This window comes from Halorubrum sp. B52 (assembly GCF_059752555.1).
In genome coordinates this window covers 1-115343 of the sequence record NZ_MWTG01000003.1, presented here as the reverse complement: position 1 = coordinate 115343, position 115343 = coordinate 1, and the positions used below count along the sequence as shown (strand labels likewise).

Sequence of the window (115343 nt, the reverse complement as noted above, 5' to 3'; positions counted from 1 at the left end):
CTCTTAACGACCGACAAACCCGCAGGAGGAGCCGCCGAGACGCTTCTTCCGCAACATGGCTTCAGCGACCGTATCGACTTTCGGTACGTCAGCGTCGAATATCTCGAAATGATCACAGCCGACGAATTCCGGTAACACACCAACGAGGTGAAGACCGATGAACGACGATCGGTCTTCCCAGTCTGAATACGCTCTTGACGACAGCTTCGAACGTTACCTCCAGGACAAGGGGAAGGGCCGCGGTGGCGACGGTGGGAACTACCGACGTAACGCTGCACGCGAACTCGAGCAGTTTTCCGAGTGGGCCGCTGGCGACCGCGGCGGCGACGACTGGACAGGAATCGTCTCGGACAATGTCGATCGTGATCCCACCTTCGACGATCTCGACGAACGTGTCTTCCGCGAGTACGCCCGGCATCTCGCTGGTGACCGTGGCCTCAAACAGAACACCGTCCAAACCTATTATCGCTATATCTCTGCGTGGTGTGGCTGGTGCGTCAATGAGGGGTATCTCGAAGCGCACTACGCGCAGCGGGCGAGCGCGATGGCGCCGCTGCCGGAGGACGACGGCCGCAAGCCCGGTGACCAGCAGGCCTGGACGTCCGAACAGCGCCACGCCCTCACCCGCCACGTCGACGAACGGGCTCGCGATGCCGTCGAAGCGTACACAACACTTTCGGAGGATACTGATCACCCCGACAAGCAGCGAGCGCGTTATGTAGCGCTGAAGGCGGCTCGTGACCGGGCTTTGGTGTTCGTCCTCGCGTACACGGCCGTCCGCGTGGGGGAACTCCTCCGGGATCCGAACGACCCGCGCCGGCGCGGCGTCCGCTGGGAGGACCTATCGCTCGAGGACGGGAGCATGGACGTCTACCGGAAAAAACAGCAGTGGGACGCCGCCAGTCTCCCCGACCCGGTGATCTCGCCGTTGCAGAGCTATCGTCGACTTATGGACCCACCGACGGAGCGCTGGCCGGTGTTTCCGACGTTCGACCAACGGACGCTCGCAGGGCTCGTCCAGGATGAGCTAGCCGACCGAGGGGAAAGCCTAGAAGCAATTACTGAGCGCCGTGAGGAGTACGCTCGCGACTTACTGCTAGCGCTTGATGAGGATTTTCGGCCGCCATCGATTACGACGGACGGCGCACGGTCGATTCTCCAACGGCTCTCGGATGACGCAGAGATCGACATCGACCATCCGAAACACGATTATCTTGCTCCGCACGGCGGCCGTCGTGGGATGGGTGAAGTACTTGTCCGCGCGTTTGGGTACACGGTGGCGGCCCGCTATCTCGATAACTCCGAAGAGATGGTCCGAGAGCGCTACTCACATATCGAGGCCGGGGAATTGGGCGATGTCGCTACGGAAGCTCTGGAAGAAATCGACCGATGAGGGGATTACTCCGAGACGAATTGCCCTTGTTCGATGTAAGCCCTACTTCCCCATGCTTGAGGTTCGGTGCATCGACAAGCTTTATACGACGCTTCTCGCCCAAGGTCTTCTAGATCTGGAGACGGAACGGAACCGAGTGGTCGACGATTGCTCCTCCGTAGGATTCTCCTGAGGAATCAGTTGCGTTCGTAACCACCACGGCAGCGTTCTTCATATCACTGAACCGCATCAAGTCATGGAGATGCGAGTGATCGACACTTACGGAAAGAGATTCGACTGAGTGTTACACGAACCATGATCTACAGATGAGCAGGTCGAGTGCCTCGGGGCTTGATCCCGGAATTGTTCATTCTGAGTAGTAGAGGGATATTGAGTTAGAATGTCAGTTCCCTGTCGGTTAAATTCTAGCCCGAATATTGCCTCAGCACCCCCCAAAAGACTCATTTAACCCGGTTGTGTCGAATTTTTTATGGTGAGTCAAAAAGACAATCACCGGGAAGGCGATCCTCCATCACCTGGAGGACCCGCCGGTCCACAGGAACCTTATGAAAACCAGCCGTATCCCTTGAATGAGAGTTCTGACAGCAGTGTCGACAGCAGAACCTCGGCGCCAAATGATCCATCTAACAGGCAGGAAGGAAGTCCCACACCGAAGAAATCTGAAGGCGAGTTCGATATCTTCGAGGACGCCTCAAACAATTCTCCTGACTCCAGACTCTCGGAACTTCCAGCAAATTATGAGTCATCTGCCGACCCCCAACTTAGTGGGGAACTCAACGGTGACGAAGCGGAAGACTTCATCGAACAGATCGAATCCGAACAAGAATACATTCAGATAACTCCGGTCCGTGAGGAGGTGAACTCAGAGACGGTCAAACGAGAACTGTACGGACTCCATCGATCTGGCAACGGACGGAAGCTCCCGCTTGATATGGATCTCCATATTCCCTTCATCGAATCCTCCCCCAACTTCGAATTCATCATCTACAAGCCCGAGGATGAAGTCCAGTTCAAGTTCTTCATCGGGCCGGGAGAGCGTGGCGAAGTCACCTGTGACCGACTCGAAAGCACTACGAGATCGCAGTATCCAGAGAACTTCGAATTCGGACGGGAAAACTTTGACATCACGAACGTCTTCGATGATGTCCCCGAGATGGTTCGCTGGGAGGGCGTTGAGGAGAAACGACGAGACTGGATGACGACGCTCTCATCGTTCGACAACGAAACGATCGAACGCTCGCCACTCTCCAATCTCCTCGAAACCATCATCCAAACGGAGGGCTCGGTCGTCTTTCAAGCGGTTTTCGAGCCACGCGCAGACTGGTCTCCGAAGGCCGAACGCCAGAAAGGAAACCTCAAACAGGGCGTCCACACGACCGGCGGCCTTGTCCTTCGGACGCTTCTCGACGGGGTCCTTGGCGTCTCTGACGAAGAGCGACAGGAGCGCCATCGTAGTGATACGCCCCACGAGATCGGCGGCTCAATCCACGACTCTCAGACAGCAGGCTACCGCTCAGGTACAGGACGGATGGGGCAGATCGACCTGAAAGACCCATCTCACACGTACAACGTCACGCTCCGAGCGGCGACATCAGACACCGAGTGCGCCCGGAATCTCCAAGATTCGCTCAACCAGCTCAGTGGGAAGTTCTACTCGATCGAGGGGAACTACCTCGGCACGAACGAACCTGAGTACAAGCGGATGCTCCACCACGGCATCACCTATCCCAACGGGCTTGAGTCCTGGTCGCGGCGAAAACCTATCCTCGTCTGTAACATCGACGAGCTCTCAAACTTCATCACGGTCCCGTCAATCGACACGCTCCCGAAAGCGAGTCGGGGCGGAACCGGTGGGAGACCGACGGCTCAGTCCCCGCTCACCTCCCCGAACGAAGAAGTCTTCAAGGAGTTCTCGACCGGGATGACGATCGGTCACGCCGTCACAGCACTCCGAGATAACTCTGAGGGACCAGAGAAAATCAGCGCCATCGAGGAGAAAAACGAGTGGTGGGACTACCTCGCGAAGCGAGACGCACTGTCGCTATCGGCAGACCATCTCACCCAGCACTACATCCGCGCAGCAACGACTGGGAGCGGGAAAACGGTCGCGACGATTAACGACATGCTCACCACCCACCACAGTCTCGAGGGGCCGACAATCCTCATCGATCCCAAAGACGGCGAGATGTGTGAGAACTACCTGCGGTGTCACCGGACGCTGTTCGGCAACGTCTCCGAGGTCGAATACATCCAAATCCCGGAAGCAGATGGGATGGTTCCGGGGATGCCTTTCTTCGACCTCAGACCGCTCACAGAGGGCGCAGGACGGGCACGAGAGACAGCCAAACAGGACATCATCGACCACTACTTCCAGCTGCTCAGATTCGTCCTCGGGAAGAAAACAGTGGAGCAGGCGTTCGTCGCGAACGAAATCCTCACCAACCTGATCAAGGCGCTGTTCGACAGCGAACACGGGAAGGATTACTTCTCGATCGGCGAACTCATGGAGGCCGCACAGAAGTTCCAGAAGTTCGGCAAGCAGGTCGAGGATCTCGACAAGGATTACGAGACGGTTCTCAAGGCCATCCCGCGAACGGTCGACACGCAGGTGACGTCCATCCTCGAATCCCACCTTGAGAAGGACGCGCGCCAGTTCATGAACACGACCGACGCGGTCCTCAACCGGATCCGGAAGCTGAAAGAGCGCGACTTCATCTGGGATATGCTGTCGTACACAGTCGACGAGGAGTACTGGAACGAGGACACCAACTGGTACAACCAAGAGCAGATTCCGATGCTCGACATGAAGAGCATCCTCAACTCGAACAAGGTCGTCCTCATCGACACGGGGAGTCTGCGCGGGGCCAGCAGCGAAGTGTTCACGGTCCTGTTCCTCTCACACCTGTGGACTTCGGCCCAATCCATCTGGACGCCAGACGATGATGAATACATCACGAACGTCATCATCGAGGAGTCTGCGAACATCGCTCGCAACGAAATCGTCTACCGAGAACTCCTCCCGAAAGGGCGTGAGTTCAACCTCTCGCTCGGGCTCATCATGCAGTATCCCGAGCAGGTTCTCGGGGACAACCCGCAGGATAACCGACGTGCGTACAAGGAAATCCTGAACAACATCAACACGAAGATCATCGGCAACGTCGCGACGGACGACCTCTTAGCCGAGTCGCTGTTCCACGAAGATCTCGAAAACGACGAGATCAAAGACCGCATCGCAGGGCTCCGCCGAGGGGAGTGGATCGTCCAGCTGCCGTCGACGGGCTTCCACAAACAGAAGCCAGAGATACTCACGCTCCGACCACTTCCCATCCCGCCAGGGCACAGCGCGGGACCGTTCAACGTCAGCTCTCGCGCGGATATGGTTCGTGAGAGAAGCCGAGATCGCCACTGCGTCAACCGGCAGCACGAAGCGATCGACATGGACAGCGGCGTGAAATCTGGAGGAGATGACGACGAAGACTCGGACGATGGAGAGGAAGCTCCGGAAGATTCCGAGGAGTTCACAGACGACCACGCGGCGTTCCTCGGGATGGTCTTCGACGCTCTCACAGACGGGCTCAATGGCTACCACATCAAGGACTCGATGAAGGTCCTCCCGTACAGCGAGACGGCACCCGATCTCATCGAGTGGGGGTTCTTAGAGAAGTTCGAACTCGGAAACAGACAGGCGTACTACTGGCCGACAGACGAAGCCACCGTCGTCGCAGGAAAGAATCTCGCGCCGCGAGACGGCGGTGAGTACGGTCGGGAAAGCCCAGAACATCGAGTCGGCGTCAAGCTCATTGACGCATACTACGACGGGCTCGGCTACGAGACATACATGTACTACACCCCTGAGGGCAGCGAACTCAAATTCGATCTCTACGTCGAGGCGACAGAGGAATCTCCCGACGATCGGGACAAAGTCATCGAAGTTGAGCTGTCTCCGGAGAAGCGACGACACGTCGTAGACGACTTCTTCAAACTCCGAGACGCAGATGCCGACGCCATCTGGGTCGTTAAAGATGTCGACGGGATGCGGAAGCTGCTGTCGTCGCTCACTGGTCAGCTCGGCTATATTGAGGCACGAGAATCAGACAACTTCGAGAAAGTCAGTGGCGAACTCGACGCAGATGGCGCGCAGAAAATCTTCGGCATCAACAAACTCAGAAAGGATCTAGGAGACGACTAGCAACTACCTCAGCAATATCTCGCGGTCGTCTCGGCAATATCTCACGGTTGTCTCGGCAATATCTCGCGGCCAACTAGGGCCGTGTAGACCACAATCTGTGACCATCTAGAACAACAATCTGGGGCCATAGAATTGTTTTCACCCACACTCTGAGAAGCTTCATCCATCACTAATACAACGAACCCTCATCTGGCAGAGACCAAAACAAACTAACGAAGAAAGGCGACCCAGATCGTATCGTGTGCGGATACCGCCCACGCGACAGGACCACCGAGCGTCAATTCTCAGACCCAGATACACAAACGAAATCGTTCCATATATAATAAATAAGACAATAGCTGGGTAGAGAATCTAATTAATGACAAGACGGGACCGCGAAAGTACCCTCTCCTCATTAAACCCTTAATGACAAGACGGGGGGCGATATTAGGAAGATTATCATTAACCAATTTCTTGATGATCCAAGAGTCCGGCCCAATCTCATCAAAGATGTAATGACAAGACTGCACCGTAGAATCGGGAGCTGTTCATGAAATCAATAATGACACGACGAGAGCCAAATACAGGCATATTGTAATGAAACAGAAAATGCCACTCACAAACATATTGACACTTCCGACAACAAGAGTTAATGACTAGACGGGGGCGGGTTAGGCGTATTTTTTCATTAATTCCATAATGACCAGACGGTGGGCAGATGCGACCCTTCTGTAATGAACACTGTTGAATCCAAAAACACAGCTAATAATGACACGACAGGAAGCGAGTTGGGGTACTTTGTAATGAATACTATTTGTTTGTTGATATATGAAATAATGACAAGACGGGAAGCTCATAGAGGTGTTTCTTCATTAACTAACCCTATCCGATAATCCCGCTGGTTGGGTTCTGAGGGTCTGAGAGAGCTTTAGAGATGCTCTAATATGCCTCTCCTCCCCTGTGGTTAGGTTCCGTGAATTCACAATGTTAGGGGCTTTGAGAGCAAATTAGCCAGAAGGTCGGTCGCGTGGCGAGGAGACGGGCCGGAGCCAAGAAGTAGGGAGAGACAGATGAGATCGGGCGAGATGTCGCAGAGAGTGTATCAGAAATCAGATACTGAATTAGCAAGGGAGAGACGAGTCGGTCAGAAGTTGAGACAGACGCCGATCGGGAGGTGGCCCGTCCGGACAGAGTGGCTATCGCAACCAAGCGAGTAGATCATCCCGGCGGGCACACCCACGGAGGAACGACGACCGACGTCCGGTAGAGACAGTCGCGTCAACACAGCCACTCACTTTCAGTGTGGGGACAGGCAGAGACAACGAGCTGCGGGCAGGGCAGATACAACCAGGCGGGTAGCGATGACCGCCTCCACAGTCCGGTTGGGAATCGCGTGAGGACACTCGCTGCTAGGAGAGTCATGACTAGTCCCTAGTGTTATTGAGGATGTCTACTGATTATCAATCCTTGTTACTCACCAGACACATTGATTACCCACTACGCGAGAGACATCGCGATGCCGACGAAAATCTCCGGCTACGTAGCCGACGAATTAGCGGACCTCATCGATGAGATTGCAGACTACCACGACATCCCCAAAACACGAGCACATGAACTGCTCCTTCGAGAAGGTGTGAACAACCGCCACCAGCGGATCAAGATGGAGCAGATCAACATCAAGCTGGAGCGGATGCTTCGAGAGTTTGGTATCAACTCTAACATGGAGTTCAGCAGAGAGATAGCAGAACAGAGTAAGAAGATTGGGAACATGCCACTGCCTGAAGGAACGACCGGTGTTGACCTCGTCACACCACATCCATACTTCGGTGGCGACGGCTGGTACCACGACACGAAAACCCACCCCTACAACGAGTAAGGGAACTCGACAAACCACGACACACAATTTCACCAGAGGATGTAGAACTGTACTCGCACTCTATCTCACGACCGAGACCACATGGGAGGTATCGACGCTTTTCGTGTGGTATCATCCTCTTCCCGATATTTTCGAGCTTCTAACCTTTATCAGTCCGACCTGCGTATCTACACGTGGTGTGTTCACATGAAACTCGCATTGATCGGGGTCGGACAGGCGGGTGGGAAGGTGGTCGACGAGTTCCTGGCCTACGACGCACGGACAGGCGCTGATATCGTTCGGGGAGCGATCACCGTCAACACGGCGAAAGCAGATCTCCAAGGAATCGACCACCTCCCGACAGACCGCCGGATCCTGATCGGGCAATCGCGAGTGAAGGGTCACGGCGTGGGCGCAGATAACGAGTTGGGCGCAGAAGTGGCCGAGGAGGATATCGACGAGATCCAAGGAGCGCTTGACGAGGTGCCGGTCCACGAGATCGATGCGTTCCTCGTCGTTGCGGGGCTTGGTGGCGGGACGGGGTCGGGTGGGGCACCCGTGATCGCCAAGAACCTCAAGCGAATCTACACCGAACCTGTGTACGGACTCGGTATTCTGCCCGGCAGCAACGAGGGTGGGATCTACACTCTGAACGCCGCTCGGTCTCTCAAGACGTTTGTCGATGAGGTGGACAACCTCATGCTGTTCGACAACGACGCGTGGCGCAGTTCGGGTGAATCCGTTGAGGAAGGGTTCGATGCGATCAACGAGGAGCTAGTCCAGCGGTTTGGCGTTCTCTTCAGTGCGGGCGAGATAACCGAAGGAAGCGACATCGCCGAGAGTGTGGTCGACTCCTCGGAGATCATTAACACACTCAAAGGCGGCGGGATATCCTCGCTAGGCTATGCCGACGTCGAGGTGGACGAACCAGAGCGGAAGGGGTTGCTCTCGCGATTCCGTGGCGATTCGAATGCTGGGATCGACAGTACAGAGGCGACCAACCGGATCACGAGTCTCGTCCGGAAGGCGACGCTGGGTCGACTCACTTTGCCCTGTGAAGTGAAGGGCACGGAGCGGGCGCTGCTTGTGGTTGCCGGCCCACCAGAGTATCTCAACCGGAAGGGTATTGAGCACGGTCGCAAGTGGCTCGAAGAACAGACCGGCTCGATGGAGGTCCGTGGTGGTGACTATCCGCAGCGTGGAGAAGGGACGGTCGCAGCGCTCGTACTGCTCGGCGGCGTGACGAACGTCCCGCGCGTGAAAGAGCTCCAGCAGGTCGCAATCGAAGCGCAACAGAATCTCGGGGAGATCACTGACGAGAGTGAGGACCGTTTCTCGGAGTTGATGGATAGCGACGGGGAACTGGAGTCACTGTTTTGAGATTGTGGTCGTCTATTCGCGATATTGGTCTTCAAGATCGTCGAGTGCTCGCCGGAACTGCTCGCTGTTGATTGCTGACTCTGTCGATGCCCGGGTTTCCAAAACACCCGCGTACGTCTCGAAGTCCTCAGGGTTGGGATCAGTCGCCAAGATACAGTCGATGTATCCATCGAGAGCGGTCTGGAGCGTCTGTGCGTAGTGGTCGTAGGAACCGTCGATCCAATTGAAATTCTCATCCACTTCCTCAAACACTGCTCGATAGACAGTCGTAGCGGCGAGGTATCGATCGCGCTCACGGTACTGTTCAGCAATATCGAAGAATCGAGAGAAGTCGATCGCTTCGAATACAACCGGATCGGCGTGTTGCTCGAATAAGTGTTCAATCTCTTGTCGATACTCATCGACCGATTTGTGTTCGTCACCGAACTGCGCGAGAAACTGTTCTCGGACCGTACTGTGAGTGGCAAGAATCTCGTGGACGAATGCACGCAGCTCTTCGACAGGGACGTCCGCAAGGAGAGCCTCGATACGCTCACTCTCATCTTTTGGCGGGTCACCTGCGATAGCTAGGAGCACCGCAACAATATGTTTGCAGTCGCCTTGGCCGTCGTATGGGCAGGTACACTGAGTCTCGAGACTTCGGCCACTGAATTTGATAGTCACGTCGTACGGGTTCGATCCGCTGACAACGGCTGACACGAGATCGTCGAACCGGTCGAGCTGCTGGATCCGTCCCTCCCTGCGATAGGTTTGTCCCCGCTCAAACACGGGATCGGTACATCGGTCCTGGATGGTTTCTGTATCGACATTCATGCGGAGCCCTTCCGAAATCACTCTACTGATCTCGATACTCTTGTCACACTTGTGGCCGCCACCTCTCAAAAGCGTCTCTTTTGAGGTCTTCCACAGTTACGAGCACGAACGAATACTTGAGTGAGGATATCGTGGAAACATATCGGAGACTTCCACCACTTGCTGGTGTTCGACCACCGTTGGTGAGCTCGCCTGCTGGACCCGCTGTGCCATTTGGTAGATGACCGAGTCCGTTTCCACATTTGGGCAGTCAACTGTTTCTCACGGCGCTGTCAGCGGCCTTGTGGTCGAGGAGCTGTCAACACCTCCCCTCGACCATGTCAAATTCGAGTCGCTACGCTTGTGCGTCGGCTCGAGATCAGGCCTGACTCACTTGGCCTACTCCGTCTATTGAGTAGATAGAGAAGAGTCGCCGCAGTGACGGATTGTTTTTACCCACCGGTGGTGGATGGAGCGTAGTTTAACAGGTGATTAAGAATACAAGGTAATTCCGACTGTAGAGGCCCTCAAATGGCCAAATAACCGACTCCTAGTTTGTGGTACTCATATAAAAGTTACAAGCAGTTCTCCACAACTCACGCACGACACGCACGATTCCTGACGGAACCCTCCGGCGTCCAAGCGCCGGAGGAGTCGTGCTGCCAGCCAATGACAGCAACCAACCCAAATAGGGCCAGGAGTGATAACTCTGTTTCCCAGAGTGCCTCACTCGACACTGACCCACTGACACACCGCGTTGTACAGCCCAGTTCCAGTAACCCACCGAACCGTCGCCAGCGAAACGCCGGTCGAACAGTCATCGTGGGGTCGGTCTAAGTGACCGAAGCCACCGACGATCCGACCTCGTTCGCCATCCCGATGGATCCAGACCGTGCGTTCAACGCAATCTCAAACAGTCGTCGCCGGCGCGTCTTGCTCTCACTCTCACAGTCGCATGGAGCAATTACCGCAGGTGATCTGGCCGTCGAAATCGCCGCCATTGAGAATGCGATTGACCCCAGTAAAATCAGGAGCAACGAACGCACCTCAGTCTACATCTCGCTGACCCAATCGCATCTCGAGACGCTCGATGAATGCGGCGCAATCGCGTTTGATGACCGATCGAAGTCCGTCTCTCCGACAGACGCGACCGAACCCCTCGCCGAACACATCCGCCGACTCCAGACTGCGTGTTACAAGCCGGACTCGGAGGGCGCCTAATGGCTGACTCCCAGCGTGAACTGGAGACGCTCAGAGAGATCGACTCCAACTTCCACCGGCTGTTCGAAGCGGTCAACGATGGTGACGACGTCGTTTCGATGCCGGGTGGCGATCCACTCGCAACTCTCCGGCGGGCACAGGCACAGATCGATGCCGCACTGTTCGCGTCTCACCGCAGTCGCGATGACCTCACGCTTGCTGACGACGGTGCCTGCCTGCTTCAATGGAACCCACCGAGTGCGCCACCGCATCGCCTCCGCTTCGAACCCGACAGCACAGGCGAGTCTTGGACACGCCGTGAACTCGAGTGGACTGGCACGGGGTGGCGCTCCTGTGGTAGCGACCGTGTCGAGGACGTCGCGATACGCGCGCCAGCAGCCGCCCGGTACCCTGATCCTGTCGACCCGACACCGCTTGAAACGATGGTTGAGTGGATCCGTGACAGCTGGGCGCGCCCGGATCCACCAGCGCTCGTGTTCGCGAAGACGGCCACAACCGAACAGGGCGTAGTCGTCTCTGTCGACGACGAACTTCGCTACCGGGAGCGCGATAGCCCACAGTGGTATCCTGCGACGACAGACGAGTTCTACCACCATCTTCGCACTCACGGACAGCCAACGCTCCTCCCGCTTTCAGAGACAGCGCTGACTCGCCAGCACTTCACCCCTAGTCCACTCTCCAAATGACGGACGAACCACTCTCGCTTCCACCGGGATTCGATCGTGAACTCACCCAACTCATCGACACGATCGAGACCCTTCGGGACGCTCTCTCAGAAGAGGAGACACTTACGACCGTCCAAGCTGTCACCACACGGCGGCGGTTGTTCCTCGCGCTTTACGCGCTCAAAGCGATCCGTCGACAGCTCGCGGATACAGAGCATCCCCTGTCCCAAGGCGATCATGAGGTGGTGACGTGGGATGGCCCTGCTCAGGTACTGTATCACATCGAACTACGTCTCGATCGGCTGCTTGAGGATCTCTCCATTCAGGGGTACGACCACTCCTCACAAGAGTATTCGATCGAGCAAACACTCGAAACGATTCAAGACCACATCGTCATCCTTCAGGACGCACTTTCTGAGGGGTCGACGGACAACTCCACGCTGCCTGAGCAACTCTCCAGTCACCGATCTGTCTATGTAGACGTGGCTGGGCGTGGGGTTGGCGATGGGCGATGGCTTGAGTATCAACTCCAACGCGCGTTGATGCGGTGGGGGTATCAAGCAGAGACGCGCCAGCACCTGTTCGGTCTCGAGGTCGATGTCGTCGCCAAGCGGAAGCCAAAACAACAGCAGCCGACTGATTGGATTGTCGCTCAGTGTAAAGACTGGACGAGCGACACGATCACGCCGTCGACGATCTTCCGGCTGTGTACGATTGCGTTTGCCTGCCGGGCCATGCCGGTCCTCTGTCATACGACCGATATCACAGCTCGGGCTGAGGAGCTCGCCCGCCACTTCGAAGTTCGGGTCCTCGATCTGCGGGATCTTGAACGGGGTGCGCTTCCTGCGCCTCACGTGTACAAGCCGTCTGCTGAACTCAACGAATGGCCTCCACAGTACAACGCTCGTGACGGTCGAGGCACTCTCCCCGTGATGTTCTACGGAGAGCCTGGCAAACGGTTTAGCTACGTTCCTGGCTTCACTCCCGTGGGGATGGACTACGACTACGAACCGATTGATACCGATCAAGACGACGATACGCATCCCGCAGCCGGCCACTGAATAGTTAGTTCATGGCTTTTCAGTTCTCCGTCAACTACACCGATTTGGAGGTCTTCGAACGGGTGCCTACGCGGAACCGTCGCGGAATCGTTCGATCGGGATATCGGAGACATCGTCATAATCGTCGTCACCGCCAACGAAGAGCGTCGCGTCGACATGTTCAGCCGTTGCCAGCGCGAACGAGTCGCCAAGCGCAGGATTATACCTGAGCGTATACTCCGAGGCGTCCGTCCAAGTATCGCCGACATCTACCGTTTTGATACCGAGATCAGTCAGCCAGTCGAGATACTCGTCGGCTGTGTCGCGGTCGTACTTTCGGGCGATTGTGTACCGGATCTCAGCGAGATTCACGTAGCTGGCGTAGCCGACGGTGTCCTCGACTGCGACCGCGTCGAGATACTCTTCTACAATCTCGCTGCCTGGTTCATCGTCGGCGTGTGCTATCAGTGGCTCGGCGTCGAAGACAACGCGGTCAGGAACCGACATTACTCTTCAGTTGAGAACTGCGAGTCACGTTCTTTCCGGTCCTGGTCGCGTTTCTCTTTGAGGATCTCGGACGCAGGCTTGTCCGTACTCGCTTCGCTACGGGCGGCAAAGCCGCGCATCTCGCTCGGTGAGCGGACCTGTTCAACGATCACCTCTCCATCTTCGGTTTCCCGGAACAATACCTTCCCAGGCGCTTCGATCCCGAGCTTCTCGCGGAACCGTTTTGGGATGGTCGCCTGGCCGTGCTTAGTGACGGCGACGATCTCTTTTTCAGAATTATTTGACTGTTCTGTCTTACTCATAGTTCATAATTAGATCTCGATCATAATCAAATTTTCTTTTTATTGGCAAACAGTTGTTGCTCCTCTGTCGGGTGTTTAGTCGAGTTCGAAGTTTGGTTCGGCTTTTGAGGGACGTGAAGTACTAGAGTCAAACAGTCCTCGAACGTAGCGGTTCGATCACGCGTCGTGGTCAATATACCTGGCTTCCCATTCAGCTCGGGCCTCGATCTCTCTGGTGCCTCGACGAGTGGTGGTGTACTCGTTAGTTCGTCGATCGCGCTGACTTTTTTCGACAAGTCCCTTCTCAACGAGCGTGTCGAGATTCGGATAGAGCCGACCGTGGTGGATCTCTTTTTCGTAGTAGTCCTCGAGTTCGTCTTTGATTGCGAGCCCGTGTGGGTCATCAAGGCCGGCAATTACGTACAGCAAGTCGCGTTGAAAGCCCGTGAGATCATACATACTCCACCTAACGTATTCAAGTTTTGAAATAACTACTGATCTTCGAAATGATGTTCCAATGATAGCTTCTCTGTCAGCATCGAACACAGTAGAGTAGTAGCTCAGGAGATCATAATATCTGAATTAACCAACACGCACTCTTACTCTCCAATCTGTTGGTTAAGAGTATTTAGCGGCCGCTCGTGTACGAAGGCCCGGAGTCGGTTGAGTGAAACGAACACCTCACCGACGGCGTCCGCGTGAACGGTGCCGTGTATGTGCTCCTCGCGCTTTTGGACCGTCGGCGTCGAAAGGAGGCATGACCGACAATCTCTCCGACCGCACGATCCTTCTCACCGGCGGAACGAGCGGATTCGGGCGGGTGGCAGCGGTTGACCTCGCAAAACGAGGTGCGACTGTCGCAGTCGTCGGCCGCGACGAGTCGAAGGGAGCCACCCTCACAGAACAGTCCGAAGACCTTGCCGGAACAATCGCATTCCATCAGGCTGACCTCGCCTCCCAATCCACCGTCCGGTCCCTCGCAGCAACCGTAAAACACGAGTATGACCAGATCGACGTCCTCGCTCACAACGCCGGACTCTCGGCTGGGTCACGTCGTGAGAGTCCAGACGGAATCGAGATCACGCTCGCGGTGAACCACTTGGCCCCCTACCTCCTGACATACGAATTGCTCGACCATCTCCGTGACGCACCCGATCCGCGTGTTGTTGTCACCGCCTCGGACATCCATCGGCGGGCGACGCTCGATCTGGACGACCTGCAGCTGACGGACGAGTACGACCCACTTGACGCGTACGCGCGCTCGAAGCTGGCGAATATCGCCTTCACGGTCGAACTGGATGCCCGGCTCCCGGACGACGCCGCAGTCACGGTCAACTGCGTTCATCCGGGATTCGTTCCGTCGACGGACCTGTTCCGTGAGGCGTCGCTCCGAACGCGGCTGCTGGTTCGGATCGCAGGGCTGGTTCCGGGTGTCGCCACCTCAAAACAGGCGGCCGCCGAACGCCTCCAATCGCTTCTGGTGGAGCCGAAGTACGGCTCTTTGAGTGGGAAATATATCGGCAGCGATGGTCCCACAGATCCTGCACCCGAGGCAACGAACCAAACGGTGCGACGGCGACTCTGGCGAATGAGTGCCGAGCTGGTCGGCATTACATCCGACTGGCCGACGTCTAGCACCAACTAAGATACGCTCACTGTTAGTATTGGTGACGATCACGGTATCCTCGTTATTGTATTAAAACGGAGCAACAGAAGTTCAGTACAACTCAATAGTTGTACTCATTCTACTTCCTCTGTGAAGTGTCCTATTTCGTCGAGAGCAAGCTCAAATCCCACGGACCAACATAAGTGAATCTCCTGTATCGCTCACGCGATCCCGCCCACAGACAAAGAGATTGAACGGTTCAAACTACTCGTAGTAACTGACGCGATCGACAACTTCCGCGAAGGCGACATTCTCGCGGACATCAGTGATCTCGATAGTGACACGCTCGCTTTGTTTGGTGTCGGGAACAATAACGACGAACCCGCGCTCAACACGGGTGATGCCGTCGCCTTGGTCACCAATGTCTTCGATTTCGACAGTGCGTTGTTCTCCTTTCTCAACAGGGGGCGTCTGTGACGCCTGCTCGGGTTGTGGATCGGTGTCAGTAGTGGTGGGCTCGCTGGTCGGGGGTGACGGCAACACAGCGATACGGTACGTTTCGTCCGCCTCTAGGTTCCCCAGGCGGAGCTCTTGTTCCGGTATCTCAATCATATATGACCCGTTATGCTCTTCGACTTTCCCTGAGAACAGACACTGAAGTTGATCTGAAATATCCATTTGTAGACCGTACACCGCATACGCGACGAATCACACATTACTCTGCTGTCTCTCTACTCCGGGGCTACAACGTCCTCACAAGCCGGACACTCGGTCCACACGCCCTCTGTACCGTCGTCCTTCTCGTACTCAACGAGAATCCATGCTTCCGATATGTCCTCACCACATTTCGGGCACCGACCGAGGGGCGATTCGTCAGCGTTCATGAGGGGTGGAAGGAGCGTGTGACAGTCCCTTCCAAATGAATATCACCCGGCTTGAACCTAAGCTTTTGGCGGCTTTGCGGGCCAAACGCACCAGGTTTCCGGTGGAGTAGACCACCACCACGATTAACCAACATGCGCTTTTCACCTTCAATTCTTGTTGGTTAAGAGTATGCTCGATCGCTATCCAACTTCCGAATATTTGGCCCCCCACGAGTGGACCGATCTGTCCCTTTTTATCTGTTCCTAAACAACCCAGCGTGAATGTCTCGACGACAGGGAGCCCGAACCTCAACCGACGCGATGGAGATTGCCATTCTCTCTGGGGTAGTTGGGGTCCTCGTCACTGTTCATTTCCTTCTCCCCGAAGCACTCCGCTCGCAGTTCCTGTTCACGTACGGCGAGCCCACTGTTGTCTCGGCGTGGACCGCGGCAATCCTCCACGATAGCGCTTCGCATCTAGTGTCCAGCGTCACGTGGTACGCAATCGTGATGGCATCAGCATACGCACTTACCACGACCTGGAAGCGTCGACGTCCGTTCTGGCTTGCTGTAGTCGGGTGTCTCGTGCTCGCACCGCCGATGACAAAACTCGGGGATTACTGGCTGTTGAAGCTTCAGTGGAATCTCGTTGCGGACGCGACGACGGCACGCGGGTTCTCTGGAGTCGTGAGTGCGTTCGGTGGACTGCTATACGTCTCACTGGCACGCACAGCGACCGCCAAGTATGGCTATGCCGCCGGCGTCGCGACGACTGGAATAATTGTCCTCGGAGCGCTCTCCGCGCTCGCATTCACGTCTGCTGTGTTGTCTCCGTCTGTGGCTGTCGTCCTGTGTGCGATTGTTGCCTTCGCGATCGGAATCGGGATTGTCAGCACCCGACCGAAGATTCCGACGTGGCGGGCATGGGCTTGGTCACAGCGTGATGGACTCCTGCCTATCGTAGTTGGCTGTGTAGTAGTGGTCGTACTCCTTTCGCAGTTATTCCAAGTCCAACTAGATGAAACGGGGCGATTTGTCAGCGTAATTGCTCATGGAACAGGGTTTGCGACCGGCATGATCGTTACTGTACTCGTGCTCATCGCGGAGTACGTCGGCCAGCAATGGACTAAGAAACCGGGTAACCACCTTGTGACGTAACCTGAGGGTCCTACGAGTCCTCTTCTGACGGCGGTCGTTTTGAGAGCCGATCAAACCGATTCTGAACTGCGTCTGATCGCTTCGTGGTCTGCTCGGGTTCGTACTGTACTGTCTCCAAGTCGCCGTCGACGACGGTGGCTGTGAGGATCGCATCAGCATGTTTTCCGTCCTCAGGGAGTCGATCAGCTTCCAAGACAGCATTCCCTACCTCCTCGCCATCGCGTTCGAAAAACACGGTGGCTAACCCATCTTCGATTGAGTCCACAACGGCTGTGTATTCGCCGTCTTTCAGATCAACTAGATCAGTCATGAATATGTCTCCTCTAGGACACGCTCCCCGTTAGGAGTACTGACGATCACGGTGTCCCCGTCGTTGTTCCAAATCGGCGACCCAGAACCCCAGTACAACTCAGTAGTTGTACTCGTTCCACTCCCTGTATGAAGTGTCACGGTATCACCGGCAGCAAGCTCGAACCCCTCGGGAACAGTGTACCTCTGGCCTGCTTCGTCTTCGATCGTCCAGCCAGACAGATCCAGCGTCTCGTTACCGGTGTTCTCAAAGACAACGTATTCGTCGTTCAGATTGTCTCGGTCATCACCAGTCGCGTCCGCGTGGATTTCGGCGACTGTCAGGCCAGCCTCAGCCGTCGTCTCATCAGTCTCGCTGTCCGTCTCGTCGGGAGTGTCGGTGCTGCCGGTGTCGATACTGGTTGTCCCATCGCTCTCAATGCGGGCACGGTCACTAACAGCGTCAGGCACTCCAACGTCGATCGGATCGCCCTCACGGAGCGTACTCGGATCAGTCGGGGCGTCTCGCTGGGTTTGGACAGTAACGGTCTGTCCGTCACTAGTCAAGACGATGTTGCCGTGCGTGGCGGTCCAATACGCTGGGTGTGAACGCTCAGCGAGTCGTTCGAGGACCTCCTCGTGGGGATGTCCGTATTGGGAATCATACGCGCTCGAGATTACGACTGCTTGCGGATCGACCGCATCAAGAAATGCTCCACTTGACGAGCTCGCAGAGCCGTGGTGGCCGGCTTTCAGAATTGTCGACTCCAGCTCTGACCCGTATTTGTCGACGAGGTATGCTTCCTGATCGTCCTCGGCATCGCCTGAGAGCAGGAAGCTCGTTTCGCCGTGGCTGAGCTTGAGGACAATGCTGTTCTCGTTGCGATCTTCGTTTTCGAGGTACGGGTCCGGTGGTCCGAGAACATTGACGTCGACATCACCAAAGTCGATCGTGTCGCCTTCGCGCGTTTCGTACAGTGTCACGTCGTGTGCTTCGATCGCGTCGAGATACTCGGCGTAGGTTTGTGTGCTTGACGCGATACCGGGGTCGTACACTGCGCCGATCCCGTCGGCTTCTGTTTCGTAGTACTCGATGATCGCGGCGTTTCCACCGATGTGATCCGCGTCACTATGCGATGTTACGAGGTGGTCGATCCGCGAGATATCGTGACGTTGGAGATACGCTAGTACGTGTTCGCCGTCGTCGTTATAGTGGCCCGTATCGACGAGCAACGTCTCACCGTTTGGGCCCGTAATGAGCGTACTAACTGATTGACCGACGTTGACGTAGTGGACCTCAACACTCCCGTTGGTTGTGATGGTTGACGAACCGTTGGCTGGTTCCGTATCAGCAGGGGCTGGATCACCAGGGACCCCGCCGGCACAACCGGCGAGGACAACCATCCCAGCGATGATGAGAAGAGTAGTGAGTTTCCGTGGCGATTCCATGGTCACAGTCGTCACTGGTGGGGTGTAAAGCTACGCCACTCTCTCGATAAGGTCGTATTTTCACACTAACTCACAGATCCTCGATAGAATATTTTGAGAGAATCTGACCGGGAGATATCTCGAAACAGAACAAAGATGGATAAGGGTGGGGGAGGGGGTCTATGAATAATGGAACGGGCTGAGAAGGTACCACCCTCTCGGCAGATGTGACTTAGAAAACGAGGACGATTCCACGGGAGAGACGCCACCACCACAGAAATCGGGAGAAGACCGACTCAGATCTCACGGAGATGTGGTTCTGTCATATACTAATCGTGTTGTTCACTACACAACCCGATTGAAACTCATCGCGGATATTGTTCGCGTGTATCCTATAAAAAACCCTAAGTTTCAAAGATCGATTTTGGGATTTGAGGTTATGAGAGACTCACGAGCCTGATATCGTGGTTTGACGCGGTCGAGCGGCATAATTCCAGGACCCCCCACCCCCACCTTTTCGGCCGCTTCCATTATTCATAGACCCCCCCACACCCCCTCCTATCCCAAAACTGGATTCCGGAACAGGGTCTAGTCTGGAAGAACCGAGAAATAGACAATTATATGAAATACAGTCAGACTGGCTTCAAGCTCGACAAGAAGGGCAGTCAGACTGTGCTGTCACTCTCCAAACTCGCGGACATCCCGATTCGAATTCACCGCCCACCCGGACAGGTTCGAGGCCGATCTCACGGACAAGCCCTTCTCTCAACGAGCGAAGTCGAGAGACTGAGCGAAGTAGGGTGGGGTAGTTGACAACTAGGAGTGAGACACTCCGAAGGAACGTCTGTGGAGATCGCGCTCCCTACGGACACAGTTATGTCCACAAAGAGCGTCTTGAAAGCAGGAAGCCTATCTCTCAAGGAGCGAATAGCCTCAACCGTGAGCGAGTAGGAGAGGGTAGTTCACAGAGTGGATTCGATCGGCGGTTTCTGGTTGTAGGTCTGGGCGAAGTGCTCTTTCTGATCCCAGAGGGACTGGAGCGTTTCGAGTTGGTCGATGCCGTTGACGCAGTACCTATCGTCCTCGCGACTTCGCTTAAGAAAGTCCCGACCGGTCTGGAGTGAGTAGTTCTCGGAATTATCGTACGGCGCGTTCACGATCTGGATGTCGGTAAGGTCCGATTCGTGGAAGAACGACAGCACACGGAAGGCAGTCTCTCGCGTGTCGAAAAGCCAGCGGACGTATTCGTACTGGCCGCGAATCCGCATCAACTTCTCGGCGGTCTCGACGAGATCGTCGTGGCTGGTGATGATTTCCCAGCTGGTCCACTCGTTGGCGGTGCCGACATCCGGTCGAGTGTGTCTGCGATTGCCTGGGTACATCACAATATTCTCCCACGGGTGATCTTTGAAGTCTCCTATTGCAGAGATCGGGTGTCCACCAGCAAAGTGACAGAGCTCCACGCCCGTCCGGTGCGTCAGCGTCTCGTCCAAGTACCCGACGAGCCCGCCGTCAGAGCGGATGATTCCTTTGTACTTCTCGATGAACTCCTCGCGGAAGAAATCACCAATCGCCGCCCGACCTTGGCGCGTCGGAGCCCACTTCACGGGCTTGGACAGGATCCACTCAGGGTCCTCACTCCCGCGAACCCAGCCGAGAGATTCTAACTCATCGAACGCGTCTGCGTAGCGGTAGTCCCAAAAATTGTCGCCACAATCGATGAGTGTCTGAAGCTTCGGCGGCTGTGAGGTCGCGATCGAGAGCAACTGCCCATCCCGATGGAACTCAGCGCCGTTGTACCACTCGCCAATCGCGTACAGCAGATCCAGCGCTGACTGGGAAACCGTCCCGTCGTCAATTTGTCTCTGTCCCCTGTTCGGTGTGGTGAGCATAGAAAAGCCGACTCAGAGTTCTGATAAAAGCGTACCGGCGGGGTGGTGATCTCAGTTATCACCAGTCGAGTAAGACTTTCATCTGTTACCGAATTATTGGCAACTACCAGATGTACGAGGTGCTCGACGACACGGCGGCGCAGATTATCCTCGCCATCGAGAGTGGTGACTCCATCCGCCGTGTCGCCCACCATCTCCACACGCCCTACGAGACAGTGAGACAGGCCGTCAATCGGTTGGAAGACGCAGGCTACGTCACCTATGACGACGGCCTCACTGTCGTCGACGAGCGCGTGCGCGACGCAGCGCTCGACCTCGTCACTGCCAACGCCGGCGTCAGTCCACCCACCATCGAGGAGGCCTACGTCATCCCACAGTTTGGTGACTGGCCGTTCGCATTCACGCGGATCGACGCCGTCTACGTGTGGACCCAAGACGGCTACCAAGTTGGTCGCGACCCCGACGACTATCCGCTGTTCCTCGCTGTTCATGAGCAAGACATCGACACCTGGGAGGCGTTTTTCGAGTCATTCAACCTCCCCACTGCATTCGAGCGACAGTCCGGAGACGAGCTGGACGGACCGCTGCAGATTGTCCTCGAACCACGCCCCTCACTCGACATCGAACACGTCGAGGGGTACCCGGTGATCCCGAGAGACGAGACGATCGAGTACATGCGCGAGAACTACGCCCAGTTCCAGTCGGCGCTGGCGATGCTCGACTGGATGTACGAGGACCTTGACCTCGGCGTCCCGTATCGAGAGATGGAACAGGCCTAGACGTGAGCTTCACCAGCAAAGTGCTCAGAACAGTCGCCGTTCGACTGCTCGGCGAAGTTGCCCCGGCTGGCTCACCCCATAGACGATGAGTGTCCCGTGCTCCGTTCCAGCTGTCACAGGATCCGACCTGCGACTAACTAATCGATCGACGAGGTTGCGCTGAATACCGCTGACAATGAGAATATCGGAGTTGCTGGCCGCGAGCTTAATTGCATCATCAGTGCTCGATTCAAGGATCTGAGTCTCAACCGGGGATTCGCATAGCGCCACCAGCTCTGAGAGATAATCGTCAATGGTGTTTCGCCGGCTGTCAGGTACAGCCGCATTGACAGGGAAGTAGAATGTGATTGTTGCACCGGCCGCGGTAGCGACTGCGTCGGCTAGTGCAACCTTTGTTGGATCGAATGGTCCCTCATCGGTAACCACACCGATGTGGTTGATTGTGTCGTGATCGAAATTCGAGACCTCGATAACGTCACAGGGTGCGTGATCTTCAATCCAATCCGTATCACTGCCAAGGATCGTTTCTGACCCAGTCGATCGCTCGATGATTAGGGTATCGGTGCCAACTTCAGCAGCGTAGTTGACGATGGCATGTCGAGTGTCGTGACTGACGACCTCTCCGTATCGGATTGGTATCTTCGACTCGGTAGCTCGGTCAGTCATTCGAGCTTCGAACGCTTGGTCGGCCTCCGTGAGAGTTGAGGCTGACTGTGGAAGTGGTGTCTGATCGGGTATCTCGTCGAATTGAGCGACTCGGACTCCTCCCTCCCGAGTACGGGCCAAGTCTGTCGCCAGTTCGATGAGAGACTGTTCGACAGCAGGTGCCGTCCGCTCGGTAACCGCTACGAGGACCTCGTTACTGTTGGTGTTAACCACTTCTTCTGTTTGTTTGACCACGTCTCTCCCGACACTCCGGCGAACCGCGTCAGTCATCGCTCCCTCGCGGTCGACTCCTCCGCGGCGATAGACGAACAAATAGTACCACGCCATGGAGCCAACAATGATGACAACAGCCCCGACCAGCGGAACGAATCCAATGTACCGGAGTAGGACGAATCCACCGATGATCCCAACAAGTTGAGGGACGGGATACAATGGTGACTCGAAACTGGGGTCATACGCCTCGATAGATCCCTGCCGAAAGGCGATCAATGCGACATTAATCAGGATGAATACCAGAATCTTAAACGCGCTCGCAAGTTTCGCAATATCGTCGATAGGCACAAACGCGATGAGGACGAGCAGCACCCCACCAGTGATTGAGATCGCATTGACTGGGGTCTCGAACCGATCGCTGACGTTCTCGAAGATGTCAGGAGCCAGTCCGTCACGACTCATCGCGAAGGGATATCGCGATGAAGAGAGAATCCCTGCGTTCGCAGTACTGATCAAGGCGAGTAAGGCAGCCACTACGATAGCGGCGACGCCGATTGCGGGTAGCGCATTACTGGCTGCGACCTGCATCGGTGTCTCCGTGTTGGTGAGTGCCGCCTCGTCTGCGACCCCGACCATCACAGTGACGATCGCGACGTAGATGCCAGCGGTGATAATAAGTGAGCCGAGGATGCCGAGCGGTAGATTTCGGTCTGGATTCTCTACTTCTTCGGCCACAGAGGCAATTTTGGTAACGCCAGCGTACGAGACGAATACAAACCCTGTCGCACCGAGGATCCCCTCGAATCCACTGTCAAAGAACCCCTCAAAGCGGTCAGGTTCGACGCTTGGCGCGCCGACAACGATGAACCAGACCATCACAGCTAGCATGATCGCGACGATAGCGATCTGCATCCGCCCGGTCTGTTTCGCGCCGACAATGTTCAAAACGATCAGCAAGGCTGCGACCGTCAGCGCGACGGGTGTCACCGGCAGATCGAACAACAACACCAGATACGGAGCACCGCCAACCAGTGCCAGTGCCCCCTTGAACGTCAGTGAAAACCATGTCCCGACACCGGCGATTGTCCCGAACAACGGGCCCATCGCTCGCTCGATGTATAGATAGGTCCCTCCAGCCTCGGGCATCGCTGTCGCCATCTCCGATTTGCTTAGTGCCGCCGGCAACACTAACACGCCTGCAAGGAAGTACGCGAACACGACTGCGGGGCCTGCCATCCCCATGGCTAACCCTGGCAGAATGAAGATCCCGCTGCCGACCATCGCCCCAATGCTGATCGCCGTTACTGCTGGGAGGCCCAAGTCGCGTTCTAACTGTTTCCCCATTACGGCGTGAAATACTCAGCACTTTGGCTGTGTCCGAACGATCCCCTAACAGATAGCCTCGGATCGAGAACCCAGAAACCGTTCACGTGTATTCTATAAAAATTGAGTTTTCTATAAAAGTCCGATCATTGAAGACCTATTGAATGCCAAAATTGGCCAAGAGTATCCATGCTGACTACACTCTCTATATTCGGTACGGAGTTCCTATCAACTAACAAGGGTCGTTCACGCGTAGCGCTCAGCCGAAGTCGTAGTCGCTGTTAGGGGCGTTCACGTACTCGTCGTTGCCGTCTCGATCTGGCACGTAGCACGGTCCGCCAGCGATGAACACGGGCGCCTCGATGTCGAGGTCGCTTCGTCGCTTCAACAACTGCGGCATGTCACCTCGTAGTTCGCTCACGCGCGGTTCCCGGCGAGTGCAGAACGTCCCTCGTGGTGGCCGATGCTCCGTGAGCGGCGGGAGCGACTCCTTGAACAGGTCATCAATGGCGACGATCCGGACATCGAGTAGCTGGGCGAGACACCACGCTGGCGTGGTCACCCCCCACGCTACCACAAGAACGGGCATCGCTCGCGCGAGCAACGCCCGGTGAGAGATGGACGCAACGGCCTCGCGACCGACGAGGGTCGTGTGCCAGTCTTTACACTCGGCAACGATGTAATCGTCCGGCTCGTCGCGCAACCGCGCCCGCCGCGCGACGACGTCGGTTTCGAGCCCGAAGATGTGTTCGTTCCGTGCCGTCTGGTAGCCCCATCGTTCGAGGGCGTCTGCGAACTCCTTCTCGAGCCACCGCCCATTCGTGGGGTCGTGATCGACATCGATCTCTTCCTCAGTAACGCCCAGTGCGTCGATCTGTGCTTGCAGTTCGTCTCTGAGCTCACTCATCTGTTGGCCCCTCCGAGTTTGCGGCGGCCGCCCGCACAGCGGTTTGTTCAAGCGCAGTCGCGATAGCGCGGGCTTCCGTGGGTGTGAGTTCCGCGTACGTCGTTCCCCAGGCGCCACCAAAACTGAGCGTGACGAGCGACTCGTCAGCCTCGTCTTGGCCCACTTGGATAGAGCCCTCCGCCAGGGTGACGGGACGGTCGCGAGTGACGCTCGTTTCGAGATCGATCGCGGGGTGTGTCACTGTGTCTCATCTCCTGTTTCGTCTGGAGAGTCAGTGGGGTGACCAGTGCTGTCGTCGGATGGGTGGGTGGGATTTCCATGCTGTCTTGGGGTGGTTGCGGAGGGAGCTGAGCGGTGTGATGTTGTGGAGGCTGTACTTGTGATCGAACTAGTGGGTGTTTCTGGATCTGTAACATGTGATCGGCCCTGTGACGTAATCGCAGATTCAGCGGAACCGAGGTGTCGGAGCGCCTGTTGGTGGCAGTCGCTGTCGGGTGTAGAGCGCCCGTGTCTGCGTGGACAGAGACGCTCTCTCGATTCAGGAGCACCGATAAGGGTTCACAACGCTTTCCGGGTCGGTCGTGTCTCGATGCGACAACAGCGGCGTAGATCGTGACGATGCTCCGACGGCTGTCGGCCACCACGATCCTGACTCGTTTTTTCGTCTGAAACAGCCGGTCACTGAAAGCTCTATATTGACCGTAACCAGGACAATTACATCAAATGCGGATGATTTCAACGAGCGAAGTCGGTAGACTGAGCGAAGTAGGGTGGAGTAGTTGACTAGCCCACCACCAGCATCTGTCCCAGGGTCTGTCTAGACGATCGGCTCGACGACGATGTGCTCCTGTGTCAGTCGGGGACTCTTCGCGTTGCCGTTCTTTTCATACCGAACGATACCTAGCTCTGCAAGCTTCGCCAGATCTTGACTGACCTGCGATTTGTCTCGATCCAGTTCCCGGGCGAGCCCTCGGACAGACTCGATCTCCTTCTCGCGGAGCGTCTCGATAATCTCACGACGCTTCGGTGTGAGAGCGATCTCTGCGCTTTCCCAGCTGATCACTTGGACACCTTCCATCCCACCTCGGGCGAGCGAGCGGGCCATCTCACCGCGAAGGTGAGTGCGATCTTCCCGCCCTTCCATATCAATGGCAGTAGTTTCTGATTCAGTATCGGACATGTGTTAGTCTCCTTATTGTTGTCTTAGAACCACAACGAGTTAAATGTTTCTGAAAGGCTGAATTGCGACGAATAGAGGCAGTTTTGATACCACAACGATCAAAATCAACAAATTTAATATTATCCGACACGTATACATTAAATGTAGGGACGTTCTGCGTCTCTGAGACTGATTCACTACATACATGACTCGACAATCAGACTTTGAGTATGTCTACGAGGCGGATCGTGTTGGAGGAGTTGTGTTCCAGATCGGCGCGCGCGCCGATCCAAGCACAAACAATCCGGAGTCTTTTGCGGCCATCCTGTTTTTTCAATTGGCAGATGGGTCTCGAATCGAGGTGGCAAAGGTGGATAACTCTGAACACGATGAGGGAGAAATCCACCTAGATCGGTTCTACCGGGAGACAGGTGCAGAGATCAAGGATTTCGAGGTACCCATCTCAAATCTCTGGGAGGCTGAGGATCACCTCAATGAACACGCTCGAACGTACGGCCAAACCTACCTCAAAAACCACGGGAAGGGACCACGGGACGAAGGATAATCCGGTGAGGAATATTAATCGTTGAGAATCTGTGGGGGGAAGGGGACTTTCCACGGACCAACTTGGGGTCGTGTCAAGATGAGGCGGCAGATCTGTTGAAATATCCAGTAATTGATGTGGTTTGACCTAGCTACGGTCAGTACAGGATATTCTCGGAGCAAGTAGCAGTGTCTGGTGAGATGACAGCTGTCGACCAATGCTCTGTCCCACCGGTCTTATGATGTACCCGATGGAACCGGTGGATATGCGCTGGTTCGTTCGAGGCCTTGTATCCGCCTTACTCGGATTATCTGTCGGGTTTTCTGTCGCGTTCATCGCTACTCCCGACCCGACTGGCCTTTTGCCGATCGTTGTTGGACTAATCCTAACTGTCGCGTTGACGGCGATATTCTACGCTGGCATCGATAGGGTAGCACCTTCTGAATCGGAGTAGCTGCCGTTGTGTTCGCACTCTTCAGCGACAGCTGTTTCGGACGAGAATGTACCTGAAGAATTGGGTTTCAACAGGGTAGAGACGCGGGCATACAGCCCGATATTCGTCATAATTCTGGATCGCTCGATGTGATTTATAGATAACGGGGAGTTTTGGGAATACTTCAAAAAGGACTACCTTCTCGACACAATTTGAGACCAGCTAGCGCACACTAAGGATAATAAAACGGCAGTATATATTCAGGAGTCGGTAGGTCGGTCAGTGGAAGACTCAGAGGGTGAATGCAGCAGAAAGCGTATTCTCTATCCCACTAAAACGACTGACCCAGCCGTGAGGACACGGTTACATACTAATTTCACTCGCAAGAGATTGATTATCCCCGCATCAAATTCATCATTCACATGCACGGGGATCAGACGGTTCGGAGCATCTCCTCTCTTTCCGAGCGTTCAGTGAGCGGATTTCGACCTCATTAGCGATCGCGGAGAGCCCTAACGCCACTCCGAGTAATAGCGTCGGCACTACAACGCTGCCGCCACCCGATGTTTGGAGCCAGCTCGATGAAACCAACGCGGTCGCGAAACAGGATTTAATGAACTGAGCCTGACGCATACCGCCTCCGGTGACACTTCCGACGACGAGATCGATCCGTTCGGACTCTTCGACTGTTGGCAGGGTTCCGATGCCCAGTAGTGTAACCGTGCCGATCGCGGGGGCTACACCGGTATCGTGGCTTAGCGAGTCCTCGAGGAGGATCGAAGTGATACTACACCCGACGCCGACTAGGTGGAGGTACGCGGTGGCACGAAGCGATCCCTTCTGCTTCATGATCCTCGTCTCACGGACTTATCTCGGGTTTCACAGAACGGAGCATCCGATCGGCACTTGCGACCAACCGGTCTTCACCTGCGTCCCCGACCACTGTCACGCCGAAGCTAGGGCCTTCAGAGAATTGTCCGACCGAACCGATACGGCTGATAGGTCGAGCAGATTCACGTAGTCCGTGTAATACCCCAGATTCGAGTTACGTTCAATCGGTCGTTCCCTAACCTCCGAGACGGTATAGATGGTTCCCACTATCGGAGTGATCAGTAGATCGATATCCTCGGTTGCGAAGAGGATCTCCCGATGTCGTTTCAGCGCCTCGAGTTCGTACTGGGCATCGAACGTCTCGACTGCCGAATACTCTACACCGCGCTCTAGGATCTATCGAACGACCGGATGGATCTCCTCGGCCCGGTCTGTGACGAACTCTTCGATGGCTGCGAGCCGTTCAGCAACCCACCGTCCGCGTAAAGAAGTTCCGCTGTCTCGGTGAACACGTCGAAGTCGACGCCGATGACATCGAGGACGCGCGGCACGCGCTGAACGCACTCCGGCGTCTCCTGGAGGACGAACTCGCGCCGGTCGCCGGCGTCGAACCATGGGCTCGTCACCTCCATCGATTCCCCTCGGCGCTGCCCGCAAGTACTATCACATAGACGACTGCGACGCCTCCGCATCGGCGGCGCCAGGAGACGACTAACCGAGCGCTCCCGATGAACCGCGTCATGCTTCCATGCTTGGACACGCGGAGAGGGTGGATCGCGAAAATGTGGGTGCACCCGGCGTCTGAGGGGGTCTCGGGGCGACACCGACCGTCGCAAGGCGGCTGATCACCACTAACGACATGCGCCGTCGGCGCGTCTGCTCTCAGGCTACTCGACGGCACTGACGATCCCGGTGACATCCGGAGTGGCGCCCGAGCTGAGGGCAAGCCGTTCCGCAGTTGAGTTAGTCGCGCACGTACTGTACCACCGCGTAGATGAACACCCCTATGGCGACGAGGATAATTTCCGGGCCGAACGCACTGATGAACGCGTCGATGAGCAGGTTCATGCTCCAGTTACAGAGGCGCGCGAAAATAGCATAAAAACCCACGCGCCGGTGAGACCCCAAGGGCGCAGACGAAGACCGCCCACGCGCCGAGGAGGAGCCCGAGAGTCGCAGCCGTCGGCCGCAACGTGAGTACTCGACCTTGTCCGACGCCTTCGCCGCAGTGTGCTCAAAGAAGACCTCGCACCCGCCGCGGGCGTCAAACCGTTGGGAGATCCAGTCCCCTAGATACCGATGGGCGTCATGTGGGTGCTGACCAAGCACTCGAAGGCCGGGGGCGTCGATCCTCGCGAGTACATTGAGACCAGAGAGGACGCCGATAGGTAGCTGGCTTCATACCATCGGCGCTAGTGGATGATCGGCGCGGGCGATGGGCGATCGTCGGAAGAGCTCTTCTGACCACAGAGACAATAACGCCCGACCCAGAGGGATTATAACTCGCAATCTACATCCAATTCGGCGGAGAATGCTGCGTCCTCAATCCGCTGATTCAATTTCTGGATCGGGATATCAGTAACCATGTCGTACAGCATGTACGTCTGGATTGTTATGCCTAAGAAGTACTGCGCGTCAGCCGCAAACTCAACCGAACCATACCCCTCCGACTCAAATTCAAACGCGTCGTCGTCCATGATATCATTCAGCTCTCTATCACTGTGTACGATCTCTCCCCGAGCATGATACATGCTCTTGAAGAACTTCCGGACTCTGTCAGTTGTCTCACACACGATATTCTTGAGAAGAATACTCGGCCGCAACTGTAACCGGAAACTGTACGAACCGCTCTTCTCTCCACTCATAATCAGGTTCTCAAAGCCAATAGCGCACGACAACACGCGGTCCTCAACGCTGAACTTCTCGTGCGACTCATTCAACCGTGTAAGTGGGGAGGTGAAAGCCCCATCAGACTCAGTTTTCACCGCCGATTCAACCGCATGGAAGAACTCAGGGAACCGGTCGCATTCACCGGGCGTAAACTCACAGAACTCTCTCCCACCGTACTTCCGCCGCTTAATCACATTCATCCCAGTCGTTCCTTCGGTGTAATCCCACGTTGACTCGATAAACAAGTGCCCAGTATTCACCGTGCCGTCCGGCTGAAATACACGAATCGCTGTTAACAACCGGTCAAGCTGACTTTCAGCATGATCATGCCGAGTGCGAAGTGCATCCGCATTCGATTGTTCGAATCGGTATTCAATCACACAATTTTGATACACGTCGTCACGGCGAATCGGCCACTGATTCGCCTTATTTTGCATTTTGTCATAAATCGACTCGCGCTCCGAAGCGTTCATCTTCCGGATCGTAAATCGGGGGTCAATGTCGATCTCGGTAACCGGTATGTCGAACCCAAACAAGTACGTCCACGCTCGCATGGGGATTTTGTCGGCCGTGTGGAACCGGACAAAGTCCTGATACACGTCGTCGAACGTGTCCTGATCGAACTCTCCGATAGCCGGTGAGCGGTCGATTATTGCCTGAAAGAACTCCGAGAGCGTGTAATCATATGCTGCAGCCTCTGGTGTCTTTCCGATATCATAGAACGAACACGAGTTCAAAGCATCTTCTACCTCTTCGTACCCATCCACAAAGTCAAACCGGGCAAACGAGTGCCGCAGTGCCTCTTTATTTGGAACAATCGTGTCGTAGTACGAACTATCAGCGTAATCCTCGTCGCGGAATTTGCGTTTCCGCTGTAGCGGCACCTGATCGATCACCCCCGGATGTAGCAATGTTTGAAAATACTCACGGAGCGCGTCGTACACGTCCCGATCACGCACGTCACCAGGACAGTCAACCGAGTCGTCAGTCATGCCCAAACCCGTTCACGTTTCACGAAGATTCCTCAAGTTGATAGACATGATCACTACATTACCATTGAGCACTTGTTCCAGTTCGTGAGCGGCCAACTTAAAAATAGAAGACGAAAGCAGCGTTTGTGGGTTAACGCTGGGCACTGGGCGGGACACCCGGAATCTGGCTGGCCGTCTCTCCCCAGTCATCACGCAAGGCTTCGATCGCCGCCGTCCGCGAGGCGTCGCTATGGTCACTCTCCTCGGGATCCTCATCGAGGTGGCGACTGGCGAAGATCTGCGCCGCGTGGAGGTCATCCAGATACATACACCGTGCTTTGACAGAGCTATATCTAAGCACGTGAGCAGCCCAAATTCGCTTGTGACCGTTCAGGATGGTGAAATAACCGTCATCGACGGCTTGAAGAAGTGCCGGTTTGGGGAGACCGTCTTCCCGATCCAATTCGGCTATCAGGCGAATTTCTTCGTCGACATCGAATGTTCGAGAGTGGTAGGGTGATGGGAGAACCTTCGAGAGCGGAACATCGTGGGGTCCGAGCTCCCCTACTTTCCGTAGCCGCTTACCTGGGAATGAATAGAATTTGACGCCTTCCTTGCTGAGGTTTGATAAACTCAGTGGCTTCACACCGCTGTAATATGGAAACTCTTCATCCAAGGTATCACCAAAGAGGATACAGACGACATCGTCGTCTTTGGGGTATTCCGGATTGTCCTCTGACAGGCGACCTCGGCCAGGAACGTTCCACTCGTCGGCATTCTTGTTCGGGAGAGCAACGACGACACCCTCGTCCCACGGATTATCTTGATCGACCACGAGGTCGCCCGGAAAGAATGGGCTGTCAGCCCATCGTTCCTCTCTCGACATAGGAGGAGGTTTCTCCCGCAGCTTATTGTAGTTCTGTGCCGGCCGGTAATCGGCTGGCGCGAGCATCGCCAGCAGCGCCTATCGAGTACACTGGCTGTTCGGCGCCGGTTGAGGGATGATCTCCTTACTGTGAGTTTACCACGAGCGCCGCGCTACTGTATCACGTACATCGGGCAGCACGCCGACGTGCTGCTCGGGAAGTTCGAGATATGGGACGATCTGAATCAGGATTCGACTGGCGGGGCGAGTCCATGAGCGACGCCGAGCTCGAGGCGTTCGAAGATGCTGCCGGCGACCTCGGCGAGCGCGTGAGTGAGTTCCTCGCCGAAGAGTCGGAGTCTCTACGGAGGAGATCGAGGCCGACATCGAAGACCTCCCGATGCCGAACCCACTCGACGACCGCGCCGTCGACGAGTAGCGCCTTGGTCTTAACCAACACTAGCGCCCTCGATGGCAGTTCTGTTGGTTAAGGACCTTACTTCCTCTATGGTTTCCCGACACGTTCCACCGTCAGACAAATTGCTGGCGGTTTAGATGAGCGATCGAACACGGCAGACAGCGACGCCGTCGTGTCCGTCGACGGGGGCCAATGTATACCCACCCGCGGGGGATTGCGGCCCCTATCTCGACATGTAGTCTGCCCGTCCAGACACGTGACCGTTCTCTACGAGGAGCTCAGTTGAGTCGCTATCTCATATCGAGCCGATGCGTGTCACGCTCCGTCGTTTTCACTACTGACGTTCGAGCAGTTCAAGCGCCTCGCTGAGTTGCGAAATGTACTCGTCGGGCGGGAACCGCCACCAGACCTGTCCACTCATGTGGGCCAGCGGGAGTACGTAGGTATTGACCGGTTCGGAGATCCGGTGGAGTGTCCCATGGATGGACATAATGCTCTCCGGGTCGGCGTCGGTATCCATGACGGGTTCAGGCGCGGTCGAGCGTTGGAGTGCCGGCCACGCGTTTCCGCCGAAGGTGATCACAAGCTCCGGATTCAACGCTCGGAGTTCCCGTTCGAGGAGGTGTTGATACGAGGCGCGCTCGGCGGCAACTCCGAAACCGTCGACGCGGTACTTCACGACGTCGCCGAGGTAGAAGTCTCGATAGAACTGTCCGGAGTCGACGTACTGGTGCCAGCCATTTGGGAGCGAAATAAGATCATGACGGGCGAGCGTCTCGAAAAAACGCTCCGAGAAGTCAGCATTTCGACCGGTCAGCCAGCTCTTGGCAAACTCGCGGTAGACGCCGATCTGATCGCGAGCCGAACATTCGCCGGCGAGTGGATTCTGCGGACGCAGTTCCGACAGGTGACGTTCATGGAGGTTCCCTGGATCCTGAACGAGGAGGACGATGTCCGGATCGTCAGTCTCCCAGTCGTAGTAGTACGTGTATGAGAGCCGCCGGCTGACCTCCTCTCGAATAGGGAACCCAGCGTCCGAAAGGACCGTCTCGACGCTTCCGATCGCCGTCTCCTGTAGCTCTTGAAGCGTTGGCTCTGTCGGCTTGTCGATCTCCGAGAGGAGCTTGCGAGCGGTCGTTACGTCCATCGTCTCTGTGTGGTATCTAGCGGGCTAATTGATAGTTCGGGTTGTCCAATTAGAATAAATCTGGCTCCGTTGAAATCCTTAAGAACTGATGAGTTCAGCGTGCGAGATACAGAAGAAAGATTCAGTACCTCCCTTACGTTCTGAGGCGATGTATTCACCTCAACAAGTGTTAATTACCATTCATACCAACAAGCAGGTATGGATTACGTAAGTGGAGATGATGTTACAGATAATACGCACCTTGCAGAGGCGATAGATATGACACGTGAAGGGAGCGCTCAACCCGGATCGACCGGCTACGATGAGCCGGATAGTGCGGGTCAAGGAGTGACGCTCCGCGATTCGTGTTTTTACGTTGCGATTGAGGAACTGGAAAAGATTCAGTCCGCACCAGAAGAGAGTCAACAAGAGATCGACCGTGTGTTGCGAATGCTCCGAGAAGCACAGCATGCCGATAATGAACGCCGCGCCCAGGTTATGGCAGAGGCGCACAAAATCCTACAGGATGTGTGGGTACCTCCGGCGTAGAGGTATACGGCACTGATATGCGACTGATTCGCGCTCTGTATTCAGCACGTCTCCAAGAACATATCACCTACTGAGGATTTCAACAGAGCCGCCTACAACAAACAGAGCGAGAAGTACGTCTTCCCCCACGGCGCGTACCAGGAGTTCGCCGAAATGGTCAACATGCTTCTCCAAAACGTCAGTTGCGAGGATCTCATCACCGAGTCAGCGTCGAGCGAGTCCGACGACGTCGACGACTACACTGGTACGACGCTCTCGGCGATCAAGGTCCTCGGTGAGGCGCGCGATGTTGACAGCTGGGGGGACGCGCTGACGGCGGCCGTCGTCGCGCTCCTTCGTAATGTAGAGGATCCCGAGCGTATCACCGACATCGACGGCCGGACGCGGAGTTACTTCGTGGAAGAGGAGCGACAGTCCGAGGTTGTCGCGCCCCACAAGATACCGGACACCGATCTATACCTCGAAGCCAACTTTTCCGCAAATACGGTTGTTCGGGTCATTGAACGGGTTCCGGACACATACGAGTACGACAGGGCCGAACTGGGGATATTTACTGAAGAGAGCTGACTGGGTTGTCGGCTACGTGAGTGTCCCCAGACTGATCCTTTCTTGAAATTAAGCCTACACATTCATTATGATAGGCTAATATCAATTCGCATGGGATCAAGTGAAGCGACACTTGAATTTTGTAACCGGCTCTGGGACAATTGGACACCAAGAGACGGAGATAATCAGTGTGAAGACTGTCCAGCACACTGGTCAAATCGATCTGACTTTCCGGGAGATCGCGACACGCGACAAAGCTCTCACGGTCACCGCCCTTGGTACGGCGATGGAGATCTTGACGACGTTGAGATTGTGATTCTTGGTCATGAACCCGGTAGAGGTAGTATCGGGGACGAAGGGGACAACGAAACGAACCATACAAAAAACTCATTCGAGGATGTTCGGAATCCCAAGATAAGCGAAGTCCCAGATAACGCGGGAAGCCTATCTCTGACCAAGCCTCTGTTCGAGCGAATTGATTCCGAGTTATCGGCTTACTGGACTCAAGCTAAGAAATGTAATGAACTGGCACAGAATAACAGTTCAGCAGAGAGACAGTGTGCGGGAATAGGAGATAACCACGAGGGGTATCTTGCTGATGAACTCTCTGCGGTAAATCCGGGTTACGTAGTTGGACTTGGAGCAGATGTCTATCGTATCTTCTCCGATGTATTTGATATCGACTCACTAGGAGGCGAATTTAATAGACCGATCGCGACAGGTAACTCAGAATCCGGCCTTAGAGTGCTCGATGTTGACGGCTACAGTTTCAAATACATCCCAACTGCACACCCGTCTCGGGGCGTCCGGTCAGAAACGAAGGAAGAAATCGATCTGAGTGGCCTGAGTGGAAAGAACGATTCCGAGCGCTATTACAAATTATTCGCGGATGACCTAGTTTCTCAAATACAGAGTGGTGAAATCTGATCCGGACTAACAGCCGGTCGGGCCGCACCATCGCGACCGAGGTCAACGATCCGGACACGTCAGTCGTTGTAGAGTCCGGATGGGAGTAGTGAGGTGACAGTCGCGTTCTTTACTGACTTCGAAGAAATTGACGTGCTTCCCATGGGACTAGCGGACTACTGTGCGGATAACGGCATAAAGTGCTACACGTACGAACACCCGGAAATTGAGTTCTCCGTAGAAGAGAACTGAGCCCGCCGACGCCGGCGACGGCCAGATTGCTATCTCTTCCTACTGTGAGGTCGTTTTCTCATAGTTTTCCTGAAATTCAGTAAACCACGAATCGATAAGGTCTATGTCGAGATCTTCAATAACTTCACCGTCGCTGCTCACTCGTCCGATTTTCTCGTTACGCGTCCACCCACAGACAGTGGGGCGTTCCGTGACTGTCTCTCTGAATTCAGCCTGCCGCACTAACCGCCTTGGCTCATCGCTTGTCTCACGGAGCGTCTCAATCAATTCACGGAGGAGAGGGTTCCCTGGCGCGAAGTGATGTATCGATGGGAATTCGTCGGCGCAATCTGACGAAAACGTCACAGCAACCGAATCCTCGCTTGGGGCAATAAACTGGGCAAACGTCTGCTCGCCGTCTGGCTCCGGTAGTTCCATACCGTTCCATCTCAGACAGTAGGTCGTTTCTTCGTGTTCGAACTCGCCCCCATATTCGCTGTTTGTAATGTCGATATCAATCTCAGTGACCGGAGTGAAAGTCACCCCAGTGTCAGAAAGCGTCTCATTCTCGACGAGAACAGCTTCCAGACTTGATTTTTGATACGGTGCTGGATATCGATAATCCTCTTCTCGTGTTTCCCCGATGTCCGGATGGCTGTACGACTGCCACGCGTCGAGTCTCGCCTCGTCGATAACGTCCTGTGCGACCAATGGCTCCACCGTCTCAAGGGACTCCCCTACATCCACACGGTCGCTCTGATCTTGGTTCTCTATCTGTTCGGAAAACTCACGGTCAGCTTCCGCGACTGCCTCGTGGCTCTCATCTCTATCCTTTTCCAGAGTCGCTGTTCGAATCTGTTTGCTCACTCCAGAGAGGACAGGCTGCATCTCACCAACGACGTTCTCGAAGAGATCGATCCGGTCGTCAAGGCGCTCGTAAATGTCTGTCTCGACAGTGTCCTTGTAGCTGTAATTGAGGATTTCGACCTCATCGTATCGCTGTCCGATGCGGTCAATGCGTCCAATACGCTGCTCAACACGCATCGGATTCCACGGAAGATCGTAGTTGATGAGGGCCCCACACTCCTGAAGATTGAGGCCTTCACTGGCTGAGTCCGTACAGACGAGAATGTCCACTTGACCTTCATCGGTAGCGAATTCGCGTTTGACCCGCTCTTTCCCGACCGTTCTCCACGACTCTTCATCCGCGTCGTACATCTCTCCTCCACGGCCAGAGTAGGTAGCGACGGTTTCACCGTGTATCGAGACGAGACTGCTGCGAATGAAATCCATCGTGTCCGTATACTGGGTGAAGATGATGACTCGGTTGTGGCCCTCGCGATCAAGTTCACCGAGGTCGTCAATCAGCTGATCGACTTTCGGATCACGATCGATCTGCCGCAGATCACTGACGAAGGATTCGAGCTCCTCGATCTCCTGTTCAAGTAGATCCACCCCTGCCTCTGTGACATTCGGAATTATCTCGGTGAGGTCTATATCCTCAAATCCACCGTCAATATCGTCCAAGCTATCGAAGTCTGAGAGGTCTTGCTCCGACAAGGAGTCCAGTAACACTTGACCGGTGTTCGAATCTGAGCCAAACGTCGGTCCTCTTGCTTGTTTCACAGCCTGCTGTTTCTGTTCGAGAACCGCTTGTTGTGTACGAAGTTTTTCAAGGCGGTGCTGGAGGCTCTGTGAAATCGCGTAGATGCTGCTAGTCAGTCGCTGCCGATACGTCGTCATTACGAACCCGATCGCCCGATTTTCGACCTCGTCAGACTGCTGCGCGAGTTTGTAGAACTTCCGTGTGTAGTCGTCGATCCGGTCGTATACGCGACGCGTCTCGTCGGTCAGCTCAATCTGGCGCTGTTCAGGGTCCCGGTTCGGGACCGTCTCGTCGAGTAGCCCAACCTGTTCGTACTTCCGGAGCGTGTCTCGTGTGTTCCGGTGGATAAGCGCGTCGACAGGCGTGGATCCGGCGAGAACATCCTGAACAACCCTCCAACCAGATTCGGAGAGATCATCGAGGGCGTTCAACCGGTCGTTCCGCCCATAGGTGAGCCATTCGTCGTCCGCTTTCCACTCCGGATACAGGAGATATTTGAGCTTCTCGTCTTCTTTCGCCTCGAACGGGTCGATGTCATGCTCATCGAGAGCCGTCTCGAAGACCTCGATGTATCCGTCGAAGTGTTCACCGTACCCTGCGGCAAGCGTACATGCCTTTAGCACGCGTTCCTTCGCGATAGAACGTGCCTGGCTCCCATCTGCTTTGATTTCGAGTAGTCCCGCCACTTCATCGAAGATGTCGTCGGAGAGGGTTCGTTCGGCGGGCAGTCGGTCTTGATATCGGTTCTCGTCAAGCGTCGCTTGCGCTGACCAGGAGGAGGTGTCCGATTCAGATCCATCCGTATCGACGACCGTATGGATCGCCTGAGAGAGCGCCTGTCGAGTTTCGAAGAAATCGACGAACCGGTCCTCGTTGTCCCACTGTTCTGGGAGGTCGAGAAGAGCCATCAGATCGTAGAGCTCGCCAGCGTGCAGTTGCATCGGCGTCGCAGTAAGGAAGTAGTAGCACTGCGTGTGGTCCCGGAGCCGGTCGAGCATACCGTAGAAACTGCTGCCCTTCCGAGCGTTGTGGGCCTCGTCGACGATCACGGCATCCCAGACGCCCTCACGATTGTTCGGGCCCCGTCCGCGTCCACTCGCAGGGACACTATCTCGGGTTCGGACTCGGCCGCTGTCACGAGGCGCAACTTGATCCCAACGGTCCTCGAGTCGCGCCGTGTGCCACGACATGATGACAATCGTCGGCGTCTGAGACACGGACTCAGAGTCCGTGGTCGCAGACTGTCGATTGATGAACCGCCATATCGGACTCTCAACCCACGCGCGCTCTCGCTCCTCATCAGAGATGTTCAGTTCCGACGGAGACGGCGGCGCGTGTTCCTGCCCGAAGGCGTCGATGAAGGCGTACTCGTTGGTGCTGCCACGTTCGAACCGGTAGGCGTTGATATTGAATTTCTCCCATAGCTCTTCCTGCCACTGCTGTCGGAGGCTTGCCGGGACGAGGAGGAGACCGGTTTCGAGTTCGTCCGTGAGCCCAAGCCGGGAGAGCGTGAGACCGGCTTCGATGGTCTTCCCGAGGCCGACCTCGTCACAGAGGAGGAAGCTGTTCGGGTAGGTGTTCACGAGCGTGTCGGAGACGACGCGCTGGTGAGGCCAGGGGGTGATCGTACAGGCCTCTTCCGCGAGTGCGAGGCCACCGGGCGTGAGCGGACCGTCGGCGATGATGTTCGCTTTGTCCAGTTCGGTTGCTGGTGCCTCTCCTCTCGCGATCTGAATCGCTTCCTTGATCTCAGATTCCGAATCGGGATCCTTCCAGTCGATCAGCTCTCTCTCGATGGCTTCCGGCAGGTCGTACACCTCGACGAAGGGGTGCTCGTTCGACCAGAGCTGTTCGAACGTATCGACGTCGGCATCGACGTAGGCGTCCTCGCCATCCTCCCACGACCGATGGACTTTGAATCGCTCGTAGTTTCGCTTCCAGCCCCCGATGGTCTCGTTGACACTCCCTTCGAAGGAGAGCGCGTTATCATCGTCATCACGGAAGATGCCCATCTTCGGGTGGAATATCTGCCAGCTCCCTTCTCGGGGAACGGCGACCTTGATGTGGAGTCGCTCCTCCCGGAGAAGCCGGGCGAGAAGTTGAAGATGGGCATCGAGCTGTTCGTCGTCAAGCTCTTCGAGGGAATCCCGAAGTTCGTCGCTTAGTCGTTCGAGGACCGGTTTGTCAGATTTGTACAGGTCGGTTCCGACGACGAGTCGCATCTCGCCGCCGTGTTCGAGGAGGGCATCGATTCCTTGGGAAGCAACAGCGAGGGCTGTACTCGAAAAGTATCCGGCAATACGGTCGTACTGGACGCTCCGTTCAAGCGCCGGAACGTAGAACTCGTCGACAAGATATGTCCCGCGACTGTTGGGCCTGCTTTCGTAAATCGGGGACCATGACCGATCGTTGAGATGCTGCATTCTGTGAGTCGTGTATTGACTCGACACCGTTCCCCCTTAATCTTGCTCGTCACTAACAAGGTACGTCATCAGTTACTCTCGGCACTCTACAATAACAGACCCCGTATAGATACTAAATCGTGCTCCTTCCCGGATTTACACAATAATTATATTAGTCAATACATATCTTCGAATAAGAGGCTAACCGGCCTGTAATGACACACAGATCTCTCTATATTTGTGTCGACGAAAGCGGATCTGAGTCGACAGATGAGTACTTTACCGTCGCAGCGTGTTGGTTTGTCTCGTCAAATGGGCCGCGCGCTGCACTCAATGAGACACAGACTACTCTCAGGAGTCTGCTCATAGATTGTGAGGAGCTACCGAGTGGTGTTGACGAGCTAAAGGGGAAGAACCTACAGCCGACGGGAACGGACCTCCTGTTCCGGAGCTTTCAGCAGACGGTTCGAGGGGACAATACTATCGAACAGAGTATTTTGCCGTGGTCGGGATTCCCGGTTCGGTATCGAACCGTCGAATTAGACGTCTCCGTCGGCCGAAACGCACTGAGGGATCTTCACGGAGACATTCCGGTAGAAATGTCGATGCGAACACTGCTGTTGCTCTCTGTTCTCAATCCTATCCTGTACAACTCCGGATTTACGACCGAAACTTACGATGACGTTCGAATCGTTTTGGACGGCGATATCTGGTCTCAGCCGAAGGAATCGCTCGAGGCAACGGACCGAGCCGGTGAATTCGACTTTTCGATCAAAGATAGCAAGAAGGTACCAGGTATCCAGTTCGCGGACGTCGCAGCGAACCTTCGATTCACTGCTCGACGTGGATCCGACTTCGATAACGCGCTCGATACGCTATCCAGTCTGGAGTTTTAGAAAACTTCAGCGGTGCGGGAAGACTCATACCCCGTCTAGCGGAATCATCGTCTTCCGTACCCGCTGAAGCGGTGCCGAAGGCCTCATGCCCCGTCTAGCGGAATCATTGGCCTTCTTACCCGCTTACACCCATACATCTATCCTATACGTGTATAAGCTTTTCCAAGAAACACCACCGACAGCGAAAAACGTAGATAGACGGCCGAAATCCCCCGCCTGCGTCAGAACTCTTCGAGACTCTGCTGTGACGTATCCTCGCGATCGTCCGCGAAGATGTTTGGACCGAAGTCGAGGTCGAGCACGTCACTCGTACGACCGACAGCCAAGTCGCGAGCGAGCTCCCAGTCCTCGTGGTTCTTCGGCAGCACCTGAAGCAGCGCCTTCAGCGTGGCCTTGAACTGACTGTCCATGTCGTAGTTCCGTTCCCGGAGCCACTCGATAGTCACCGTTTCGCCCTTCTTGTCGTAGACGTGCATCGCGGCGTGAACGGCGTCCAGCGAGCGCGGGAACGAGAGGTCATCCGGGTCGATCGGCAGCCGGCTCGACCGGTCCTCGGGCTTTTCGTTGATATTCTGGACGCGACCCTCGTGCCCGCGGAGGCTGATGTCGCCGCGGCTCTTGCGCCAGGTCTTCGTCGAGCGCTTGATCTCGTCGATGTCGACGCCTATACCGAGACCGAGCTGGCGGCCGTCATCGTAGGAGAACGTCTCGGACTCATGGACGAGCCAGCAGAGGACGTACCACTCGGTGACGTCGTCGAGGGTGTCGACGTCCATCCCCTCCAGGTACTCGTCGACGAGGATTTGGGTCACGGCCTCGCGTGCCGTTTCGAGGGCCTTCCGCGGGGGGACCTCCTCGTCCTCGTCGTCGACGACGGGGTAGGCGTCGGCGAAGACCCGGAGCGTCGGCCCGAACGCCGAAATGATGACGTCGGTCTTCGTCAGGGAGATGCCGGATTCGAGGAGGTCTCGGGCAGCCTCCTTCGCGGCCGCTCGCGTGTCGGCCTCAACGTCGCTCCAGAGTGTCGGGACCGCATTCTCGGGATCGCGCTCTTCGTGGGGTTTGCGGCCCGTGAGAAGGAGTGTAGTATCTGCAGATGCACTAGATCTCATACCCGCTCGCTGCGGCATTTCACTTGTAATCGGGTGAGTGGATGTGATTGTAAATCCAGAGTTGATCAAAGACATAGTAAGCGTATCCCAGGCCGCTGTCTCCTTATGAGTAAACATTACAGTCATACTCCCGCCCGGTGAAAGCACCCGATATAGCTCCTGGAATATTGAACTCATTTTATTCTCATAGAACTCTTCTGCTAGTTCTGACTTTGAGGTGTTCCCGGCAAGGTCATCGAATTGGCTGGAATTCGCTACAGCCTCATTCGCCTTCTTTGTGAGTTCAGAGTCAAACATATCCGGGAATATGTCTCCTAGATATTCTTTATGCCAGACATAAAACACGTCAGATAGTTCAGAATACATCACGCTGCTATAATACGGTGGATCAATAATAATTGAGTCAACATTAGAGTCAGCTATCTCAAGATCTGCCGCATCAACATTTGACAATTCTGCAGGAGTCGATTCATCTGGCATATAGGAAGCCAGTTCATCACATGAGTCAGTTATTTTTCGCAGATGAGACTCATACCCCATCGTTCCAACAGTAGGATTATTATCAACGAAAACTCTCTGAAAAGCGTAGTTTTTTCCTTTGGAAATATGGTTTGGATAACCTCTATTCATATTCCAGCTGGACAACCGAGTATTGTAATCGACTGTTTTAGCAGAGACTAAGCTGAGTATTGTTAGGATTCCTTCTGCTTTTTTCTGGCTATAATTTTCCACAATTTCTTCTTTATACATCTGGAATGCTGATAGATATTCATAGTGAGCTATCAGTTGCCTTGGCGAGAAGAGATCCTGCCAGTCCTCAATCCCATACCTTAGCGCTTCTTTAGTCTTGTTACCGGAAGGAATATTCGTTCGAAGTAGAGAGGAAATTTCATAATCAGACTCTATCCGTTCTGCTGATTTCTCCAGAGCTCTTTTATCTTCCTCATTTGGAGATCGATATCCGTAATCCCCATCTTCGGTTATGTACTTCACACAAACAATACTATATCTGAAATTTCCTTTCTTGATCTCCTTTGTTATTTCTTCACTCTCCATGACAACGTTGCAATTGAGGCACTCTGCATCTCCTCCCCTAGAGACAGTCCCTGTTGATGGGTCAAAATTGGAGAATTGGCCATCTTTTGGGTCAACTATACAATTGTAGCTAACAGTTCCATCTTGATCGATTTGGGGCTTCACAACAACATCTTGAGAGCTTCGTCGATATCGAACAAACCACTTAGGCATGAGAGGGATATCACAGCCACAAGATTTGCACTCCACAACATACGTACATGGAGAACTTTCCGGTGTTTGTCGCTCAGATACAGATGGATAATACTCATTGATGCTTTCCTTTGCCGATTTGTTTATTTTCCCACCCCAATGTCGAACATCATCGGAGATATCTCCGAGATCGGGCACATATTGAAGTAAGACCTTGAGTATCAACCCAGCAACTGGATTAATTTCGTTTGCTTTTGTGGGGAGACCATATCGGACGGACTCAAAGGGTATTACCCCTCCACCAGCCGTAGGATCTAGAACTGTAGGCAGTTCTCCATCCCAGTACTCACGAAGTTGTTGATGTAATTCATTTATCTCAGAGTGGCTAGGAGTCTTGGTGAACGGTCTGGGATATCCATAATGATCCTCAAGAGAGCCACCGCGTTCATCTTCGGTTGCTTTCTTTTTTTCAACGTATTCAGATATGTCCTCGATATGGCTTTCCTTAGGTCCTATCTGCATCCATCGGAGGAGTTGATTTGCATCTGTACCTTCAGGCAGCACTGAAGCCAATATGGCCAATCTTGATGCCGGGGTTGGGCGTCGTGCATACCATGGATGAAGATATCTGTGGGGAGGCATGTGCTTCGGATTCGCTTCCTTCAGATTTTCAATACCTACCGCTTTTAGCGGAAGCTTCCCCTCAATAGCGAGCGGCTTCAGGTCGTCGTTGTGGTCTGTCATAGGTGGTCAGTCAGCAGGGTTCGCAGGGCTTTCTCGCCATTTGGACTGGACGGGGACCGACACTTCGCGTGCCAGTAGTAACACTCCTCGTCGCCCATGTGAGCGACGCCGCGACAGAGGGACCGCATCCTGTCGACGCGCTGGAGCGGCTTGATGCCGCGGAACGCGAGTGCCAGCCGGACGCCGACGGTTTCCGGGAGGAAGAGGTCACCCGCGCCGCTGGTGGTCACGGCTGACGAGTCGAGTTCCGCGCCGTCGACCGTCTCCTCGATAAGGGGAGAGAGCGCACGAAAGCGCCCACCGTCGATACGCGCGACCTTCACCGCAGTCCACCCGTCCCAGTCCCAGCGCGTCGCCTCCTCGGCCGTGGGGTCCTCGAAGACGGCCTCGAAGGATTCGACGCTAAGCGAGCGTCCGCGGCGTTCGAGCCGGACGCGACGCGCGGCCGCCTGATCTTCGGGAAGAAGTTCGTACAGCGTCACCTCGCCGCCGTTCGAGTCTTCGCGGCGTACCATCGCGAACGTCGGCCGCCCGCCGTAGACACTGCTCCCGAACGAGGACACGGGAGCGTCCTCGGTCGGTGTCCCGGCGTGCGGTGAATCGAATTCGGTAGTCATTGAGTGGCCTCGGGGGGTACTTCGACCGGTCCTCTGGCTTGAACCTTCACGTCGATGCTGGTCTGGCCGAGCCCCGCCTGTAACTCTGCGAGCACGTCGTCCTCGTCGTCGGTTAGGGCTTCGGGTTCGTCGAGATCGACGCGGAACTTCAGCGTGACGTTGATCGACTCGCCGAATGGATCGGGCTGGTTCGTCACGCGGGAGAAGTCGTCGAGTCCGCCCTGATACTTCGCGTTGTAGCTCGTCCCGGTCGACGTCTTCACGTCGTAGCTCATCCGGACCGAGACGGCGTCCGCGCGGTCGGTGAACGCCTCGCGCTGAGCGATGAACGACCCTTTCGAGAGCCGGTCCTCGCCCATCACCTCGACAGTGACCTGCGAGACGCCCGGCGTTCCGTCCGCAGACGCCTTCGAGAGTGCGTGGGTCCGAACCTCGTTGAACGCGCGAGAGGCGGCCATCTGACTGGTCGCCGTGTCCCAGCCCGAGGGTCGCGCGCAGTCGGGACAGATTCCTTGCGCGTTGAGTTCGCTCTCGTCGTATTTATCACCGCAGCTCTGACAGCGAGCTTTCTCAGGGGTCTTCTTGTGGTTCTCACAGTACACCGGCCCGTCGCCGGAGGGCTCGACCATCGTCGTACAACCGTCCTCAGCGCACTGGACTTCCTCCGCTTCGGGCGGCCGAATCGAGTCGTGGTGAACGTCGAGGAGAGACTCGATACCCGTGTAGACCACGTACTCGTTCCCGATCTTCACGTCGGTGTCCCTGATCGACGTCCGTACGTCCGGCGACTCCGCGAGGGGGCTTCGCTTCCGCCAGTTCTCGGGATGATCGTCGGCGTCGGCGTCCCAGTACACGGTTTCGGACTCCGCGTCCCAGTAGGTGTATCCCCCGTCGTCGACCATCTTCGCGACGGTCTTCCGAAGCGGCTTCGTGCTCAGGAGGTAGGGGAGCCCCGGCTTCTTCGCGAACTGCTCGACGAGCTGCTGGGTCGTCATCGAGTCCTGGGTCTGCTGCCAGAGCTTCTGCTTGAAGAACGCGACGCCCTTGGGGCCGGCGTCAGCCCGAATCAACCGGTCATCGAGCGTCTCTTCGACAGCGTTGACGAGTGACGTCCCGCCGTTGGCCTCGGTCGCGTTGATAGTAATGTGCGTGAGGCCGTCGCGGTCGACGTAGTAGAGGTGGCGGTACACCCCGCGGACGAGCTCACCAAGTAGGCCGTATTTCGTCTTCTGACGCTCCTTGAGGTCCTCAATCTGATCCGCAGAGAGGTCGGCAGTCTGTTGACTGTCGTCGAGGAGCGCCTCGATGGCCTCTAGGTGGCGGGCCTCGTCGACAGCGCTTGTGACACGCTCGTCGTCGGGTGCGAGGAACAGGACGTAGTTTTTGTAAACGCGACTCTGGGCATCTCCGCCCTGTTTCGACGCCGACTTCTGATAGAGCGACTGGACCTTCTCCGGAATCGCCTGCGGATTCGAATCGTCGTTTAGCAGTTCCTCTGTGACCGGTGCCGTGTCCATGTGCATAACCGCGAGCTGAGGCGTCGATGCCTTGTCCGGGAGATCGGCCGGCGACTCCGGATGCGACACCGGATCGAACGCTCCGGTCCCCGTCTCGCTGTCGAGCCGAGCTTCGAACCGAGAGCGCGCCTGCGCGTCGGGGGTGTTGTCGACCCGCTGGTCGATGATGCGAATGAGGTTCGGATCGGACTTGAACCGGACGCGCTCCTCGTCGTAGAGGTAGTAACACGCGACGCTCATGTCGCCTCCGGCCAGCGCATCCAGTGCCGAGTCGTAGTTGTCGAAGCGGATGTCGGGATGGCCGAGCGCCGCGTTCATTTCCGCTCGTGTGAGTCCGGTTGCCTGCTCGCCGTAGGCCAGACTATGCCACAAAACAGTTGTTGTCAGGTGGCTTCCGAGCGGTGGAATCCCTTTTTCCGTCCACTTGCGGTCCTCGAGTTGTGCGTGGGCGTTCTCGTCCTCACTGTAGATGTCAGCAGTGACGGCAGAGCTGAGATCGACGAACTCGAACAGCGTCTCTCGGAGGGTCCCATCGATGCTGCCGCCCGGAGCATCGTCCGCCGGCGTCAGATCGTACAGCCGGATCCAGTGTCGGTCGTAGTTGGCCGGCTGGTGGTTCCAAAGGTAGAATACGGCCCGAGCGAGGAGCTTCAGTGCGCCACGGGTGCGCTGAAACTTCGGGATCGTGTCGATCTTCTCGGTGAGGGTATCGATGATCGTCGGATGGAACGGGTACTCTCGTTCAAGTCGGTCGACGAAGCTCGCATCAGTAGCTTCCTGTGGGAACTGGCGGTCTCCGCCGGTGTAGAACTGGAAGTATGACTCTGCGGCAGACTGAGCTTGGTCATGGTCAATCTCCTCGAAGAGCCTGTGCTGAAGGACTTGTCCCACCTCCGTTTCGGAAGTAGGCGTGACCGTCTTGTGTTGTCGACGGCCGATCTGATTGAGTTCGTCGACGAGCGTTCGGATCTCGTCAGCCTCCTCTTCGAAGGCCGTATCAGCGATACTGTACACGACGGTAACGTCGTCCGTCTCCGACGCCGTCTCAAGGAGTGATAGAACGAAGCTCAGCGTCTGGCTTGCTAGCGTTGCGTTTCCGACTTCGACGGCGGACGCTGCTTCGAGATACGCCGCAATTTCGTCGATGAGGACGAGCGACGCCCCGTCGCCGATCTCGAACAGTCCTTTCAGCGTATTTCCGCCCGGAGCGTTTCGGTCTTGATCGTACTCCTTGATGTACTCGTACCCCTCCAACCCGTAGAGCTGATAAGCGATCTCCCCCCACATAGTTCGGGTGTTCGGGGCGTCCGGATCCGTGCGGTCACTACGTGCGTTTCGGCCGTCGACGTGCCCGCCGACGAAGACCGCAGTGTCGACATCAAGATCACCAGAAACGGTGGCATCGTGATAGGACGACGCGAGGTCCTCATCGCCGTCGTTGAGATGATCTTCAAGATTATCTATATCACCAGGATGGGTCGCAAGGTGATACGAGGCGATCAAGTCGTGTGTCTTACCGCCCCCAAACCGCGTGTCTAGGCAGAGGATGCTGTTCGAATACCCTCCGCTGTCGTGTCCACTGCTAGCAAGAAATCTTCCAGTGAGGTTGCTGAGAAGTGTTTGTAACCCGTCTGTCGGGTAGGTCATATCGAAGAAGAGGCCCGCATCACGATAGACCGGAGGGGCCTCGTCAGAGGAATGTGCGACTGTGGCTAGACTAGCCGCAAATTGATCTTCTTGGAGCGTTCCATCGAGAACGTCATCTCGCGGTGTACAACTGTCGAACAGCGTTGGAAATTCTGCGTTACTCATTCTGATCTCCGACGTTTTCGGTCCTGTTGGCTTCGGGGCCGTGAGGAAGCCGTCTTGTTGTTCCCCACTGTTTGCCTATGATAGATTCGTCGACTCCGCGGGTCCGGTAGTCCTCCATCTCCGGTGTGCGTGTATAGCTTATCAAACTCTGGATCGGATAACTTTGGTCGTCCGAGGCTTTCCGCGCTTTTCCTGATTCGCTTCCGAATCATCCGGATGATTCTATCACCTTCGCGAGATATTATAACTGTTACCGAGTCTGTCTGAGTAAAAGAAACCCACTCTCAGCTTAGTGGCTGTTACTTGCTCGCAACCCCACCTTGTTCTCGGAGAACTTTTGCTACATCCACCAGACGCTCCGATTCTATCCGAGTCAGATTATAAGATGTCTCCTAGTTGATTCCGTAGAGATTCGAGACGGCCCTCAGTTTGTCCGGTAGATTGACGGGGTGGGTTGTTTGCGCGGATTATCGTATCGCCAGTAGTGAGTATGTCTACAACTTCCTTAGTGCCAATGTCTCCTCGCTCATAGTCACACAGAATCTGATAGAGATCAACTGTAGTGAGCAGTTTGCTGTCCTGTTTCTCTAGTCGATCTTTGAAATTTGACGTCGTCAACTGTCGGTTGGCGGGATCTCTGTTCTTGAAGTGATTGAAAATGAGGAGGCCTATACGATTCGTTCCGTATCCTTCGCTCGCTGCGTTGTCCAGATGATCTTCCAGCTGTCGTATCTTTCCATGGTCGACGCCGTCGTTCTGACCTGTGATTTCCAAAATGAATGTTTGATCCTCCAGCTTGATGGCACCATCCCGGTCACCCGAGATCTCACCATCTACGTCCAGACCCAATCTACGGAAAACCTCGGGTACTAGCTCTTCCAATTCATCGTCTCCCTCAAATAGAATTGATCTGTACTGACGAGCATCCTGTACGTCGGCTTCGAGAGTGGAGAGGTCTGCCTCCAGCTGCTCAATTCGATCTTGAAAGTTACTCTCGTTAGGAAGGATGTAGTCGTCAACCCAGTCCGGTCGGTGCTCTACATCAATATCAAATTCGTGTTCTAACATCCCCCGGATGAATTCTCCGGATTCACGAGACGGGTGAGGGGGCAACAGGTATATTTGACCATCCGATTCTTCGATCTCCCCGTCGCTATATCTCTTAGAACGAAAATTCACTATCGCCGCAAGAAGGTCTTTCACGTTGTTCATCGCCAGTCCTTCAATAGCAGGTCCAGGGAAGTACGCAGACGATGGCGGCAATGATTTTGATCTGGGAACTGGGCCAGATTTTGGCGGACGGGGGTCGTGATATCCAGATCCAGTATTCTTGATTGCTGCACCGAGTCGGAGAACAGTCTCCCATTGGAAATCATCGTCAAAGTACCACTCCCACACTGTTTCCGCTGTGACGAGATCCCCACTCTTGCCTTCGTCAAGTCCAACATCGATTGGGAGCCACGCAAATGGATCGAATTCAAACCACTCCTTATCACCATCGTGGTCTTCGCCTTCCAGATGGAACTCAGACTTGGTAGGCAACCGAATCACGATGTTATTGCCACCGTTGAGATAATCGATCACATCACCCTTGCTTGGGAGTTTAATTGGCTCCTTGTTCAGTGACTCAAATGTCGGATAGGCAACTTCGTGATTCCGGTGTTGTAAGTGCTTCAAATCGTAGAATGCGAGGTTAGTGTCGATCAGATTTTCTTCCTCATCCCAATCAGCATGAACATCAGCAAGAGCGGTTTCCGGTCCCTTCACCAGCACACGAGTCATTTACAAGTGAGTTTCAGCGCCGATACTTCAATTGAGGCCATTTTTATCTGCTGACCTATATAATAAAACGACGGCTAGTTGCTGTATACACCCTCTGTACTCACCACGGCTCCGAGAACATATCACCGGATGAGGATTTCAACAGAGCCTGATGTCCTCGTTTTATCGACCACGTAAGGCCATCAAGCCGATTCCAAACGCTCCGGGAATCATAACGAGAATCGCGACACCAGCGACACACTTGGTGTAGGGCAGAAGATCCAGAACTCCAAACCCTCCAGTTACAATATTCCAGATTACAGCGGGACAACGACCAACAAGAGGTCCTGCGGCCTCGTTACGCGCGGAGCTTACTCTTAACCCGACAGCAAAGAATAATATGATTGCTAATGGGATTCCGATTAAGGCTGTTCTCGGGTCTATATCGGCCATCTCTTACTTTGATTGGATTCTCGTTCGGGATATATTCTCTTGGAAGTGTATCATAGAAAACTGATTGACTTTCTCAAAATATAAACCAGCACAAGATACGGACACGTGTATAACGAAACTACGACGACAAGGCTCCTCAGGTTGTTTAGAATTTGCCGAGGGTGGTACCGACCATATGATGTTGGATAGAAATTAGGCTCGATCTCATCAGGTAGTTTCTTTTTTACAGGCTCGCAATGTTTGTTCCCGAGGATGGCGACCACCCTCCCACCTTCCATAGTGGCTCCAACAATTTCGTCTGTGATTTTTTGATCCCTGTTGTTGGTGTTCCGATTTGACTCCTCAATCCTGAGCAATATTATTGGACAGATCATTCCCAATACGAATAATAATATTCCGATTAGCATGAATAACAATTCTCTGAATAGAATACCTATGGCGATACTACTGGTGGTAAGGAGAGCAAAGAGAGCAAAACTGGTCACGGTGTCAACACGACTTGCGTTCTCAATAAGTGCTGAATCTGCCGTTCGGGTGTAGATCTTGTTAGCTCCCTGTTCATCGGCAATGTCCTCTAAAACACTTGAATCAGTATAGACTAGCCGGTTCATCACAAATAGATCGAAAAACCACATTAGTACCTGAAACCAGATACTTTGGCGATCGTAGTCCGACTTCTCTTCTGAGTCTTCAATAACATAATGATCGACACCCTGATCAAGGATGTCCCGACCTTCGCGGAGGTCCGCTTTGGAGTTATGATATTCGGCTTTAATTACTACTTCTGCCTCTGTATCGGCCATCAATTGGATAAAATGTCAAGGGGTATTGGTTTTATTGGTGGGTTCTCGTTAGGTGCGATTAAATTTCTAGCGGCCGGCGTCGACATCGATTCGCGGCCTAGAAGGTCTGACGTTACACCGAGCGCGGGTCGAGGCGGATGCCCGGCGTCGGTGTCCTAGCAGTCGCAGTCGTGATGCTTTCGAGGGTGCTGAATGTGCGTAATCTATTCAGCACGGTATCAACAAGCTCCCCGACAGCTGTCAGTAGCGGGTTGACCGACACAGAGAGCATATTTAGGACGCTTGGACACCGAGGATTGCGGTTGTCTGATTCAGTCAGTACAGCGAATCTATAGGTCAATATCGTCACATCGAGGCTCTCACAATGTAATATCAGTATAGCATTATATTTTCATCCCCCGTCAGCGTATGTCGACTATGAGTTCGATACGGGATTTGGTAGAACGGTTGGAGCCTGATGATAAAGTCCGCTGGTATGCGGAAACAGACAGCACCCAGCGTATTCCATGTACAGTGAAGAAAATCCAACTTGAGACAAGAACCTCTGTCGTAGAGTTAGAAGGGTCTCGGGGAGGAAAATATCGAATTATAATCCCTGATCAAAACAAACCCACAATCACATATGTTAATTCTAATGGAGATGAAGATAACTACGGTGAATTGAAATGGTTGTCAATTGTTGCAGGGGGTGATTTCAGCCATAATACTCTGTACAAGAGCGATTCTTGAGGTTTAACGTAAGAACGCTCTTGCGTAGCACATTGTTGATAGAGGGCCGCCTTACGGTTTCACGGGAACTATCGCAAGCTGAAATATAAGACAGGAGTCTCTCTACGTACAGAACTCAGTCAACCAAGTGAGAGAACGAGGGTTATCAACAATCTCCTACAGAAGAACGATACACCAATATTGGCTTGCTAACTACATCCACTGTATCTCGCACACCAATCCTATCAGCTCCTTAGGATTTCAACAGAGTCAATGGAGTTGTAGCCAATTATTTGCTTCCAACTAGTGATTTCCATTCAAGCATGACCGGGATCGTGATCCTCCCCGCTGGTCGCGACGACGCGTTTGAGGACTACAAACAGTTCATCCGAGATGGGCACCCAATTGAGGATATTGAGTCCTACCTCAATGACGAGGATCTCGAACTGTTTCAGACGACATCTGACGACGATCTCGTCCACGTCTGGGGTACCTCAGTAGACGGGACGTGGCGGAACGTCGAGCGAAACGACATCGCGCTCGTCTACCACGATGGGGCGTTCGTCGCGAGGGGGCAAGTCCTCCAACTCCGACACGACCCCGACCTTGCGGAGTATCTCTGGAAAGAGAACGTTGAACACGGTCGCTGGAACGAGGAAAGCCCCTGGGAGTACATGACTTTCCTCACCGATGTTGAGGAAGTCGACGTCGACATTAAGCAATTCAACGAGCTTGTTGGCTATGACGAGACCTATCGCCCGCAGGGATTCACCCGGGTCGCTGACAAGCGCCTCAACCAACTCTCTGGCGAGGAATCCGTCGAGACCGCCATTGCTGACCTGACCGATGCCGGCGAACGTGTTCACCCCGTCGACGATGAAGACGACGGACCAACTCCCGACCTCGCCGACCAGCTCCGGGCGGCCAGCACGGACGGGAACGCCCACGAGGAGTTCGAGAAACTCGTTGCGAAGGCTTTCTCTCGGCTGGGCTGTGCCGCCGACTGGATCGAAGGAGGGGGTGATACCGACGTGGAGATCCGATCCCCCGAACACGTCGTTGTCGAAGTGAAGGCCCGAGGGAACGGGCGAGTCAACTCTCTAGAGGTCACCAACGTGGACAAACACCGGCGCCAGCGTGGGGCTGATCACGCCATCGTGGTCGCCCCAGGCTTTGCTCCGAAGGTGATCGATAACGCCGAAACGACCGAGCTAACGACCATCGCCGTTGACGACCTCGTCGAGCTCCTCGATCGCCGGGGCGAGTATGCCGTCCCACCCGAGGAGATACTGGCCCTCTTGACACGCTCAGGAGCCTTCCAGGACGACAGGCTCGACCGCCTCGATGAGTACATTCAGGACCGTATCGATGCTGGAGAGACCCTGCTTGCGATCATCCGAGCTCTCGAGCGTGCCGACGGAGCCGTAGAGACAGCGGAGGACGTCCGGTGGATCGTCGTGGGCATGGAGGACTCGAACGATATCCCAACCACCGAAGAGGTTCGATCCGCCCTCCAACTTCTTGCGCATCCCAGCGTAGGTGCCGTCGAGCAGGACGAAGAAGGGTATCGGGTGACGACTGGCTACGAGAACGGGATCCAGTTGGTCCGATCCCTCGGAGATATCGTCCAATCACCGAGAGAGGAAGAATAGATCGGGGCATCCTGCCCGGCTTGATTGCTTGTAACGGAGTGGGAGAATACTGAGTAATAACTCCATGGGTTCAGACGAGATCGTCGCTATTTGAAGTCGTCAAGCGACGTTCCACGTGTCCGATCACGAGAACCTGACTCTGTAGATCCACCCGCAGGCTGCGACATATCGATCGTTCCGGACGAATTGCCGAAATTAAGGAAGTTACGACCAGATTCGGCAACTGGCGGTTGAGATCTCTCTCCGAAATCGCCAGCTATCCAGTCTTCCACCGCTTCGACAACAGTCGGTGCTGTCCCAGTCGATATATGATCGGCGCCGAGAACGATATTCTCCTTGAAGCCTGACGGGGCCTGTTTTTGTTGGTAGGCCAGTTTTTCGATGGTTGTAGCACGACCCGGCGGCGTGTCTTTGTCGAGGCCCGACCACGCGGTCTGTATCTGATCTTCGAGCGCCATCACCCGTCCCCGAGCAATCCCATCGTAGGACGTCAGATGGAGATCTTTCACGGTCACCCCATCCGCAAGCTGTTGTGCGAGCGTCTCCACCCACACCGGTTCTTGATGAGGTGTCGCGTTGTATAACTCGCTGATCACCCCGATCGCCTCGGAGAGATTACTGGCGGTCGTTGAAAGGTACGCCACGTCGATGTCCACTCTATCTTCGATCAAGTCCGCATTGATACCCTGACACCAGAGCCACGTCATTACGGCCGCCGTCATCGACGAGTTGGACTGTTCATAGCCGTGTCTCTCCAGTAATTCCCACAACGGATTATCCCCACTCGGCGACTCGCCAAGATCGCACGTGTATGAGACCGCCGCGAACTCTTTGATTAACCGTTCGGGCGAGATAGGATGGTAGTTCTCGAGCATCCTGACAACGCCCTTGAGCGCGTCAGGCGTAGCTTCAAGCCGGGTCGCATGGTCGTACTCGAAGACAGCCTCACCAAGTTCAGTGGATGTAATCTGATTGTCCGACTGGTAGTTGATGAAGCCCTTCTCGTCGAGTTCCTCTGTGAATCGAATAACCATCTGGGCGACCTCATCATTACCAAGAGCCGGAGTCGCGGATGTCGACCCGCCCTGATAGAACCCGTACAGCGTCATCGAAACGAACTCGATCAACTCATCAAGTGTATTCCACCCACTGACGACAAGTTCAATTAGTAGCCAGCGGAGATTCGTGTCGGCGTTCTCTGCGTTCGAGATGTATTCATCACTTGGGAAGTCATCGGGTACAGGCCCGAAGTGCGACCCAATTGATTCAAGTGATTTCTCTTCAACTGGCGTTCCAAACTCAAAGTACTCTTCAGCCTCTTCATTTGTGTAGATGGGGTAAGCAAACGCCTTCTCCATATCTCCACCCCGGCCAGCGCGACCGATCCATTGTATATACTCATACTTCCCAATAAACTGCCCAAAGCGAGCGAGGTCAGCAACAATGACTGACTGAATAGGTGAGTCAAACCCGTACGCGAGCGTGGTCGTACAGGAGATACACTTGATGTCGCCGTTCTTGACCCCCTCCTCTACGAGCTCTTTGATAGAGTTCTCGAGCCCGGCATAGTGAAACGCAACTCCGTTCTCCAGACAGCTGATCAAATCATGGTGGGTATTCGTGAGAACTGTATCGACTGCAGCCTCAACCTTTGTCCGGTAGTCTGTATCTGGTCGCTCGAACCGACAGTTATCTTTGATCCGCAGCGCCCGAGTCTGGGCATTTGACGTCGAGAAATTGAATATCATGAACGGGCCCACCTCCCGATTATCCATGATCAGATCGCCGATGAACTCGCCATAGGATTTCCGTGAGTCACCTTTCTTCACCGGTCTTTCAACGATCGGAACGCCTCGCTTCGCAGGGCTGATGACAAGATCGGACTCTAACCAGCGAGCAATTTCATCAGGATTCCCAACCGTCGCACTGTTCGCAAAGATCTCAGCCCCGTTCTGCCGGGCGATGGTCAGGCATTTCTCGATGGTATCTCCGCGGAAGTCTGAGTATATCTCGTGGAAATCATCGAAAATGAGCGTATCCACACCCAGGCCAACACCGCGAATCGCTGCTTCATAGTATGAGTCGAAGGTCGCAACGATCACATCGGCATGCTGGTAGCCGGCTGTGTCACCCCACGTCGCATTTGCGAGCGTATATCCCCCGTCGAGCCATTCGCTGATGGACTCGTACTTCCCATTCGTGAGCGAGACACTCGGGACGAGATACGCAACCGATTTCCCGTTTTCAAGCGCCCGCTGGACGACGGTTTCAGCACAGAACGTCTTCCCATTCCCTGTCTCTGCGCAGAGTAGGGTATTTCCCTCATTCATTCCACTAGCCTCGAGGAAAGCCGCCTGCGTTTCATTCACCGAGTCAAATCCTTTCCGCAGAAGGAGTGATTCAACCCGCTCAATATCGGGCTGGGAGAGATTGTCTGGAATATCAACCATTGCTGAATTATGATAAGAATACGCGGCATCTGATAAAAATACGATCCTGGTAATTAGGTAGTCCGGAGGTGACCCTGTTTTGGTTCGTACAATTTGCCCTGCGTCCGAAGATTTTCTATCTCCTGTTCAACTTGCTCCGGACTCATCCCGATTTCGCCGGAGCGGTCAAGGACCTCGTCGATGGGTGCGCCTTCCTCATATTCTGTTTCTATGTTTGCGATTAGCCGCTTTACCTCATCCTCAGGTTCGAGTTCCTGTCCAGGTTTGTCCGTTTCAACCACGTCATCATCGAACTGTCCTAGCTCTGGGTCGACACCAATATCCTTGAGACAGGATTCGACAAGTTCAGTCGCCCGCTTGGCGTCCGCAATATCAATCTTCTCCGAGAGCCGGACCCGCGCACTCGCCTCTGAGAGACGCACTAGCGCTTCTAATTTCCGGGCCGTAACTGGCACAGGAGCATCCTCATCTGTTCCCTTCGACCGAAGATCAACGTAGAACTCCGTGATCCAGTCTTTGGCTTCAGGCGTCAAAACGGGATGAACCTCCCGAGCATGGGCAATGTATTTCTGGATGAACGGGGCATCAAACGGGGCTTCGGCCGACTCTGGGAGTTCAGCCTCGGTGTCGTCTTGTCGTTGTTCGCCCGCCTGATTTATATCCAAAACGTGAGTGGCAGTCTGTTCATCTTCATCTGGGTCGGGTGAATCAGTAACAGTAAAAACAAGATCAAATAGGGTTAGCAGTTGTGTGTTTACAGGCAATTGATCGCCGATAGGTTCGTACTGATCGAACCGTCCGTACTTCGGGGCCGCAGCGGCAAGAACGCCAACCTGGGTGTCAATCGACTCATGAATAGATGCTTTCGAGATCGTGATCTGCTGCTGTTCCATCGGTTCAGTTAGCGCGCCCATCACGTCGCCATCAACCTCAGAAAGATTGTCAATCGCGGCGAGTCCACGATCTGCGATCGGTAGTGCCCCCGACTTGAGCTCCCATGGCCCGTCTGTGCCGCCCGTTCGGGCCGCAGCCGCCGTTAACCCTGCTTTCGATGTTTCAGCCCCATTGCTATACGTCGAGCGCGGCGAGAGTTTTGCTGCCGATCGGAGGATCCGACTGAGGCCAACTGCGGGATCGCCTGTGAACAGGAGATGGAGTTGCCCTCGGATCAGCTCTCCGCCGTCTGTCTCCTTTTGGACACCACTGAACAGTTGAAGCAGCACTGCCAACTTCTCCTCCTCTAAGCCACGGATCGAAGGCGCAATCGAGTCGACGAACTTCTCATAGAGGTCATCGCTACTGCTAACTTCGATGATCTTGCTCCGATCTTCGTCGGTCAATTTGGTGGGTAACTCGTCGCTCTGAGTTATCGAGACGCCGTCGACGTAGAGATCGAACAGAGGTGTCTTGTTGTTCCCGTCTTCCAACTGTTCAGCCCGGAGAATGCCAACAACTGTTACATGATCGCCTGGAGTTACCTGACCACACAGATCGTCTTGGAGATCGACGTCGATCGACTGCGGCGTTTCTCCAGTTCCAAGCCCCTTGGGTGACTCTTGAATTCGGATCTTCTGTGAATCGACGAGTTCCGATTGGTCAGTGTTAATCTGGAAAGGCCCCTGACGCTCACACCCCTGGCATTCGTGAGGCTCTTGATACTCACCGCTATGCTGTGGGATGTAGGTCATTGTCCCACATCGCTGGCACTCGAAGGCGGCTTCTGTGAGTTGTGGCCGAACGTCGGTCGCCTTTCGGACCACTCCACGGAATGAAATCAGACTTCGAACAAGGTCGTCGTGGACGCGAATGGATCTGATTGCGACATTTTCGGGGAGGCTTTCGAGTCTGACGTGCGCTCGGCCAAGGGAGACATCAGCCGGAAGATCGTAGAGGCGTAGTGCTTCTTCGGCGTACTCACGTATCTGTTCAGGTTTGTTCTGGAAATCCTCAGCGAGGTCCCGATCAAACTGAAAGAGGTCATCGTACGCGATGTACAGCGAGCGCTGTTCGTTGGGGTACCGTTGCGCAAGTTCTCCGATTTCCTCACGGTAGTAATTACGATAGAACTGGATGAATCGCTCTGTGAGATCCTGAGTTCCCATACTGCGTTCCATACAGACAGGTATAATCAAAGTGAGGTGTGGGCTGGAATTAGAATGGTGTAATAGGCCGATCGATCCTAGATCTATCTTTTTCGTTGACCGCATCGATACTCTACTGAACAAGACAGGTTCGATCGGTACAGAAACTTCGACTAGGTTCCTTTTTTATATAGGGTACTAGTCAAGTATTATCAGCTATCGGGTCATTCCACCCGGTGTAATGCTAAGCCGGGTACATAACTTGATAGATGGAAGTGAGCACGATAACTGGCAGATCTACCTCCTAATCACAGCTTTGGCAGTGGCCTTCAGCGAACACTCTAATCTATACTTCATTACCGGACTGCTTCACTCTCTTGACGGCACCGTCGTACTGACGTACACAGTAGAGGAATTACTGATCTCGGCCTGTCAAGGCTCTTTTATCGCAATTCTCGGTAATTGGATGTTTTCGCAGGGTGACTCATATTTCGCGTTCTGGACAGATTCATTCGACACGAAGGAGGTAGCTGTTTTGGTCAGGGTAGGCTTGATGACTTTACTCGGTGTTCTTGGAGGATTGGTGATCCCTGACTTGATTCACAGCTACGCCGAGTTCGTTGTGGTACAGACGTTCGGTGTGGTGATCTTAATCGGTTACGGACTGGTTCATTCTGATATTGTCAATTGGAAGATCTCAAACGAGCTGCCTGTGATTTTTGCAGGAATGGTTCTGGCTGGATTCCCGTACGTAGTCTAAATAAGGTAATTCTCCGCCAGTAATATGAGGTATGCCGTCGCCATATTACTCAGCTAGCTATGGACAGGTGCCAGATCTGATTACTCCCTTACCTATTCCAGATACACCTTCCGCTTCCCCTCCGTCGATCGCCAGCTATCTCTCCATGTAGATTCCTTCGATCAACTGGCTCTGTTGAGCCCTATCTTCAGATATATTCTCGACTGAAACAGCCGGTTGATAAAGAGTACGAACTGGCTGTGCGGACCGGACTACTAATCCCGCAACCGTCTCTTCACAACCTCCCCAAGTTCTTTCGCAGGAATCTCTTGGAGTCGCTCGTCCTCGCTCAATGTATCTAGAACAGCCCCAACGGGCTCGGTGAACTTGAAAACCAAGTGAACACCCGATTTGAATCCACCACTAACCCGTTCGCTTTCCAGAACACCGTACGTTCCGGCTTTATTGATGTGGCTGTTGACTGTTTCTTGTGTATAGATTTCCATGTCGCTTCCCTCACAGAGAATTTTGTAGATGTCGTACACCACTGGGCTCGGAGCCGCTCCTTCATTCTCTTTCGCGACAAGTGCGGCAGCGTACAGAGACAGTTTCTTTTGGACAGACATCCCACCAACGATCTCAAGGACCCGATTCTTCACCACAGAGTCGTTTGCCGATCTGACGTGGTCCTGCGTCACCACCGGGTCGCCCGCCCGGTTCGCGATCTCTCCAGCATCCCGGAGCAGATCGATCGCGCGACGCGCGTCACCTTCGTTTTGAGCACCGTACGCAGCCACGATCTCGATTACTCCGTCTTCGAGGGCGTCTTGTTTAAACGCATCTCGACGTCGTTCGAGAATTTCGATGAGCTCGTTGGCGTCGTAATCCGAGAAATGGATCCCGTTCGGGTTGTAGGAGCTGTCAGTCCGGCTGTCAAGGTTCTCGCGGAATTTCGGGTAGTTAGTGACAACCACCGTTGACAGCTGCGTATCAACATGCTGTTCCGACATGACTCGGCTCAAACTATAGAGCAGTCGAGAGTACGCCGGTTCGTCTGCGCCTGTACTGCCGGTCAGCGCGTCGATCTCGTCGAGGATGAACACGAGTGAGTCGAAGTGATCGTCGACGATCTCGTAGAGCCGGGTGTATTTCATATCGGTCGAGACACCCGACCGAGGGACATCCCAAACCACACCCGCTTTCCGTGCCGTCTGGTGGCCTAGCTTCCACACAGCGCGGTCGAGCGTGTGAGACTCCATCGTTTTGAAATTGACTGCCACAAAGTCGAACTCAATACCGCTCTCCTGAGCGCGTTCTTTGACTTTGTTCGCGACGGCTTTCACGGTCAGGGTCTTGCCTGTGCCACTAGGACCGTACAAAAGCAGATCCGGCGGTCGCTCACCATCGAGAGTGTCCCGAAACGCCCGAGCTTCGGCAGCGAGTTGCTCGTCCCGGCCGTAGATCCGATCCTGATCGACAATCGTACTCGAGTCTACGAGGTCCTTGTTTTCGAAAACAGTCTGTACGTCGCCATCGAGGATGCTATCCACGACAGATGATCCGGATTCTTGTGACCCACCAGACTCGGTATCTGGCTGCCCCGAGTCGGTTTCGTCGCCTTGCATAACGGTCATTGTGATCTAACCGCTAATAACCTTTGTCGAAATGAAGGGGGTAGAGTCGAAATGAAGTGGGTGTTGTCGATATGAACACCCCTCCGTCGAAATGAATTTCCTGCCTCTTTCATATCATCACACACCAACTTCGAAGTGAAGACCCCGCCATCGATATGAAATCTCAGACAGCAAGACAGACACCCCTTCTTCGAAATGAAATCCCACCTCAGAGTCCTGTCCGCAGTAGATCTTCTTCGAAGTGAGCACCCCTCCGCCGATATGAAGCCATCTAACCCGGAAATCGGCCCCATCCACACACCCCGTCATCGAAATGAAATACAAAAACACTGTGTCCGAGCCCGTCCACGAGATTTCATCGTGAGGAATGGCAGCAGGTTCTTCGAGATGAAATGCTCGAGCAAAACACTAATACTGCCGTATTAGACCGTGCAAATTAGATTTAGAGCAATTTTCTCTGTGGAAGAACCAATTTCATATCGAAGACGGTGTGTGAGAGTCATCTTACTACTACGTCAATTTTCGATTTCATATCGAATATGGGGTGTGAGAGCTACCGATATTATCTCTCGTTGTCCGCTCATAGTAGATACGCCGTTTGTTTTCACATTATACATTCTCTTCATTTCACAGAACTAATCCGCTGTATAACCCAACTAATATCTCTCGATAATAGTCCACATGGTACACACGAACCAGTCACACTAGACATCACTTGGCTCCCCGTCGGTGGCAGGCCCAAGGGAGATCGTTGACGTCAGTTCGGCGTCGACGTAGAACCAGTCGGCATCTCGATCTACATGGTAGTATCCGTCAGGTCGGGAATTCTCTGGATAGACATCGTCAGCCATCGATATCTCAGCGCTCAGGTGTTCGCCTTGCGCTCGCGTCCCGACGCCTATATGAACGGGAGGTCCGCGTCGGTCTCGTCGTACCACACGACGGGGCGCTTCGCGCAGCCGTTCTCTTCGAACTCCAGAAGCCCGTAGTCCGCCAACTCATTCACGTTGTCGAGGACCTCCAGTGGATTCTGGTCGATAAGGCGAGCGAGTTCTCGGATGCCCTCTGGCTCGTGCTCAACAATTGCTTCGAGGATTTCGAGGTTGGTCGACCGGAAGACGCGGCCGAACGTCTCGAGGTCTTCGATCGACAGCGTTGGCTCGCTGGGTTCGACATCGTCGCCGGCATCAATTGCTTCGAGCCGTTCCTCGAGGCCGCTACGATCCGCGGACTTGATCCCGACGTGGAGTGTTCGGGTCATGATTGTTGTAGTGTGGGGCTGGGATTTCGATTATGCGTCGATCAGCGTGCTCGGGTCACCAAGACGGCCGCCGTCGCGGTCGGACGGTGGTGAACCATCACCCCGGTTTATTCCTTCGCAATAAGTAGAAGAAGACATGAGCCGCGAAACCCCTGCCGACACCGACATCATTTCCGACGAGGAGCTCACCGCGCTGCTCGCCGAGGCCGAGGGGAGGACCCCTGAGGAGATCGAGCGCGGTGCCGCCGAGATTGGGATCGCTCCCCCCGAGGAAGCGACTGTCGTTGACAAGTGATATTGTTGTCTTAAGTAGAGTCACCAATTATCACGTCGACGACGAGGGGGCGAATCGTAGCTACGATTCTCTTTACAACAACAGCCTGCCGTGAGGCGAATGTATTAACTGGTCAACTCCCCCGCTCAGCAACCGACAGATAGAGAGCATAGTTCCCGGTATACTGCTTGGTATCTCGAACTTTCGTCCGGCTCAGGTTAAGCTCGACACGCGTCTCGTCATCCTCAAAATCAAGGAGACACGTCAATAGGCCCGCGAACGTTTCCACGAATCTCGCATCGCCGGAGATTCGAATGTTCGAGATATCGGTCTCGTGAGTGCTGCCTTCGAACCCCGCCGGCTTCGCAAGAACTGATCTTTTCAGTTCCACTTGATTGGGCTTGTCGAGAGAGTTGAGCCACTTCACCGCATCTTTCTTGAGTATATGACCGCTTTTTGTTGACTGAAGCCCCTCAAGCGACGATACTAGATCTCCCTTCTCACGAGAAACGGTTGGAGCACCATCCGGAGCGCAGTTATCACAGCATTCCTCGGCATTACCTGGTGCGAGTAACACACCACAATCGGCGCAGAATGTCATCTGAATCCCAGAGGACGCGAATCTATCTTATAGCTATCGTAGCGGGGTGAGAACGTCCCAGCGTTGCTGGAGTCCAGTTGCCGAAGGTGCCAAGATCAACGCCTGAAGACACTTACTGGGTGGCAGTTACCGAGAGAGACCGATAGCATGCTCCAAACGCCACGGATTGTTCAATACGGCTTGCTTGTCGTCTGTGCCACCAGTAGTGAGGATGCCAAGGTGGTAGAGCTGATACTTGAATTGGAAGTGGATGCCAGATTTATACACGGTAGGGTCAGCAAGCTCTGATTCAGCAATCTCTCCGTCAGCGGTGAGGACAGCATCACGACGATGTTGTGTGAAGAACACCTCAACGGCGAGTGGCTGATTAATACGCGTAGCTTCCAGAGCGACATCGGCAAGCGTCGGCTCAGAGACCCCGTTTTCGTGAAGCCGTTCGAGTGCGGTGATGATGAGTCGCGTCGGCTCGTACTGGATAGCGACAGAGCGTGCGAGCTGTGCCCATCGCGGAGCGAGCTCAGTGAACCGTGTTCGACTACCAGTCCACGTGTCGAACTCGGCCAGCGCAGCCGTGACACTACCGTGTTGATTGCGGGCGAATCGCACAACTTCTGCGCCAAGGTGTGTGAGTGAGTCCCCGTTGGGTTGATCGTCGACGAGGTTCAACAGAATCGCTCCGCGTCGCCCACCAGAAATGGCGTTGATGACATTTTCAGCGTAGACAGCGTCAGTGTCGCCGTCGGCAGCAAGCGCGAGCGCGTACCCCAGATAGTTTTTCGGGTGGTTTACCGGAAAGCTCCCCTCGGTGAGCTGGTGCGTGGATGCTTGTAGTCGCACCGCGTCGATCGTGGTTGAGAACTCACCGGCCCCAGTAACCCGAGCGGGCTCGACGACACGGGCCGATTCCGTATCGTCGACAGCGATAACACCGACGTTAAGATTCCGCGCTTGTGCGCGTGCTGCGTCGGTGATGCTGGTGGCCGGTGCCGCGACGTAGCCGAGGTTAACTTCAGGAAGGTGAGCGTGTGCCTGGGTAATACCGCGAGCGACGTCTGCGGCGGCCGGGTCAGCATTGTGACCTTTCGCTTCGATCACCGTGACTGGTTTCGTCGCCGCATCACCGTTCAGAACATCAGTGGCTGGCATCCCGACGCCGAGTAAGTCGGGTTCGCCGGCAGCGAGCCGGATCGTGTTATACGGCGCAAGCCGGTTACGAAGCGAATCAGGAATGGTCCAGCCGCCCCACGTGGATTGAGTGAACTGCGTCTCCGTGACCGCGTACTGATCCGGGCTCGTGTCAATATCGGGATACAGTGTGTCTTTCGCGGCAGCAAGCACCGTTGGCTCAGCGAGCGTGACTGCCATTATCCTGTTTACTGACGGTCAGATGATATAGTTGGGGGGATCGGGACACTCGGTACGTAGAGCGTGTTGGCAGGCAGCTCATCGAATACGATTATAGGATCGACAACACAACAGCCCTGTATGGAAGTCGGGCTCGTCAGCTGTACAAAGAGTAAGCGCGAGGAGGCAGCGAAACCGAAGGATCTGTATCTTGAGTCGGCGTTTTTCAGGAAGGCTCGCCAGTACGTGGAAGCGAATCACGATGCGTGGTATATTCTCTCTGCAAAACACCATCTGCTTGGCCCGGATGGAGACCCGATCGAGCCGTATGACGAGACGCTGAGTGGTGCGTCCGTTGATACGAAACGTGAGTGGGCAGAAACCGTGTTTGAGCAGTTACGCGAAGAAGGCCTGCTTGGTGACGGGAATCGGCTCGTCTTCCACGCTGGACGAGATTACCACGAGGAACTCACACCGTTGCTTTCCGAGACGAGTGTTGAATTCACAGTCCCGACCGACGGGTTACAGTTCGGTGAAACCCTCGCGTGGTACAACGATCGCATTTGAACACGGCGCCGTCATAACAGCTAACAGCTATTAGACATATCTGCCAATATGCCAACGGAATCGGTCAACGGGGCGAAGTTGTACTACGAATCAGATGGAGACGGAGTACCAGTTGTCTTCCTCCACGGCGTGTTAATGAGTAGCCGATTCTTCAGCGAACAGCAGTCGCTCAGCGATGACCATCAGCTGATCACGCTCGATTTTCGAGGACACGGTCGCTCGGAAAAGACCGAAACGGGCCATACACTCCCACAGTATGCCCGTGACCTGGAAGCGTTCCTTGACGCACAGGATCTTTCTGACGTTGTCCTTGTCGGGTGGTCGATGGGATCGCTTGTGGCGTGGGAGTACGTCCGCCAGTTTGGGACAGACCGGTTCCGGGGCTTCGTGAGTGTCGAACAACAGCCACTCGATCTTGAACAAGAGGATTACGAGCACGGTGTATTCGGCTTTGATGAACTTCGCGGACTCATGGAGCTCGCACAAACCAGCCCACACGAGCTGGCGTGGTCCCTCATTGACGAGATGCTCGTGGATGAACCAGATGCTGTCGAACAGATGCTCTTCGATGAGATCACACGAGTCCCGCCACCGATCACGAGCGCGATTCTCTTCGACCAATCAGTACGCGACTACCGAGAAGTGGTTCCCGACGTAGATGTTCCTACCCTCGTGTGTCTTGGTGAAGATGAAACGATGCTAGAGAATGGTGGTGTCGAATTCGTTGCCGACAAGACACCTGACGCCCAGTTTGAGCGCTTCTCCAATAGTGGTCACTGTCCGTTTCTTGAGGAGCCTGAGCGGTTCAATCACGTCCTTTCGTCGTTCATCACAGCACGCTGCTAATAGAGTGTCCGGCCACACGAGTCAGCGTCTCATCTACCAGGCTCATCCACTCACACCAGACAGCACTCCACGATGGGCTACATACCACAGACGCCGAGGAAGCAATTGTGACAGCCGTCAACCGAGGTGGAGACACCGATACGATCGGCGCAATCACAGGTGCCATCGCAGGTGCCCGATTTGGCGCGTCTCAGCTCCCGGACCGATGGCTGACAGCGATTGACGAGGTAGACGAACTCAAAGCACTAGCGATGGAGTTCGAAGGACCAGAGGAATAAACTAAACCACCCGACATCATAGGCCGATTCGAATGGCCGTCGACGACGATACCGGAAGTGGGCACGTGGATATAGACGAACCGGCCTGGTCTGTGTCTCGACTCAACGACGAAATTGCTGCCACTTTGGAATCCGCCGCGGAACGGTTCCCAACGTACGTTGTCGGCGAAGTCTCCGATGCGACAGCGAAGGGCTACGGGACGTTCTTTACACTCCGAGACGTCGACGGCGAGGAAACTATCCAGTGTATCGTGTGGTCGTCCTATCGCGACCGCATCGACGAGCCCATCACCGAAGGCGAGGAGGTAATCGTCCGGGCAAACGTCGATTTCTACGCCGAAGGCGGCCGGACACAACTCAACGTCAAAAACTACTGGCCGGTCGGCGATTCCGATCGATCACAGGAATTGGAGGCATTGCGTGCCAAACTCAATGAGGAGGGCCTCTTCGATGCCGACCGAAAACAGTCACTTCCACCGTTTCCATCAAACATCGGGATCATCACCTCATTGACTGGATCGGCTCGAGAAGATTTCCGTGAGTCCGCCTGGGGACGCGCACCCGGAGTGACGCTCACGTTCTTTGGAGCGACCGTTCAGGGCAAAAACGCCACAGCATCGATCGTCGGGGCGCTCCAACAGGCAGATCGAGATCCAGACATCGACACCATCGTCGTAACGCGTGGTGGCGGCGCAGACGACACGCTATGGTGTTTCAATGAAGAGCCCGTCGTCCGAGCAATCGCGGACTGTGTGACCCCAACAGTCGTCGCTGTGGGCCACGAAGACGATGAGACCCTCGCCGAAGCTGTCGCAGACAAGCCAGCAATGACACCGACAGATGCGGGGATCGTGGCGACGCCTGAGATGAGCACCATCCGAGAGCGCGTCGAGACTATCGAACGGCGACTCCAAATCGGGTACGAAACAGTCGTCAGCGAGCAGCTTGACGCGCTCAATCGACGGATCGAAAACGCCGTTGTGAGACTCGAACGGGCAGCAGAAACTCGGCAGGCACATATCCAGCGAGCAGCCGATCTCGAACAGCGGATCGATACCGCCTACACGACACTTACAGCATCACGCCTCGATGCGGTCGACGACAGAATCGAGACGGCACTCCAAGAGATCGAACACGCCGCGAAAACAGAGGCCGTGACGGTACGGGCAGCGCGGGGACGCATTGGCGGACTTGAGAGCCGTATTGATCGGGCGTACGAGACACACATCACCCAAGAGACCGAAGCACTTGAGCGCCGGATCGAAAGCGCGTATCGAGACATCGAGACGGATACGGACGTCCAAGAAGCTAAGCAGGAAGCTCGCCAGCTTCGGATAGTCATCCTGGTCCTCGTTGGGTTGCTACTGCTCTGTGTCGCGCTATGGGCAGGCGGAATTCTGTGAGCATGACAGGGTATTCAAGGACACTCCAAGTGACCATCAAGTATGAGTGAGACTGAGGTTGACATCGCCGAGACAATCGATCGACTTGAAGAGATAGCCGAGATACTCGAAGATGGAGAGGTTGATCTCACCACCGCGAAGGAGCTCCGCGAGGAGGCAGACGACCATCTCGAGAAGCTTCGTGACGCGCTGGACGTCGGCGACGGTGATATCATCGAGATCGACGGTGAGGACGCCGAGCTAGAACGCGCCGAGTGAGTTTTCGGACGTTTCCGGAAACAGAGCGTTTCCACAATCAGAATTAGGGGACAGCGACGCCATAGAAGAATCAATCTAACGGCGATGGGGATCTTTCCGGAATTGACCCGGTGAGGTTTTTATAACCTGAGCGGAAATGAATCTGTCAGACCCAAATGATCCGTGATGCTCGCGTCCTCCGCGCCGGATTCGTCCCTCGAGAAGTCGAGCATCGCGACGCCGAAGTCAACCACCTCTCGAGCGTTCTCGAACCGATCACGAACGGCGAGCCGGCTGACACGGCCATCGTCACTGGCCCGAGCGGTGTCGGTAAAACCTGTGTCTCGAAGTTCGTTACAGAACGGCTCCGCGAGGAAGTGCTCGACGTCGAGGCCACCTACGTCAACTGCTGGCGGAACTACAGCCGCTTCCGAACGCTGTACCAGATCCTCGACGACATCGGGGCCACGATAGACATCCATCGCCAGTCGACACCCCACGACGAGCTCATCGATCGCCTCCAACAGTACGACGGTCCTCGAACCGTCGTCATCCTCGACGAGGTCGACCAACTCGAAGATCCGAGCATCATCTACGACCTCCACAGTATGGAGCAGTTCGCGGTGATCTGTATCGCGAACAAAGAAGAAGAACTGTTCAGCCGCGTCGACGATCGCCTTGTGAGCCGGCTGCGCTCCAGCGAACACGTCCGGATGGACAAGTACCACAACGAGCAACTCTACGACATTCTGAGTGCTCGAACGAAGTGGGGCCTAGAAAACGGCGTCATCACCGACGAGCAGCTTTATCAGATCGCTGATGCCGCTGCTGGTGATGCCCGTCTCGCGATCGGGATGCTTCGCAGCGCAGCCAGCACAGCTGACCGCGAAAATCACGAGGAGGTCACCAACGACATCCTCCTAGACGCTGCTGAAGATGCTCGGGCTCAAATTAAGCAGAAGAGTCTCGACTCGCTCACGCCGCATCAGCGAGTCGTCTACGATATTGTTCGCGACCACGGCCCGCTTGGACCCAGCGAGATTCACGACCGCTATACTGAGGCGGTCGACGATCCGCGGACGAAGCGCACCGTCCGGACCTACCTTTCGAAGATGGCCCAGTACAATCTGCTTGAGGCAGAAGGCACGAGTCGGGACCGGGAGTACTCGCTCGTCGATTCAGCAGCTGCGTCGCCGATGTAGTGACTGGGAAGCCGCCGAGTAGATATCTCTCGGCTTTGTGAAAGTCCTCTTATTAGGACACATTTTCCTTCGAAACAGCAGCTCACTGAAGACTGCCCATTGAATGAATCGTACTTTCCGTTCCGAGAGATACCTCAGAGTGTTGTTCACTATATTATGATGGAAGATCCCAGATAGAGCGGTCAAGACGTTGAAAGATTTTATCGATAGTCAAATAGACCCGAAATAATCTCGGTGACCAACGCATTTCTATTCTCAACCTTTCCTTCAATTCATCTTGGCGATTTGAAATTGTGTCAAATCTCGACTCCAGCAGAGTATATGCAGCTGGGGGCATCTCCACTCCGTCGTGTATTGAATCAATTAGCCCCTTTACATAATCTACATCCCGATAGTAATTATAAACATCATCAGCAGTATCAACATCGAATTTGCTTATTTCGGTCCCACCACTTTGCAACCCTACCGTACTGAATCGCGAGGCAGGTGGGACCAGACCTTCTTGTATTCTGATCGGTTCTTGATCAGATATTTGTTCACGCTCGTTCTGCGGTTGTCCGGGGACGATATTTACCTGTACAAGATGTCGACGCAGACCCGCACATGTTGATTCGTTCTTTTCGATGTCGTTCAATATTGTCTTAGCAACGCGTTGTCTGGTCTTTATTTGGCGTACTACGTAGATTGATGTCGGTATTAGAACAGGGATTGAGAAAGACAGTACCAGCACCCAATCGACCATGTCGGTATGCTATTAACTCTCAATATAAGCCTTCCTCTGTACTGACCACAAGGGCTCAAAGTGTATTAGTTGTCAAATAGTTCAACAGAGCCGCTACAAAATAAGTGAGTTACTGATTGTCAGTTTCAGGCGTGTGTCCCGGTACTGGGCTTTGCTGAGAACTCATCCAGTAACTCAATTGCTTGGTCTAATGCGTACTGAGACTGCGGGTACACCGGTAACGGGTCACCGGAGTCAGGTGCTACAGGTACTTTGATGTCTTCCTCTTGGTCAAAAATTCCGAATGGAAACAGTTTCAACTGCTGTGATTCGCTTGGCTGGCTCATGTTAATACAGACGAAGTCAGTTACTTTGTCGCCATCGCCGAAGCAGTCTCTGTACAGTTGGGCACTGTGGTCAACACGTTCAGCTTGCTGCTCTCCCAACCCTTTCTCACCGGAGCTTCCGGCCTGTAGTCGTTCCTGAACCTGATTGTACCACTGGTCGCAGGACGAACCATCGCCGTGTTCAACACCAGCCGCCGGCGACGACAACACACGGTTGACGTGGTTTTGTAGCAGTCGGAAGGCTTCGTACTGCTCAGTCAGGTCTGACCGCGGAGGAACATCAACTGGGAGATCCTGTAAGCGTTCACGTGGGAGAACCATTCCGTCGTCCACGCCGTACCGTGATCTGATCTCGATCCTAGACAGTTCAGCGAAAGCTGCAATTCCAATACTTTCCCAGAGGACTTCTCCGATCCGGTTCTCAAGTTCTTCTGGAACACTTTCTGGAATTTCGCCTGCGATATCGTAGCCTTGCCGTGGAGTTTCCCCAAGTTCAATGTAGACGAATTCTCCGTCAGTGCCGAGCACCTCGTTACTCCCAGTTACATTTTCAGATTGTTCGAACTTTTTCGTACGCAAAGCCTCTGTTTGGAGGTAGGCGGAGAACGCGGTTTCTAAGAGTTTCTCGGACGGCCACCGGTAGGTGTTGTACTCCCGGATAGTTTCGTAGCAGTAACCGGTTTCTTCGGAGATAGTGCGCACCAGCGGTTCTAGGAAGGCCGGTGATTTCCCGGTAAGGTTGAAAATCCATTCGGCAGCATCTCCCTCAAGCAATTGCCTGACACCGTGAGTCTCCGCGATCTGGATCGCAACCTGTACACGGTCTTCAAGTGAGAGTTCTTTGACCGCCCAGTCCAAGTTACGGATCTTCTCAAACCCGGTGTCTTCAGTATCAGTTCCCTTTGTGGAGAGGTGACCGAGGTCATGAAGCAGGTAGAATAGTTCGTCTGGGAAAGATTCCTCTAGTTCGCATCCGCTGCTTAGGGCTATCTCAGCTCCTTCGTCGGTGACTTGGAAGGTATTGACGGGGTTGGCGTCACCCGGTTTATGGATGAAGTATCCTCCATCCTTTCGCTGTTTCAGCTTAGGCACTCTGTGATTGTTAAAGAATGACCAGATAAAAATCCCGACACACTAAGCCTAGTTCCTGAATCTGTACTGAGCAATCCGTACTTTACGTGTATTGACGATAGCCAGTCAAAGTGACCCACCTACTGAGGGTTTCAATAGAGCCTGAATCTGGCAATTAATTACTCTCCAAGCGCGGCGACGACGTCGTCGATCGTATAGAGGCGGACATCGTCGCGCTTGCGGGCGGCGTCGCGGATGCTGTCGGTAAATCCACTCCGGGGGAACAGCGCGTATTCGACGGTGCGCGAGCCACCGCCCGACGGCTGCCACCGGAGTTCCTCGACGTGCGTCTCCAGCGATGCCAGCGCGCCGTAGTCGAGTGGTGATTCCTGATACTTACACTCACCGACGACGAGCGTGTCTTCGTCAGTGAGCCCGACGACGTCGATCTCGTGGTCCTGATACCACCACTGCCCAACATCGACGATCGGCGTCTCGTCGTACAGGGTCCACAGGGCCTCACAGCACAGCTGCTCGAAAGCAGGAGCGACGAAATCGGCCAGTTCGGGGTCGACGAGTCGGTCGTAGGCCTCCTCACCGAACTGGTCGTAACGATCCGCACTCCCGTACAAGAATCGGAACCAGAATCGGAACAGGGGATCCCGAAGTCGGTACTGACTCCGCTTGGATCGTTCAGGTTTCTCAGTCACGGGCACATGCCGTTCAATGAGTCGGAGCCGGGAGAGCCGATCCAGATACGTCGATAGCTGGTTGTAGTCGATACCTGTCACGCCGGCAATCTCGTTGCGGCCTGTTGCCCCGCCAGCGATCGCTTCGAGGATCGAGAAGTAGCGCGTCGGCTCCGTTAGTTCCATCCGGAGAACGTACTCCGGCTCGTTACGGAGCGATCCGTGGCGAGTTAACACCGTCTGCTGGATGTTCTCGCCGAGGGACCGATCAGCGTCGAGTTCCTCGAGGTAGTAGGGAACACCACCGAACACGCTCCACGTACGCACGGCCTCGTCCGCCGTCGCATCATCCGGGAAAAACTCCGTCGCGGCGTCGAACGAGAGTTCACGGATGTCGAGTGTCAAGAATGTCCGCCCGTATAGCGGACTGTCTCCGAGCAGCGTCGCTTCCTCCATCATGCTGATCGACGACCCGACCAGCACGAACGTCGTCTCCGACTCGTCGAACTCGTGGTCGAACAGCGCCTGTAACACCGACGGGAGGCTCTCGTCCTGTTCAATCAGGTACGGAAACTCGTCAAGGACGACGATCGCATTCTGGTCGCCCAGATATCGGAACAGGCGCTCCCAATCAGGACGGATATCTTCGATACCGGGAACCGTGTCGGCCGCAGCCTCGACAAACTGTTCCAGTTGGAGCTCCCGCGTCTTCTGTCGTGCCTGATAGAAGACCGCGTTCTCTCGTCCCTCAAGCGCCTTCTTGACGAGTCTCGTCTTTCCCAGCCGCCGCCGCCCGTACACGACAGCGAGATCCGCGGTCTCCGAGTCAAACAGGCCGTGAAGCCGATCTAACTCCTCCGAGCGGTTCACGAAGTCTGTCATGGCGCTGAATTAGTGAGGATGGAATAAAAATATTCTGAATAATCATATTCTAGAATATCATATCTACAGATATTATCGACGGGCTTGGTACAATGAGGATAGCTAAATTAACCAACAATCTGCCGGGACATACCGAAATATTGGTTAATTCGGCGACCAAAGGCGACGGCCACCTCGGAAAGAGTCCTGGAAACAGTTTACCACTCCTCAAGATCCGGTGACAGAGTTCGAATTGACGTTTTGTAAAGTCCTTTCTGGAAGTCCGGAAGCGCCGCGCCGTCGCTTATTGAGAGCGTGACGAGTTATCGAGTATGGGAGATCACCCACCATCGAACCGAATGGCGGCCGACAAGCCGACACGGGGGGCTGACCGCAATCGGACCTTGGCCGATCAAGCCGACCCAGCCACAGAAGAGATGCTCCTACCGTCACTCGACGACGGCATCACGCTGCTCGACGTTGACCGCGGCCGTGGCGTCCCAATCCTCCAGTCGCTCGTGCTTGACCATCTCCTGGTACACGATGGGCCCGCCTTCTGGGTTGATGCGAACGGTCACGCGACGACGACGCCGCTGGCTCAGATCACACCGAGCCAGCGGTTACTCGACCGGATCCACGTCGCACGCGGATTCACCGCGTATCAGCACTACGGCGCTGTCGACGATCTCCCGACGGCAGTAAACCAAGTCATCCAGAAATCAACCACCGTCACCAGCACATCCGGTCGACAGTCATCGACTCATAGCGAAGACTCGTCTGCACACACCCCATCGCTCATCGTCGCGCCGGCCGTCGACGCCCAGTACCGCAGCGACGAGACGCTCAGCGAGCAGTACGCAGAAACACTCCAAGCGAGAACCCTCGCTCGACTAGCGACGTACGCCGACAGCTACGACGTCCCGGTACTCGTGACCCGGAGTACGATCGATGAATTCACAGCACCGGTCGCGACGGCCGCCAATCATCATCTTGAGTGTGAGCAAACCCGGATGGGGCCGCGACTCGTCGGCGAGGACTTCGAGACGCTCGTCTATCCCGTCGACGACGGCGCGTACTACCAGACGACGTTCGCCTACTGGCGACAGCTGCTCGCGGCACGCGCCACGCAGGTCGGCGTGGAGCCGACGGCGCCGTCGACGCCGACTCCGGAGGGTGTCGGAATAGGAGTGACCGCTGACGGTGAGACGACGTCGCTCACCGCGAGTCCCTTCCTCGATGCGTGGACAGCACCTGGAGGGTCATAACAATGGGACGCACGAACCCGACATATCGAGATGCGCTGCGGGCTATCGAAGACCGCTGGGCGGAGTTCCGGCGGGCGCTTCGTCGTCACGACCAACCACGCTTCGACCAGCTGTTCGAGTACGCTCGCGAACACGCCGACGCGAGCGGGCTGTTGAACCACCAGAATCCACTGGTACCGGCGCTGTTCAGTATCGATCTCGAACAGGAGGCCACATTAGAGGACCATGAGGAACGCCTCGAAGCGCTCGAACACCGGCTCGACGAACAGCGCACCGATACACAAGTATCCGATGAAGAAACCAGCGAGGAACCCCAATGAGTACACTCGCGACGATCGCATTCGACATCGAGACGACGGGGTTTTCGACAACGGACCAGCTGACCGTCGTTGGCTTCGACGCTGAGATCGGATCGCGAGTGTTCCTCAATACAGACGGGGGTGCGTGTGCCTCAGATATCCAAGAACGCGTGAACGACCATCTCACTACGCCAGTGACGCTCTCTGTTCATGACGATGAGGGCGCGCTGTTGGACGCCGTCAAGACGTTCGTCGATACCACGATCGCACAGCGAGATGTCAAACTCGTAGCGTATAATGGGGAAACCTGGAAAGGAGGATTCGATCTGCCATTCCTTCGAACGCGGTTAAGTCATCACGAACGCGAGTGGCCGTTCGCCGAGCTACCGTACATCGACGTGATGGAGGTCTTCTCCTCACGGTTCAATACGAGCGAGAACAGCCTCACTGGAGTGTATGATGAGCTCGTGGCTTCCGGCCACGGCACAGTCGATCCATTTGGGGAAAGTAGCGAAGCCGTCGACGCGTGGGAGACTGGTGATTTCGAAGCCGTAATACTTCACAACGTTGCCGATATTCGACGTACACGAGCGCTGATGGACGTCGCCGAACGATACTGCTCGAAATCAGATTTTTCGATGAAATCGCTTGACCCAGTGATTAGTGAAGGGTGAATGCGCAGAAACTGTCGAGCGCCTCGGTCACGATCACTTGCTGTATTTGTCTTCAAGAGCGGCTTCTTGCCGAGCCAGTATTTTGACACCCTCGCGGATCCCTTCGGTCAACACGATCCGTCCTAGCTCTGTCAGTTCGTAGTATGAATAGGTCTCTTCAGTCCCCGTATTCGGATCGCGTCGGTTCTTGATGAGTGCGACATCCTTGAGCGTCCGGAGCGGATAGTGGAGCGCATTATCCTCCTCACCAAGTACCATTGATAGTTCGCTGGTGCTGAGTTGATTATTCTCCGCAAGCGCCTCAAGGATTAGATATTGCTTGGGCTTAGACGCCACTTCGTACATCTTCAAGTAATCGTCAAGATCGAACAGGCTGTCTTCAGGGAGTTCAACGTCTAGGTCGAACCCGTTATCGCCCTCATTAGAGTCGTCACGCCGTCGGAGCGAACCGCCGTCAGGAATTGACGTTCGGTCGGGCGAGTTAGTCATATAAGTAGTTGGTTCCCTACCATATTAAAATTTTTTACTATGGTTGCGGCGAGACCATCCAACTATTTGATCCATCGAGGTGAGTAACTCACAATGGAAGAGCAGTTGATTGTGCTGTGAAAACACGGATCCTGTACCGGTAGAAGAACCCGTGCCGACAAGGCTTCTATGGCGGATTTTCTGCGTCGTTGATCTCATCGAATGTTCCATTCGTGTAGGCATATCGCCACCGTTGGAGAATCGCTCGCGTCACAAGGCTTGTCTCAGACACAGCAATACAGGATGGGTCAACGGGACGGCTCGGAGCATCGGGGGGTGAATGGAAGTGTCGTCGCGGCGCGTCGGGTTTCGGGTGACAGTCAAACCGAAAATTTCGGTCTCGATCATCTGTGTAGTGTGCGACGTAGTTCCCGGTGAGACTCCACCGGACATCTATCCGAGCGGTTGACGCCGCTCCGACGCCGTCGGATAGTTCAACCGAGAGTGTCTGTGGATTCAGGGAGTCGTCTAATGACGCGGTCTGGACCAGCGGCTCAAGGTCCACAAACAGGTCTCGTATCTCCCGTAATGCCCCAGCGTCGATAGGACCAAATACCTCAGACTGCTCGTCTGGCTGAATATGGTGGTCGGGGTCTCCGTCGTCGGTCATACGACGATGGATGTATCGCCATTACCATCGTCATCTGTGTCCGTGCCAGTAAGGTGACCAGTTTGACTCACTTCACCGATCGCGAGTGTTGCCTGTGCGAGCGCGAGGTTACGTCGCGTCGTTTGCCATTCTGTGAGGAGCGCGCCGTGGTCGCTGTCAGCGTCGTCGATATCCAGTTCTCGGGCGAACTCTTCGGGTGAATCAACACCGTATTCCTCGCGCCACGCCTGTATCTGCGCCTTCATATCAGCGATGCCGGACGCGATCTCTTCGGGCGTCCGTTCTGCGAGGAGCGACTGGGCGTGTTCGGTGACGATAGCCGTTTCCGACCGTCGGTAGTGCGTCGTCTGGCCGTCCTGAGACGTCGTTACCTCACCAGCGCTCTCGAGCGTTCGCAGGTGCTTTCGCGCCGTGGTCGGTGAGACGCGGGCACGCTCGGCGATCTGTGCTGCAGACAGCGGATCGTACACACGAGAGATGACTTCGTACACTCGTTCAAAGGGCGTCGCCTCCTCGATCCATTCCTCTTCGACGACGTCGTTCACGTCACGGTGTTCGGTGCCGCCATCCGGGCTCACTCGGTGGGGTGGGGACGGCTCTTCGGACATTATGTGCCAACCAACGGGAGAGCGGTATAATAATCTGTGGGATAGTATATTGATCACCAAATCCTAGATATGGAGGACTATCCACAGCAGTCTTAACCAACAGCGATCTGTAGGACGGTCGTTTTGTTGGTTAACACGCTACCGGATGTTCAGCTAACAAACCCGGAAACGATTCTGAAAGTGGGGTTAACAGAGCGAACCCACGAGAGTACGCTGTTTCTGTCAAGGCGATCTCCATTCCCTGAAATCCGGAACAGACACGCCGGCGATTATGCGAGACTCCGGTGTAGAGACGGGAAGGTGGGTAACTTACGAAAATGCCGTTCACAATCGATTTCCTTGACGATGGTCGCGTCCTCGAGTGGGAGGCGACCAACGACGGCGCGACCGCGACCGAACGCGACGACTACACGCCCCGTTTCTTCGTCGCAGCACGTGACCCTGACACCGACATCGATCTTACACAACTTCATTCACTATACGAACGGCATCCTGACGTCGTCGCGACCGAATCCGTGTCGCGGCGCTCCGGCTTCAGGCGTGACGACGAGCGCGCTCTGGCTGTCGATGTCAACCATGTCGACCGCGTCACACCGCTTGCGCGACAGGCACACCAACTGTCAGCGTACCCCGTTGGAGATCTCGCCTGCTTCAACGTCGATTTCTCACGGGAGTTTCGCTACTGTCTGGAGACGAATCGCGATCCAACGCCGGCGGCGGAACTGTCGACGCTCCGGCTCGGTATTCCAGTGACCGAGACAGGCCAAGACACGTACAGCGAGCTCACAGTTGCCGGGGAGACTGTTACCGGATCATCGGGAGACATCCTCACCACCGTTCAAGCGGCGATCGAGACACACGACCCAGACATCCTCGTCTGCTCGACGAGCGAGATCGTCCCGACGCTGTACGAGATGGCGACGGCTGCCGGCGTCGACGACTTCTCGCTGAGTCGGTGGCCGGACGTCGACTACCAGCAGCTCGCAAGCCGGTCAACCTACTCAAGCTACGGTCGCGTCGGTCACTCGCCGGCGCGGTACAACGTTCCCGGCCGCGCGATCATCGACGAGTCGAACACGTTCTTCTACGGGGAGACGAACCTCGATGGCGTCCTCGATCTCGTGTCGCGATCGAAAAAGCCCGTCCAAGAGCTCGCATGGGCGTCGATCGGGAACGTCCTCACCGCGATCCAGATCTGTGAGGCCCACGACCGCGGTGTCCTCGTGCCGTGGAACTCTTGGCGGCATGAGTTCTTCAAGCCGATGGGGACGCTCCACGACGCCGACCGTGGCGGCTTCATCTTCGCACCCGAGGTCGGCCTCCACGAGAACGTCCACGAACTCGACTTCTCCTCGTTGTATCCGAACATCATCTGTACCCGGAACGTCTCGCCGGACGTCATTCGGTGTAGCTGCCACAGCGATCGCGACGATGTCCCCGGCCTTGGATACTCAATTTGTGACGACCAAGGCTACCTCGTCGACGTCCTCCAGCCGATCATCGACGCTCGCGACGAGATCAAGGCGGCCATCCATCGCGAGAAGGAACGGAACGACCCCGACAACGACCGGCTGGCGGAACTCAAGGGGCGGTCGGGAGCGCTGAAGTGGATTCTCGTCGCCTGCTTCGGGTATCAAGGGTTCAGCAACGCGAAGTTCGGCCGTATCGAGTGCCACGAGGCAATCAACGCGTTCGCTCGCGAGATTCTGCTGACGGCGAAACAGCAGCTGGAAGACGGCGGCTGGCGCGTCGTCCACGGTATCGTCGACTCTATCTGGGTGACTCCGGATCCCGACGTCGACGACGAGAACCGCGAAAACCTCGAAGCGCTCGCGACGGCGATCACGGAACGCGTCGAGATTCGGCTCGAATACGAAGCCCACTATGACTGGGTGGCGTTCGTTCCCCAGCGCGAGAGCAACGCCGGCGCACTCACGAAGTATTTCGGCAAGGTGGCTGGCAACGATGAGTTCAAGATCAGAGGGATCGAAGCCCGCCGGCGCTCAACCCCGCCGTTCATCGAGGACGTCCAGCGGGACTGTCTCGATCGACTCGATGCGACTCGTTCTCCAGACGCCGTCCTCGACTGTCTCCAAGACGCCATCAAGCGCCTCCACGCTGGAACGGTGCCGATTGACCAACTTGTCGAACGGAATCGTGTCTCTAAGCCACTCGAAGGACATACGCAGAACACCCAGAACGTGGCGGCACTAAGACGGGCTCGCGATCAGGACCTCGCTGTTCATCCAGGACAGGACATCGAGTACATAGTCGTCGACGACGAGAAAACATCGCGAGAACGGGTCGCGTTGGCTCACGAGGAGACCGAGTCGTACGATGCGTCGTACTACGAGACGCAACTCATCAGAGCTGTCGAGAGTGTGCTGTCACCGCTTGGCTGGGATCGGGCGGAGATTCGTCGAGAACTCACGGAGACGAGGCTCCCGAAGTTGACGGCGTATGCGAACACAGAGAATAATTAACCAACACAGGAGCCATTCGGAGTGGATTTGTTGGTTAACTACGGTCCCTATGAGGTCGAACCCCCACACCCCGTGTGCGATATGAAATCGCGAAGATGGTGGGAGGGGTGGTCGAGGAGAGAGACCACGAAACATCGAAAATTCGCGATATTACGGGGAAGAGGTCTCAAGGACAGCGATATCAAGATAGGCTATATTTTGGAAACCTTTACATAGCCACTCTGTCAACCATAGCCGCAATGGGGCTAAGATCGGTTGAAACGAAACAGTATGTTTCGTGATATAACCGAACTTGTCCGCGGCTTTACTCCTTCGTGAGCTGGACGTCTCTGTCGGTTTAACGTCTTCTCGTGGGTTCTCTCACCGAATCCCGACATCTTCGGATGGTTCGTCCGTGCCCACCTTCTCGTCAAATTCATATCGCACACGGGGTGTGGGGGTGGCTTATCGACGAGATCAGACTCCACTCGGGATATTCAAGAAGTATTTCGGCAAATCTGGTCGAGAATACGTCCAGCGTTTCATCTTGCACACGGGGAGTACCTCCGCCGAGATCTTCTGTCTCGCCTCGACATCGACAGTTGTTCGATGGCCTGATCGACATTTCATATCGCACACGGGGGGTCACTACGATTAATTGATTTCGCCCGTGGTTACGGTATTACTTCGTCTACCCCTCTCGAAACCGTCTGTATCGGTAGAATTCAGCAAATTTAATCTCGCACACGGTACCCATATTTATTTATAGTTTCGACCTAACTGCGCAAATATGGCTGACGGCGACGATCAACAGTCCCTCTCACAATCTATCAAAGGTCGTCTCCAGGAGGGCGTTCAGAACTCGGTTTTTCGAGATAAGGGTCTTCTTGACCCGGATGCCGTCATCGACGAGGACCGAATCGTCGGTCGTGATGACCAGCTGGACGACATCATCACCTATCTCCGACCGGCATTACAAGGGAACCGCCCGCCCAATATGCTTCTCTACGGGCCATCGGGGACGGGGAAGTCACTCATCATCAATGCGGTCTGTCAGCAGGTTCTTGAACTCGCGAACGCCCAAGACGACCGTTTTGGGGTCATCAAGATCAACTGTCAGACGATTAAATCACACGATAGGGCCGTTTATCGTCTTGTAGAAAACGCCGCTAATGAAGCCGATGTCGAAGTCGGTGTTCCACAAAGTGGCGTCTCGACAGACCAGAAACTCAACCGATTCTATGAGATCCTGAGTAACAATTTCGACTCGGTCATTATCATCTTGGATGAGGTAGACCTCCTCGTGGGACGACAGCGGGACCCGAACGACGAACCAGCATACTCAAAGCTGCTTTATCAGCTCTCACGGGCATCACAACTCGGCCAAATCGAGGGACACGTGTCCGTTGCTGCGCTCACAAACGATCCCCGGTTCATGGAGAACCTTGACGGCCGGGCTGAGAGCTCGTTCAATCCGCAAGACGTCGTCTTCTCAGACTATGATGCGGACCAACTACAATCCATTCTAAGACGGCGTCGTGATGCGTATCGGGACGATGTTCTTGAAGACGGAATTATTCCACTTAGCTCAGCGTTTGCGGCACAGGACCACGGCGACGCTCGGAAAGCGATCGATCTATTCCGGAAAGCAGGCGAGATTGCGGACCGGGAGGGTGGAGATACGGTCCATGAAGGACACGTTCGCGATGCCCAGAAAGAAGCGGAACGCGATCGGACGTTGACTCAGATGCAGGGACTGTCGACCCAAAAGAAGCTCTCGCTTTACGCTACTGCGATTGTCCCCGTCTACTCACAACGCAACCTGAACGCTGTTCCCAGCACAGTTGCATACCGTGTGTATCAGTATCTTACTGATTTACTTGACGCCGATACAAAATCACGCGATTCCTATCTCCGCTATATGAGTGAGGCGGAGACATACAACTTTGTCACATCAGAAAAGCGAGGACGCGGCTACGGGAGTGGTGTTCACAAAGAGTACACGTTCGTTGACGACCCTGGCGTGGTTGCTGAAACCCTTCGAGCTGATATACGGATCGAGGAAGCAGATAATGAAGGTGATCTTATCAAGTCAGTTGTCAACGCCCAGATAGATGATTTCTTTGAAGGAAAGTAACTCGGAGCGACACAGTCGCTGCTATTTGATTCATTTCGCACACGGGGTGTGATTCTACCGGAAGAATTGTTATATGTTCTAAATATGTCTGACAACCGTACTCTCAATTTCATTTCGCACACGGGGTGTCCCCACTCGACTCGTCAACTGATTCATCTCTCACACGGGGTCTGCTTCGGTAGAGGGTAGAATCATTTCGCACACGGGGGGTGCCAACTAGATCTCTCTGGGGATTTCATTTCGCACACGGGGTGTGTTGAGCTCAAGATCGGGCTAGCCGTCCGTTCTACTCGTCAGGATTGACTGGAGACTTATACTTGGATTTGACTTGGTCTCCATCCCGCCACTGCCAGTAGTAGTAGCGATTCTCGTTGATATTCTTGATCGTGATCGTCGCTTTGGTGGGAATTTCGTCCGGGAGATCGTCTGGTCGATCTTCCACCTCTTCTTGATCTGCCGACTCCTCGAGACGGGCCTCTCGTTCCTTGTGCTGGGCGAGCGCTTCAGCGTACGTCGCGATGTCTCGGAGCTGCTCCGGGTCCGACTCGTTGAGCGTGTTGACAATCTCCGTCGGAAGGTTTGCCGGTGGGGTCGGTGGTTCGTAGGACATCGGCTACTCTCGTGTTAACCAACACGACCCACGAATCAATAGTTTTGTTGGTTAAGACGATGGAGACGATCCGTGCTTGCTGGACGTAACACTACTCGAAACTTTTTATATATAAGTTTCGTACTATGTTACAATATGCTCCGGCGTATCGAACTCGAGGTTCTCGCCACGGTCGACCGCGGCGACACGATCTCCGAGCTCGCGACGAAGCTCGACCACAGCGAGAGCTACCTCTCTCGTGCCGTCGGCGACCTCGTCGAGAAGAGGCTCGTCTACACGGAACGCGACGGCCGGCGAAAACGAGTCGTCCCGTCAGCTGCTCGCGCCGTCGAACTCTACCAGGACCTCGTCCGCCAGTACTCCCATATCGACTTCCCCGAGCTGTTGACCGGGAAGGCACTTGAGGTGCTCTACTATCTTGACCAACCGCGAACCGTCGCCGAGATCGCCGACCGGAGCGACAACTACCGTAATACGGTCAATCGTGTCCTGAAGCGGTTTCGTGACCGCGGCCTCGTCGGGACGGAAGACGGCCGCTATGACTTCAACGCCGACTTCGACCGCCTCCACAAGTTCGCCAGTGAACTCACCCATCATCTCCATCGCCAACGCCTCAAAGCCGTCGCCTCGAAGGGCACGATTCTCTGGGAAGACTACGACGAATTTCTCGCTCAAACCGAGACGGAGATCGACGCAGACGGATTCCACGAAACCGGCCTCGCTCGATTCGCCGCGTTCGACCTCCAGTTCCTGCTCACCAGCCATCGCTACTACTTCTACTCCGAGGAACCCGACGCCCTCTCTCCAGCGGAGCTCTGCTGTCACACGCTACTGATCGACGACGGCAGCCGTTACCGTTCGTACTGTCTCCTCCTGCTCAGACACCTCGACGTCGACGAGGACGACCTCCGAACACAAGCTGCGAAGTATGACCTCGAAGACCAAATCAACACCTTGCTGCGCTACCTCGAGACGCACGGCGATGTTACAGACGATCGTCTCCACAAGTGGGACGAGTTCCAGAAGCTGGCGGCCGAATACGAAATTGACCTGTAACAAATTTTTGATTTTATATGGACTCAGAGGCATTTCTTGTCCTGGACGCCACACCACTCACAATTAGTGAGAACTCATTTAGCAATTAGGTTCAAATAGTAACGCCTAGAATTAGTTTACAATGAAAACAGATACGAACGGTACTCTTGCTGACGGTATCCAGATATCCATCGATCTACCACTCCAAGACGACCGTTTACTCAGTGGCGATGCGACAGCAGATATTCTTCTCTTTTTAACTCGACATCACGATGAGTCGTTTTCGATGACAGACCTTGCTGACGCAATTGGCTACACGCGACCGACGATCACCAAGACGGTTAATACACTCTCCAAGAACGATCTCGTTATCGAAGAACACGACGGACCCCGCCGACTTGTCCAGATCAACCGTGACCGGCTCACTATCCCAGACGATCCATTCCTCGGAATTCCCCAGTCGGAGTTTCACGCGCCGGTACAGGATGCGACCGACCAACTCCATACTAAACTTGATGACGTGCTCGCTGTCGTTCTGTATGGAAGCGTTGCTCGCGGTGAGGCTGACCGTCGCAGCGATATTGATATCTGGGTGTTGGTTCGTGAAGACCGGGCGAGCAACCAACGACAGGCGAACCACATCAGGCAGTCACTTGAGGAAGACACGTTTGGCGGGGATCGATATGCGTTCGATATTGATGTTGAGGCTCTCCAAGGAATCCCGACGTACGCTGAGGAGCTCCAAGAAATTCTTCACGATGGCATCGCAGTCTATCAAACAGATGAATTTGACACCGTCCGTAGTATGATTCTTCACGGAGATAGGTGATCCGGAGGCTCTCTGGGCGAACTCGTTCACTAGAGCTAATTTAAAGTTCAAAGATTTCGTACTAACGAGTATGACTCCCCACCCCGTCACGGAGACACCCCCACATGATCTCGAAACGGGGATCAATCACCTCGCAACCGTCGGGCGGTTATTGGATCATCCAGAACTGGCGCGTGTCTATGTGTACACCTGCTATTACGGGCCGGTCACCCGCCCAGAGATCAAGGCGGCACTGGATATCCCAAAGACCACGGTCTACGATCACGTAGAAACGCTTGAGGCCCTCGGAATTGTCTCTCTGGCGGGAGATCGACCGGTGGAAGTGACCGCAGATCCGGTTCGAATCACAACTGACGGGATTGTTGTGACGCCGACGATCCTCCATGCTGTTGCACTCCAAGAAGTCGACGAAGATGTCTCATACTTCGTTGAGCGACACGGTGTTGGCAAACTCGCTGCTGCTATCCGACAGGCTGGACTCCATTATGCTGGTCAGATCACCCAGCGAATGGCTGCTGATCCACTTGGTATCCCATCTGGGGAAGCGATCAGTATTGTCCTCGCGCTGAAGCCCGTGCTCGCAGTTGGGCACGAATATGATCCCTACTTCGACGTGATTTTCCCGGAAATTTCGGATGACATCGGATTCGAGAGCGACCATGACGCGGCAGTACCTCGTCAGAATACCGAGTCGTGACTGAGTCCATCACAGCAGTCGACGCAAACGAATTGGGGCATCGAAAAATAGTACCCGTATCTCTCGAATGGCTGTTCTAGACGAGCTCTCGGGATTCGAGTTCGAGGATGTCATAGAGGATGTCTTCCGCAACCTCGGCTACGAGAACGTCCGGCAGGCTGAGAAGACAGCCGACGAGGGGCGGGATGTCATCATGGAGGAGGTCGTCGACGGCACGCGGCGCGCGATCGTCGTCGAGTGTAAACACACGGGGACGGTTGGGCGACCGGTCGTCCAGAAGCTCCACTCGGGGATCGCGACGTTCGACTTCGATGGCCCGAAGCGGGGCATGGTCGTTACGACGGGTCGGTTCACGAGTCCCGCCCAGGAGTACGCCGACCGTCTCCAGCAGAACGACGATCCACACCCAATCGAGCTGCTTGATGGCGAGGACCTCCGGGAGATCGCCGACGAGATCGGCCTCGACCTCTACAACGGTCGCATCGAGATTCTCTGCGACGAGACCCTCCGTCCCTACGACCCGGCAGCTGACGTCGACGCCCCCGTCCAGGAAGCGTTCCGGGATATCGAGAACATCGAGGCCGCCGACCTTCCGACACCGCATTCGGCGGTGACGTTCCGACCGGTGGTCGCGGTTACCGCCGACACGAACGCTGTCTTCGAGACGTCCGTCGGCGCCATCCACCGGATCAACGATCGGACGCAGTTCGTGGTTCACGCTGAACGCGGCCACCCTCTGGTCGTCGACGAAGATGTTGCGGCACTGGTCACCGAGAACTTCCATACGAGGATCGAACTCGACTCCGAACAGTTTGGGGAGATGTTCGATGACGTCGAGGAGCGCCGCTTCGGACAGACCCAGACCGAGTACAAGGAGTGGGCCGTCGAGCGGCTCCAGCAGCACCACACGACGACGGTGACCTACACCGGCGACAACAACGTCACGTACAACAAGACGTGTGAGCCGAATCTCTCGGATATCTCAGTGCGATCGATTGAGTCGGTGTATCTACCTGAGATTCAGCAGACGACAGAAATTCTGGAGTATTCGTATCCGTACGAATACTATGCTGCTGGCCCTTCACGGGTCACTACAGAGGACGGGATTCGCCGGTGCGTCCACTGCGAGACGAGCGGCGTCGACGAGACGTACACCTACTGCCCGAACTGTGGGGCTATCGCCTGTGACAACCATATTAAGACTGAACGACTTGAGTGCGAGCCGGTCTGTATAGGCTGTGCGGTGACGGAACGGTTCGCGCTGAAGACGAAGTACTTCTACGACGAGGAGAATCTCGAGGCGTTCCGCGAGGAGTACGCCGAGATGCCGCTTCACCAAAAGGTGATCGAGAACAAGTGGCTGGCCGGGGGGAGCGTGGTCGCGACGTTGCTGCTCATTGTCGGTCTCCTCGTGGTTACTGGCATCATTTAATTCTCTGTTCTGTTTTGAGCTGTGACAGTGCTGTATCTGTGGTGGCCACACGGTTTCTGTAATGAGGCTAGAATCAGCGTCTTAACCCAGATGATTATAGTATATCTCAACACATGTGTGAACATGACTAAGGTCGATTCCAAGGGACGAATCGTTCTCCCACAGGAGATACGCGAATGTCTTAATATTACTCCGGGTACAGAGGTTGAGGTCCGCGAAGAAGACGGAAGAGCGATTGTTAGGCCTAAGGACAATCCTGCCGAAATTCTCGACCGGATGGAACACCTCGTTGAGAGCGCATCCTCGAACCAAGAAGAAACGAACCCACCTACTGAAGGATCTAACCCAATCGCTCAAAAGCATAGAGATGCCGTTCAACAAGGAGCAGACAATCCCAGTAATGGTTGAGGTACTGGCCCGTATCTGTTCTGTGTCGGGGTAGATAGGAGCGCACCGCGATAGTTACAGGATGCCGATCGACAGGGAAATTCCGTGTTTCTTGCTAGACGTCCTTATTGTATTTTCTGTTCTGTCTTACTCGTTGGCCTTACTAATCAAACTAACTAGTTGTACTTTCTAGTACAACTAACCATACTAACTGATTTGTCTGACGCAAATTTATGACGAATGGGTCTAACAGGTAAAACATGCTCACGTACACGACATACAGCGAAGCCGGCGGCGTCGGGAAGACGACGCTCGCGTCGAATCTCGCCGACGCGCACGGCCAGCACGATCGCGATGTTCTCGTAATCGATCTTGACCCACAGAACGGCTCGTTAACGTACTTACTCGGCGTTGACGCTCCACGAGATGACAGTAACGCAGACAACATTGCGCGCCACCTCATCGACCGACCAAAGGGCGCATTCGAGGACCTCATCCTTGAAACGCCATTTGGATTCGACCTTGTTCCAAGCCACAATATGCTAGAAAATCTCGCCGATCTCCTTACTCGCGCTGCCTCAATGGCGGAAGACCTCGGTGAAGAGTTCGAGCGCCACGATCAGCTGCGACAGGTACTCCTCAACGCGGATATCCCCGAGAAGTACGATACGATCGTCGTCGATCCGCCGGCAACCGCTGGCCCCCATCTCTACAACGCCATTGGCGCAACCCGTTCGCTGGTGATCCCGCTGGAACCGACAGGGAAAGGGATGCAATCGATAGAGGGGCTACAAGATGTCGTTCAGGGCTTCGAAGAGACGGTGGGTGTCACCGTTGGTGTCCTCGCGGTTGTGCCGAACGGCGTTGGACGGACGACGGACCAACAACACTACCTGACGCGTATCCGCGAGTTGGGGTACGACGCGCCAGTCGCAATTGGTGAGCGATCGTCGCTGTTCGAAGGCTGCTGGGACAAGCAGACGACAGCATTCGCGTACGTCAATGAGTATCGATCTCGGAAACGCGATCATGAAATGGAGACGCTCGAGCAGTTACACGAACTCGCCAGCCATCTTGAGGAGGTGAGTGCCTAATGCCGAACGGCATGAAATCTGGCAGCGGCGATGATCCGTTCGCCGAGGACGACGATGCCGACGATGATCCTGTCGACGACGTCGCGGATACGGACACAGATGCTGGTGATCCGTTCGATGAGCAATCAACAACGCCAGAACCTGATCCGACGTCGACGACGCTACCAGGCATCCCTGACCATCCTGCTGACGAATCTTCCCGGCTACCGTGGATCCACCGTCGCGATGGAGTGAAAGACGATCGGGACCACAAGACGATCCACTATACGGAACACACGGTGAAGAGGGAACGTCGGGAGCTCCGGCCTGCGCTTGAGGAACAACTCGGAGACGATGTCGAACTCACTGACGCCCGAGAGGCGGCGTATCTCGTCGGAATGGACCATCTAGACGAGGTCGCCGACGTACTTCGAGAGTGGGGCTACGATATCGAATAGTCCTCTGTTGAGTTGCGAACGCTACGAAACGTTCACGAGCTCTTCCTAAGTGGAGGGCGATAAGTTAATTTCCTGCCTTCTGTCGGGTCATCCCGAGTCGTTAGTCCTGCTCGGTGTCGTCAGTACTCTCGATCCAGTCCTCGGGGGCCGGCTCTTCGGTGGCACTACTGTCCTGCCTTGCTTCGGAGTGTGCGTCGCTCGTGGAGTTTTCACCTGTTTGCTGGATATCAGCGGGGTACGTCGTCGGGCTCGACTCGTCGTCACCGAGATTGAGAATCGAATAGAGGGCTTCGACGAGATCATACGCAGTTCCAGCCGAAAGGTCTGTGAGGCTCGCGATCTGCCGGATTGTGACATTCCCCTCACTGTGTGCTTTCACGAGATCGTATGCGAGTGCGAACGTGACGATGCCGTGGTCTTCGAGAACCCGCTCGATCGCTGGATACTCGTTTTTCTGTGCGATCACTTCGATAAGTTCGGGCGTAATCGAGACTTCCGTCTCGCGGACCGTCAATGTCAGTTCGAACTCTTCAGCGGTGTATACGGCGGTCCCGCCATCGTCGTTAACCTTGCTGATCAGGCCCGCCTGTTCCAGTTTATGGAGATAGTCGTACACCGTTTTCTTCGAGACGGTCGTTGTTTCAATGAGTTCAGGCCCCGTGGCAGCCGTAGACCGCCGAATCGATGTATAGAGACTCGCGAGGGACGGGTTCTGGAGTAATTCTGTGAACGTAGAGATCCCGGTGATCGTCCTCGGTGTGTCCCCCGCGTTTCGCACATGTTCTGTATCGTAGCTCATCTTGTATAGAGTTACGAAACTAGAAACTATGAACGTTTGCCATGGCAATGAGGTCGACTTAACGGCGAACGTGTGCTCGCCGGACAGCCCATCTGAAACGGCGTGATCACGCCAGCGTATAGCGTCGGTGCCGCCGGAGCGCATAGCGGTAGGAACCATACGAAACGCCGCTCGTCAACAGCAGATACGTACCGAAGAGCACGCCGAATACAGGCGTCAACACGACGTTTCCGGTGACTGCGAACCACGTCACGAACAGCCCGAGAACCGTTCCGCCACCCACGACAAACAGGTACACCATCATGACGAGCGTCGACGGGACGACCGTTTCCGTCCCCCAGAACTCGCGCTCCTCGTAGATCGGGTACGCCGAGCCGATTCCGACCGCGAACATCGCCGCAGCGAGACACATCACAACTCCGACGGCGGCGGTCGCCACCGCCTGAAGCACCGTTATCCCGAAAAGGATCGAGACGAACGAGCTGAGAACGGCGACCGGCACTCCAATCGCAACGCCGGCGAGGAGCCGTCCACGGACGAGAGCCGCGGATGATGTCTCAGTGAGAAGGAGGAACGGTAGTTGCGGCCGCTCGTCACCGAGCGGGTTCAACCCGAAGGTAGCGCCTGAGAGGTATGTCGCGAGAACGACGCCGCCCCCAGTGATGAGGGGTCCGATGGCGTCGCCCGAAAACTCGAGAAACATCGTCCCGAACGGTGCGATAAAAAAGACGGCAATCAGGAGATGACTCAACTCCGCCGGATCACGGCGACCGCGCACGAGAATTCCCCACGCGATACGACCGGGTTTAGTCCATGCGAACGGTCGTGGGGCAGAGAATCCGCCGCTCGATTGCCGCACCTGCGTCGACGCGTTGTTGCCGACCTGATCGGTAAACCAGAGCGTAGAAACCTGCCTGGTCGAGACGGCGAGACCTACCGGCGTGAGAGCGATTAACGCCCCGAGCACCGCCACCGCCCCTAGGGAGGTCGGTCTGGAGACCGGTGTTCCGACGAACGCGAGCGCAACGTATTCCACGAGGGGATCGAACGCTACTGTCGACAACAGCCGCTGCACTGAGAGGTCGGATTCGACGATGAACTGCCCAGCGAACTGCGATGCAACAACGAGTCCGACCATCGCGAGGATACCGACCGCCTTCAGGAGACGGCGAAGGCTGGGGAGTTGCCGCAGGAGTCGCAACACAGCAATTCCTCCGGCGTACCCCCAGACGGCGGCACAGCAGACGAGTGGCAGCGCGACCGCCCCGGCCGAAGCGACGAGCAGCGGCGAGCCCATTCCGAGTGCGAACGTGACAACCACTGCTCCGACCGGGATCCCGAACCACAGGGAGAGCCGTCCCATCTCCGCTGTGATGAGCCCGATAACGACTGCTCGCGGGTGAACCGCCAGCAGGACGAAATCCGCACCGTCGATGTGTCCGAGTCGTTCGAGGGTCCGAAACACCGATATCGACAGGAGACCGAGAGGAACGAGCGTCGCAGCGGGCGCGAAGAACGGGACCGCCGTCACGGAGCGCGCGGTTTGCCCAAGCACATACGCCGTCGGCAGCGCGAACAGGAGCGCGCCGCCGAAGAACAGCGCCGTGATCAGGAGTCCGAGGACTCGACGGGGGTTTCCGAGGTACCCACGGAGGCTTCGGACGAACTCCGCCCGCCCGATTCGGAGCCCGTGGCGAACGTCCTGTCGGAGGCTCATTCTCTCCGAGAGGCCGCGCCCGTTTCGGGTTCGCTGGTGACGGCGAGGAACGCGTCTTCCAGGGATCCACTCTCGCCAGTCTCCGCACGGGCCTGTACTTCGGTAGGCGTCCCCTCGGTGACGAGTCTCCCGTCAAACAACACCCCGACCTCGTCAGCGACGGCTTCGACCACCGGAAGAATGTGTGTTGAGAGGAACACCGTGGTTCCTGCGTCGGCGAACGCGGTAATCGATTCTCGGATGGTGCGCGCCGCTCGGGGGTCAAGCCCCGATGTCGGTTCGTCTAAATACAGGACGTCCGGTTCGTGCAGGACACTCTGTATGAACGCGGTCTTCTGTTTCATTCCCTTCGAATACCCGTCGATCCGCCTGTCCGCGTCACCGGCTAACCCGAATTGGTCGAGGTACTCGCCGATGCGCTCGCGGGCAACGGACCGCGAAATGTCGCGAAGATCGGCGACGTATTCGAGCTGTTCGCGGGCGCTGAACTCGTCGTACAGCGGCGGCGTCTCAGGGAGATAGCCGACCCGACCGGCGATCGCACGCCGGTCGCTCGGGCTGACGCCACAGACGCGTACCAATCCGCTGTCCGGATCGCTGAGACCGGTAAGGAGACGCATCGTCGTCGTCTTCCCCGCACCGTTCGGGCCGAGAAAGCCGTAGACGCTCCCGTGCTGGATGTCGAGCGTGAGACTGTCGAGAGCGACTTCTGAGCCGTAGCTCTTCCGGAGATCGGTCGCCAGAATGGCGGATTCGTCGTGGGTGGAGGGCATACGTAACGGATGTCATTTTCCGAACCAGTCGTCTATGCGTTTCGGAATCATCTTCCGGTCACACGTATCGGGGGTGATGCCGCATGGGTAGATAGCGACGCGAATAGGCGGCGTGATCGCTCCGCCGAACTCTGTTAAGTTGCGAACGACACGAAGCGTTCACGACTTCTTCAATATCGGTTTTCCCCCGAGCAACAAGTTGTAACAGTTATCTCTCTGCCTAGGCCGTTCGGCGTGAACAGCCCCTACAGCCAGTGAGATCGGATGATTCCCCCACCGTATTAGAGTTCGAAATATTATAGTTCAAACTATTATAGTCTAATTTCTAACTTCAGAGCATATATGTATCTCCCACAACGATAGGAAGTATGAACCAGTTTGTCAATCGCATCGATGAACTCGATCGGTTACAGACTCTCTATGAGAGTGGCGCTGCAGAACTCGCAATTGTCTATGGCCGTCGTCAGATCGGCAAGAGCGAACTCATCCGTCAATCGATTGCTGACCGCGACGATGCCGTGTACTATCAGGCAGTCCAAGGAACTGCGACGACACAGCTCAGGCGGTTCGTCGAGGCCGCAGCGACAACCTATCCGGACATTACGGCTGTCAAAGAGGAGTGGGAACCACTCTTAGCGTACCTCGTCGATAGAGACGCCATTATCGTCATCGACGAATTTCCGTACCTTATCGAATCGAACGAGGGGCTCCCGTCGATCATTCAGCACCTGTGGGACACCGCTGTCGACGAGAGCCAGGCAACACTCGTACTCACAGGCTCTGCGATCGGCATGATTCATACCCACGTCCTCGATGGCGGTGCGCCACTCTACGGTCGGGTATCCCAGACACCGAATGGCCGCCTCGAACTCACCCAGCTCCCGTTTCGCTCTATCCAAGAGTTTGTGCCGACGTACACTCCCGAAGAACGGGTGTTCGTCTATGGCGTCTTCGGCGGTACACCCCGATATCTCAGCCCGCTCGATCCAGCACAGAGCTTCGGGGAGAACATCACGCGGCTGCTGTGCGATCCCGATGGCCCACTCCACGACGAGCCCGAAACAGTCCTCCAGATGGAACTGACCGAGGTAAACACGTATTTTTCGCTTCTGGAGTCGATGGCCAGCGGGAACCACAGTCGAAACGAAATCGCCCAAGGAGCCGGCATCGAGAGCACCAACACGTCGTACTACTTCGACCGGCTGGAAACGCTCCAGATCATCGAAAAACATCATCCGGCGCTTGCTGACCCGGCGCGCAGCAAGCGGACTCGGTACCAAATTCGAGATCCCGTATTCCGGTTTTACTTCCGGTATCTCTACGGCCGCGGAGGTCAGTACGAACTCTACGGCGAGAACGCCTACGCGGATCTCATCGAGCCGGAACTGCCCGACTTTGTCAGCGAAACGTTCGAATCGCTCTGTCACCAGGCGGTGCCGGCGCTCTATACAGACTACCAGCTCACACAGGTGCCAAGCCAGTGGTGGTACAAGAGCCGGGAGATAGACGTTGTCGCCCCAACCGACGAGTCAACGCTGATCGCTGGCGAAGCGAAATTCACCAACACCCCCCTCGGCTATGACGTGCTCGCGGATCTCGAAGACGATGTCTCCCATATCGACTGGACACCCACCGGTGGTGGCGAGCCGACGTATGAATTCGCCTTGTTCAGCCGCTCTGGGTTCAACCGATCCGTCGAGGAAGCTGCAGACGAACGAGACGATCTCCGTCTCTTCGATCTGTCCGACATTGTTGCTGTTCTCGAGAGTAGAGTCGATCCTTGATATTCTCTTATAGATCCATTACTTGATAATATCTTGTACTCACAAACTTGGGTGACACTAACAACTGATATTAGCTCCGTTGAAATCCTAGGGAACAATTTTGATGGAAAGCTCATCGAGCTACGGTGTTTCGACGATCGCGAGAATCTCTGGCGCTCGGTACACCCTCCCACGTTCTTTCCCAGTAATTTCATCGATGATCCCGTCGCCGGAGAGCATGTCAATCGCGTTGTAGACGGCCTTCTTCGACCGACCAGTCGCTTCCTGCGCGCGGCTCGCCTGTAGATACGGTTCCTCAAAGAGGTGGGTGACGATGTCGCGAACAGCTGGGTAGTCCTCGTACTGCTCAAGATATCTGCCTCGAAGGTCTAAGAGCTCTTGGCCACACTCGTAGGCGTCGTGGGCTTGGTCGCGGATCGCCGTCAACGCGAATCGTACCCACTCGTCCCACGCCCCGTCTCTGCTGACGCGCAACAGTTTGTCGAAGTACTCGCTCCGGTTTCGGTTGAAATACGCAGACAAGTACAGGTACGGCTCATCAAGCAAGCCAGCGTCGTACAACTGAAGCATGATGAGGAGCCGTCCGAATCGGCCGTTCCCGTCGCGGAACGGGTGGATCGTCTCGAACTGGTAATGAGAGAGGACGATATCGATGAGCGGCGGGTAGTTATCCATCCGGTTGTACGCGATGAGCTGATCGAGTAGCATCGACACGTGGGCCGGGTGGGCCGGGATGAACTGTGCGTCCTCGGGGTTCTGGTTCGGACCGATGATGACAGGGGTATCTCGGATGGTGCCAGGACGCTTGTCTTCACCACGAACATCGAGTAGGAGCGATTCGTGGAGTTCACAGAGGAGGGTGCGGTCGATACTCTCGCCCTGTTCGAGCCGATTGAACCCCATCTGGATAGCTTCGACGTAGTTGTACGCCTCTCGGATGTCTCGTTCGGATGCTGCTTCCCGTTCAGGGTCGTCGTCTGGCTCGTGGAGGATGATGTCCGAGACGGTGACTGCGGTGCCTTCGATCTGCGAGCTCATCGCCGCTTCTCGGGCCACGAACGGGGCGAGCAGGAGGTTCTCGTTTTCGATGTGGTCGTGAAGGGTCGAAAGCTGGCCGAGCGCGTAGAGAGCGTCGCCGTAGGCATCGAGAATCTCCGAAGTGAGTTCAAGCTCTGGAGGGAGGCTTGCCGGATTGTAGCAGGGGAGTCCGTTGTGTGGCTCGATCCGACCAGGTCCATCTTCGAACTCAGCGGGGTTCATTACAATACAGATGATTCTCAACCCGGATAAGTGTACTAAACCCCGATCGAATACACTTACAGTAGATTCAAACCGGAGTAAGTGTACTGAATCCTGATCAAATACATCTACATCAGTCCGAGAGAGCTCTTAGTGCAACCACCAGGAGCGTGGTAGTTGAGACTGGCCGTCTCAATGTATACGATTCTCGAACTGCTTCGACGAGGCTACGGGCGGAGTATCCCCTTCAGCAATTTCGTCGCTTTCGCACCTAACACTCATTACGATTGACACCGTATTTCTGTTCAACGATGTCCATCGACCGAGATACCTTCGAGAAGACGAGCGAGGACGAACTCGAGGAACTTTCCGTCCCGGATCAGGTCCTCGGATTTCTCGCCGCCAACGATGATCGCGCGTTCAAGGCCCGCGAAATCGCCTCTCAGATCGGTCTCGATGAGGGCGCGGTCAGCACCGCGCTCTCGAGACTGAAGGACCGCGATCTCGTCGAACACAAAGCGACGTACTGGGCGATAACCGACGACACAGAGCGACTCGACGGATACAGCGGGTACGAACGAGCGACCGCCCTGTTCAACAAGCGACTCGGTACAGAGGACAAGGAGTCCTGGCGCGAACACGCACCCGAGGAACCACATCCGAGCGTCGAGGACGAACAGTGACCGACGAAGAGAGACCGATTTTCGAGCGTGGCGACGTCGTCTACGGGGATGATCCGTTCAAAGGCGAGGAAGATGCTCGGCCCTGGCTCATTCTCTCGAATCATGAAGGACGTCCGTTCTACGGCGATCAGTATATCGCGCTCACGTTGACGTCGAAATCTTGGATGGACGGCCTAATCGACATCCCCGGTGAGAGTTGGCTTCGTGGTGGGATCCCGGATGAGAGTCGGATTGTTCTGTGGGGAGTCCAATCGATCGTCCGCGAGGATATCGATTTCTGGCAGGGCCGCCTTGACAGCGATCTATGGGAATCGCTGATAGTAGCGATTATCGTTGATCTCCTTGATCGTGATCTTCGACGGGACATCATCTGGGAAGTCGTCTAGTCACTCCTCACCTTCGTTTAAGCTTGTCCCCTCTTCAAGCCAATCGACCTGAGCCGTGAGTTCCTTTCGCCGTTGGCGTTTGATGATCGTTGAGTCAAGTACATCTCCGATGATCGCAACGTCAAGCGCGAACTCCGTCGTTGCGACCACTTCGCTCCCGTTAGGATCTGATGTGACGGTGTACGCTGTCCGCATCTCCTCGAAGATGCCCTTGCGCTGTTCGTAGGCGAGGTCGGCGTCAGGACGGTCAACGAGTTCAAGCGTGAGTTCGATAGTCGCGATCCCCATTTCGTTCGCGACGCGAACCGTTTCGCCGTCTACGTGAACCTCATCGAACCCCGACGCTCGCATGAACTGATCGAGTTCGTTCATCGATTCGCGGACAACAGTCGGAGGCGCGTCGATCGTTCGCGAAAGCGTTACCGAATTCATGGGTCGGACTTGTCTTTCGAAAGCGGCCGAAACTCTTGTACTGGATTGGTGAGCATCCGATAATTCAGATCTCAATTCCGTCTCGTTTCACGGATGTCCCGAACAAGTTCGGCTGAGGGACCATCTTCCTTCGCGACCGTACTCGATCCGAGAGATGGTTACCGAAATCGACCTGCGGGATTCCTCGCCTCGCGAGTTCCAAGACCGGATCGACGACGCGTTCGACGAGATTGAGACGGGTACCGAAGTCCTCGTTATCTCTGATCGAGACATCGACGCTCATCTGCTTCGGTACCAGATCGAACGGAACCGTGCCCTCGACTGGGCCCACGAGGATCCTGACGCCGAACCGCGCGAGGTCGGGGTGTCCAAACAGGAACCACTCGGTGACGGGGAGTTAGGGACGTTCGACGTGCGTGATCTGATACCGCAGCGGCGACACGAGGTGTTACTCGATACGTTCAATCGCCTCGGATCTGGTGAGGGGTTCGTGCTGGTCAATGACCACGACCCGAAGCCGCTCTACTACGAACTTCGATCGATGCACGGCGATGTCATCGACTGGGAGTATACAAGTCGTGAGTCGGGTGAGTGGCGCGTCAAAATCGTGAAGACCGACGCTTCGATAGCCGACAACGAGGGCGTAATCACGCGATACGATGTCCGGGAGATCCCGAAGCCGGATCGCCACGAGACGATCCACCACCGGTACGGCATGATACCCGATGGCGAGACGATGGAACTCATCGCTCCGCACGAGCCGCGACCGCTCCGTCGCGAGTTTCGGGAGCAATATGATGACACGTTCGACTGGGAGGTAGTCGAAAAAGAGCCCGGTCGCTGTCGGGTACGGATCACAAAGTCTGAACGAAGTGAATCCACAGCTGACGGTGAGGATCCCACATCCGCGATGTCTGACAATGACGAGGTGTCCACGGAAGCGTCCGTCGAGATCCCAGAGAGTACGGCTGAGCTCGACGTCCGCGACCTTCCACCCGCGCAACGACACGAGAAGATCTTTGAGACGTACGCAGATATCGACGACGGAGAAGGATTTACCCTCGTGAACGACCACGACCCGAAGCCGCTGTACCACCAGTTCGACGCCGAGGCTGGCCCGGAGTTCTACTGGGAGTATCGCAAGCGTGACCCCGGCGAGTTTAGAGTATTGATTGGGAAGGCCGAAACGCATGACGACGACCCGACTGCCGCGGAGGATCCAAACGCACCGTTCTGACGAGGCTGTTTCGAAAACGGACTGATCCGGAGCGAGACCCGAATCGCGGTACCGATCACGCAGTGGCCGTTGCCCTGGGGGGACCAGATCCTTTCAGAACGGAGCGTCCGGCGATCCGCGGCTCGGTCCCTCGTTTTTCATCGAACGTTCCATCGGGTTCGACCCGATTTCGGTGTCGCCCTCCGGATCGGCGGTCACGTCTCCCGTCTCGAGATACGTCTGCTCGAGGTCGGCGAGCTGCTCGTTGATCGCCTCGCTCTGGTGGTGCATGGGTGCCGCGCGGACGCGGATGAGGTCGTACTCATGTCGTTCAGAGAGCCCATTCCACGCGCGGAACGACCCGATCGTCAGCGTGTGGGTCTGTGGACAGAATGGAGTCGTCGGCGTGAACTCGGCACGGAGTACGCGGTCGATGTCGTCCGCCTCGACGGCGTCATCAGCGTCGTCGCGTTCGACGGCGTAGCGGTAGCCGGCGCTCGTGTGCCGCGTGTCGAGATTCAGCCGGGCGAGATTGTAGTTGAACGTCATATCGTACACCTTTCGGTCCTCGAAGCAGTCGCGCGTGAGACGGTGAAACGCGACGTGGTCCGCCCCGGTGAGCAGATCATGAGGTTCGAGGAACTCGCCCGGCCTCGGGACGTGATCCGAAACGAACTCGTCGTACCCGTCGAACAGGTCGCTGTCGTCGGACCCGAACAGCGACGGAAAGCTGGGCATACCCAGTTGTTCGAGATCGTGAGGGGTACTCCTACTCCCGTACATGTTCGGATGGCGGTCTCCTCGTCCGAAAACGGTCGGGTATCAACCGTTCACAAACCGGCATCCGAGGAGGTAGCCACATCCGATCGCACCGATTACCGACCCGAGAATTCCGATCACGCGTACCGGTTCGTACTGAAGGGCAACTCCCACCGATTGTACGGCGACACCGGCTCCAAGCAATGCGATCGTCACACGTGCCGCGCGTGGGTTCGCCCCCGTGAACTGACCGCCGGTAATTGGGAAGAATAGGTACGCGTATCCGACGATTGTGAGCGGAAAGAATCCGGCGAGGATGAGCGTTCGATGGACGGCGAGCGATATCGGATCCCCGAACCCGAACGCCACCGGAACGACCGACACGACGGCGGTCCCTCCTGCGATCGCACCGAGTGCGATCCCGGATACACCGACCCGTCTGCGATTCGTTTTCAGAATAACGAATAGCACGAGGGCTGCATACCCGAGCATCGCGAGTGTCGCGAAAACGCCGCCGACCCGGAACCACGGATCGATCCAGAGGAACGTCCCCAGAAAGGCCGGCGCCAGGGCTCCGGCCACGAGCACGATCCAGACGACGGGGCGAGGTAACGAGACGTGGAAAAACGCCGTCAGCAACCGCATGCCGAGCGCGTAGATTAGCAGCGTTGCGAACCCGGTGAGGTAGTAGTGGGTGACCTGTGCTACTGTGACCGTCCCGATTCCCAAAGGGGCGACGGTCATGAGGAGAGCAACCGTTCCGACGAGGAGATAGCAGACAGCAACCGGAATCATCGCTGTGGCCAGTCGAGTCGAGCGTTGGGATCGTCCACTTCCTCCAAGTGTTCCAGCTACTGTGCCGACCGCAGCTGGACCGACAGTCGCCAGCAACGACCCGACGAAAATGAGGACACCGGTCGTCCAGAGCGTCACACCAAGGGGTCTCAGGAGAATCCCCGCCGTAACGAACTGATCCGCCACGAGAAGGCTGACACCGACATAGGCGAGCCCGAAGTGAATCCCCGCGAGTCGCTGATCGACGAGGGTCTTGCCGACGTACGAGGGAAGCAGAAGGTACGCCATTCCGAACACCATCGGACAGACGAAGCCGAACACGCCGATCAGGACGGCAACCTTGTTTGCCCCACCGAGCAATGCGAGAAGCGAGCCCACGAACGACCCGACGCTCGCCACCGTGAAGCGTTGTGTCCACGTCCACAGTCCAGTTGGTCCCGTGTTCATGAGTGTTGACCTACGCTCAGGACGATCCCCGGGCGTTCTGCTGGCAAATCTAGTCGTCGGCCGCCTCATCGAGATCGTGCGCTCTGCGCGGCGAGAATGACCCCAACACGATCCGATCAATCGAATGCGGGCTGTGACGGACCAACATGAGGACCAAGTTGGACACGAACGCCACGACGCCGACGCCCACTAGCAGTCCGCCGAGGTGCCCCGGCGTTCCGGCGACTTCCAGTAGGTTCGCGCCCACGATCAGTGCGCTTCCGCCCCCGAGGAGTACCCCGTCGATCGCGGCGATCCGATCGTCGTAGAGGTCGTCGATCATCGGGACGTCCTCTAACCCTAACAGATCGCTGTACCGGTTGACCCAGATGACAAAGGGAATGATGTGATACAGCGTCCCCACGACGACGAACCCGATTGCACCCAACAACAGCAGATGACCAGCGTTCGCCGCGCCGAGCAGGTGATCGCGCGTCAACGGGTCAGATATCCACGCGGGTACTGTGACGGCGATCCACAGCGCGAGCGCTCCCACTGCCACCATGTACCGCGTGTGCATCGGGGTCCGTTCGACCTGCATCTCGTACAGTTTGCGTGCCAAGATGAGAGAGAACGCCGACGCGGCGAACAGGATCAGCAGACCGCCGACCCGCGCGGCGGGGGCGTGACCCACGAGTCGACCGACCGCGAGCACGACCACGCCGATGGGATGCGCGATCTCTTCGATGGACCGGAGACGGTGGTCGATTCCGTGGAGTTCCGTCTGCGTGAACATCGTTCCGAGCTGGTACAGCGCGCCGTACACCGTCGTGAGAACGGCACCGAAGACCGCGAGGGTCGCGTGGGCGCCCACCACCCTGGACCGGCTGACGCCGATTCGCGAGAACGTCGGAACCGTGAAATCGATCGCGAGGAGGACGCCCAGAACGGTCAACAGGAGGAAGAAGCCGAGCGCGCCGAGGAAGTGCCGTTCGGTGACATCGTACTCCTCGACCGTGGCGAGCGTTCGGATGATGTTGTACGCGAACGCCCAGAAGCCGACGAGCATGAGCGTGGCGAACGGGATCAGCCACGCTGTCTCGACCAGGAGGAATGCGACGACGAACCCAGAGAGACCGGCGACGACCAGCCCCAACTGTACGTTTGCGAGTCGCTGCGAGTGGAGGGTCGCGCCCGACCAGACGGGCACGAACTGCGTCATCGCCCCCATGATCGTGATACAGATCCAGCCGGCTAACAGGAGATGGACGTGAGCGAGCCGGCCCAGTCCTGGGACAGCGTTCAGATGTAAGCCAATCCCCAATCCAATTCCCGCGACGAGAAATACGAGACCGACAACAAAATGCCGTAATGGGACCGTCATTGGGGGCTGTTGGTCCGCTTCGATATTCCCCGGGATGGCACCCATAAATCAGGGTACGTTCTCCATATACCTGACAGGACCACCGAACATGTTCTCCTGTCGCCGACCGTGGAACACGTTTTAATGGTGGAGAGCACCTCTGGATCTGGCTACGCGCTCCGGTTTCGAGCCGGAACGACAGGCGACGGTTTAGCCGTTGGTGATAACAAAAATGAATATCAACACGCACCTGTTCGTTCCAATTTCACGATAGTGCCGGCCCAGCGGTAGCTGAAGCCGCAGTACTCGAGTTATACTGCGAGTGTTTCGACGAGAATTGCCACGAGGACGGCCCCAAGAAATGCATTCGAGGCGTGGAAACTTCTGTAGGCGGCCGCCTGTTCGTCTTCGGAATTTCGCTCATTGACATCATACTGCTTGACCACGCTTCGAACAAACACTGCTCCGAGCACCGTGGTGGTGAGGGCATAGAGTACACCAAAACCTGTGATGACCCCCAATAACACCGCGACGATCAGAGTGAGTCCGAGCCAGGCGAAGATCCGCTGACGTGCGGTCCGCACACCGGCGACGACCGGTAACATGGGATACTCGGCCCGTGCGTAGTCCTCACGGTGGGCGATGGCAAGATTGTAGAAATGTGCCGGGGTCCAACAGCAGACCACGAGCGCGAGGAGAACCGCCGAGAGACCGACGGTCCCGGTCACGGCACCGTACCCGATCAGCGCGGGCAGCGCTCCGGAACCGCCCCCGATCACGGTGTTCCATCGGGTCGTCGGCTTCAACACGACTGTGTAGACGTACGCGTAATAGATGATTGCCGCCACCGTGAGCACGGCCGCGAGCGCGTTGACGAACGTCACCATCACCGCCATCGAGGCGACAACAAGCGCGACGGCGAAGCCGGTGGCGCGTCGAACTCCGACCCGATCGGTCGCGATCGGTCGATCAGCGGTCCGTCGCATCTTGCGGTCGCGGTCGCGCTCGTACACGTGGTTGAACGTCCCCGCCGCACCGATCCCGAGGACACCGCCGCCGAGGGTCGCCACGACCGTCACGCCGTCCAGTTCAGCGCCGGTCGCGACGGCCAGTCCCATTCCCGCCAGCGCGAGCAGGCACAACAACCACATCAATCGGGGCTTCGTCAACTCGAGATACGTCCGCATCCGATCGCGGACCCGAGTTGACCCAGGTTCGGACACCGGGGACGGAACGTCACCGTCAGACGCGATCGGCGTTACGCCGTGATTCGGCCCGTTCAGTGTTCCGCTATCAACCGGTCCCCCCGCGGTCGTCTCTACTCTGATTACGAGCGTCGCGAGGAGGAAGGAGAACACCGCGATCCCGCCCAACAGGTGGACGCCGTCGAACGGCACGACGTTGGTTCGGCCCGCCAGCCCAACACCGGCCTGTGCCACGTACGTGATCACCGCCACGATCGTTCCGACGCGAACACCACGCGAGGCCGCCGAGTACTGGGCGAGAAGCGCCGTGGTGGCGAGCAGGCCCCCGACGGCCACCGCGGAGGCCTGGTGGACCGCGGCGACCAGCGAGCCGCCGTCCGCGGCGGCGGTCGCTCCGAGCGCGACGAGCAGGTACGTCCCCACGACTGACCAGGTCAGCAGCGTCGTGAGGCGTGGTCGATCCATACCTCCGGTCCAGCTTCGGACCCTGCGTCGTTTCCGCCGAACATATTCGGAGGTACCCTCATGTCCGGTGCACGTCGGACGTACGATAATGGCTATCGACCACGCACAGGCGGACGTCTGCGGCTGCGTGCGGCCCACCGCCTGCGTCGATCGCAACGGCGGGCTGTACCTCGTCGCGATCAGGCGGATCGGAACAGGTCGCGACGCTCGAGTTCGGACCGGTGAGGTGAGCGATCGCCTCGACGTCTCGCCGTCGAGCGTGACGGAGATGTTCGATCGATTTGCCGCTTCCGGACTCCTCCGATACGAGAAGCAAGCCGGGGTCGAACTCACCGATCGGGGGAGGGAGGTCACGCTGGAACTCGAAGCGTGCCAGTGTGCCGTCCGGACGTTCTTCCGCCGTCGAACGGGGTTCGATATGTCCCTCGAAGCGGGCTACCGTATCGGATACGTCCTTCTGGACGAGGCGATCGAACGCCTGCGAGCGCTCGTCGATGGTACGGCAAACGCGTGTTCCGCGACCCCGCCGAACGGAGCCGACCGATGCCCGTTCGCGGGAACCGAGCATTAACCGCCGCGGACGGTCGCGTCCCCGAATACGTTCGGGGGAACACGCACCTCCCCGTCGATACTTGAACGGATATGGCCACTGAGCGAAACGAGATCGATCGTCGCCTGGATGTCCGAGAGATCGACGGCGAACCGTTCGGCGACATCATGGCCGAGCTCGAAGCGCTCTCCGACGACGAGACGCTACTGTTGATCAACAGCTTCGAGCCGGAGCCGTTGTATCAGGTCCTCGAAGAACGCGGGTTCCAGTATGAAACGATGTCTGACGGGTCCGACGTGTGGTATATCGAGATTCGACACGAGTGACCTGATTCCGAGGGATCTGTCGATTCCCAGTATGACCGCTTCAGGACCGGTACCCACGTGAATTCGATTCCCCTCGAACATGTTCGTGTAAAGCTTATCCTTTGGACAACAAGAAATATATCCTGATGGTTGAGCATTCAGATACTGCACCGCTGTTCACCGCGACGCACGGAACGAGCGATCACGAGACGTTCGAATTGGAAGACCACCTGGGTGACGGACCGATCGTGCTCGCGTTTTTCCCAGGCGCGTTCACGCCACCGTGTACGAACGAGATGGTCGCGCTTCAAGACAATCTCGAGTCATTCCAAGAGGTCGGAGCGACGGTCTTCGGCGTGAGCGCCGATTCACCGTTCTCTCAGGGTGCTTTCCGTGATGAACACGGAATCGAGTTCGATCTCGTTAGCGACATGAGCGGTGATGTGATCCAGCAGTACGGCCTTGAGATCGATATCGAAGAGCTCGGACTGTACGGAATCGCGAACCGAGCGGTGTTCGTAGTTGATGAGACGGGAACGGTGACGTATCGCTGGGTCGCAGACGATCCAACAAATGAGCCGGATTACGAGGAGCTGCTCGAGGCCGTGAAGACGGCAACCGAGTAGAGCGATTCCACTACGACAGACAGATCCTTGCTCATGATCGCGTAATTCTCCTTCCAAGGCTACTCTACATTCGACTATGACCTCTGAACGGCATAACACGGAACGACGGCGAAATCGTCGCGACAACGTATCTGATACTGGGATCGACGTCCGCTGCGTCCGGAGACGGTTACAACATCATACGGCACGGATCGAACGCCGTCAGGTCGGAGAGGCGCTCTCCAAACTCGAGACGCAGGGTGGCCTCACCGACGAACAACGGCAAACCGTCCGGCTGCTCGGGGGTACTCTCGCTTGGCGGCTAATTTCGAACTTCGAGTCACCACTGAACGGACGTACTCAAAACAAGCAAGCAACCGCCCGCGCTGTCGCACGATTGTTTAATCTCGTTCCAGAGAGTCATTTTGATGATAAGTGCGAGCAGCCGTGATACACTCATCTTCGTGTGGCCCGGGTGTGTTCATGGACCGCGGCTCGAAATTCACTTCCGTCCGATTCCGTACTCGACATACTTATTAAGTATTTAAAACCCCGTATATGGTGGTAGATGGCCGTTTCAACCCCGATATTGGGGAACAGTATATATTATATATGTCACTACGATGCCTCTGTTGAGATGGGAAGCATCATGTCACAAGACCTCAGCAGGCGGAAGATGGTTGCAGCGCTCGGGATCGGAGCGGTCGGCGCGGTGGCCGGCTGTATCGGCGCGCCGGTGAACGCGGAAACGCCCCCACCGGAGGACCCGAACGAAGAAGTCGTCCCCGAACTGGACCCTGTACGTGACGTCCACGTCGACCGGATCGCGGCCGATCCGACCGACGTCCCGGCGCCTGTGAACTGGGACGAGCCGCGCGAACACGACGTCACTCTTCGAACAAAGGAGCTTGTCGCGGAGGTTGAGCCCGGAGTCACGTTCAAGTACATGACCTTCGAGGGACAGGTTCCCGGGCCGATGATCCGCGTCCGGCGGGGCGACACCGTCAACCTCCGGTTCGAGGTCCCGGCCGACGACAACAGCGACATCCACAACGTCGACTTCCACGCCGTGTACGGCCCTGGTGGCGGGGCCGTCGACACGACGCTGGTGCCCGGTGACGACGCGGCGGAACTGAGCTTCCGCGCCGAGTTCCCCGGCCTGTTCACCTACCACTGCGCGGTGCCGGCGATGGACCACCACGTCAGCTCCGGGATGTTCGGCGCGATCCTCGTCGAGCCAGAGGCGGGACTGCCCGCGGTGGACCGCGAGCTCTACCTCGGTCAGCACGAGCTGTACACCAAAGGCGACCTCGGCGAGAAGGGCCACCACGCCTTCGATCACGGTGCGATGCTCGCCGAAGATCCGACGTACGTCGTGTTCAACGGCGAACACCACGGCTTCACCGAGGATCGGCTCGGACCGATCGGCGCCGAGGTGGGCGAGACCGTTCGCGTGTTCTTTGTGAACGGCGGCCCGAACCAGTCCAGCTCGTGGCACCCGATCGGCAACGTCTGGTCGCGGCTGTACCGCGACGGCGACCTCGTCTCCCCGCCAGCGCGATACGTCGAGACCACGCCGGTCGCGCCCGGCACGGCGACCGTCGGCGAGATGGAACTCGCGGTCCCGGGCCCGATCAAGATCGTCGACCACGCGCTCTCACGGGCCGGACGCCGCGGCGCACTCGCGGTCGTCGACGTCGAGGGGGAGCCGAATCCGGACGTGTACGATCCCGGATCCGACGAGTAGGTTCGGATAATTCGTTGGGTTTTGTTTCCAAGAAGCTTGTCCGATGTCTTGATTCAGGACGGTCGAATGAAGAGGATATTCGTGGGCTCAGTTGTCAACAGAGGAGTTTCGGCTCTGACATCCCGTCTTTGTCGGCGAACATGTTCGGACTAATTCCCATTAAACAGGGTTTGTCCGGTCCCCTATTTACATGAACTGGCTAGCGCGTACATGGTTGGTGACGAGACTGGACGATCCCAGAGTGATGTTGCACGGCGGCGATTTCTCGCGGCCGTGGGTATCACCGGTACCGCGGCGTTCGCGGGCTGTTCCGCGAAAAGTATCGGCGCTCCGGTAGCTGCGGGCGACTCAGAAGACGCCGAAGGAGTGTCCGACGGGACCCATTCCTCACCGGATCTCGAACGGTGGGTCGACGAAATACCTCGTCCGGGTGTTATCGAACCGAGCGGAACGAAAGATGGCCAGCCTCATTACGAGGTGGAGATGGCCGAGATCGAACAGAAGCTCCACCGCGACCTTCCGCCGACGACCCTGTGGGGCTACGGCGGGCAGTTTCCCGGCCCGACGATCGAAGCCGAACAGGGCGAACCGATTTACGTTCGGTGGCAGAATCACCTCCCGGACGAACACCTGCTCCCGGAGGATCCGACGATCCACGGCGATATCATCCCGTACGACGAGCCGGGTGCCCGCGTCGTCCCGCACCTCCACGGTGGCAATGTCGAACACGAGAGCGACGGGAAACCGCAGGCGTGGTTCACCCGCAACTTCGAGCGGACGGGCCCCGACTTCGAGAAGAAGGACTACTACTACGCGAACGACCAGCCGCCCGCAACACTGTGGTACCACGATCATTCGCTCGGCATCACGCGACTGAATGTCTACGCCGGCCTCGCGGGGTTCTATCTGATCCGGAACGACCACGAACGAGAGCTCGATCTTCCGACGGGCGACAACGAAATCCCACTCGTGTTGCAGGACCGGAGTTTCAACGAGGACGGCTCGTTATACTACCCGACGGACGTCCCAGCGACAGAAGAGGATGAAAACGATTCACATCCCGACCCAAGCATCGTTCCGCAGTTCTACGGTGACACGTCGACGGTCAACGGGAAGGCGTGGCCCCGACTGTCCGTCGATCCCGAACAGTATCGGTTCCGCCTGCTCAACGGGGCCAACAGCCGATACTACAACCTCAAGCTGCTCGAATACGACGATGAATCGGGCGACACGGGTGAGGCGGGGCCGCCGTTCGTCCAGATCGGGAACGACGGCGGGCTCCTCTCGAAACCGGTCGAGACCGCTGACCGTCTCGAACTCGGATCGAGTCAGCGCGCGGATGTCGTCGTCGACTTCAGCGAGTACGCGGGCGAGACCCTGCTCCTGCATAATAACGCCCCGGCGAAGTATCGCGGGACGAGCGGAATCGGGCCGGAGGACTCCGAACCCCTCCCGGAGGTCATGCTTATCGACGTGGCAGCCGCGGAGAGCGAGCAGGAGCCAACGCAACTCCCAGACGAACTGACGCAGGTCCCCGAGATTCCGATCGAATCCGTCGACACCGAACGCTTCCTCACGCTCGCCCGACAAACGGACGAGTACGATCGGCCCCTCTACGCACTCGGGACTCGCAACGAAAAGATCGGGTACGAACTCACGGACCCGGTCACCGAGACCCCGACGCTTGGGGACACCGAGATCTGGAGTCTCGCCAACTTCACGGGGATGTCCCACCCGATACACCTCCACCTCGTTCACTTCCAGGTGTTGGGACGGCAGTCGGCTGCTGATTACGATCCCGCCGAAGACGACATCGATCTGGACGCGCTCGATGCCCCCGAGTCGTACGAACTCGGGTGGAACGACGTGGTCACCGTCGACCCAGGTAATGTGGTACACGTGATCGCACACTTCGGGGAGTTCAAGGGGCTGTTCTCCGATCAGACAGGTGATTATATGTGGCATTGTCATATGATCGAACACGAGGACCACGACATGATGCGACCGTTCAAGGTCCGATCGCCCGATGACGAGGGTGGAAGCGAGTAGTCGTCGACGGGGCCGATCTGACGGGAACATGTTCGTCCCAACCCTGTTGTCGATCCGTGCCACACGTTGAGACGCATGAATTTAGGCAAACCTAAAAACTATCGAGCGGACAAGTCATCCATAGCCAGCGCCCAAGCGGCGGTCCAGACAAACGACCGCGGCGCCTGCCGAACGGGTGATTCGGTATGACGGCCGTTGACTTCGACGCGGAACGGACGTACGACGACGAGAAGTTCTCGACAGTCGAAGTATTTCGGAGCGAACAGATGAAAGTCGTCTGCGGCTATTTCGAACCGGGACAGTTTATCCCGGTTCACGCTCCATCAAGTGACGTGGTGATCGATGTCCGTTCCGGCACCGGGCTCATCCGCGACGGGGATGCGGAACACCGCGTCGAACCAGGAGATGTCGTGACCGTCGGAGCGGACACCGACCGCGGTGTCAAGGCCGACGACGACTCGCGGCTCGAAGCGCTGCTCGTCACCGCTCCACCGCCGACCGACGCCGAACACGAACCGGTCCGCCGAGGACTCCGAACCGACGAATTCGATCCGACCGATACATGACGACGATACACACCCTCAACGAACTGGACGGACAGCCCCACGCCAACGTCTTCCCCGACGCTGAACCGAAGACGATCAGACTCACTCTCGACGCGGGCGGCGAAGTCGCTCCTCACTCGCATCCCGACCGCAAAATCGTGTTCCATCTCATCGAGGGGGCGATCGAGTTGGAACTCGACGGCGAGACACATGAGCTGTCGGCAGGCGACGTGGCTTGCTTCGACGGGGACCAAGAGATCGCTCCCCATGCCGTCGAGGATAGCACTGCACTAATCGTCTTGGCGTCTCGGTCAGACGAGTAGCCAGAGGAGAGTGGTACTGCCTCTGTACACGGAAGACTACCTCTGGTGAAACCTCGGTCTTCAGACGCACTATGGTAAGGAACTACCGGTCGCTGAAGACTGCAACCTTGGTCTCAGAGGGAAAATGCGTCGCGTCTGCCTCTAGATCGCCAAGGCAGAACGCTTGCTCCAGTATCTCAACTACATCTGATCCGTGATGCTATGGAACTTTGCCCGAGCAGAGACACCTAACTTCCGCTGAAATCTCCACTTTTCGAACTTATACTAGAGGCGCGACGAAGAACACTTTATTCCGCTGTCTGCGACTACTCCGGTGCTACAACATCTTCACACACTGGACACTCGGCCCACACGCCCTTGGTGCCGTCGTCCTTCTCATATTCAACAAGAATCCACGCCTCCGAGATGTCCTCACCACATTCCGGGCAATGACCGAGAGATGATTCGTCAGCGGTCATGGAAAGGGATGGAAGAGGCGTGTGACAGTGTTCCTTCCAAACAATTGTCAATCGGCCTTGAACGTAAGCCTTTGGCGGCTACTCGGGTCGAACGCACCGAATTTCTAGGGAATACAGATCACCAGTAGGATTAACTCACAACCACCAGAACTCTGGATCCCATGAGTGTCCGCACAGTACTTACACGGCTACTACTCGGTGACAAGACTGAGGTAGTCGTGGAGAGCCGCCAGTGCGGTGAGAATCTTTCATCGGGGGCAGATGAGTGTCCCACATGTGGGTCGGATGAAATAGAGCGCCTCCAGATTTGAGTAGACTACCGCGGTTGGGATACATCGGTTAATGTCGTCAATCAGGAGAATTTGCGTGGCTGCGAGACTCTTCTCGAAACCGTTTCCACCAGTGACGTGAATGGACAAACGTGACGTACCTCCGTTTGATCCTAGTTTACCTGAATTGAGCCGCTAAGGCCCCTTCCTCAACGAGCGACCGGAGGGAGCGAGTAGGGAGGGGATACAGCGCCGCACGATTCTCAGACACGTTCGACGCTCGGACCACAGGGCCACCGCCACATTTATGTTGAAATTAAGTGTAAACACAGGCGATGGATAAACACGAAATCGAAGGCCACGAAGTCATCGACGGGACGGCCAAAGCCACCGGCAACGGCGCTCACGTCCTTGTCCCGAAACGATGGCGTGGCGCGGACGTGAAAGTCGTCAGAACTACCGACCCCGACGAGTAGCACCACCCGATGAACTACAACTACAGGTATCGACTTCGACCGTCCGACGCCCTCGAAGAACAGTTAGCGTGGACTGTCGATACCTGTAGACAGGTCTACAACCACTTCCTCCACCGCCTGAATCGGAACGACGACACCTCGTCGTACTCTGAACAGAAACTCCTGCCGAGTCGGCTCTGTTGAAATCCTCAGAGAGTTACATGTTCACCGTATAATTCGACGAGATGAAGCCCCTCCCGAAGTCGCAGATTCTCCGGTTTACTGAGAAGGCGATCCATCTGGCCCGCCGAGCAGTTTCTCGGTACTCCTCAAAGTTCTCCAAACACCGCTATACACTTCCACAGCACGTTGTTCTGCTGTGCCTCAAAGTTCGGAAGAACACGACCTACCGTGGACTGCTTGACGAGTTAATCGAGATGCCACGTATTCGTCGAGTTCTTGGATTAGCTGAACTACCGACGCCATCAACGCTCTGTAAGGCGTTCAATCGCCTTGATATGGCTGTCTGGCGTGTCATACTGACTCTCTCAGCGGCGTTACTTCCAATGAGTGGAATTGTTGGAGTCGATGCTTCGGGGTTCGACCGCAGTCACGCCTCGAAACACTACACGAAACGAGCCGAGCTCACAATTCAGCAGCTCAAGGTGACACTGCTGGTCGATACGAAGGTGAACGCCATCCTTGATTTGCACGTGACGACGACTCGAAAACACGATAGCCAGATCGCTCCGTCGTTGATCAAGCGCAACCCCGAGTGTATCGATATTCTCCTCGGAGACAAAGGCTACGACGATCAGAAAATCAGGCGGCTCGCCCGGCAACACGAGGTTCGGCCACTGATTAAGCATCGTGAGTTCACATCACTCCACAAGGCATGGAACGCACGCTTAGACGCTGATCTCTACGGACAACGAAGTCAATCCGAGACTGTGAACTCAACACTCAAGCGAAAGTATGGTGCGTTTGTCCGGTCACGGCGCTGGTGGAAGCAGTTCCGTGAACTCGCTCTTAGGTGTCTTGTCCACAATATCAATCGATCACTTTGAGGACGTAACAGAAATATCTCAACAATCGTATGGCGAATCAAAAATCTCTGTGCTTATGCGGTCTCCCCACATCAGAACATGAATATCGATACAATATCCGTCATACTCTTCAAATATGCTGGTCTCAAACGCTTTTTCAAGAGTATTATTCCCGGACTGAACGGTTACATCTATCTTACACCGCTCGTCGGGAAATTCATCGGACACAACAACTGGTTCTCGTTCAGACGGTTGCTCTATTGGTCGAGCATGCGTAGATGTATGAACCTCTTCACCGTCACATTCGACGATTATTTCGGCATTATCAGCGATTTCCCCTTGACCGGTCTCCTGATCTATACCAGAGACTTCTGATAATATCAGTCGATTCAAGATGTACCCATTTTGAAAACGACCGATACAGCCAGTGAGTGAAGTTATAGCTACAGCAGAGGTTCCGAGGAGGGCTCGTCTCCGCATAATACATTCTATAAGTAGAGCGATTTATTATTCCATCGAACTTAAGTTCTACAATCGGACTGATGACTCTGACTGTTGGGAGGTAAACGACCCCTCTGAATTAATCACACCATGAGAAATGTTTGAAGAAGAGGATTTCAACAAAGCCGCCGAGTCTCAAGAAGTGGTGGAGCGACCTAAAAACCGTTCACTCGAAGGTGCTACAGAAGGTCGTTCAGCGGTTGTACGACAACCTCTCGACACTCCAGGGCCGGAAAGAGAACGGCTACCGCGTTGGGACGCTCAAGTGGAAAGCACCGGGTGAGTACCGCAGTTTCACCTACAGTCAATCCGGCTTCAAGCTCAAGAACACGAGCGGTCGGACCCGACTGTGGCTCTCGAAGCTCGGAGAAATCCCCATCACCTTCCACCGCGACCTCCCCGACGACGCCGAAATCAAGACCGTCACCGTCAAACGCGAACCGACCGGTAAGTGGTACGCCATCCTCGGTGTCGAAACCCCAAACAACCCACCGGAGAAGCCGGAGAATCCCGAGAAGTGCGTTGGCATCGACGTGGGGATTCTCAAGTACGCCCACGACACGGACGGAACCGCCGTCGAATCTCTCGACCTGTCCGCCGAGCGGGAGCGGTTGGAACGCGCCCAACGCAACCTCTCGCGGAAACAGCACCGGTCTGCGAATTGGGAGAAACAGCGCCGAGTTGTGGCCGAACGCTACGCCGAGTTGAAGAACAAGCGCCGCGACTTTCTTCACAAACTCTCGAACTACTATGCCCGCGAATACGACCTCGTGGCCGTAGAGGATTTGGACGCAAAGGGGTTGGTCGAGCTACCGGGCAACTCTCGGAACCGCGCAGGTGCAGCGTGGGGGACGTTCCTGCGGATGCTGGAGTACAAGTGTAAACGCGAAGGGACACACTTCGTCGCTGTGAACCCGAGAGGGACGACGAAAGAGTGCGCGTCCTGCGGCGTTTCAACCGAGAAGCCGTTGTGGATCCGGGAACACTCGTGCCCGGCGTGTGGGTTTGAAGCGGATAGGGACGCGAACGCGGCGTGGAACATTCTTTCTCGCGGTATCAGGAAGCGGTTAGGAGCGGGACGCTCCGAATCAACGCCTGTGGAGACTGCGCTCCCTGTGGATACCTCGGTATCTGCAAAGTGCGTCGTTGAAACAGGAAGCCCCACCCTCAAGGAGCGAACGGCGTCAGCCGTGAGCGAGTAGGGTGGGGTAGTTCACTAGAAGTACCCCGTTTAGATAAGACGATTTGATACGGCCGAGTTGACCGAGAAGATCATGTCGATCGTGCCCTGAACACACTCGCGATGAGGTACGCGTACCCGAACGCACCAAAGAGCGTGAGCCAACGGCCGAGAGTGATCGCTTGTGTCGAAAGAGACGCCGTCGAGGAATTGAAGACGGCGATCACAGCGGCACCGAGGATCTCAATCCCGAGTCCGCAAGCGAGCGCAGCGATCGCTACGCTCGCGGAACGGTTCGACGACCCGGGAAACGCGCCCAGCCGCGGCGGATAGAACTGAAACGATGTTCCGACGATCATCAGGCCGAGAAAGCCGAGCAGGTTGACTCGGAGGTGGGTCTCGATCAACGCCGGAGACGTTCCGCCGACTGCGAAGAGACCGCCGAAAAGGACGCCGATGACGCCGAACGTCGCGCTTGGGAGAAGGGCGTACAATCCGATTCGGCGTTTGTCGGACTGGAACCACATTCCGAAGACGACGAGCGCGAAGCCGACCATCGCGATCACCATCAGAGCGGCACCGAGTGGGAGCAATCGTTCGTCGACGAACCCGCCGGCGATGATCCCGGGGGCAGTCGCGGCAACGGGTAGGACAAGGGCGGCCGACGATCGGGTCGGATGTGCGCCGAGGAACCGCGGAAGCAGTCGAAAGCCGAGCGTGACCACGAGCAACGTCGCAGCCCCGGCGGCCAAGAGATGCGTTGCGGCAGCCTGGACGCCGATCAGCGGCGGGAGTTCGCTGGCCTGTCCGGCGACGTTCTCGTAGCTACCGGCGAGGAGATACAGGAGAACGATCGGGACGAAGCGATTCGCGAATCGGTCGAGCGGCCGTCGGTCGGCGTTGTGATCCCCGGTTCCAGTCGTCCCGCGTCGGAGTGGTCCGGCGATCGTCAGTACGATTGATCCGACGAACACGGCGACGCCGACCGCCCAGAGCACACCGCCGAGAACGCCGAGGTCGACACGGAAGCGACGAACGAGAAGCGGGTCGAGCGCGAAACACGCAGTCCCCATAACGATGAAGGGAAACTGGACCATCGGGGCGTGTTCGAAGACGAGATCAGCGTCGAAGTACGCCGGCACGAGGGCGTAGGATTTGCCGAAGATGACGTGGAACACGAACCCGAACACGCCCAACGCCACCGTCGTGCGTCGCGGGAGGCCAGCAACAGTGGCAACCTGCCAACAACAGAGTGCGATCACCCCGATGAGAACGTATCGACGCGACCAGCGTGAGATTTCAGCGGCCATGGTTCACTTCTGCTATTCTCGAGGTACTTGATCTGTTCTGTCAATTGCCCGTTACTCGTCGGCAACCGATTTTGTCCGAACGTAGTATGGCCCATCCCAATTTCGGACCCACTCCGGAGCAGCAGGGTGCGATTGTAACTGATTCGCCTCGTACGATTCGTCCGGGAACACAGTTCCCTCCTCGTCAGTTCCGTCCTCCCAGGGTATTTCGAACGTTACTGGTTCCCGATTTTTGGCGGGAGTCAGTTGTTTGTCTGCCCCATCGTCTAGGTGGTACGGTCCGTCGACCCATTCTTGTGGATTGAATGTGACTGCTATATCTGATTTTGTATTTGTCATGGTAATCGATATTCCGGTGTGTTCTCATATTCTCGCAGAAAGACCGAAAAGGGATAGGATGACTCTCACTCCGTGGGATACGAAGCGGCACTCATCTCCAAATCCACGTGAGAGTCTCCGTTCGCCTCCGATCTGACGAACCGATATCCACTGAGATCGGGGTACGAAGACGAATCCATTTCCCCGGTGACAGCGAATGGTGAATATGGCACAGGCTCGACTCAACGTTGATCTCCCAGACGGACCGTGGGTCGGTGAGGTCTCTCGGGAGTTCCCGGAGGCGCGGATTCAGGTACTCAGTGCGACCCCCGGAGACGGTGCGGGGTTCGCGCTCGTGAAGATCACCGCTGACGATATTGATGAAATTCTGGACGCGATAACGGTCCACGACACGATCGAGGAAGTCTCGGTAATGGCGTTGAGTGACGGGGTTGCCACCGTCCAAGTCGAGGCACATGCACCGCTGTTGATGGCGGCTGCACGGCAGGCCGGCATCCCGATCGAGATGCCCGTTGAGATCGAGAACGGAGTGGCCCGAATCGACGTCACCGGCGCCCACGAGCGCATCGCCGACTTCGGGAAGATGCTTCGAGGCGTCGGTGCGGAGTTCGATGTCGAGTACGTTCAACAGCGGCTGAACCCGGCTGAATCGCTCACCGAGCGGCAGCGAGAGCTGTTGTTCGAGGCGGTCGAACGCGGTTACTACGACGTGCCACGCACCTGTACGTTGACAGAGGTCGCCGAACACGTCGGGATCGCGAAATCCACGTGCAGCGAGACACTCCAACGCGTGGAACGAACGATCGTCCGGGAGTTCGTCGACGATCTCCCTCGAAATCCGCTCGAATTCGATCCCGGCACAGACACCGATACGTAGAGCGTCGGTCTCAACGATTCGTGACGAATGGGAGGTCGTCGGGATTGCACCCGTGACCCCCGACCTGGCTCTCCGCAAAGCGGAACGTAGCGAACATGTTCGCACAGACATGGAGGCGTGTCCGTCTCATACATATTCTCATGTCCACACGGAACCAGCAATCAGACCGCGAACGTACCACGGCTGCCTCCGAAACCAACGAGTTGGCACCCTCATTTCTCGATGAGGAGCATGATGCGTCGTGGTCCGCAAACCTCGAACAGGAACGGTACGCTGACGATCGAGAGACGCTAATCGAGCACGCCCTTGCGGCGATCAATCAGACGGAACCTGACTACCACGTCAACCTCGTCACGCATCCGAACCACGGCACTCCCGAGGAGTACCTTGAGGCGCCGATCCACGACCACTACCCGGACGCAGAGACCAGCGTCGTCGATCAGTGCGGTTGTGGCGGCTACGTGTATCGCGTCCAGCAGTGAGTTGTGAAAAAAGCTCCTCAGAAAGACCTCTCGACTTACATGCGTTTACTGGGCCACGACATCCGGCTTGAGCGCACCGACTTCATCGAGGATCGCGTCGACGTCGTCCTCGGTGACACCGTTCTCTCTGAGCGCTTCGGCGAGGTATGTCGCAACGCGACCGAAGGCTTCCCCGGTGATTCCCATTCCCTCGTGAGCAGCCTGCATATCGGCGCCGTCGTATGATACCGGGCCGCCTGCTACGGCACTTATGAATTGTACTTGGTGAGCGTACAGCGCATCACGGTCGATATCTTCGAAATACGGCTGAAGAAGTGAATCTGAGAAGACACGATCATAAAAATCGGCCACGACAGATTCGACAGCTTCATTTCCGCCGATCCTTGCGTAGATTGTTTGCGTTTTCGCCACTACTGTCACTTAATATCTCAAGAATAAGACTGCTCGGCTCTGTTGAAATCCTATTCTTCAGACACATTTTCGTCTGAAACGGGTAGTCGATGAAGAGTGCTTATGGTGTATTGCCTAGCATAAATATAATTAGGAATATCACCAACCCAATTCCTACGGCGATGGCCATTAGAAAACCGATCCTCAGAAGAAGTATTAGGTTTTTGTTGTTATCGGGAATAAATCCGGAGAGACCGTACATGGCGAGGGCTAGGCCAAACAAAAATGGAAGTGATGTACTTAGTGAGGATAAATAGAATTCTACTGAACCTGTACTAAGCGTAAATAAGCATACACAGAGGCCAACGAACGTCATAATTCCATACCCAACCTCTCCACCCCGTTTTTTAACGATCGTATCTCTTATGCCCAGTAGATATCCTGTGAAATCAGTCATATGTCTGGAATCGTTGGACTCGGTATATGTCTTGGGGAGCCTTCTAATAACCGGCTGAGTTTCCATTTCAAGTGTTTTTTATTGCTGTACTGAGCGCTCTTTGAGTCCCCTGTATTGACCGTTCAGAGTGATCGGTCGATGTTGTGACTGAGACAGGCGATGGTGAGCTCACGGAACTGCTTCCACCAGCGTCGTGACCGGACGAACGCACCGTACTTCCGCTTGAGCGTTGAGTTGACAGTCTCGGATTGACTCCGCTGGCCGTAGAGATCAGTGTCTAAGCGTGCGTTCCATGCCTTGTGGAGCGATGTAAACTCACGATGCTTGATCAGTGGACGAACCTCGTGCTGCCGGGCAAGCCGTCTGATCTTCTGGTCGTCGTAGCCCTTGTCACCGAGCAGAATACCAATATCTTGGGGATTGCGCTTGATCAATGACGGCGCAATCTGGCTATCGTGGCTCTGTTGAAATCCTATTCTTTAGACATTTTCACACATGAAACAGCCGGTCGCTGAAGGGTGTGAATCTATCCGTTCAAAAATAGATCACGGCGAACCAGCAAGAATACGATTGCTACCAGCGGTATTGCGATATAGACTACCGGGACTAACCCAAAAGTAAAACTGTCAAATGTCGCTCGAATTAGCGTAAATACCGCAACTACGAGCGTCCCATACCAACCGATACGCCTCTGCTGATATATTCGAACTGCTAAGAAAATGAATATAGCCCCTGCGACAACCCATTGTAAGCCGGCAAGTACCTGATAGCTGCTTCCCGCTTCAATGGCCGGCCCTGAGAATGGAACCAGAAAGGCTAACCAAAACGAAATGACTGCGAACACCACTAATCCAGCTACAAAGCTGAGAATATCTACTGGTGGATGATTCCTGTCCTCATTTTTAAAAAGATCAGCAATGTTCCAGCTCATCTGGGTGAGGGTAGCAGTACAATCTTAGCGAACCCACTTAATTACCTGTATTGACCGTTCAGAGTGATCGGTCAATGTTGTGACTGAGACAAGCAATAGTGAGTTCACGGAACTGCTTCCACCATCGTCGGGAGCGAACAAACGCACCGTACTTCCGCTTGAGGGTTGAGTTGACTGCCTCGGATTGACTCCGCTGGCCGTAGAGATCAGCGTCTAAGCGCGCGTTCCATGCCTTGTGGAGCGATGTAAACTCACGATGCTTTATCAGTGGCCGAACCTCGTGTTGCCGGGCAAGTTGCCTGATCTTCTGGTCGTCGTAGCCCTTGTCACCGAGTAGAATGCCAATATCCTTGGGGTTGCGCTTGATCAACGACGGCGCAATCTGGCTATCGTGTTTTCGTGTTGTCGTCACGTGGAGATCGAGGATTGCGTTCACTTTCGTATCGACCAGCAACGTCACTTTGAGCTGCTGAATCGTGAGTTCGGCTCGTTTCGTGTAGTGTTTTGAGGCGTGACTGCGGTCGAATCCTGACGCATCAACTCCAACGACACCGCTCGTCGGAAGTAG

General features: G+C 55.8%; 105 protein-coding genes and 5 pseudogenes (1 of these 110 running past the window's edge). 57 read left to right on the top strand and 53 right to left on the bottom strand.

Annotated elements, in window-relative coordinates; all coding sequences use genetic code 11:
* The 5 genes from B4V04_RS00755 to B4V04_RS00735 form a co-directional block, all read left to right on the top strand.
* A protein-coding gene (locus tag B4V04_RS00755; protein WP_498228484.1) for a PIN domain-containing protein crosses the window boundary here: on the top strand, positions 1 to 135 show its final stretch. Its footprint begins 393 nt before the window's first position; only the last 135 of its 528 coding nucleotides appear in the window; its start codon lies off the left edge, out of view; it ends in the stop codon at positions 133 to 135.
* 22 nt (positions 136 to 157) lie between these two features.
* Entirely contained in the window at positions 158 to 1393 is a 1236-nt protein-coding gene (locus B4V04_RS00750; protein ID WP_498228482.1) for a tyrosine-type recombinase/integrase, read from the top strand.
* Between the two features lie 469 nt (positions 1394 to 1862).
* Entirely contained in the window at positions 1863 to 5582 is a 3720-nt protein-coding gene (locus B4V04_RS00745) for a type IV secretory system conjugative DNA transfer family protein (protein WP_498228480.1), read from the top strand.
* 1495 nt (positions 5583 to 7077) lie between these two features.
* Positions 7078 to 7437 carry a hypothetical protein gene (locus tag B4V04_RS00740; RefSeq protein ID WP_123623340.1) on the top strand — a complete coding sequence of 120 codons (360 nt, stop codon included), beginning with the start codon at positions 7078 to 7080 and terminating at the stop codon, positions 7435 to 7437.
* A 186-nt stretch (positions 7438 to 7623) separates the two neighbouring features.
* On the top strand, positions 7624 to 8796 hold the full coding sequence (locus B4V04_RS00735; RefSeq protein ID WP_498228478.1) for a tubulin/FtsZ family protein: 1173 nt from the start codon (positions 7624 to 7626) through the stop codon (positions 8794 to 8796).
* A 12-nt stretch (positions 8797 to 8808) separates the two neighbouring features.
* On the opposite strand, the gene B4V04_RS00730 is transcribed toward B4V04_RS00735, so the two are convergent.
* On the bottom strand, positions 8809 to 9609 hold the full coding sequence (locus tag B4V04_RS00730; protein WP_123623336.1) for an SWIM zinc finger family protein: 801 nt from the start codon (positions 9607 to 9609) through the stop codon (positions 8809 to 8811).
* Positions 9610 to 10467: 858 nt separating this feature from the next.
* Here B4V04_RS00730 and B4V04_RS00725 point away from each other — a divergent pair.
* From B4V04_RS00725 to B4V04_RS00715, 3 genes are read left to right on the top strand one after another with little or no spacing between them, the layout of a single operon-like run.
* Positions 10468 to 10809, top strand: a complete 342-nt coding sequence (locus B4V04_RS00725; protein ID WP_123623372.1) for a DUF7344 domain-containing protein — start codon at positions 10468 to 10470, stop codon at positions 10807 to 10809.
* Entirely contained in the window at positions 10809 to 11495 is a 687-nt protein-coding gene (locus tag B4V04_RS00720; RefSeq protein ID WP_241154931.1) for a hypothetical protein, read from the top strand. Before B4V04_RS00725 ends, B4V04_RS00720 begins: the two co-directional genes overlap by 1 nt.
* A complete protein-coding gene (locus tag B4V04_RS00715) occupies positions 11492 to 12535 on the top strand; it encodes a restriction endonuclease (protein ID WP_123623334.1) in 1044 nt (347 codons plus the stop codon). The genes B4V04_RS00720 and B4V04_RS00715 overlap by 4 nt, the downstream gene beginning before the upstream one ends.
* 66 nt (positions 12536 to 12601) lie before the next feature.
* Here the strand turns inward: B4V04_RS00715 and B4V04_RS00710 are convergent, their stop codons facing one another.
* The 3 genes from B4V04_RS00710 to B4V04_RS00700 form a co-directional block, all read right to left on the bottom strand.
* Positions 12602 to 13021: a PIN domain-containing protein gene (locus tag B4V04_RS00710; RefSeq protein ID WP_123623332.1), complete on the bottom strand. Its 420-nt coding sequence runs from the start codon at positions 13019 to 13021 to the stop codon at positions 12602 to 12604.
* Positions 13021 to 13323, bottom strand: coding sequence for an AbrB/MazE/SpoVT family DNA-binding domain-containing protein (locus B4V04_RS00705; protein WP_095638097.1), 303 nt, complete (start codon positions 13321 to 13323; stop codon positions 13021 to 13023). Before B4V04_RS00705 ends, B4V04_RS00710 begins: the two co-directional genes overlap by 1 nt.
* A gap of 156 nt (positions 13324 to 13479) precedes the next feature.
* Positions 13480 to 13761: a helix-turn-helix transcriptional regulator gene (locus B4V04_RS00700; protein WP_123623368.1), complete on the bottom strand. Its 282-nt coding sequence runs from the start codon at positions 13759 to 13761 to the stop codon at positions 13480 to 13482.
* A 298-nt stretch (positions 13762 to 14059) separates the two neighbouring features.
* Between B4V04_RS00700 and B4V04_RS00695 the strand changes: the two genes are divergently transcribed.
* Positions 14060 to 14947: an SDR family NAD(P)-dependent oxidoreductase gene (locus tag B4V04_RS00695; RefSeq protein WP_498228475.1), complete on the top strand. Its 888-nt coding sequence runs from the start codon at positions 14060 to 14062 to the stop codon at positions 14945 to 14947.
* Between the two features lie 225 nt (positions 14948 to 15172).
* Here B4V04_RS00695 and B4V04_RS00690 read toward each other — a convergent pair whose 3' ends face one another.
* Positions 15173 to 15520: a TRAM domain-containing protein gene (locus tag B4V04_RS00690; protein ID WP_498228473.1), complete on the bottom strand. Its 348-nt coding sequence runs from the start codon at positions 15518 to 15520 to the stop codon at positions 15173 to 15175.
* 119 nt (positions 15521 to 15639) lie between these two features.
* Positions 15640 to 15792, bottom strand: a complete 153-nt coding sequence (locus B4V04_RS00685; RefSeq protein ID WP_007344022.1) for a DUF7837 family putative zinc-binding protein — start codon at positions 15790 to 15792, stop codon at positions 15640 to 15642.
* Positions 15793 to 16053: 261 nt separating this feature from the next.
* Between B4V04_RS00685 and B4V04_RS00680 the strand changes: the two genes are divergently transcribed.
* Positions 16054 to 16929 (top strand): hypothetical protein, encoded by an 876-nt coding sequence (locus tag B4V04_RS00680; RefSeq protein ID WP_498228471.1) that lies wholly within the window; start codon positions 16054 to 16056, stop codon positions 16927 to 16929.
* A gap of 10 nt (positions 16930 to 16939) precedes the next feature.
* Here B4V04_RS00680 and B4V04_RS00675 read toward each other — a convergent pair whose 3' ends face one another.
* From B4V04_RS00675 to B4V04_RS00665, 3 genes are all read right to left on the bottom strand, one after another.
* Positions 16940 to 17239: a DUF3006 family protein gene (locus B4V04_RS00675; RefSeq protein ID WP_123623326.1), complete on the bottom strand. Its 300-nt coding sequence runs from the start codon at positions 17237 to 17239 to the stop codon at positions 16940 to 16942.
* A complete protein-coding gene (locus B4V04_RS00670; protein ID WP_123623324.1) occupies positions 17236 to 18666 on the bottom strand; it encodes a lamin tail domain-containing protein in 1431 nt (476 codons plus the stop codon). The genes B4V04_RS00675 and B4V04_RS00670 overlap by 4 nt, the downstream gene beginning before the upstream one ends.
* 941 nt (positions 18667 to 19607) lie before the next feature.
* Positions 19608 to 20537 (bottom strand): hypothetical protein, encoded by a 930-nt coding sequence (locus tag B4V04_RS00665; RefSeq protein ID WP_123623320.1) that lies wholly within the window; start codon positions 20535 to 20537, stop codon positions 19608 to 19610.
* Positions 20538 to 20647: 110 nt separating this feature from the next.
* Here B4V04_RS00665 and B4V04_RS00660 point away from each other — a divergent pair, with 110 nt between their 5' ends.
* Positions 20648 to 21316, top strand: coding sequence for a helix-turn-helix domain-containing protein (locus B4V04_RS00660; RefSeq protein ID WP_498228468.1), 669 nt, complete (start codon positions 20648 to 20650; stop codon positions 21314 to 21316).
* Between the two features lie 24 nt (positions 21317 to 21340).
* Here B4V04_RS00660 and B4V04_RS00655 read toward each other — a convergent pair whose 3' ends face one another.
* The 3 genes from B4V04_RS00655 to B4V04_RS00645 form a co-directional block, all read right to left on the bottom strand.
* Positions 21341 to 23539 carry an amino acid permease gene (locus tag B4V04_RS00655; protein WP_498228466.1) on the bottom strand — a complete coding sequence of 733 codons (2199 nt, stop codon included), beginning with the start codon at positions 23537 to 23539 and terminating at the stop codon, positions 21341 to 21343.
* A 238-nt stretch (positions 23540 to 23777) separates the two neighbouring features.
* On the bottom strand, positions 23778 to 24425 hold the full coding sequence (locus B4V04_RS00650; protein WP_498228464.1) for a restriction endonuclease: 648 nt from the start codon (positions 24423 to 24425) through the stop codon (positions 23778 to 23780).
* 817 nt (positions 24426 to 25242) lie between these two features.
* Positions 25243 to 25605, bottom strand: coding sequence for an HVO_A0114 family putative DNA-binding protein (locus B4V04_RS00645; protein ID WP_498228462.1), 363 nt, complete (start codon positions 25603 to 25605; stop codon positions 25243 to 25245).
* A 241-nt stretch (positions 25606 to 25846) separates the two neighbouring features.
* On the opposite strand from B4V04_RS00645, the gene B4V04_RS00640 reads away from it, so the two are divergent.
* On the top strand, positions 25847 to 26149 hold the full coding sequence (locus tag B4V04_RS00640) for a DUF7718 family protein (protein ID WP_498228461.1): 303 nt from the start codon (positions 25847 to 25849) through the stop codon (positions 26147 to 26149).
* Between the two features lie 826 nt (positions 26150 to 26975).
* Here B4V04_RS00640 and B4V04_RS00635 read toward each other — a convergent pair.
* The 4 genes from B4V04_RS00635 to B4V04_RS00620 form a co-directional block, all read right to left on the bottom strand.
* The gene (locus tag B4V04_RS00635) at positions 26976 to 27410 is read right to left on the bottom strand and encodes a hypothetical protein (protein WP_498228459.1); all 435 of its coding nucleotides are present in this window, start codon (positions 27408 to 27410) and stop codon (positions 26976 to 26978) included.
* 371 nt (positions 27411 to 27781) lie between these two features.
* Entirely contained in the window at positions 27782 to 28024 is a 243-nt protein-coding gene (locus tag B4V04_RS00630; protein ID WP_498228457.1) for a hypothetical protein, read from the bottom strand.
* Positions 28025 to 28888: 864 nt separating this feature from the next.
* Positions 28889 to 30226: a hypothetical protein gene (locus B4V04_RS00625; protein WP_498228456.1), complete on the bottom strand. Its 1338-nt coding sequence runs from the start codon at positions 30224 to 30226 to the stop codon at positions 28889 to 28891.
* 178 nt (positions 30227 to 30404) lie between these two features.
* Positions 30405 to 31139 carry a ParB N-terminal domain-containing protein gene (locus B4V04_RS00620; RefSeq protein WP_498228455.1) on the bottom strand — a complete coding sequence of 245 codons (735 nt, stop codon included), beginning with the start codon at positions 31137 to 31139 and terminating at the stop codon, positions 30405 to 30407.
* Between the two features lie 251 nt (positions 31140 to 31390).
* On the opposite strand from B4V04_RS00620, the gene B4V04_RS00615 reads away from it, so the two are divergent.
* Complete coding sequence (locus B4V04_RS00615) at positions 31391 to 31609, top strand: hypothetical protein (protein WP_498228454.1); 219 nt, start codon at positions 31391 to 31393, stop codon at positions 31607 to 31609.
* Between the two features lie 261 nt (positions 31610 to 31870).
* Here the strand turns inward: B4V04_RS00615 and B4V04_RS00610 are convergent, their stop codons facing one another.
* Positions 31871 to 32683: a uracil-DNA glycosylase family protein gene (locus tag B4V04_RS00610; protein ID WP_498228452.1), complete on the bottom strand. Its 813-nt coding sequence runs from the start codon at positions 32681 to 32683 to the stop codon at positions 31871 to 31873.
* 198 nt (positions 32684 to 32881) lie between these two features.
* Here B4V04_RS00610 and B4V04_RS00605 point away from each other — a divergent pair, with 198 nt between their 5' ends.
* From B4V04_RS00605 to B4V04_RS00590, 4 genes are all read left to right on the top strand, one after another.
* Positions 32882 to 33211 (top strand): hypothetical protein, encoded by a 330-nt coding sequence (locus B4V04_RS00605; protein ID WP_143421033.1) that lies wholly within the window; start codon positions 32882 to 32884, stop codon positions 33209 to 33211.
* A 153-nt stretch (positions 33212 to 33364) separates the two neighbouring features.
* Positions 33365 to 33778 (top strand): hypothetical protein, encoded by a 414-nt coding sequence (locus B4V04_RS00600; protein WP_498228450.1) that lies wholly within the window; start codon positions 33365 to 33367, stop codon positions 33776 to 33778.
* Between the two features lie 90 nt (positions 33779 to 33868).
* Positions 33869 to 34684, top strand: a complete 816-nt coding sequence (locus B4V04_RS00595) for a uracil-DNA glycosylase family protein (RefSeq protein ID WP_498228448.1) — start codon at positions 33869 to 33871, stop codon at positions 34682 to 34684.
* A gap of 93 nt (positions 34685 to 34777) precedes the next feature.
* Entirely contained in the window at positions 34778 to 34915 is a 138-nt protein-coding gene (locus B4V04_RS00590; RefSeq protein ID WP_245810848.1) for a hypothetical protein, read from the top strand.
* A 39-nt stretch (positions 34916 to 34954) separates the two neighbouring features.
* On the opposite strand, the gene B4V04_RS00585 is transcribed toward B4V04_RS00590, so the two are convergent.
* Positions 34955 to 38923, bottom strand: a complete 3969-nt coding sequence (locus B4V04_RS00585) for a helicase-related protein (protein WP_498228446.1) — start codon at positions 38921 to 38923, stop codon at positions 34955 to 34957.
* A 194-nt stretch (positions 38924 to 39117) separates the two neighbouring features.
* Between B4V04_RS00585 and B4V04_RS00580 the strand changes: the two genes are divergently transcribed.
* On the top strand, positions 39118 to 39798 hold the full coding sequence (locus B4V04_RS00580) for a DUF3800 domain-containing protein (protein ID WP_143421035.1): 681 nt from the start codon (positions 39118 to 39120) through the stop codon (positions 39796 to 39798).
* 221 nt (positions 39799 to 40019) lie between these two features.
* On the opposite strand, the gene B4V04_RS00575 is transcribed toward B4V04_RS00580, so the two are convergent.
* The 5 genes from B4V04_RS00575 to B4V04_RS00555 all read right to left on the bottom strand — a co-directional run bounded on the left by B4V04_RS00575 (position 40020) and on the right by B4V04_RS00555 (position 49844).
* On the bottom strand, positions 40020 to 42881 hold the full coding sequence (locus tag B4V04_RS00575) for a DUF1156 domain-containing protein (RefSeq protein ID WP_498228444.1): 2862 nt from the start codon (positions 42879 to 42881) through the stop codon (positions 40020 to 40022).
* A complete protein-coding gene (locus B4V04_RS00570; protein WP_498228442.1) occupies positions 42878 to 43498 on the bottom strand; it encodes a DUF7680 family protein in 621 nt (206 codons plus the stop codon). Before B4V04_RS00570 ends, B4V04_RS00575 begins: the two co-directional genes overlap by 4 nt.
* The gene (locus B4V04_RS00565; RefSeq protein WP_498228440.1) at positions 43495 to 46827 is read right to left on the bottom strand and encodes an ATP-binding protein; all 3333 of its coding nucleotides are present in this window, start codon (positions 46825 to 46827) and stop codon (positions 43495 to 43497) included. The genes B4V04_RS00570 and B4V04_RS00565 overlap by 4 nt, the downstream gene beginning before the upstream one ends.
* 378 nt (positions 46828 to 47205) lie before the next feature.
* On the bottom strand, positions 47206 to 48594 hold the full coding sequence (locus tag B4V04_RS00560) for a hypothetical protein (protein WP_498228438.1): 1389 nt from the start codon (positions 48592 to 48594) through the stop codon (positions 47206 to 47208).
* A 497-nt stretch (positions 48595 to 49091) separates the two neighbouring features.
* A complete protein-coding gene (locus B4V04_RS00555) occupies positions 49092 to 49844 on the bottom strand; it encodes a hypothetical protein (protein WP_498228436.1) in 753 nt (250 codons plus the stop codon).
* 417 nt (positions 49845 to 50261) lie between these two features.
* On the opposite strand from B4V04_RS00555, the gene B4V04_RS00550 reads away from it, so the two are divergent.
* Together B4V04_RS00550 and B4V04_RS00545 are read left to right on the top strand one after the other, a co-directional pair.
* Entirely contained in the window at positions 50262 to 50573 is a 312-nt protein-coding gene (locus B4V04_RS00550; RefSeq protein WP_498228434.1) for a hypothetical protein, read from the top strand.
* 302 nt (positions 50574 to 50875) lie between these two features.
* Positions 50876 to 52204: a restriction endonuclease gene (locus tag B4V04_RS00545; RefSeq protein ID WP_498228432.1), complete on the top strand. Its 1329-nt coding sequence runs from the start codon at positions 50876 to 50878 to the stop codon at positions 52202 to 52204.
* A gap of 86 nt (positions 52205 to 52290) precedes the next feature.
* Here the strand turns inward: B4V04_RS00545 and B4V04_RS00540 are convergent, their stop codons facing one another.
* Together B4V04_RS00540 and B4V04_RS00535 are read right to left on the bottom strand one after the other, a co-directional pair.
* Positions 52291 to 54654: a DEAD/DEAH box helicase gene (locus B4V04_RS00540; RefSeq protein WP_498228430.1), complete on the bottom strand. Its 2364-nt coding sequence runs from the start codon at positions 54652 to 54654 to the stop codon at positions 52291 to 52293.
* A gap of 53 nt (positions 54655 to 54707) precedes the next feature.
* A complete protein-coding gene (locus B4V04_RS00535; RefSeq protein ID WP_498228428.1) occupies positions 54708 to 56756 on the bottom strand; it encodes a minichromosome maintenance protein MCM in 2049 nt (682 codons plus the stop codon).
* A gap of 220 nt (positions 56757 to 56976) precedes the next feature.
* Here B4V04_RS00535 and B4V04_RS00530 point away from each other — a divergent pair, with 220 nt between their 5' ends.
* On the top strand, positions 56977 to 57495 hold the full coding sequence (locus B4V04_RS00530; RefSeq protein ID WP_498228426.1) for a hypothetical protein: 519 nt from the start codon (positions 56977 to 56979) through the stop codon (positions 57493 to 57495).
* Positions 57496 to 57749: 254 nt separating this feature from the next.
* Here the strand turns inward: B4V04_RS00530 and B4V04_RS00525 are convergent, their stop codons facing one another.
* Entirely contained in the window at positions 57750 to 59024 is a 1275-nt protein-coding gene (locus B4V04_RS00525) for a Cdc6/Cdc18 family protein (RefSeq protein ID WP_308204438.1), read from the bottom strand.
* Positions 59025 to 60006: 982 nt separating this feature from the next.
* Positions 60007 to 60369, bottom strand: a complete 363-nt coding sequence (locus B4V04_RS00520) for an HVO_A0114 family putative DNA-binding protein (RefSeq protein ID WP_498228424.1) — start codon at positions 60367 to 60369, stop codon at positions 60007 to 60009.
* A 136-nt stretch (positions 60370 to 60505) separates the two neighbouring features.
* Between B4V04_RS00520 and B4V04_RS00515 the strand changes: the two genes are divergently transcribed.
* Positions 60506 to 60664 carry a hypothetical protein gene (locus B4V04_RS00515; protein ID WP_233139232.1) on the top strand — a complete coding sequence of 53 codons (159 nt, stop codon included), beginning with the start codon at positions 60506 to 60508 and terminating at the stop codon, positions 60662 to 60664.
* A 112-nt stretch (positions 60665 to 60776) separates the two neighbouring features.
* Here B4V04_RS00515 and B4V04_RS00510 read toward each other — a convergent pair whose 3' ends face one another.
* Both B4V04_RS00510 and B4V04_RS00505 read right to left on the bottom strand, forming a co-directional pair.
* Positions 60777 to 61244: a hypothetical protein gene (locus tag B4V04_RS00510; RefSeq protein ID WP_050033737.1), complete on the bottom strand. Its 468-nt coding sequence runs from the start codon at positions 61242 to 61244 to the stop codon at positions 60777 to 60779.
* A gap of 126 nt (positions 61245 to 61370) precedes the next feature.
* Positions 61371 to 62609, bottom strand: a complete 1239-nt coding sequence (locus B4V04_RS00505) for a hypothetical protein (protein WP_050033738.1) — start codon at positions 62607 to 62609, stop codon at positions 61371 to 61373.
* Positions 62610 to 62729: 120 nt separating this feature from the next.
* On the opposite strand from B4V04_RS00505, the gene B4V04_RS00500 reads away from it, so the two are divergent.
* From B4V04_RS00500 to B4V04_RS00475, 6 genes and pseudogenes are all read left to right on the top strand, one after another.
* Positions 62730 to 63155, top strand: coding sequence for a DUF6884 domain-containing protein (locus B4V04_RS00500; protein ID WP_498228422.1), 426 nt, complete (start codon positions 62730 to 62732; stop codon positions 63153 to 63155).
* Between the two features lie 48 nt (positions 63156 to 63203).
* Positions 63204 to 64001 (top strand): alpha/beta fold hydrolase, encoded by a 798-nt coding sequence (locus B4V04_RS00495; RefSeq protein ID WP_498228421.1) that lies wholly within the window; start codon positions 63204 to 63206, stop codon positions 63999 to 64001.
* Positions 64002 to 64048: 47 nt separating this feature from the next.
* A pseudogene (locus B4V04_RS00490) lies at positions 64049 to 64279 on the top strand (ADP-ribosylglycohydrolase family protein); the annotation flags it as partial.
* Between the two features lie 32 nt (positions 64280 to 64311).
* Positions 64312 to 65682, top strand: coding sequence for an exodeoxyribonuclease VII large subunit (xseA, locus tag B4V04_RS00485; RefSeq protein WP_498228419.1), 1371 nt, complete (start codon positions 64312 to 64314; stop codon positions 65680 to 65682).
* A 42-nt stretch (positions 65683 to 65724) separates the two neighbouring features.
* A complete protein-coding gene (locus B4V04_RS00480) occupies positions 65725 to 65940 on the top strand; it encodes an exodeoxyribonuclease VII small subunit (RefSeq protein WP_317652204.1) in 216 nt (71 codons plus the stop codon).
* 155 nt (positions 65941 to 66095) lie between these two features.
* On the top strand, positions 66096 to 67121 hold the full coding sequence (locus tag B4V04_RS00475; RefSeq protein ID WP_498228417.1) for a Cdc6/Cdc18 family protein: 1026 nt from the start codon (positions 66096 to 66098) through the stop codon (positions 67119 to 67121).
* Positions 67122 to 67275: 154 nt separating this feature from the next.
* Here B4V04_RS00475 and B4V04_RS00470 read toward each other — a convergent pair whose 3' ends face one another.
* The 3 genes from B4V04_RS00470 to B4V04_RS00460 form a co-directional block, all read right to left on the bottom strand.
* Positions 67276 to 67863, bottom strand: a complete 588-nt coding sequence (locus B4V04_RS00470) for a hypothetical protein (protein WP_498228415.1) — start codon at positions 67861 to 67863, stop codon at positions 67276 to 67278.
* 125 nt (positions 67864 to 67988) lie between these two features.
* The gene (locus B4V04_RS00465; protein WP_498228413.1) at positions 67989 to 69281 is read right to left on the bottom strand and encodes a hypothetical protein; all 1293 of its coding nucleotides are present in this window, start codon (positions 69279 to 69281) and stop codon (positions 67989 to 67991) included.
* Between the two features lie 158 nt (positions 69282 to 69439).
* Positions 69440 to 70831, bottom strand: a complete 1392-nt coding sequence (locus tag B4V04_RS00460; RefSeq protein WP_498228412.1) for an ATP-binding protein — start codon at positions 70829 to 70831, stop codon at positions 69440 to 69442.
* Between the two features lie 311 nt (positions 70832 to 71142).
* On the opposite strand from B4V04_RS00460, the gene B4V04_RS00455 reads away from it, so the two are divergent.
* Genes B4V04_RS00455 through B4V04_RS00445 form a run of 3 tightly spaced genes read left to right on the top strand, consistent with a single transcriptional unit; the run spans position 71143 to position 73048 of the window.
* Positions 71143 to 72075, top strand: coding sequence for a P-loop NTPase family protein (locus B4V04_RS00455; RefSeq protein ID WP_498228410.1), 933 nt, complete (start codon positions 71143 to 71145; stop codon positions 72073 to 72075).
* A gap of 2 nt (positions 72076 to 72077) precedes the next feature.
* The gene (locus tag B4V04_RS00450) at positions 72078 to 72395 is read left to right on the top strand and encodes a DUF8156 family protein (RefSeq protein WP_498228409.1); all 318 of its coding nucleotides are present in this window, start codon (positions 72078 to 72080) and stop codon (positions 72393 to 72395) included.
* Positions 72392 to 73048 (top strand): ribonuclease H-like domain-containing protein, encoded by a 657-nt coding sequence (locus B4V04_RS00445; RefSeq protein WP_498228408.1) that lies wholly within the window; start codon positions 72392 to 72394, stop codon positions 73046 to 73048. Before B4V04_RS00450 ends, B4V04_RS00445 begins: the two co-directional genes overlap by 4 nt.
* Positions 73049 to 73081: 33 nt before the next feature.
* Here the strand turns inward: B4V04_RS00445 and B4V04_RS00440 are convergent, their stop codons facing one another.
* The 3 genes from B4V04_RS00440 to B4V04_RS00430 all read right to left on the bottom strand — a co-directional run bounded on the left by B4V04_RS00440 (position 73082) and on the right by B4V04_RS00430 (position 74731).
* The gene (locus B4V04_RS00440; RefSeq protein ID WP_343782977.1) at positions 73082 to 73537 is read right to left on the bottom strand and encodes a MarR family winged helix-turn-helix transcriptional regulator; all 456 of its coding nucleotides are present in this window, start codon (positions 73535 to 73537) and stop codon (positions 73082 to 73084) included.
* A 166-nt stretch (positions 73538 to 73703) separates the two neighbouring features.
* The gene (locus B4V04_RS00435) at positions 73704 to 74186 is read right to left on the bottom strand and encodes a toxin-antitoxin system TumE family protein (RefSeq protein ID WP_498228407.1); all 483 of its coding nucleotides are present in this window, start codon (positions 74184 to 74186) and stop codon (positions 73704 to 73706) included.
* A complete protein-coding gene (locus B4V04_RS00430) occupies positions 74183 to 74731 on the bottom strand; it encodes a DUF7342 family protein (RefSeq protein ID WP_498228486.1) in 549 nt (182 codons plus the stop codon). The genes B4V04_RS00435 and B4V04_RS00430 overlap by 4 nt, the downstream gene beginning before the upstream one ends.
* 380 nt (positions 74732 to 75111) lie before the next feature.
* Here B4V04_RS00430 and B4V04_RS00425 point away from each other — a divergent pair, with 380 nt between their 5' ends.
* Both B4V04_RS00425 and B4V04_RS00420 read left to right on the top strand, forming a co-directional pair.
* The gene (locus tag B4V04_RS00425; protein ID WP_498228406.1) at positions 75112 to 77277 is read left to right on the top strand and encodes a type B DNA-directed DNA polymerase; all 2166 of its coding nucleotides are present in this window, start codon (positions 75112 to 75114) and stop codon (positions 77275 to 77277) included.
* A gap of 769 nt (positions 77278 to 78046) precedes the next feature.
* Positions 78047 to 79393 (top strand): orc1/cdc6 family replication initiation protein, encoded by a 1347-nt coding sequence (locus B4V04_RS00420; RefSeq protein ID WP_095638142.1) that lies wholly within the window; start codon positions 78047 to 78049, stop codon positions 79391 to 79393.
* 286 nt (positions 79394 to 79679) lie between these two features.
* Here the strand turns inward: B4V04_RS00420 and B4V04_RS00415 are convergent, their stop codons facing one another.
* A complete protein-coding gene (locus B4V04_RS00415) occupies positions 79680 to 80003 on the bottom strand; it encodes a DUF6788 family protein (protein WP_095638141.1) in 324 nt (107 codons plus the stop codon).
* A gap of 135 nt (positions 80004 to 80138) precedes the next feature.
* On the opposite strand from B4V04_RS00415, the gene B4V04_RS00410 reads away from it, so the two are divergent.
* The 7 genes from B4V04_RS00410 (at position 80139) to B4V04_RS00380 (ending at position 85914) form a co-directional block, all read left to right on the top strand.
* The gene (locus tag B4V04_RS00410; protein WP_095638140.1) at positions 80139 to 81059 is read left to right on the top strand and encodes a MarR family transcriptional regulator; all 921 of its coding nucleotides are present in this window, start codon (positions 80139 to 80141) and stop codon (positions 81057 to 81059) included.
* A gap of 121 nt (positions 81060 to 81180) precedes the next feature.
* Positions 81181 to 81867 (top strand): nucleotidyltransferase domain-containing protein, encoded by a 687-nt coding sequence (locus B4V04_RS00405; RefSeq protein ID WP_094530473.1) that lies wholly within the window; start codon positions 81181 to 81183, stop codon positions 81865 to 81867.
* Positions 81868 to 81937: 70 nt separating this feature from the next.
* The gene (locus tag B4V04_RS00400) at positions 81938 to 82564 is read left to right on the top strand and encodes a DUF7437 domain-containing protein (RefSeq protein WP_498228404.1); all 627 of its coding nucleotides are present in this window, start codon (positions 81938 to 81940) and stop codon (positions 82562 to 82564) included.
* A gap of 67 nt (positions 82565 to 82631) precedes the next feature.
* Positions 82632 to 83996 carry a restriction endonuclease gene (locus tag B4V04_RS00395; protein ID WP_095638139.1) on the top strand — a complete coding sequence of 455 codons (1365 nt, stop codon included), beginning with the start codon at positions 82632 to 82634 and terminating at the stop codon, positions 83994 to 83996.
* Positions 83997 to 84119: 123 nt separating this feature from the next.
* Positions 84120 to 84404 carry an AbrB/MazE/SpoVT family DNA-binding domain-containing protein gene (locus tag B4V04_RS00390; protein WP_080510128.1) on the top strand — a complete coding sequence of 95 codons (285 nt, stop codon included), beginning with the start codon at positions 84120 to 84122 and terminating at the stop codon, positions 84402 to 84404.
* A 239-nt stretch (positions 84405 to 84643) separates the two neighbouring features.
* The gene (locus tag B4V04_RS00385; protein WP_094530479.1) at positions 84644 to 85477 is read left to right on the top strand and encodes a ParA family protein; all 834 of its coding nucleotides are present in this window, start codon (positions 84644 to 84646) and stop codon (positions 85475 to 85477) included.
* Positions 85477 to 85914 (top strand): DUF7970 domain-containing protein, encoded by a 438-nt coding sequence (locus B4V04_RS00380; RefSeq protein WP_233139248.1) that lies wholly within the window; start codon positions 85477 to 85479, stop codon positions 85912 to 85914. The genes B4V04_RS00385 and B4V04_RS00380 overlap by 1 nt, the downstream gene beginning before the upstream one ends.
* A gap of 100 nt (positions 85915 to 86014) precedes the next feature.
* Here B4V04_RS00380 and B4V04_RS00375 read toward each other — a convergent pair whose 3' ends face one another.
* From B4V04_RS00375 to B4V04_RS00365, 3 genes are all read right to left on the bottom strand, one after another.
* Complete coding sequence (locus B4V04_RS00375; RefSeq protein WP_233139247.1) at positions 86015 to 86713, bottom strand: transcriptional regulator; 699 nt, start codon at positions 86711 to 86713, stop codon at positions 86015 to 86017.
* Positions 86714 to 86819: 106 nt separating this feature from the next.
* Positions 86820 to 88430, bottom strand: coding sequence for a hypothetical protein (locus B4V04_RS00370; RefSeq protein ID WP_095638138.1), 1611 nt, complete (start codon positions 88428 to 88430; stop codon positions 86820 to 86822).
* A complete protein-coding gene (locus B4V04_RS00365; protein ID WP_095638137.1) occupies positions 88427 to 89203 on the bottom strand; it encodes an ABC transporter ATP-binding protein in 777 nt (258 codons plus the stop codon). Before B4V04_RS00365 ends, B4V04_RS00370 begins: the two co-directional genes overlap by 4 nt.
* A gap of 368 nt (positions 89204 to 89571) precedes the next feature.
* Between B4V04_RS00365 and B4V04_RS00360 the strand changes: the two genes are divergently transcribed.
* Complete coding sequence (locus B4V04_RS00360) at positions 89572 to 90987, top strand: ATP-binding protein (RefSeq protein ID WP_094530486.1); 1416 nt, start codon at positions 89572 to 89574, stop codon at positions 90985 to 90987.
* A gap of 120 nt (positions 90988 to 91107) precedes the next feature.
* On the opposite strand, the gene B4V04_RS00355 is transcribed toward B4V04_RS00360, so the two are convergent.
* The gene (locus tag B4V04_RS00355; protein ID WP_095638136.1) at positions 91108 to 92247 is read right to left on the bottom strand and encodes a Fic family protein; all 1140 of its coding nucleotides are present in this window, start codon (positions 92245 to 92247) and stop codon (positions 91108 to 91110) included.
* Between the two features lie 290 nt (positions 92248 to 92537).
* On the opposite strand from B4V04_RS00355, the gene B4V04_RS00350 reads away from it, so the two are divergent.
* Positions 92538 to 92909, top strand: a complete 372-nt coding sequence (locus tag B4V04_RS00350) for a MarR family transcriptional regulator (RefSeq protein WP_498228399.1) — start codon at positions 92538 to 92540, stop codon at positions 92907 to 92909.
* A pseudogene (locus B4V04_RS00345) lies at positions 92906 to 93250 on the top strand (type II toxin-antitoxin system PemK/MazF family toxin); the annotation flags it as partial. The gene B4V04_RS00350 and the pseudogene B4V04_RS00345, both read left to right, overlap by 4 nt.
* 45 nt (positions 93251 to 93295) lie before the next feature.
* On the opposite strand, the gene B4V04_RS00340 reads toward B4V04_RS00345, so the two are convergent.
* On the bottom strand, positions 93296 to 93727 hold the full coding sequence (locus B4V04_RS00340) for an SRPBCC family protein (protein ID WP_094530794.1): 432 nt from the start codon (positions 93725 to 93727) through the stop codon (positions 93296 to 93298).
* 154 nt (positions 93728 to 93881) lie between these two features.
* Here B4V04_RS00340 and B4V04_RS00335 point away from each other — a divergent pair, with 154 nt between their 5' ends.
* Entirely contained in the window at positions 93882 to 94964 is a 1083-nt protein-coding gene (locus B4V04_RS00335) for a DUF2249 domain-containing protein (protein ID WP_498228397.1), read from the top strand.
* Positions 94965 to 95057: 93 nt separating this feature from the next.
* Here B4V04_RS00335 and B4V04_RS00330 read toward each other — a convergent pair whose 3' ends face one another.
* The 4 genes from B4V04_RS00330 to B4V04_RS00315 all read right to left on the bottom strand — a co-directional run bounded on the left by B4V04_RS00330 (position 95058) and on the right by B4V04_RS00315 (position 99956).
* Positions 95058 to 95681, bottom strand: coding sequence for a DUF7998 family protein (locus B4V04_RS00330; protein WP_095638133.1), 624 nt, complete (start codon positions 95679 to 95681; stop codon positions 95058 to 95060).
* 84 nt (positions 95682 to 95765) lie between these two features.
* Positions 95766 to 96944: a hypothetical protein gene (locus B4V04_RS00325; protein WP_144928144.1), complete on the bottom strand. Its 1179-nt coding sequence runs from the start codon at positions 96942 to 96944 to the stop codon at positions 95766 to 95768.
* 49 nt (positions 96945 to 96993) lie between these two features.
* The gene (locus tag B4V04_RS00320; protein WP_095638131.1) at positions 96994 to 98352 is read right to left on the bottom strand and encodes a heme-copper oxidase family protein; all 1359 of its coding nucleotides are present in this window, start codon (positions 98350 to 98352) and stop codon (positions 96994 to 96996) included.
* Between the two features lie 245 nt (positions 98353 to 98597).
* A complete protein-coding gene (locus B4V04_RS00315) occupies positions 98598 to 99956 on the bottom strand; it encodes a heme o synthase (protein ID WP_095638130.1) in 1359 nt (452 codons plus the stop codon).
* 88 nt (positions 99957 to 100044) lie between these two features.
* Between B4V04_RS00315 and B4V04_RS00310 the strand changes: the two genes are divergently transcribed.
* The 7 genes from B4V04_RS00310 to B4V04_RS00280 all read left to right on the top strand — a co-directional run bounded on the left by B4V04_RS00310 (position 100045) and on the right by B4V04_RS00280 (position 106080).
* Entirely contained in the window at positions 100045 to 100527 is a 483-nt protein-coding gene (locus tag B4V04_RS00310; protein ID WP_095638129.1) for a metal-dependent transcriptional regulator, read from the top strand.
* Positions 100528 to 100598: 71 nt separating this feature from the next.
* Entirely contained in the window at positions 100599 to 100832 is a 234-nt protein-coding gene (locus B4V04_RS00305; RefSeq protein WP_095638128.1) for a DUF2249 domain-containing protein, read from the top strand.
* 125 nt (positions 100833 to 100957) lie between these two features.
* The gene (locus B4V04_RS00300) at positions 100958 to 101437 is read left to right on the top strand and encodes a redoxin domain-containing protein (protein WP_095638127.1); all 480 of its coding nucleotides are present in this window, start codon (positions 100958 to 100960) and stop codon (positions 101435 to 101437) included.
* A gap of 655 nt (positions 101438 to 102092) precedes the next feature.
* Complete coding sequence (gene nirK / locus B4V04_RS00295) at positions 102093 to 103163, top strand: copper-containing nitrite reductase (protein ID WP_186313446.1); 1071 nt, start codon at positions 102093 to 102095, stop codon at positions 103161 to 103163.
* Positions 103164 to 103373: 210 nt separating this feature from the next.
* Positions 103374 to 105212 carry a multicopper oxidase family protein gene (locus B4V04_RS00290; protein ID WP_144927944.1) on the top strand — a complete coding sequence of 613 codons (1839 nt, stop codon included), beginning with the start codon at positions 103374 to 103376 and terminating at the stop codon, positions 105210 to 105212.
* 185 nt (positions 105213 to 105397) lie between these two features.
* Positions 105398 to 105778, top strand: coding sequence for a cupin domain-containing protein (locus tag B4V04_RS00285; RefSeq protein ID WP_095638125.1), 381 nt, complete (start codon positions 105398 to 105400; stop codon positions 105776 to 105778).
* Positions 105775 to 106080: a cupin domain-containing protein gene (locus tag B4V04_RS00280; protein ID WP_095638124.1), complete on the top strand. Its 306-nt coding sequence runs from the start codon at positions 105775 to 105777 to the stop codon at positions 106078 to 106080. Before B4V04_RS00285 ends, B4V04_RS00280 begins: the two co-directional genes overlap by 4 nt.
* 305 nt (positions 106081 to 106385) lie before the next feature.
* Here the strand turns inward: B4V04_RS00280 and B4V04_RS00275 are convergent, their stop codons facing one another.
* A complete protein-coding gene (locus tag B4V04_RS00275) occupies positions 106386 to 106538 on the bottom strand; it encodes a DUF7837 family putative zinc-binding protein (protein ID WP_186313447.1) in 153 nt (50 codons plus the stop codon).
* A 604-nt stretch (positions 106539 to 107142) separates the two neighbouring features.
* On the opposite strand from B4V04_RS00275, the gene B4V04_RS00270 reads away from it, so the two are divergent.
* From B4V04_RS00270 to B4V04_RS00260, 3 genes and pseudogenes are all read left to right on the top strand, one after another.
* Positions 107143 to 107283 carry a DUF2080 family transposase-associated protein gene (locus B4V04_RS00270; protein WP_144049586.1) on the top strand — a complete coding sequence of 47 codons (141 nt, stop codon included), beginning with the start codon at positions 107143 to 107145 and terminating at the stop codon, positions 107281 to 107283.
* Positions 107284 to 107292: 9 nt separating this feature from the next.
* Positions 107293 to 107454: pseudogene (locus tag B4V04_RS00265) on the top strand (helix-turn-helix domain-containing protein); the annotation flags it as partial.
* A gap of 53 nt (positions 107455 to 107507) precedes the next feature.
* Complete coding sequence (locus B4V04_RS00260) at positions 107508 to 108329, top strand: IS5 family transposase (protein WP_498228393.1); 822 nt, start codon at positions 107508 to 107510, stop codon at positions 108327 to 108329.
* Positions 108330 to 108347: 18 nt separating this feature from the next.
* Here B4V04_RS00260 and B4V04_RS00255 read toward each other — a convergent pair whose 3' ends face one another.
* Positions 108348 to 108788 (bottom strand): hypothetical protein, encoded by a 441-nt coding sequence (locus B4V04_RS00255; protein WP_256419538.1) that lies wholly within the window; start codon positions 108786 to 108788, stop codon positions 108348 to 108350.
* Positions 108789 to 108937: 149 nt separating this feature from the next.
* Between B4V04_RS00255 and B4V04_RS00250 the strand changes: the two are divergent.
* Positions 108938 to 110011 (top strand): annotated as a pseudogene (locus B4V04_RS00250) (RNA-guided endonuclease InsQ/TnpB family protein); the annotation flags it as partial.
* 70 nt (positions 110012 to 110081) lie between these two features.
* Here B4V04_RS00250 and B4V04_RS00245 read toward each other — a convergent pair.
* Positions 110082 to 111191 carry a hypothetical protein gene (locus tag B4V04_RS00245; RefSeq protein WP_095638122.1) on the bottom strand — a complete coding sequence of 370 codons (1110 nt, stop codon included), beginning with the start codon at positions 111189 to 111191 and terminating at the stop codon, positions 110082 to 110084.
* Positions 111192 to 111843: 652 nt separating this feature from the next.
* Between B4V04_RS00245 and B4V04_RS00240 the strand changes: the two genes are divergently transcribed.
* Both B4V04_RS00240 and B4V04_RS00235 read left to right on the top strand, forming a co-directional pair.
* Positions 111844 to 112515 carry a helix-turn-helix domain-containing protein gene (locus tag B4V04_RS00240; RefSeq protein ID WP_498228390.1) on the top strand — a complete coding sequence of 224 codons (672 nt, stop codon included), beginning with the start codon at positions 111844 to 111846 and terminating at the stop codon, positions 112513 to 112515.
* A 140-nt stretch (positions 112516 to 112655) separates the two neighbouring features.
* On the top strand, positions 112656 to 112997 hold the full coding sequence (locus tag B4V04_RS00235) for a CGCGG family putative rSAM-modified RiPP protein (RefSeq protein WP_095638119.1): 342 nt from the start codon (positions 112656 to 112658) through the stop codon (positions 112995 to 112997).
* A 45-nt stretch (positions 112998 to 113042) separates the two neighbouring features.
* On the opposite strand, the gene B4V04_RS00230 is transcribed toward B4V04_RS00235, so the two are convergent.
* The 5 genes and pseudogenes from B4V04_RS00230 to B4V04_RS00210 all read right to left on the bottom strand — a co-directional run.
* Positions 113043 to 113408, bottom strand: a complete 366-nt coding sequence (locus B4V04_RS00230; protein ID WP_186313448.1) for a group I truncated hemoglobin — start codon at positions 113406 to 113408, stop codon at positions 113043 to 113045.
* Between the two features lie 100 nt (positions 113409 to 113508).
* Positions 113509 to 113844: a hypothetical protein gene (locus B4V04_RS00225; RefSeq protein ID WP_498228388.1), complete on the bottom strand. Its 336-nt coding sequence runs from the start codon at positions 113842 to 113844 to the stop codon at positions 113509 to 113511.
* Positions 113845 to 113966: 122 nt separating this feature from the next.
* Positions 113967 to 114308 (bottom strand): annotated as a pseudogene (locus B4V04_RS00220) (transposase); the annotation flags it as partial.
* A 62-nt stretch (positions 114309 to 114370) separates the two neighbouring features.
* A complete protein-coding gene (locus B4V04_RS00215) occupies positions 114371 to 114775 on the bottom strand; it encodes a hypothetical protein (RefSeq protein ID WP_498228386.1) in 405 nt (134 codons plus the stop codon).
* Positions 114776 to 114833: 58 nt separating this feature from the next.
* Positions 114834 to 115343: IS5 family transposase (locus B4V04_RS00210; protein WP_498228385.1), on the bottom strand; the 510-nt coding region annotated here is incomplete at its 5' end.

What these genes read in the sequence shown, in the direction of transcription:
- B4V04_RS00355 (WP_095638136.1), bottom strand. Translation starts at nt 92,247, where the DNA reads ATGAACCCCGCTGAGTTCGAAGATGGACCTGGTCGGATCGAGCCACAC.
- B4V04_RS00475 (WP_498228417.1), top strand. Translation starts at nt 66,096, where the DNA reads ATGATCCGTGATGCTCGCGTCCTCCGCGCCGGATTCGTCCCTCGAGAA.
- B4V04_RS00685 (WP_007344022.1), bottom strand. Translation starts at nt 15,792, where the DNA reads ATGAACGCTGACGAATCGCCCCTCGGTCGGTGCCCGAAATGTGGTGAG.
- B4V04_RS00260 (WP_498228393.1), top strand. Translation starts at nt 107,508, where the DNA reads ATGAAGCCCCTCCCGAAGTCGCAGATTCTCCGGTTTACTGAGAAGGCG.
- B4V04_RS00270 (WP_144049586.1), top strand. Translation starts at nt 107,143, where the DNA reads ATGGATAAACACGAAATCGAAGGCCACGAAGTCATCGACGGGACGGCC.
- B4V04_RS00240 (WP_498228390.1), top strand. Translation starts at nt 111,844, where the DNA reads ATGGCACAGGCTCGACTCAACGTTGATCTCCCAGACGGACCGTGGGTC.
- B4V04_RS00255 (WP_256419538.1), bottom strand. Translation starts at nt 108,788, where the DNA reads ATGCGGAGACGAGCCCTCCTCGGAACCTCTGCTGTAGCTATAACTTCA.
- B4V04_RS00550 (WP_498228434.1), top strand. Translation starts at nt 50,262, where the DNA reads ATGAGTTCGATACGGGATTTGGTAGAACGGTTGGAGCCTGATGATAAA.
- B4V04_RS00570 (WP_498228442.1), bottom strand. Translation starts at nt 43,498, where the DNA reads ATGACTACCGAATTCGATTCACCGCACGCCGGGACACCGACCGAGGAC.
- B4V04_RS00505 (WP_050033738.1), bottom strand. Translation starts at nt 62,609, where the DNA reads ATGGCAGTCACGCTCGCTGAGCCAACGGTGCTTGCTGCCGCGAAAGAC.
- B4V04_RS00510 (WP_050033737.1), bottom strand. Translation starts at nt 61,244, where the DNA reads ATGACATTCTGCGCCGATTGTGGTGTGTTACTCGCACCAGGTAATGCC.
- B4V04_RS00635 (WP_498228459.1), bottom strand. Translation starts at nt 27,410, where the DNA reads ATGAAGCAGAAGGGATCGCTTCGTGCCACCGCGTACCTCCACCTAGTC.
- B4V04_RS00455 (WP_498228410.1), top strand. Translation starts at nt 71,143, where the DNA reads ATGGGAGATCACCCACCATCGAACCGAATGGCGGCCGACAAGCCGACA.
- B4V04_RS00670 (WP_123623324.1), bottom strand. Translation starts at nt 18,666, where the DNA reads ATGGAATCGCCACGGAAACTCACTACTCTTCTCATCATCGCTGGGATG.
- B4V04_RS00435 (WP_498228407.1), bottom strand. Translation starts at nt 74,186, where the DNA reads ATGACCGACGACGGAGACCCCGACCACCATATTCAGCCAGACGAGCAG.
- B4V04_RS00405 (WP_094530473.1), top strand. Translation starts at nt 81,181, where the DNA reads ATGAAAACAGATACGAACGGTACTCTTGCTGACGGTATCCAGATATCC.
- B4V04_RS00500 (WP_498228422.1), top strand. Translation starts at nt 62,730, where the DNA reads ATGGAAGTCGGGCTCGTCAGCTGTACAAAGAGTAAGCGCGAGGAGGCA.
- B4V04_RS00225 (WP_498228388.1), bottom strand. Translation starts at nt 113,844, where the DNA reads ATGACTGATTTCACAGGATATCTACTGGGCATAAGAGATACGATCGTT.
- B4V04_RS00385 (WP_094530479.1), top strand. Translation starts at nt 84,644, where the DNA reads ATGCTCACGTACACGACATACAGCGAAGCCGGCGGCGTCGGGAAGACG.
- B4V04_RS00310 (WP_095638129.1), top strand. Translation starts at nt 100,045, where the DNA reads ATGGCTATCGACCACGCACAGGCGGACGTCTGCGGCTGCGTGCGGCCC.
- B4V04_RS00480 (WP_317652204.1), top strand. Translation starts at nt 65,725, where the DNA reads ATGAGTGAGACTGAGGTTGACATCGCCGAGACAATCGATCGACTTGAA.
- B4V04_RS00610 (WP_498228452.1), bottom strand. Translation starts at nt 32,683, where the DNA reads ATGGACGTAACGACCGCTCGCAAGCTCCTCTCGGAGATCGACAAGCCG.
- B4V04_RS00725 (WP_123623372.1), top strand. Translation starts at nt 10,468, where the DNA reads ATGGATCCAGACCGTGCGTTCAACGCAATCTCAAACAGTCGTCGCCGG.
- B4V04_RS00535 (WP_498228428.1), bottom strand. Translation starts at nt 56,756, where the DNA reads ATGGGAACTCAGGATCTCACAGAGCGATTCATCCAGTTCTATCGTAAT.
- B4V04_RS00300 (WP_095638127.1), top strand. Translation starts at nt 100,958, where the DNA reads ATGGTTGAGCATTCAGATACTGCACCGCTGTTCACCGCGACGCACGGA.
- B4V04_RS00730 (WP_123623336.1), bottom strand. Translation starts at nt 9,609, where the DNA reads ATGAATGTCGATACAGAAACCATCCAGGACCGATGTACCGATCCCGTG.
- B4V04_RS00360 (WP_094530486.1), top strand. Translation starts at nt 89,572, where the DNA reads ATGAACCAGTTTGTCAATCGCATCGATGAACTCGATCGGTTACAGACT.
- B4V04_RS00645 (WP_498228462.1), bottom strand. Translation starts at nt 25,605, where the DNA reads ATGTCCGATACTGAATCAGAAACTACTGCCATTGATATGGAAGGGCGG.
- B4V04_RS00565 (WP_498228440.1), bottom strand. Translation starts at nt 46,827, where the DNA reads ATGAGTAACGCAGAATTTCCAACGCTGTTCGACAGTTGTACACCGCGA.
- B4V04_RS00330 (WP_095638133.1), bottom strand. Translation starts at nt 95,681, where the DNA reads ATGCCCAGCTTTCCGTCGCTGTTCGGGTCCGACGACAGCGACCTGTTC.
- nirK (WP_186313446.1), top strand. Translation starts at nt 102,093, where the DNA reads ATGGTTGCAGCGCTCGGGATCGGAGCGGTCGGCGCGGTGGCCGGCTGT.
- B4V04_RS00530 (WP_498228426.1), top strand. Translation starts at nt 56,977, where the DNA reads ATGCTAAGCCGGGTACATAACTTGATAGATGGAAGTGAGCACGATAAC.
- B4V04_RS00720 (WP_241154931.1), top strand. Translation starts at nt 10,809, where the DNA reads ATGGCTGACTCCCAGCGTGAACTGGAGACGCTCAGAGAGATCGACTCC.
- B4V04_RS00665 (WP_123623320.1), bottom strand. Translation starts at nt 20,537, where the DNA reads ATGCTCACCACACCGAACAGGGGACAGAGACAAATTGACGACGGGACG.
- B4V04_RS00690 (WP_498228473.1), bottom strand. Translation starts at nt 15,520, where the DNA reads ATGATTGAGATACCGGAACAAGAGCTCCGCCTGGGGAACCTAGAGGCG.
- B4V04_RS00650 (WP_498228464.1), bottom strand. Translation starts at nt 24,425, where the DNA reads ATGAGTGAGCTCAGAGACGAACTGCAAGCACAGATCGACGCACTGGGC.
- B4V04_RS00445 (WP_498228408.1), top strand. Translation starts at nt 72,392, where the DNA reads ATGAGTACACTCGCGACGATCGCATTCGACATCGAGACGACGGGGTTT.
- B4V04_RS00425 (WP_498228406.1), top strand. Translation starts at nt 75,112, where the DNA reads ATGCCGTTCACAATCGATTTCCTTGACGATGGTCGCGTCCTCGAGTGG.
- B4V04_RS00335 (WP_498228397.1), top strand. Translation starts at nt 93,882, where the DNA reads ATGGTTACCGAAATCGACCTGCGGGATTCCTCGCCTCGCGAGTTCCAA.
- B4V04_RS00710 (WP_123623332.1), bottom strand. Translation starts at nt 13,021, where the DNA reads ATGTCGGTTCCTGACCGCGTTGTCTTCGACGCCGAGCCACTGATAGCA.
- B4V04_RS00275 (WP_186313447.1), bottom strand. Translation starts at nt 106,538, where the DNA reads ATGACCGCTGACGAATCATCTCTCGGTCATTGCCCGGAATGTGGTGAG.
- B4V04_RS00740 (WP_123623340.1), top strand. Translation starts at nt 7,078, where the DNA reads ATGCCGACGAAAATCTCCGGCTACGTAGCCGACGAATTAGCGGACCTC.
- B4V04_RS00390 (WP_080510128.1), top strand. Translation starts at nt 84,120, where the DNA reads ATGACTAAGGTCGATTCCAAGGGACGAATCGTTCTCCCACAGGAGATA.
- B4V04_RS00520 (WP_498228424.1), bottom strand. Translation starts at nt 60,369, where the DNA reads ATGACCCGAACACTCCACGTCGGGATCAAGTCCGCGGATCGTAGCGGC.
- B4V04_RS00715 (WP_123623334.1), top strand. Translation starts at nt 11,492, where the DNA reads ATGACGGACGAACCACTCTCGCTTCCACCGGGATTCGATCGTGAACTC.
- B4V04_RS00675 (WP_123623326.1), bottom strand. Translation starts at nt 17,239, where the DNA reads ATGACTGATCTAGTTGATCTGAAAGACGGCGAATACACAGCCGTTGTG.
- B4V04_RS00315 (WP_095638130.1), bottom strand. Translation starts at nt 99,956, where the DNA reads ATGGATCGACCACGCCTCACGACGCTGCTGACCTGGTCAGTCGTGGGG.
- xseA (WP_498228419.1), top strand. Translation starts at nt 64,312, where the DNA reads ATGGCCGTCGACGACGATACCGGAAGTGGGCACGTGGATATAGACGAA.
- B4V04_RS00600 (WP_498228450.1), top strand. Translation starts at nt 33,365, where the DNA reads ATGGTCAACATGCTTCTCCAAAACGTCAGTTGCGAGGATCTCATCACC.
- B4V04_RS00450 (WP_498228409.1), top strand. Translation starts at nt 72,078, where the DNA reads ATGGGACGCACGAACCCGACATATCGAGATGCGCTGCGGGCTATCGAA.
- B4V04_RS00420 (WP_095638142.1), top strand. Translation starts at nt 78,047, where the DNA reads ATGGCTGACGGCGACGATCAACAGTCCCTCTCACAATCTATCAAAGGT.
- B4V04_RS00350 (WP_498228399.1), top strand. Translation starts at nt 92,538, where the DNA reads ATGTCCATCGACCGAGATACCTTCGAGAAGACGAGCGAGGACGAACTC.
- B4V04_RS00440 (WP_343782977.1), bottom strand. Translation starts at nt 73,537, where the DNA reads ATGACTAACTCGCCCGACCGAACGTCAATTCCTGACGGCGGTTCGCTC.
- B4V04_RS00215 (WP_498228386.1), bottom strand. Translation starts at nt 114,775, where the DNA reads ATGAGCTGGAACATTGCTGATCTTTTTAAAAATGAGGACAGGAATCAT.
- B4V04_RS00745 (WP_498228480.1), top strand. Translation starts at nt 1,863, where the DNA reads ATGGTGAGTCAAAAAGACAATCACCGGGAAGGCGATCCTCCATCACCT.
- B4V04_RS00340 (WP_094530794.1), bottom strand. Translation starts at nt 93,727, where the DNA reads ATGAATTCGGTAACGCTTTCGCGAACGATCGACGCGCCTCCGACTGTT.
- B4V04_RS00415 (WP_095638141.1), bottom strand. Translation starts at nt 80,003, where the DNA reads ATGTCCTACGAACCACCGACCCCACCGGCAAACCTTCCGACGGAGATT.
- B4V04_RS00630 (WP_498228457.1), bottom strand. Translation starts at nt 28,024, where the DNA reads ATGGAGGTGACGAGCCCATGGTTCGACGCCGGCGACCGGCGCGAGTTC.
- B4V04_RS00750 (WP_498228482.1), top strand. Translation starts at nt 158, where the DNA reads ATGAACGACGATCGGTCTTCCCAGTCTGAATACGCTCTTGACGACAGC.
- B4V04_RS00540 (WP_498228430.1), bottom strand. Translation starts at nt 54,654, where the DNA reads ATGGTTGATATTCCAGACAATCTCTCCCAGCCCGATATTGAGCGGGTT.
- B4V04_RS00365 (WP_095638137.1), bottom strand. Translation starts at nt 89,203, where the DNA reads ATGCCCTCCACCCACGACGAATCCGCCATTCTGGCGACCGATCTCCGG.
- B4V04_RS00595 (WP_498228448.1), top strand. Translation starts at nt 33,869, where the DNA reads ATGGGATCAAGTGAAGCGACACTTGAATTTTGTAACCGGCTCTGGGAC.
- B4V04_RS00380 (WP_233139248.1), top strand. Translation starts at nt 85,477, where the DNA reads ATGCCGAACGGCATGAAATCTGGCAGCGGCGATGATCCGTTCGCCGAG.
- B4V04_RS00325 (WP_144928144.1), bottom strand. Translation starts at nt 96,944, where the DNA reads ATGAACACGGGACCAACTGGACTGTGGACGTGGACACAACGCTTCACG.
- B4V04_RS00575 (WP_498228444.1), bottom strand. Translation starts at nt 42,881, where the DNA reads ATGACAGACCACAACGACGACCTGAAGCCGCTCGCTATTGAGGGGAAG.
- B4V04_RS00555 (WP_498228436.1), bottom strand. Translation starts at nt 49,844, where the DNA reads ATGGCCGATACAGAGGCAGAAGTAGTAATTAAAGCCGAATATCATAAC.
- B4V04_RS00515 (WP_233139232.1), top strand. Translation starts at nt 60,506, where the DNA reads ATGAGCCGCGAAACCCCTGCCGACACCGACATCATTTCCGACGAGGAG.
- B4V04_RS00290 (WP_144927944.1), top strand. Translation starts at nt 103,374, where the DNA reads ATGGTTGGTGACGAGACTGGACGATCCCAGAGTGATGTTGCACGGCGG.
- B4V04_RS00470 (WP_498228415.1), bottom strand. Translation starts at nt 67,863, where the DNA reads ATGGTCGATTGGGTGCTGGTACTGTCTTTCTCAATCCCTGTTCTAATA.
- B4V04_RS00620 (WP_498228455.1), bottom strand. Translation starts at nt 31,139, where the DNA reads ATGTCGAGAGAGGAACGATGGGCTGACAGCCCATTCTTTCCGGGCGAC.
- B4V04_RS00605 (WP_143421033.1), top strand. Translation starts at nt 32,882, where the DNA reads ATGGATTACGTAAGTGGAGATGATGTTACAGATAATACGCACCTTGCA.
- B4V04_RS00585 (WP_498228446.1), bottom strand. Translation starts at nt 38,923, where the DNA reads ATGCAGCATCTCAACGATCGGTCATGGTCCCCGATTTACGAAAGCAGG.
- B4V04_RS00735 (WP_498228478.1), top strand. Translation starts at nt 7,624, where the DNA reads ATGAAACTCGCATTGATCGGGGTCGGACAGGCGGGTGGGAAGGTGGTC.
- B4V04_RS00680 (WP_498228471.1), top strand. Translation starts at nt 16,054, where the DNA reads ATGTCTCGACGACAGGGAGCCCGAACCTCAACCGACGCGATGGAGATT.
- B4V04_RS00695 (WP_498228475.1), top strand. Translation starts at nt 14,060, where the DNA reads ATGACCGACAATCTCTCCGACCGCACGATCCTTCTCACCGGCGGAACG.
- B4V04_RS00280 (WP_095638124.1), top strand. Translation starts at nt 105,775, where the DNA reads ATGACGACGATACACACCCTCAACGAACTGGACGGACAGCCCCACGCC.
- B4V04_RS00235 (WP_095638119.1), top strand. Translation starts at nt 112,656, where the DNA reads ATGTCCACACGGAACCAGCAATCAGACCGCGAACGTACCACGGCTGCC.
- B4V04_RS00580 (WP_143421035.1), top strand. Translation starts at nt 39,118, where the DNA reads ATGACACACAGATCTCTCTATATTTGTGTCGACGAAAGCGGATCTGAG.
- B4V04_RS00285 (WP_095638125.1), top strand. Translation starts at nt 105,398, where the DNA reads ATGACGGCCGTTGACTTCGACGCGGAACGGACGTACGACGACGAGAAG.
- B4V04_RS00320 (WP_095638131.1), bottom strand. Translation starts at nt 98,352, where the DNA reads ATGGGTGCCATCCCGGGGAATATCGAAGCGGACCAACAGCCCCCAATG.
- B4V04_RS00410 (WP_095638140.1), top strand. Translation starts at nt 80,139, where the DNA reads ATGCTCCGGCGTATCGAACTCGAGGTTCTCGCCACGGTCGACCGCGGC.
- B4V04_RS00545 (WP_498228432.1), top strand. Translation starts at nt 50,876, where the DNA reads ATGACCGGGATCGTGATCCTCCCCGCTGGTCGCGACGACGCGTTTGAG.
- B4V04_RS00660 (WP_498228468.1), top strand. Translation starts at nt 20,648, where the DNA reads ATGTACGAGGTGCTCGACGACACGGCGGCGCAGATTATCCTCGCCATC.
- B4V04_RS00400 (WP_498228404.1), top strand. Translation starts at nt 81,938, where the DNA reads ATGACTCCCCACCCCGTCACGGAGACACCCCCACATGATCTCGAAACG.
- B4V04_RS00615 (WP_498228454.1), top strand. Translation starts at nt 31,391, where the DNA reads ATGAGCGACGCCGAGCTCGAGGCGTTCGAAGATGCTGCCGGCGACCTC.
- B4V04_RS00495 (WP_498228421.1), top strand. Translation starts at nt 63,204, where the DNA reads ATGCCAACGGAATCGGTCAACGGGGCGAAGTTGTACTACGAATCAGAT.
- B4V04_RS00460 (WP_498228412.1), bottom strand. Translation starts at nt 70,831, where the DNA reads ATGACAGACTTCGTGAACCGCTCGGAGGAGTTAGATCGGCTTCACGGC.
- B4V04_RS00305 (WP_095638128.1), top strand. Translation starts at nt 100,599, where the DNA reads ATGGCCACTGAGCGAAACGAGATCGATCGTCGCCTGGATGTCCGAGAG.
- B4V04_RS00370 (WP_095638138.1), bottom strand. Translation starts at nt 88,430, where the DNA reads ATGAGCCTCCGACAGGACGTTCGCCACGGGCTCCGAATCGGGCGGGCG.
- B4V04_RS00700 (WP_123623368.1), bottom strand. Translation starts at nt 13,761, where the DNA reads ATGTATGATCTCACGGGCTTTCAACGCGACTTGCTGTACGTAATTGCC.
- B4V04_RS00655 (WP_498228466.1), bottom strand. Translation starts at nt 23,539, where the DNA reads ATGGGGAAACAGTTAGAACGCGACTTGGGCCTCCCAGCAGTAACGGCG.
- B4V04_RS00395 (WP_095638139.1), top strand. Translation starts at nt 82,632, where the DNA reads ATGGCTGTTCTAGACGAGCTCTCGGGATTCGAGTTCGAGGATGTCATA.
- B4V04_RS00375 (WP_233139247.1), bottom strand. Translation starts at nt 86,713, where the DNA reads ATGAGCTACGATACAGAACATGTGCGAAACGCGGGGGACACACCGAGG.
- B4V04_RS00705 (WP_095638097.1), bottom strand. Translation starts at nt 13,323, where the DNA reads ATGAGTAAGACAGAACAGTCAAATAATTCTGAAAAAGAGATCGTCGCC.